This is a genomic window from Flavobacterium fontis (genome assembly GCF_900129405.1).
Lineage (GTDB): Bacteria > Bacteroidota > Bacteroidia > Flavobacteriales > Flavobacteriaceae > Flavobacterium > Flavobacterium fontis.
In genome coordinates, this window is sequence record NZ_FQVQ01000014.1 from 1 (window position 1) to 97769 (window position 97769).

The window sequence follows — 97769 nt, forward strand, 5'->3', positions numbered from 1 at the left end:
AAGTCCTCAGAAAACTTACGATGCTTACTGATTAATTTGATGTTTGCTTTCATATAAATTGACTTGATGTGGTCAACCTATATCAGGGACGTACACACTGTTCACTGTTCACTGTTCACTGTTCACTGTTCACTGTTTACTAAAGAAAACGGGATCTACTAAACCGTGGTGCTATGGTATTTACGCCAGTAAGCTATGCCCTGATAGCTGCCCATGGCGAAAAAGAATAAGGGTAAAATAAGGGTAAAGAGGTACCGGGAGAAGGTAAGAAATTGGGAGGCGAAAAAGTCCAAGGCGAGGATTAAAGTAAGCATACCCAAAAAAGTGCCTATACCTGCTCCTACGATGTAAAAAACAACGCGTTTACGAACGAGATACTCCTTTTGTAAGAGCCACAGATTCCAACCCGTCCAAAAAGGCAGTTGGATGATATTTACACCGCTAAGAAGAATGCCTAATAGTAACGGAGTGGCATGCTGTTGGAAGTCCACCGCGGTCAAGGTTTGCGGCTGGGTAAAAAAAACAACGGCCAATACCACCATAAACACCGCTGAGAGTGCTTCTAGTGCCCGATGAAGTTTTCGGTAGGTGATTAATTTTTGTGCAAAACGAAAGGTTACGTAAATAATGCCCAGCTCAACAACAACGACACCAAATAGATACTGTGCCATCGATTCCCAACCCGATTTTTGATAGACTTGATAGCCCACCAAATTGAGATAGCCCATAGGAAGTGAACCGAGGTAACTCAATACTAATCCCAAGGCTGTATTTTTAAGAGAAGTGATCAAAAATTGACAATTTTTTTGGTATGTAATTTATGCAAACGGTATTGACGCATACCTTTGTAATACGACAAAAATGCGTGACCATGACGGTTGTTTTGCATGCTTATTTCAAACATATACTTGATATGACGTGCTAATTCTTTCCAGGCAAAAAAAATGGAATGACTCGGATCATAAATGTGGGTAGGTTCACTCGCTGCACCGTTGAGCTCCACTATGGCAAATTCCTCCCCTTTTTTGAGTAACTCCCAACGGGAATACATGACATCAAGACGCCCAAAATAAAAACCATTGATTTGCTTGCAAACAGCATCGATGGTAGCGGTAAGCTCGTCATCAATCAAATAGGAAAAATCCAAAAACTTGGCCCCACGCGCATGATTGCCATAGGGAACTAAATTGAGGATTTCGCCTTTGGGCAATACGGTTTCTAGATAGGAGCCGTATTCTTTATAAAGGGCTTTATACTGCAAGGCATAGCGCGGGTTGGCATGAATGAGCTGACAAATCGTAGCCTTACCATCGCCTTTTACTGCTAGAAATTCTTTGGCGACAATACCGGTCACTCGCCCCTTGATTTCATGCGGATACCGTACATAAAAAATACCGACCTCATTGGGGTAAGGAATGACATTTTGAATGATAAAATTGAAGTTGGCCTTGGAGGCGTAATGCTCCAATTCGGCAAGGGTGTTTATTTTTTTAACAGCCGACCCGCGTAACCCAATATCGGGTTTGGCAATTAAGGGAAACTGTATCCCCGATTGCTTCAACTCCTCCTCTATTTGCGCCATGGGGGTTTGGCATCGGATGAAGCGTGTGGTGGGATAGTATTGCGGCGGGATAAGATCATAAATTTGCTTTTTGCTATCCATAAAAAAGCCCCCGTTGCGCATGGAGGGATTGCAACTGTTGAAAAAAAACAGGGACTTGGCTTTAAGGGCATAATACCCCCATTGAAAATAAATGGGAATATATACCAGTTGAAACGGCCAGTACTCCCAATGCATTATTTTATGGATAAAAAGTTTCACGGCAAATTAAATTAAATGGCTATAAAATTATGGGCATATTCATGGGCTGCTATCAAATCGGCATATTTTAAAGTTATCTTATTCTGATCGATTACAGCTTGTGTTATACTCACCGTTTTATACTGTTCCTCTCGATTGATCACAAGACCATTGGTCGTGTTGGAGGCTTCGGTATAGCGATGAAAATGAAAGAGTTCGTGCGCATCGACCTCGGGTTGGGTATCCAAAAATGCGCTAAACCAGGCTTCCCGTTGTTTTTGAATCGGTGGCGGATATAACGTCACGGATGACCAAATGTAAGCCTGTGACGTATCAAGGGGGGTTGTTATTTTGAAGGTTCCATCCCACTGCAATTGGTATAAATAATGATGTTGTAACAACACCAATGTAAACGGTTCAATATCTTCTAAATCGATGGCCTCCCAAGCTTGTATGGGCGATTCATTGCTTATTAATTCCAAGAGAATCAACCCGCGACTTTTGCGATAGGAAGGTTTGGTTTTGTGTTGAGCAATGGCCCCATTTAACAAAACGATGACCGTAGAATGGGTATCTACAGCAAACCAAGTTCCTCCCCCCTGCGGATCTTTAGGATACCACACACTTTTTTGTTGTACAGCATAGTATTTGGGCTGCAATGCCGCGGGTCGGATTACCTTTTCATCACGATTGGAGGTGATGATCATTTTCCCTTGGGTATAAACAAAACTTACGGTGCACATTGTTGTCTATACGCTATGGTAGAGCGCGCAACCCCAAAATTGGGATCCAACACTACCGATTCAAACTGCATTATTCCTACGCGGATCAACGCCTGATGGTGAATACAATGCTCTAAGTTGTACAACAGTTCCCGATGAAAATTGGTGGGTAGAGACAGCATCGTTCCGTCGATTTGTTGTTGTAATTCCAACGTACAATCGGGACGAGAAACGTGTGAAAGGATCTCCGCTATGCATTGCTGTGCAAACGCGATATTGCCTTGAATGACCGGATTTCGCTCGCGTAAATCATAATTGACTATCCCGGTATCGTATTGATATATCAAGCATTGAAACAATTCAATGATATGACGGGTATGTTCGCCAATAGTGGCATTGCGCAACTGTGGAAAAGGATGCGTATATTCATGGGGTTGCAATTGTCCGATAGCATCCGAGAGTTCATGCAACGTATGATGGATGGCTTGTGTAAGCATGGTTTAGGTGTTAGGTTGGTGTTATAAAATTACAACTTAAATCGCAACAAATCAGGAATTTTATGGCGTTCGGTGTAAATTATGAGTAGACTACAAACCAAAGTGATTATGGCCAAGGTAAATAGCGTTCCGCCATCGTTTTGAATAACAATTCCGAGTATAAACAGATGGGATACCAAGGCGCCAAACATCGTCCCTGCCGCCATTATAGCGCCTAAAAGTGTAGTGCGTCGAAATAAAATGAATACGGATGCTAGAAGTTCAACCACCCCAGAACCAATACGGCCATAAGGTTCGACCCCCAAGGTTTCAAAGATATACACACTTTCACTCGCTCCTGTAAATTTAAAAAACAGGGTTTGCAACAGAATGACTACCGCCGTGAGCTTAATAATCCAATAGACAACTTGATTTTTCATGGGGATTGGATTAGGAGTTTATGAATTTTTTCCAACTCGCATCGGCCTTCTTATTCAAATTGGCTTCATCTTTATTCCACGACTTCAAGGTATTATTGAAATAGGCATTGTAAAATAAAAATAATTTTCCATTGACGATCTTAAACGTTTGCGGATCGACCTCAACCTTTTCACCATTGGCGCCCATAGCATAGGCACACCAGCCTCCGTATTGGGGTTCATAGGCGCTCGGATTTTTAACAAACAAATCCTTATTCCCTTGAGAAGCAAAATAGTATACCACTCCTTCATGGGTTGCCGTAATTTCTTTTTTGCCTTTTAAGGCTTTCTTTTGCACAAAATAGGCAACGGGATCATACCCCTGGAGGGCTAATTTGTTTTCCAAATTAAATTCTTTCACGCGCTTGGCGGATGTTTGCGCTCCACTCACTAATGAAGCTGCAAGAAATAGTAGTACAAATAAATTTTTCATGTGTTTTATTTATTAGGTTGGTACAAAGGTAAGTGGGCCAAAAAAGTGCGTTTGTCAGCTACTTTACTTTAACCCAAAAATTCTATAATTATTTCTTTTGAAGTTTAAGCCAATTCGCCTCCGCTTGTGGGATGCGTTGCTCTTTTTCCTTGGCCCATTCGGTTCGAACCGACAGGCTGTAATTGAGGTATAACTTACCATCGACGATTGTAAAAGCATTGGGATCAATGGGAGCTTTGTACCCTTTGGACATTCCATAAGCACAATACCCCCCAAATTGGGGTTCGTACTGCGAGGGATTGTTCAAAAACAATTGCTTGTTTTCTTCCGAGACAAAATGGTATTCCACGCCATTGTGCGAGGCGGTAATGGTATCTGTGCCTTTTTGAGCCGTTTGACTTGTAAAATAAGCCACGGGATCGTAACCTTGAAGGGCTATTCCGTTTTTGGCATTGGGTTGCGCCCATAGTGTCGTGGCAAAAACCAACAATACACGTGTTAAAAAATTTCTTATGGTGAGGTGAATTAAAATGAATATTGATATACAAGATTGATTACCAGACTTCGCGTCAATCCATCGGGACGGACGTCACGCACCACAAAGGGGCTGGCCAGCGCGAGATCGATTTGGTGGGAGGTATTAAAAACATAGTTTATATTGACATTAGCATTTACCGTAAGCCCTGAGGAACCTTGAATTTTCTCCCGTTGACCGAAAATGTTTTCAAAGGAATCCTCCCCAAGATGGTAAATGGCAATTAGATTCGGTTTGATACTCCATCGTGAATTGGGGATAGGTTGCGTATAACTCACCTTCACCAAAGCATCGGGTTGGCGCTCAAATAAGTTAGTGGACACAAAATCATTGGTACCGCCATACTCCCGGAAATAGGAATTTTTGTTTAAATTAACCAAAGGAATTTGCCATACGGTATTAAAATCCCAACGTTGTACGCGCCAATTCACCCCCAAAAAGGCATCAATCGTACCGAGACTGGATTGATAATCTAAAGGAAGGGAAAACCCATTAATTTTTAAATTGGAAGCTGTAAAGGGAAATTTCAGTCCCAACAAAGCGCTCCAATGTTGTTTCTTTTGGGGTCTAAAATGATAATTCCCCACCAAAATTGCATCGCCAAATTGTGTTCGCGTCCCAAAGCTGCCGGTAGCGGTAGACAGAGTCACCTTGGCCGAAAAAGCAAACCTCGCATTAAAACGTTTGGTGTAACTGAGGAAATGCGCCACATACGAAACGTCGGCATCTCCTTTGGCGTATTGAGACCCCCATTCCAAGCTGTTTTTAAACACCAAGCTATCATTTTCAAACGACTTTCCTACCGAACAGATTCCTGCATCGCTACACCCTTGTCCCTGAGCCATAAGTAGGGGAACAATCATGGCTACTATGGAGATTACTTTTTTCATGGTTCTAATTTTCTTGAAGTGGAGCAATTGCAAACAGGTGATTGTATTGTTGGCAATGAATCAATACGTGCGAATAATTGGAAAGGTTAACTGCATTGGGAATGCTATAAACCGTTTGTCCAGTAAGATTGCCTAAATTGACAAAATTGGAAGGTGTATCGGCTTGAGAGAGATACACTTTCAGGTCGGGTCCCGAGGAAATAGAAAACCCATTTAGTTCCAGTTGGAATCCTCCCGGCGTTTGATATATGCGAACCCCTCCTTCGACTTGTATCCCTGCCGTAGGGTAAAAGTCACCGAAATACCGCAAAGTTGCATTGGGGTTTAGGGTTGTAGAATTGGGCGTTTGTGTTAACACCCCTTCTTCTTGACAGCCAAAAAGGAGCAGCGCAAGTCCTAAAATACTTAGTTTTTTCATCTTTTTTTCCCAAAACTACAGCGTCTTACTTTGGGGTTTTGTCAGGTAGTTTACATCTCAGTATAAAAAGTGAAATTTTATTCGTTTTGACGTCCATTACCTTCCCCCTTTTTCTCGTTTACCGCTAAATCCATGGGTGATTGAGAAAAAGGGGAAGCGGTATGAAAATCTATTTTACAACTGTTCAGCCAATGGCCAATCAATTTCAAAACCGGTCAAGTTGTGAATATAGTTACTGATAATTTTATCCCCAACGACGATAATGACATCAATCAAATGGGCTTCGGTATAACCTGCTTCAAAAAAAGCGGCTTTTGAAGCGGCATCGGTTTTACCAATGTAAATGAGTATAATTAAGGATATTGAATTCGATTAAAAAGAGACCAATATCAATGGTCAATGAATTTCAAACCGTTTTTATTAATAAAAGTGGACTAGAATTTTGAGAGATCTTCGATGATTATTTGCTTTCTACTGTAATATAACAATCCTGAATCTTCAAGTTCATTTAAGAGCGAAGTGGCTGTTTGTCGTGAGGTGCAAATAATTTGTGCAATGTCGTTTTGGGTAAGATAATTTTCTAAATAAACACGATTGTCCTCTTTTTTTCCTTCACGATCTGCCCATTCTTTGAAAAAAGTGACCAATCGGGTTTTGGCGTCTTTGGACATTAGGTTGGCATAACTGTTTTTGATTCGCTTCATCTTTAGCCCCACAAATTTGGTGTAGGTTAGCGCTAAATTGGGATGTTGTAAAAGAAGATTTTCGAAATCCGAGAGCAAAAAACTACAAATGATAATTTCGTCGGTCAAGGCTTTGGCATATTCATTGGATTTTCGGTCGGTATCCAACTCTAATTCCCCAAATAAATCTCCTTTTTGGATGATGTCTTTAATAGTTTCGTTACCCTCCTCGTCTAAAGATACGATTTTGATAGCGCCTTTTTTAAGCAAAAAAACACGAGGTAAATCGGAAGCTGCAAAATAGATGACATCGCCTTTTTTGGCTTTTTTGAAACCCGTGATAATACACAACTGTTTGATTTGGGACTGACTTAAAGTCCAAAACAATTTATGATCCCGGAGATACCAATATTTGAGTTCTTCGAACATCTAAAACAACTTTATGAACACTTTCAAAAATATTAATTAAATCTGAGTATTCAAGTATGATGGCGGTAAAAAAAATAATTAATCTAGCGGTTTTGGGGTTGAGTACATTCTTAGTTTGGGAAGTATTGTTTTTTGCCAATACACTCATCAAACCCATACTTTGGGAAATCCATACCATTTATACCCTTACACTGTCAACGTATGTCTTTCTTTTTATCCGCATAAATGATACATATTTAGATGTGCTAAAAGTAGGTTTACGCGTTTCTTTTCGGGTTTGGCTGATTATCATTTTGGCTTTTGTAATGCAAAATCGTTACAAAAATCAACCTTTACTATTAACCTTCACCTTTGTTTTTGGATACTTAGAAGGACTTATTGATTTAAATGCTTGGTTAAAAAATAGCCCTCAAAAGGAATCTAAACTTTTTAATACGGATGAAAAAATGAACCGACTTTACAAAACATTATTTTACATGCACTTCATTCATATTCTTTCAGCGCTTTTTGCCTTTGTCATTAGTTTATTTTTACAATAATTATTGGAAGCCTACATTGCATTTGCGGTTCTTTTGTCGTAAATAAATAAAATCACGTACCCCAATCCTGCTCCCCATAAAATTAAACAAGCACCATGAAACGCAATCAATGATTTTGAGTGATACAAATCGTGCGCAAATAGCAAAAAAGTCGAATCAAAAAAGGTCGCAGTGCCTGTCATCACCAAGAGTGGTAGGTATAGTTGTCGAAAGGGTAGTTGAATGATTCTCTTAATAATTAAAATACTCACAAGAGTAATGGGAATTGTAAGCAAAAAACCCATCCCTAAAAAAACATTTGCATCTGTTAATAAATACGCCCCAATTAAATTGATAACAAGTACACCATTCATCCAAAAAACAATTCCTAATACTATCGACAAATACAATTCACGGGAGCTTAATTTCATGTTTTTCGGGAGATGAATATAGCAAAAGAAAAGAATGAATGTTGTTACAGCCAGCATCCAAGCAGCTCCCAAAAGCGCAACATCGTCTGTTAAACCAACAACCTCTTTTCGGAGATAGGGTATAGTAATTCCTTGAATACAAGTAAATAGAGTAACACAAATGTAAATTGAGCATAAGGATTGGTTCGCTTCTTTTTTGTAAAAACCAATTTGATACACTAAAAAAGTCCCTGCTAAAGTGAGTAAAATCAAAAGCAACTTGGATTGAGACTCTTGATAGTGTGTCAAATCAATTCCATAGACAACTGTAGCGGAAATGATAAGTACAATAAGTGCTTGAATAAGCGCGCTAAAATAATTTCTTTTCATTGTTAAACTCCTAGGTGATTGAGGCAAAGGTCACCATAAAATGGACTTAATTTTAGACGCAAGCGAACAGTGTTTTGAAATAACAGTTAAAAAAAACATCCCAAGGCTAACCTATGGGATGCTTCTAGAAAAACAAACAGGAATAGTTTTTGTTTGGCCTTACGGCACAATTCTTTTCCCAAAATTGACCAAAATATGGGGTTCAACAAAACCTACTTGCTGGGTTAGTAGTTTTCCGTTCTTATCCAAGATAAGTAAGGTTGGATATCCTTGTATTTGGTACTTGCGAACGAGTTCCTCCCCTTCGGCGGTTTCCCCATCAATGGCAATATTGATGTAATGAGCGTTGAAATAATTACCTACTTCAGCATCGGTAAATGTTTTTCGCTTCAACTGTTTACATGGCCCACACCACGTTGCATACACATCCAAAAAAATGGGCTTGTTTTCTGTTTTTGCTTTGGCCAAAGCCTCTTTAAAAGTGCCTTTGAAAAAAGTAATGCCTTTTCCTTCTAAGGTACTAGATTTTGGAGAACGCTGAGCAAAACTTACTATCCCCAATACAGTCACTAGTAAAATCGATAGTCCTAATAATCGTCTCATATTGCTTATTTTTATGATTTATAATACAAAATTAGTGCATGTAACGCGCTTCAATTGTCGGTTTGTTTACAAATTGCTCTTTTTTGGCAAACCTTTTACTTGTAATAGTGATTAGTGACTAGTGATTAGTGACTGGTGACTGGTGACTGTTGACTTACGACTAATGATTTGAAAATGTGTCGATGGGGCAATGTGTCGATGTGTCGATGTGTCAATGTGTCGATGTGTCGATGTGTCAATGTGTCGATGTGCCGATGTGGAAATTTGAAAATGAGGTGATTTGAAAATTTGAAAATGCTCCTTCTAAGAAATATCTTTTGACTGTCGACTTACGACTTACGACTTACGACTCAAATCACTTATGACTTACGACTTACGACTTACGACTTACGACTACAAACCAACCACAATTTTTTACTACTTTTACCGTAAACAAACCAAACTACTCCTATGGAAGAATGTATTTCCGTTTTTGATATGCTCAAAATCGGTGTGGGACCGTCGAGTTCGCATACTTTGGGCCCTTGGCGTGCTGCCGAACGTTTTTTAAATGAACTCCGCGAACAAAATCTTCTGGAACAGGTGCAGGAAGTGACCGTCGACTTGTATGGGTCGCTATCCCTTACAGGAAAAGGGCATGCTACCGATTTGGCCGTTATGCTCGGATTGAGCGGACAGGATCCCGAGTATATTCCCGTGGATCAAATTGAGTCCATTATTCAAACCATTCGAGATACCCACCAATTGCAGTTGGCCAACAGCTATTCGATTCCATTTCAACCCGATACGCACATTCAATTTCACAAAAACTTTTTACCCTTTCATGCCAACGGACTGCAATTTACAGCCGTTACGCCGCAAGGGAATATAACAGAAACCTACTACTCTATTGGCGGTGGGTTTGTTGTCAAGGAAGAACGCACCAACGCCAAGAAAAAAAGCGCCTTAAAATGTGCTTTCCCGTTTCCAGTGCAAACCGCTGCCGAACTTTTGCAATATTGCCAAAAGGAAGGCAAGTCGATCTCGGAATTGGTTTATGAAAATGAAAAATCGATGCGCTCGGAAGAAGAAATTCACCGAGAATTGATGCGAATTTGGAATACCATGCTCGAATGCATGTTCATCGGATGCCATACCGAAGGTACCTTACCCGGGGGACTAAATGTGCGTCGCCGTGCCTACGATATGCATCAAAATTTAATCGGTACGCTCCCCTATCATTCGCCTCAAGAATGGCTGGAAGTAATTCGAAAAACGGAGGTAAAGTTTCGCCAAATCCTAAAATGGGTGAGCTGTTTTGCCTTGTCGGTCAACGAAGTTAATGCCGCACTGGGTCGGGTGGTAACTGCACCCACGAACGGCAGTGCTGGCGTGATTCCCGCGGTACTCATGTACTATATGGTCATCGAAAATCACCAAGCTGGTGAAAAAGAAATCAAACAATTTTTATTGGTCGCGGGCGAAATTGGTTCTATTTTCAAAAAAGGATCGACCATTTCAGCTGCTATGGGAGGATGCCAGGCCGAAATTGGTGTATCTTCTGCGATGGCTGCTGGAGCCTTGTGCGAATTGATGGGTGGCACGCCTGAGCAAGTGCAAATGGCCGCCGAAATTGCCATGGAACATCACTTAGGAATGACCTGCGATCCCATTGGTGGTTTGGTGCAAATTCCCTGCATCGAGCGCAATACCATGGGAGCCATAAAAGCCATCAATGCAGCCGAATTGGCACTGGAAACCGATGCCAAAAACGCAAAAGTACCTTTGGATAAAGTCATCCACACCATGTGGGAAACCGCCAAAGACATGAACCATAAATACAAGGAAACTTCAGAAGGCGGCTTGGCCATTACAGTAAGTCTTTCCGATTGTTAAAACATAAAAGCGAGTCCCGTAGTCCACAACCATTGGGTCGATTGCCCGTTGAGTAAGGGTTGGGTGGCATTGAGATGTCGAACTTCAGAGCGGAGTTTACAATAAGCATTCACGCGGTAATCTACATTGCCCGATACCCCCCAAGTGGTCAAGGGTAAGGACTCTTGTATCAGCGCTTGCTCGGGATCGGTGTAGTATTCTACCCGAGCGGCCATTTGCCAATGCGTATTGGGCGTATACCGCACCATCAGGATAGGCGCCGACCAATGACGATAGCCTTCGGGGGCTTTTTGCCAACCCAAATCCCAACCCACTATCGTTTGCCATTTGGCTGACCATTGCGCCTCCCAATACAAATTGTGAAACCAACGCATGCCCGTGTATAAGCCCACCGCTTCCTCCCCTGCATAGGTGCTCCAATTTAACGTATGTTGCGTTTTGGGTTTAAACGTAAGTTGCGTTCCCACACCCGGTGCCGAAGTCCGATCGGGTTTTCGAATGCGTTGCCAACCGTTGGTAAGCCATGCGCCAAACATCCAACGGGTATTGGGTTGATAGCGATAGGCTAACCCTGTCATAAAATAGGGTGAATTATCTGCCAACAACGAACGGGTTAGCGTATAATTATGAAACGTAGTCGCCGATTCAAATCCGATGTAACTTGGCATGATGCCCACTTCCAAACGGTGTTTTTGCGCCCGGTCAAGTACGATACCCACGTAGGCTTCGTTTAGCAACTGGATGGATTCTTGCGCATAATTGTCCTCCACATAGGTACCCGCCTGCAGCGCTACAACAGCGTAGGTGTTTTGGTAACTCACTTTTCCTCGTACGAGCGCCAAATTGATGGCCCACTCGTTATGACGGTTGTAGCTGTATTGAAACGGTAGTTTTTGCTCTTGTTGGGGTTCGCGCAGGGCATACGCATAATACGTATCGACCAATCCACCCCATTCGAAACGCAGGGAATCAGTTTGTCCCCAACTAATGAAAACGGGCCATACAACCCACAAAATCGCCTTTACGAACGACGTCGGGTATCGATAATGCTGATGATTTTCCATGTGCCTTGTTCTTGAAATAAGGTAAATACATTCACTCCTTCATGGCTTAATTTGTTGTTGACATAAAATTGATACGGAGTCCATGCCACCGCCATAGCCCCATCGATTTGAATGCTGTAACTCAAAATCCGTTCCTCAATGACCAAGGTCGAGGGGACGTTGGCTATGGATTGAAAAAAACGAGATGCCTGTTCTTCCGACAGTTGGGTTCCCTTGGTTTGGGTGGTGGTAATCGATTGCAAGCGCAGAGAAGAGTCGCACACCGCTTTCATTTTGAGTGTATCCCTTTGGTGAAAGCCTTCAAAAAAATGTTCAATGGTTTGCTTGACCGCCGCATCTTGCGCGAATGCGGTCAGGTTAAAAAATAAACAGCAGCACAAAAGGAATGTTCTCATGGGTTCTATGGGTTTCTCGAGGGTAAAAATACCGTATTTGTGTTAAAAACAAATCGATTTTACTACTTTTACAACCATCAACCTCAAAAACCATCCACCCATGTCGGTAGCCAAAAAAGATTACAAAAAAATAACCACCAAATCCCTGGTCGATATGAAAGCCCAAGGAGAAAAAATATCCATGCTTACGGCCTACGATTTTACCATGGCCAAAATTGTGGACTCGGCGGGGGTCGATGTAATTTTGGTGGGCGATTCAGCAAGTAATGTAATGGCGGGACACGAAACGACATTACCCATTACTTTAGATCAAATGATTTACCATGCTTCTTCGGTGGTACGCGCCGTCGATCGGGCTTTGGTGGTCGTGGATTTGCCTTTTGGAACCTACCAATCCGACCCGAAGGAAGCCTTGCGTTCGGCCATTCGCATTATGAAAGAAAGTGGCGGTCATGCGGTAAAATTGGAGGGCGGCTCTGAAATTAAAGATTCGATAAAAAAAATTCTAAATGCCGGTATTCCGGTTATGGGCCATTTGGGACTCACCCCACAATCCATTTATAAATTTGGTACTTATACCGTACGCGCCAAAGAAGATGCTGAAGCCGAAAAATTATTGGAAGACGCAAAACTGTTGGAACGTTTGGGTTGTTTTGCACTTGTGTTGGAAAAAATACCCGCAGCCTTAGCCGAAAAAGTAGCGGCGCAATTGCATATTCCAGTCATCGGCATTGGTGCAGGTAGTGGTGTTGACGGTCAAGTATTGGTACTTCATGATATGATCGGGATGACCCACGAATTCAGTCCCCGATTTTTACGCCGATACATGAACCTGTATGAAGAGATGTCACAAGCCATTGGACAATATGTCACCGATGTAAAAACGAAGGACTTCCCCAATGCGCATGAACAATACTGATGGGTTATTTTGAATTTTAAATTTTAAATTTTGAATTTTGAATTTTGACATTACCATTGAATTTTGCTATTGCCATTGATATTAAATTTTGCTATTGACATTGTCATTGCTATTGCTATTGAATTTTGCTATTGAAATTTGATATTGCTATTGCCATTGCCATTGAAATTTGCCATTGCCATTAAACCCAAAATTTACCCACCCAAACACGCACTAACTCTTTTTTTATGAAAATTGTAAGTACCCCCGAAAACCTACACGTGTTGTATGAAGACAACCATTTGATTGTAGTTAACAAACGGGTGGGCGATTTGGTGCAAGGGGATAAAACGGGCGACCTACCGTTGCCTGATGTGGTCAAAGCCTATCTTAAAAAGAAATACAATAAACCCGGTGATGTTTTTTTGGGCGTCGTACATCGGTTGGATCGGCCCACCACAGGTTTGGTTGTTTTTGCGCGAACCTCCAAAGCTTTGGAGCGGATGAATGCTTTGTTCAGTCAGCGGGAAACGCAAAAAACGTACTGGGCTATCGTGCAGCAACCGCCTTCACTTCCTGAAGCTACCTTGGAACATTACCTCAAGCGAAATCCGCAGAACAACACCTCAAAAGCTTATTTAAAAGCAGTTCCCGACAGTAAATTGGCGCAATTATCCTACACTACCCTACGTGTCTTGGACCGGTATACGGTATTGGAAATTGCCCTACACACCGGTCGACACCATCAAATACGAGCCCAATTGGCGGCTATCGGATGCCCTATCAAAGGCGATTTAAAATACGGTTTTCCGCGCAGCAATCCCGATGGAGGAATCCACTTGCATGCCCGTCAATTGCAGTTCATTCACCCCGTTTCCAAAGAACCACTAACGATAATAGCGCCTCCTCCCGACGAGGTTTTGTGGAATTTAGTATGCTAAAACTCCCTTCTTTTCGTTTGTTAAAAAAATAAGTACCTTTAACCCAAATCCCCTACTTATGAAAAAATATCTGCTTCCCTTTATGGTCTTCGCTGGACTCACCTGTACGGCACAAGAACAATACACCGGCATTGGTTTGTCCAATCGTGTGGGTGTGCTTAATGCACAGTTTAACCCCGCTGAACTTCACAACCAATCCAATAAATTTGACATTCACCTCATCGGATTTAACGCTCGGGTGAGCAACAATAAATTGGGTGTAGATGATATTATCAATAATGACAACCTAGAAAACATCCTTTTTCGCGGAACCGATCCAGTAAACCTTAGCGCCAATGTGCAAGCAATGGGGTTGGGCATGAGTGTGAAATTTAAACGTTGGACCTTGGGTATCAGCAGTACCCTTCATGGCAATTTGGATATTATTGACGTTGATCCTCGCTTGGGCGATGCCTTTGTCAATGCAGGCATCAATGCCTTACTTGGAGGCTCGGCTACGGTTTCGAACAATTACAACCAACGAGTAAACGGTACAACATGGGGCGAACTTGGGGCCACTGTTGCTTTTAGTTTGGTGAACAAAGCCAAGCACAAACTCAATGTGGGGATCACTGGAAAACTTTTGTTCCCGGGGTCGTATGCCAACTTGGGCATGGATCGGTTTACGGGTACCATTTCGCGGGTGGGAGGCATTGCGCTTTTGACCAATACACAAGCTTCGGTAAACATTGCCTATTCGGGTACCTTGGCCAACAGTTTTACCCAGTTTGACAATTACCGCGAGTCGGCTTTCGGCGGATTGAATGGTGTGGGGGCCGATATTGGGATCAACTACCAATGGCGTGATACACCGCCTGAAAATCCGAAGAAAAATCAAAATAGATACAAACTCAACTTGGGATTGGCCCTCCGCAACCTAGGCGCAATGACGTTTAATGAGAACAACAATCAATCGACCAATTATACCCTTTCGATACAAGGGACACAAAGTTTGAATTTAAATCAATTCGAAAATGTAGAAAGTTTGCGCGAAATCGAGACGATTTTACTGAACAGCGGTTACTTGACGCGAACCAATGGCACACGTGATTTTCGGGTGCAACTCCCCACGACGCTCGCATTGTATGGAGATATCAAAGTCATACCGAAGTTGTTTGTTTCCGCGTATCTTTTACAACGTTTAAATAATGTTGCAGTCAACGACCAAATTGCGGCACAAAATACATTCATCGTTACGCCTCATGTTGATTTGGGCTTCTTTGAAATTTTTGTTCCTTTCACCCAAAATGAAATTTCAGGCTTCAACACGGGCTTGGCATTCCGTGCAGGAGGCTTCTTTGTGGGTTCGAGTTCGGGCATTACCGCGTTGATGACCAATGCCAAGCAAGCCGACTTTTATATGGGATGGCGTATTGGAATTTTTTAAGCATGAAGTTAGCCACCGACATTCGCTATCGCAAAGAGAAGTTAAAAGCCCTTCGCGCCGCAGTAATCGCTCATGAAGAAGCGCTTGTTGAGGCTTTGTATCGCGATTTTCGGAAACCAGCCTTTGAAACCGTAGTTACCGAAACCCAATATGTAATTGCCGATATCACCTACACGATAAAGCATTTGAACCGATGGGCAAAACCGCAATGGGTTTGGCCGTCCATACTCACGTTTCCCAATACCGACCGAATATACCGACAACCTTATGGCGAGGTGTTAATCATTGCGCCTTGGAATTATCCTTTTCAACTGGCCTTATCGCCTTTGGTAGCCGCTATAGCAGCGGGCAATCGTGTAGTGCTGAAACCCTCTGAACTTACCCCGCATACTTCGGCTTGTATGCAAACGATTTTATCCTCGGTATTCCGTCCTGAAGAGGTTCGGGTTGAAGAAGGCGATGCCACCGTAGCCCAACGCCTTTTGGCGCAACGATGGGATTATATCTTTTTTACTGGAAGTGTGGCGGTGGGGAAAATTGTAGCCGCTGCAGCCGCACAACACCTTACTCCTGTAACCTTGGAATTGGGTGGAAAAAGTCCTTGCATCGTGGCGGCGGACGCGGATTTAAAAGGCGCGGCACGTCGCATCGTGTGGGGTAAATTTATCAATGCAGGGCAAACGTGTATTGCGCCCGATTATATTTTGGCCGATGCGCGCATCATTGAGCCCTTGCAAGAAGCCTTGCAGCAGGCAATTAAAGATGCCTATGGTGAAAATCCGCAACAATCTCCTGATTATGCGCGGATCATTAGCACTAAACACTGGCAACGGTTGGTAGCCATGCTCTCGGAAGCTACAGTGGCTTTTGGAGGAACCTACGATGCCGAGGAACGCTATATCGCTCCTACCCTTTTACGAAATCCTAAAGCCGCTAGCTCGTTGATGCAAGAGGAAATTTTTGGCCCCTTACTGCCTTTAATTGCCTATACTACCGAGGAAGAACTACAGCAAAAAATCGGACACTATGAAAAGCCTTTGGCCTTGTATGTATTCTCAAATTCTACTGCTTGGGCGCGAAAGCAAATTGAAACGTTTTGTTTTGGTGGGGGATGCATTAACGATACGGTGTTGCATTTCAACAACAAACGCATGCCTTTTGGAGGGGTAGGACATAGTGGTATGGGGAGTTATCATGGCCGTTGGGGATTTGAAACCTTTAGCCACCGAAAAGCGGTGACCCATAAGCCCTTTTGGGGAGAAGTTCATGTTCGATTTGCACCCTACAAAGGGAAGCTAAAAATTGTTAAAAAAATCCTGCGCTTTCTCTGATTTTTTTGTACCTTGTAAATGCCTAAACCCTAATGTCACTGCACACTTTTATGCTATTGACCCAATATCTGTTCGCACTTCAATCCCCGTTGCAAACGGCGCATAAAATTAATTTTGTCAAACCTTATCATTTGGAAAAATGGTTTGTGGTTTTGGCGGTTTTGTTTTTGGTGGTATATATGACCTACGCTATATTTCAGCACAAACAAAAAAAGAACAGTTTTATCCACAACTATTCTGAATTTGCTCCTAAAGAAGAAATTTACAACATGATGTTGCTCATTTTAGGGATTTCATTACCCTTGATAGAGCTTATTTTGGAACTATTTTCCGTTCGAAGTCAGAGTTTACTTGTGGTAAAAACCACCGTGGGTTTGGTGCTTTTGGCAATTTACTGGATCAATACGCGAACCACTTGGTTAAAACGAATTTTTGTCCCTCTTTTCATTACAGTGTACATCGTTGATTTTATTGGCAATTTGGTCACCTTAATGTTTGTCAATTACGAGTTAATGCTGTTTTGTTCTTTACTCTTGAATTTCTTTTTGAGCTATTATGTTTTCAAAAATTTAGTGCAGTATTGGACATTTGTGACCCTGTTCTTTTTGTTTTTGATCAGTGTGTTTTTACAAAATATTATCCCCGGTAAAGACATCATCATTCTTATTGCCTGTTGTTTGCTAATTATTGCCGTACATGCCTCGATCCATTTGGCGACCGTCAATACGCGAAATAAGTTTTTATTTGCCAATGAAATTTTAAACAAGGGCAACATCCTAACCATTGCTACCAATCGTAAAGGAGCTTTGTCGTATTGTAGCGAGCAAGTACATGAATTTTTAGGCTACGAACCCGAAGAGGTTTTGGGTTTGCGTTTTTGGGAATTGACCGAAGATCCCGAATTTATTGGTGAAGCTTATCACGACAACTATATCGATGGCCGTTTGCACGTTCGAAAACTGAAAGCAAAAAATGGCGAGTACCGCTACATTCAATGGAAAGATAAAAAGTTTTCCGACGATTTAATTATTGGCATGGGTCAAGATGTCACCGAGCAGCTCAACATTCAAAACCAGTATGAAAATCTCATTGAAAATGCGAATGATTTGATTTATGAAATTAATCATTTGGGGTATTTTACCTTTATCAACAAGCATGGTGTGACGTTAACGGGATACAGTCAAGAGGAATTTTATCAAAAATCTTTCTTGGACTTAGTTCACAAAGATCATCGCAAACGCATTCAAGATTTTTATTCGCTCAAAGGTCTTAAAAACAATGCCTTTCCTACTTTAGTGGTTCCCGTGATTACCCGCAAAGGCGAAACCATTTGGCTTTCTCAAAACGTTACCTTCAAACGCAATGAGGCTGGAAATGTGATTGGGTATACGGTTATTGCGCGTGACATTTCGATGCAACGTCAAATGGAAATCGAGAACATTCGCCGGGAGAAAAAAATCAAACGGTACAACGACGCCATCAAAGATTTGACGTTAAAAAATCAACCCGATGGCGATAATTTCGGGCATTTTTTAGAAGTAGTTTTACGCATTATTGCTAAAAAAATCGACATCAATCGCGTAGGTTTTTGGTTGTATCAAACGGATCAAATTATTTGTGAAAAGGCCTATATCAAAAATAAAAACAAGTACGAATCGGGATTGATTGTGGCTAAAAAAGAGTTTCCTAAATATTTTGAAGCTATTGAAAATGAATCCCAAATTGTTGCCGATGATGTTCTTGATAACCCACTTACACAAGAGTTTGTAGCTTCTTATTTTCAAGATTACAATACCCAATCGATGTTGGATACTCCTATTTACATCAATGGAAAGCTCCACAGTGTATTGTGTTTGGAATCGGACACTAAGAAAAAAGAATGGGATGCCGAGGATATTCTTTTTGCCCGTTCGATCAGTGACTTTTTGGCGGCCGCTGTAGAAACACACCAACGATTGGAAGCGGAAGCAAAGTTGGAATACAAAAACAAGATTCTTACCGAAATTACCAATTTTACCACGCGTTTTATAGCCATAAAAAACAAGTATGAAATTTTAAACGAAGTACTCTTTTCCCTTGGTAAAGTGATTCGTGTAGAGCGCATTTCATTTTTTGAATTTGATGATGAAAAAATCACTTTTAGCCAAAAAAATCGTTGGAATCGTGAGTTTGGTACGTTAACTGATATAAATCCTGCGCTGCAAAATTTAAAGTATGCTGATTTTAGTAAAATTTTAGATCAGTTGCGAACAACCAAATGCTATTATTCCAAAATCAGTGACATTCCGTGGCCTAGTATACAAAATTTTCTTATTCAAATAGGGTGTAAATCCATATTATTCATACCGATTTTCATCAATAACGATTTGGATGGTTTTATCGTTTTGGATGATACGCAAACCGAACGCGATTGGTTGGAAGAGGAAGTAACAATTTTGGAAACCCTCTCCCGAATCGTATCCTCAACCTTGGAACGCAATGTTAATGAGGGAATTATTCGCGAAAATGAAGAACGTTTTCGATTGTTGGCCAACAATATCCCCGGAACTGTATACCTCTGTCATTCGGATGAAGAATACAGCTATCTGTATTTGAATGATGAAATTGAAAAATTAACCGGACTAACCAAACAGCAGTTAACCAATCATAAAATTGGATTTGGGGGGTTAATTCATCCTGATGATCGTCAGCGTGTCATGAAAGCCTATGAAAAAGCCTTTACCGACTTGCATAAAATACACCACACCTACCGGATTTTAGATCATGAAGGCAATTACAAATGGGTTGAAGAATTTGGAGGCGTCATTCAAAACGACTACGGTGAAAAGTATATCGAAGGAATTTTAATTGATATTACGCGACAGAAAGAAGCCGAAGAGGCCATCAAAGCCAAAGAATATGCAGAAGCCGCCAACCGGGCGAAATCGGAATTTTTGGCTAATATGAGTCACGAAATTCGCACCCCCTTAAACGGCATTATTGGTTTTACCGATTTACTTAAAAACACCAATCTCGAGGCGATTCAACGGAGCTATATGAATACGATTAACGAATCGGCTTTATCGCTCATGGATATTATCAACGACATCTTGGATTTCTCCAAAATTGAATCGGGAAAATTGGAGTTAGACGTACGTCGTTATGACCTCAAAGAACTGCTTAATCAAGTCGTAGAATTGGTAAAATACGATACCAATCGCAAAAACCTACAATTTGATTTGGTGGTAAAAAAAGAGGTGCCCCAATACATTTGGACCGATAGCGTTCGCCTCAAGCAAATTTTGATCAATCTTTTGGGTAATGCTGTGAAATTCACCGAAAAAGGTTCGGTCAAATTGACAATAACTAATCTAGAGCTGATTGGAGAATCACAAAGTCGATTGCGATTTAGCGTCACCGATACGGGAATTGGAATCAGTAAAGAGTTTCAAGAGCAAATTTTTGAAGCGTTTTCACAAGGCGACAATTCAACCACACGAAAATTTGGAGGCACAGGCTTAGGACTCACCATTTCGAATCAGCTTTTGGCCTTGATGCAAAGCCAATTAAAACTGAAAAGCGAGGTAGGCAAAGGTTCGGAGTTCTATTTTGATGTGATTCTCAAAGCCACCAACCATAAAGTGATTGATAGTATCGAAAGTATTGAAGTCAATGTTGAAAAAGAGGTAATGGGTGATTTCGGTCACGAAAATTTTAAGGTACTCATTGTGGAGGACAACAAAATTAATATGTTGTTGGCCAAAACATTGGTCAAACAAATCATTCCAAACGGTACACTTTATGAAGCCAGCAACGGTCAAGAAGGAGTAGAAAAATATAATGTTTTACATCCCGATATTATCCTTATGGATGTGCAAATGCCCGTAAAAAACGGCTATGAGGCCACCCAAGAAATTCGAAAAACAGAGAAAGGGAAACATGTACCTATCATTGCTTTGACCGCTGGTACTGTTGTGGGGGAAAAAGAAAAATGCCTCGAAATGGGCATGGATGATTACACGTCCAAACCTATCGTAAAAGAGGTATTGGAACAACTTTTGCACAAATGGTTAAAAAAGTAAGCGATAATTTAAAAAGCATAAAAGATTTTTTTAGTAAATGTGTGAAAGTACTATGAGCGGAAACCCCAAAACGAGACCATGAAAAGATACTTACTACCTATCTCATACGTTTTTATTGGCTTGCTATGCTATTTATTGGGATATTTAAGACATCGAAGTTTTGTGCTCAATTATCATGATACTTTCTATGTAATTGATAAAACAAGTTATAACTATTTCATACTTTATTTATTTTCAATATCAGCGTTATATTACTTCATTTTTAGAAAGCAATCCAACCTAAACATAGGTCTTTTGAACATAGTATTTATATCAATTCCAATATTTATGTATCTATTAATTGATTTTCTTAAGCAAAACAGACTTCCAAAACGTTACTTTTTTGAAAATCATTGGTATGAAAATGAAAATATACATAATGTAATTTTATACAGTTTTTTGATTGGAATTGGGTCTTTTTTATTGAACATTACTTTGAGTGTAAAACATTTAATAAAGAGTTTAAAAAGTTAAATCATTAAAAGAAATATTGTCTTTGACTTTAACCTTTCCGCTTCAACGCATTTTCATAAAATAATTTTATTTCGAAAAAAGCCTCTTAAATAAATAAGTTCATCAATAAAAGTAATTTTTAATACCTTTTTTTACACTAAATGTTGGAAAAAACGATCAAAATAGAGCATCAGTATACGACTTATTTTGAAAGAGTAAAATACTGGATTTTACTTTATCTAGGTGCCGTCTCAACGATTGGAATATGTGTCATGTTTGATAAAGACAAAGCACATGTGGGGACGTTTTTAATTATTATGAGTTTGCTCCTTGGTGTAGTAATTGCCTACAATATTTATCAAAACAGACTCTATATCTATAGTTTCTATAGTGACTCAGAAAATGTGAAAATAGGGTATCTAAAGGGTTCTCAAGAATGTAGTATTGAAACAACATTAGATTATGTATCGGCGGCACTCAAAAACACTTCCTCCAGAGGAAACTTCGATTGTCAAATAATCCTAAGTGTTGAAAAAGTAAATTTTGTAATCACTAAAGATTTTGACTGGACTTTTAACGAAATGAAACAGCTTTTTGAATATGTTACAAGGCATAAATTACTAAAGAAAAGCGAAAAAGAAAAGTCAATTCTTCAGCAAATTGATAACTACTTGGAAAAATACCCTTTCTAATAACACCAAATATTTCATCCTAGACAAAAAGGATAGCTTCAAAAAGAATTTCAATCGGGCGACATGCAAAAAGGTGACACCTTTGCAGCACTTTTAAATAACTAAAAAATCACCCTCATTTTTATCATTCTCCCATTTTTGAAATGGCAATTTTAACGATGTCATAATTCGATAAAATTAGCCTCATTTTTAGGAAATCCTATAGACAATTTTACTTTTAGCGCTGTAATTTTACCCAAAAAAAGCTATGCATATTGGTATTGATTTCATCGCGTTTGATTTCCCTCAACTCTACCTTCCCATACCCGAATTGGCTCAAAATCGCCACATCGAAGCTGATAAGCTCACGCAAGGATTGGGACTACTTCAAATGGCTATTCCCGATGTTTCGCAAGATGTGGTCACCTTTGCGGCCAATGCAGTGCATCGTTTGTTGGAACAAACGCAATTGACTCCCGAGTCGATTGCCCGAATTTACGTGGGTAGCGAAAGCGGTGTTGACAGTTCAAAACCCATTGGCTCGTACATCATTTCGTTGCTTGAATCCCGTTATGGAACACGAGCTTTCAAACATTGTGACACCGTAGATCACACATTCGCTTGCATTGGCGGTGTCGATGCTTTACAAAGTTGTATCGATTTTGTGCGGCTCCACCCTACGCAAAAAGCCATAGTCGTCACTTCCGATATTGCCAAATACGATTTGGGTTCCTCGGGAGAATATACCCAAGGCGCTGGAGCACTAGCCTTGTTAATTAGCGCTCAACCGCGTATTGTAGCGCTAGACAATGTAACCGGCATTGCTACGGAAGGGGTATTTGATTTTTTCAAACCCCGTCAAACGGTGTCAAAATCCTTAATTACAGGTGCAAATGACAACCCCGAATGGATGGGGGTTTTGGAAAATGAGGTAACGCTTTACAAAGAACAACCCGTATTTGATGGTCAATATTCCAATACCTGTTACATCAACCGCATCACCGAAGCCTATCACCATTTTAAGGAATTACGCCCCCAAGAAGGAATTCACTTTGAAGGTTGGGCGCAATTGTTTATGCATTTGCCCTATTGCTTCCAAGCCCGTCGCACGTTTAGCAGTATCTATGCCCAAGAGAAACATCCTGAAGTAACGGGCGCTGAGGACTTGAAAGCAATTGCCAAAAGTGAAGCGTATCGCTCTTTGGTCGCTCAAAAAATTGCACCGAGTGAAAAAGCCTCCGGGGTGATGGGGAATCTCTACACGGGGTCTATCTTCCTTGGAATGCTCTCAGGATTGAGTCAGGCAGCGACACAAACCGAGGAACTTGAAGGGCAAAAGGTTGGCTTCATTGCCTACGGTAGCGGCTCGAAAGCCAAAGTTTTTGAAGGACAAATACAACCCGGTTGGCGGGAGGCGATTCAAGCGGTTCGTTTGTTTGAATCCCTAGACCAACGCAAAGCCATTGATTTTCACACCTACGAAAAATTACACAAAAAGGAAATAGATCAACCGGTGGGTACCCCACAAGGTTTTGTACTGGATCGCATCGAAAAGGAGAATCCTGTTTTGGTTGGAGCGCGGTATTACAAATTCCGTTAACGGCCCAATAAAAATTGCACAGGGATTGCCAATCGTTTTTGCCAAGCCAATTCGCTATGGTCTTCGCCTTCAAACTTACGGGTTATCCAATGCGATTCGTTCCAACCTTTAGCACGCATCACTGCATCGACTTGTCGTTGAACAGGTTCGTAGAGCGCATCTAAAGTAGCGGTCCCGAAATCAAAATAGATTTTTCGGGAATTGGCCTTGGGTAAATGCTTTTGCAAATACGCAATAAATTGGGCTGGAATTGGATTGTTTTCCATCGAAAAAACACCAGGCCAGTGCGTCGATAAACAGGCAGCACCCCCGAATACCTTGGGATACTCACAGAGCGCATACATCGATATCAACCCGCCCATACTACTGCCCGCTATAAACGTATGGGCCGCATCGGTATAAACCGCATAATGGCGATCGATGTAGGGTTTGAGTTCTTTCACCAAAAACTTCAAATACTTATCCGATTGCACGCGTTGGTTTTGAAAAACCGAATTCCCATTGGGACGGTTTACCTGGTAGAGCGAATCTTGTTGCCGCGCTGTCAACTGCTCAAAGGGTTTTTGCGGAAAATAATCCACATGACGCGTTACGCCCCCATTCCACACCCCAACGACAATACAATCCTGAATTTTTCCGGTTAGAGCAAGTTCACTCAATAGGTTATCGACCTCCCAAGCCTGCTTGTTCCAAGTGGTGTTGGGATCGTATAACATTTGCCCGTCGTGCATGTAGAGTACACTATACTTTTTAGCTTCTGTATAGCCTTCAGGCAACCACACATCGACATGGCGGGCGGTTACATATTGGGACGGAAAATCGGCTAATCGCTCTAGGGTTCCCGACACTACCTTAGGCACCTCTTGGGCTTGCAACGACATCATGGTCAACCCGATAAAAAAAAACAAATATTTCATAGTCATAGGGTTTACCCTAACCATCCGTCGCGATCCAAACTGCGGTATTGAATGGCTTCGGCAATGTGCGCTGCTTCTACCTTGGGATGGGCCTCCAAATCGGCAATGGTTCGGGCTACTTTTAAAATTCGATCATAGGCACGGGCCGACAAATTGAGTCGTTCCATCGCGCTTTTGAGCAAAGTTAAGGAGGATGCATCCAATTCACAATAGGTTCGAATTAATTGCGTGCTCATTTGTGCATTGTAATGAATATTGGGATATTCGGCAAAACGTTGGGTTTGTATATCCCGTGCCGCCATAACCCGCTGACGAATCACCGTACTGCTCTCTGCGCGGCGGGTATCGGCCAACTTGTCAAACGGCACTGGGGTAACTTCAATATGGATGTCAATGCGGTCGAGTAAAGGCCCCGAGATTTTACTCAAATAGCGCTGCATTTCGGCGGGTGAGGTCGTTATGGGCGCATCGGGATCGTTAAAAAATCCCCCTGGACTCGGATTCATGCTCGCCACCAACATGAAAGAGGACGGATACGTGATGGTGAACTTCGCCCGTGAAATGGTAACTTCCCGATCCTCGAGCGGTTGCCGCATTACTTCGAGCACTTCCCGTTTGAACTCGGGCAATTCATCCAAAAAAAGAACACCATTGTGCGCCAAAGAAATTTCCCCCGGTTGCGGGTAGCTCCCTCCTCCTACCAAGGATACGCTCGAGGCGGTGTGATGCGGATTCCGAAAGGGGCGTTGGCTGATGAGTCCCACCTCTTTGATTTTCCCTGCCACACTATGAATTTTGGTGGTTTCAAGCGCTTCGCGAAGGGTCATTGGAGGTAAAATACTTGGCAATCGTTTGGCCAACATTGTTTTCCCCGCACCAGGGGGACCGATGAGAATAATATTATGCCCACCAGCAGCAGCAATTTCCATACACCGTTTGATGGATTCTTGTCCTTTGACATCGGCAAAATCAAATTCAGGAAATTCTATGGCTTGAAAAAATGTATCCCGCGTATTGACCGTAACGGGTTCGAGCGTAGATGTTCCCGAAAAAAAATCAATGACTTGTAAGACATTTTCAATACCATAAACTTCCAAATCATCGACTATGGCCGCTTCTTGGGCGTTTTGTTGCGGCAAAAGAATTCCTTTAAAACCTTCCTCTCGTGCTTTAATGGCAATGGGAAGAGCCCCACGTATGGGTTGCAAGCCACCGTCGAGGGACAATTCGCCCATAATGATGTATTGATCCAAAAAATCGGTTTGCAATTGGCCACTGGCTACCAAAATTCCCAAAGCTAAGGTCAGGTCGTAAGCCGAACCCTCTTTGCGTAAATCAGCAGGAGCCATATTGATAGTGATTTTTTTACCGGGCAATTCGTATCCGTTATTTTTCAATGCGGCCGCTATGCGGTAACTGCTCTCTTTGATGGCATTGTCGGGGAGACCCACCAAATGGTACCCGATTCCTTTGTCAACGTTAACTTCTACAGTGATGGTGGTGGCTTCTACGCCAAAGACGGCGCTACCAAAAACTTTTACTAACATGGCATGTAATTTAAATTAGGCTAATACTTGAACTACGAAGGTACTTATTTTTTCTAGAAATAAAACAGCTGCGGGTGATTTGGTCACAAAATCAATACCTCGGAGGTTATAAAGTAAAATAAAATTAACTTTTTGTAAATTTTATTTGTCTATATGTAAAACATACTTTACATTTGAAATGTTCTTTTTAATTATTTTACGATGAAAACAAATTTTTTATTTCCAAATTCATGGAAAATTGTGGGATGGTTGCTTTTCATTCCTGGGATTATTTTGGTGCTTATTGGTTCGTTTTTGAACCTTAGCATAGATGATTTGTTACAAACCCAAGTTTGGGCGTTGTATAGTGATCCTTTTCTGGGAACCTCGGGTTGGTTTGAATGGGTGGAAAATGGGATTGCAGACGAACTTTTGACGGTAATGGTTATTGGGGGTGGACTTTTGGTAGGATTTTCAAAAATGAAAAATGAGGATGAAATGATTGCCAGCCTTCGCTATGAGAGTTTGGTTTGGGCAACTTACCTCAACTACGGAATCATTTTGTTTACCACGCTTTTTGTTTTTGGAGTAGCGTACATGAATGTGCTGATTCATAATTTATTTACCTTGTTATTCTTTTTTATCTTGCGTTTTCATTACCGTATCTATTGCGTATCAAAATCGGCTGATCATGAAGAATAAATTAAAAATCTTACGGGCCATCAAAAACATTTCACAAGAAGAATTGGCGAAACAAATTGAAGTCAGTCGGCAAACGATTAATGCGATGGAAAAAGGTAAATACGTTCCCTCTACGGTGTTGGCACTAAAATTGAGTCGTTTTTTTGAACAACCGGTAGAAGAAATCTTTGAATTGGAAGAAGAAGATTAAAAAAAATCCCAAGGAGCACTTGGGATTTTCGTTTTATTTGAAGTTTTTAATACCGTCTTCCAACCACTTTTGATACTCTTGAATATCGGGGGTGTACCCCACGGGAGCACTGAGATCTTTGCCCTCGGGTGATTGAATAACATACAAGGGTTGAGCATTGTTTTGGTAACGTGTAATCTGAAAATCACTCCATTTGTTACCAATTGTTATTATCTCTTTTCCCGTAGTTTTTGAGATGTATTGTTGTGCTTTTGGCAATTCAATTTTTCGGTCACAAATTAATGATATAAGGACCACTTTTTCTTTTAATGTAGGTAAAATTTTATCAGAGGACCATACAAAATCTTCCATTTTACGACAGTTTACACAAGCATCACCCGTAAAATCAACAAGCACAGGTTTGTTTACTTTTTTAGCATATGCCAATCCTGTTTCGTAATCATCAAAAGCGATTATTCCGTGAGGGCCTACATGTGCACCCGTAGGCAAAGTACCTGTTGCTGTATGTGTACCCCCTGCCAATCCGTTGGGACTTTCACTGTAGTGCATTGGAGGTGGAAACCCTGAGATGAGTTTTAAAGGAGCGCCCCACAATCCTGGGACTAAATACAAGGTAAAAATAGAAACTAGTAGAGCCATAAAAAGTCGTCCTACCGATAAATGGGTGACGGGACTATCGTGGGGTAAAGTTAATTTTCCAAACAAATACACCGCCCAAGCTCCAAAAATAATAATCCAAACCGCTAAAAATAATTCGCGTTCAAAGTAATGTTTTTGCAAGACCAAATCGGCATTGGATAAGAATTTAAAAGCCAAAGCCAATTCCAAAAATCCAAGGGATACTTTCACCGTATTCAACCAGCCGCCAGACTTAGGCAACGAATTCATCCATCCGGGAAATAAAGCAAATAACATAAACGGCAAAGCCAACGCTGAAGAGAAACCCAACATCCCAATAAGTGGTGCTAAACCGCCTTTGGAGGCTGCTTGCACAAGTAAGGTACCCACAATGGGACCCGTACAAGAGAACGAAACGATAGCCAAAGCGAGAGCCATGAATAAAATTCCAATCAATCCCCCACGATCCGCTTGACGGTCTACTTTATTGGCCCACGAATTAGGCAATACAATCTCAAAAGCGCCCAAAAATGAAGCCGCAAAGAAGAGTAATAAAGCAAAAAATATAAGGTTAAACCATACATTCGTGGACAAAGCATTAAGCGCATCTGCCCCAAAAATAGCGGTAACTAGAGATCCAAGTAGGATGTAAATCAAAATAATGGAAACGCCATAAATGATCGCGTTCTTTTTCCCTTGGGCTTTATTCTTGCTCTGCTTGGTAAAAAAACTCACGGTCATTGGAATCATTGGAAATACACAAGGGGTTAGCAAGGCTGCAAATCCGCCTAAAAAAGATAAAAAGAAAATCGACCAAATACTTTTATCTTCGATGACGCCTTTCGCCGATTTAACTGTGGCTATGGATTTTTCAACGGGGGCCTTGGGGGCAGCTTTGGCGGTATCGTTAGCCATAACTAATGTATCTTCGGGAGAAGTTGAAGTAGGCACAGCCGCGGCATTAATTTCTGGTATTTCAAAGGTAAAAAGCTTATTATCATTAATACACTGCTCTTTACAGACCTGATAGTCGAGATTAAGTTGTATTGTTTTCAACTTCGGATTGGTCACTTTTACCTTTTGGGTCACCACTACTTTGTGTTCGAACAAGTATTCATCGACCTCAAAAATATCGCTATATACTTTTTTGTACGGACTTTCTTTAGCCTTTCCAATTAATTCATAATTGCCTTTGGCGTTTTTGAAGGTAAGCACCATGGGCAATGAACCTCCCTCGGGTGTAAATTGAGAATATACATGCCACCCCTCTTCTATCGTTCCGATAGCAATTAAATTAAATTCGTTCTCAGAAAGTTTTTCGGTTTTGGAGGTCCATTTAACAGGGGTTTTGATCTGACCCAAAGCAGTGAAGCTGGTCAGAAGTGCAAGCATCGCTAAGCAAAAATTTTTCATTCGGAAAGGGTAATTTTTAGTATCGTTTGTGTTTGTTCCGTTACTTTGAAGCGGTCGTCAGCCCGTTGGCCAATCACCCACACTATTTTGTTTCCAGAGCACAACAACCACTGCCGTTCTTTATCGGTCAGGCTGAACTTTTCATCCTTAAAAAACTTACTCAGCTTTTTGGTGCCTTGCAATCCAAAGGGATGAAAAAGGTCTCCTTCTTGCCATTTGCGAAGCGTTAACGGATACTCCAGCAAATCAGCGTCCACAAATATAGTTGAAGACGATACATTTTGAATGTCACTTACATTACAAAACGTCAATTTTAGGGGAAAATTAAGATGCAACTGAGTTCGATCAATGGTATACACCGCTAACCGTGGTTCATGCCGCGCCGCCAAAACCAAGTGAGTTCGGTTTTTGAATAGTATAAAATCAGGGGCCAATACCTGCTTCCCTGTTTCGGCATAAGGCAATTGATAAATATCCTCCCAGGCTGTAAATCCATAATTTCGAAGCCAATAATACAACAAGGCTCTTGAAGAAGGCACACTGTTGAGTGGATGAATAGCCAAATGAAACTCGTTGCCGTGTTGGGAAAGATGCTGTTCCAAAAAGTGAGCTACAGCCCAATCGGCCAAGGTTTTCGTTTCTTGAAGGTACGACAAGGTTTTTTGAAAATTTTCCAACAAAGCCGGATTCATGCTTTTTAAAACAGGGACCACTTCATGCCGAAGGGCGTTTCGCTGGTAGTAGGAATTTCCATTGCTCGAATCTTCTCTCCATGAAATAAGGTATTCGGCCGCATAATTTTCGATAGTAGATCGCGAAAAAGGCAAAAGCGGACGCACGATGGTTCCGTTTTGCGCGGGGATTCCAGTAAGTCCGTCCCATCCCGTACCCCGTGTGAGATTAATCAAAAATGTTTCCAACACATCATCGGCTTGGTGGGCGGTCAACACATAATCATATCCTTCTCGCACTCGTAAGGTTTCAAACCAATCGTAGCGCAACTGGCGAGCGGTCATCTGTATAGATAAGCCTTTTTCTTCGGCAAAAACAGCCGTGTTAAAACGGTTGACAAAAAAAGGAATGCGGTTTTCTCGGCAATACTCTCGTACAAAAATCTCATCCTCATCGCTTTCTGCACCGCGTAAACCAAAGTTACAATGGGCTACTCCCACAGTCCAATCCAACTGGCGGCACAAGGCAACCAATACCATGCTATCGATACCACCACTCACGGCAAGAAGGCAACGATGGTGTTGTAAAAATGGAAAATTTTGGTTGATATGGTGTTGAAACGCGTTTAACATACCCAAAGATACGGATTTATTTGCCGCCCAATACGTCTTGCATTGCTTTTGCTTTCAACAAACATTCGGCATATTCATCCTTGGCATTGGCTTGGGCGGTCACTGCACTCCCCACAGAAACAGAAACATAACCGCTTTGGGCATTGTAGGCAATACTGCGAATCACCACATTAAAGTCAAAATTACCCTCGGGAGTAAAATACCCCACTGCCCCACTGTAAATTCCACGCTTTGTTGCCTCGACTTTTTCAATGATTTGCATGGCTGCAATTTTGGGGGCTCCCGTCATACTCCCCATGGGAAAGGTGGTTTGTAAAAGTGAAACGGGCGGACAATCCTCTGCCACAGTGCTGCGAATGGTAGAAATCATTTGATGTACTTGCTTAAAGGTATACACTTCACACAAGGCTTCCACGGTAACACTGCCCTTTTCGGCGGTTCGCGACAAATCGTTACGGACCAAATCGACAATCATGATATTTTCTGAACGCTCTTTCGCATTGTGTTGCAAATCGATTTTCAGTTGCGCATCTTCCGCTGGCGTTTGTCCTCGTCGCGCCGTTCCTTTGATAGGTTGCGAAATGACGGTAGTGCCCGATTTTCGTAAGTAACGTTCGGGAGACGCCGAAAGTAAATAGCGCGCATCTTGCTTTAAAAAAACGGCAAACGGGGGTTCGGAGCGCGCATTCAATTGAAAAAAAGCCTCCTGAGGATTAAGCTGTACGCCTTCTTGAAAAAATTCCATACAAAAATTCACTTCATAAATCACCCCTTGCTGGATGTAGTGCAACAGCTCCTTAAATTTCTCATGGTAGGCTTGTTCTGAGATTCGGGCTTGTAAAGGAATAGAAGGCGCTGTTGAAGGAGTCAACGACTGTGCCGCAATGGCTGCAAGATCGGCTTCGCATTCCTCAACCCATCCGTTTAAATACGCACCAAAAACCTGACCTTGAAAGGAGTAGATTATTTTTTTGGGTTGAAAAAAAAACAAATCGGGAAACTCCAAACCATCGTAATGCTGGGAGTGCAAGTCTTCGGTGTCGTTTTTTAAATCATAACTTAAATACCCAAACAACCAATCGCGGGTTTGAGACTGATAGGCTTGCAATTCGGCAAATGCTTGATGGGAATCGGTTTGTCGAACGGTAAAAGCATCCCACGCTACAATCCAATCAAACTCGCTATACAAATGCGTTTGTGCATTGGACTCGAGGTAAACTACTTCGCGGGCTTCTTGCGTATACTGAAGTAACTTTTTTTTCCACAATGGGGTGGCTTCAATGGCTATAGGAAAGGTGGTTCGCATACGGCCAAAAGTAATGCATTTTCATGTTGTATAAAAACGGGGGTTGGCTTTGGCACGATTTTTATAGTTAACGATTGAAACCGTATTATAATTTTTAGTATTTACTTATTCCTAACTCACTTTATGCAATAAAAATACACGTAATCACTTATTGTATCACTTTAAATTTTATTGTATGAAAAAAAAGGCGTTGTTCCTGTTGAGTGCAGGAATGTTAATTACCCTTATGGGGTGTCAAAAGAATGAAGCCGAACACACCGCAGCCCTAAAAACTGCAGATTCGGTGGCTGTAGCATCAAAGGGAATGACTAGTGAAGTCGCCAAACCTTTAGCCTCCTCTGAAAAAAAGTTTGTCCGTAGCGGCGATGCGCGGGTTAAAGTAAACAATGTAGTGCAGTCGACCCACCGCATTGAACAAGCAGTAAGTCGCGCCGGAGGATTTGTCACACAAAGCGACTTGGAATCGGTTGTAGATCGCCAAGAAGAAACGCAAGTTAGCGACGATAGTGTTTGGGTCACCACGCAATACCATACCCAAAGCACGCTCACGTTGCGCATTCCTGAACAAGAATTACCTACGGTTTTGCAACACATTGCCCAAGAAATTGTGTACTTGGATTACCGAAAACTGGGTGCTGAGGACGTGACCTTACAACTTTTGAATCAAACGCTTGAGCAGCAGCGGCATCAAAAAAGTGCCGAACGTTTGGAGCAAAAAATCGATGGCAATACAGGCCGTTTAAATCCCATCATTGCGGCCGAAAAGGAACGCAGCGACAAGCAAGCCCAAGCCGATGGTAAATTCATCGAGAAATTGGCTTTAACCGATAAAGTAAGTTATGCCACACTCACCTTGGCATTGTATCAAGAACCAGCGGTGCTCAACGAACGAAAAGCGCTTTTTAATGTCCCCGAACGGTTGCGTCCCTCCTTGGGTTTTCAACTGTGGGAAAATGCAAAAACAGGATGGTCGGCCCTGGAGCAGGTACTCTCTTTTCTCATACTCTTTTGGCCGCTGGGTGTTCTAGGCACACTAGGATATATGGGCTATCGGCGTTGGGCACGGAAGTAAAAACCACACCATCGGAGGGATCCGGTGGTTTTTGTTTTATATTATTTTGTAGTTTTGGTACATAAAACGTTTGCATTATGAAAGTAACCACAACGGTTATCCGCATTCTTTTGGGTGGTTTAATGGTATTTGCCTCCATTGCCTATTTTTTTAACCTAGGTAATCCTGAACAACCCGTGGGAAAAATGGCCGTTTTTATGGAGGGTTTGGTGGCTTCTCAATACCTACTGCCCTTGGTAAAAGGAATTGAATTAATCGCAGGTTTGGCATTGCTCACCGGTATTTTTCCGCGAATCACACCTCTAATTTTACTTCCAATTAGTCTTAATATTGCATTGGTTCACCTATTTTTAGACCCTAAAAATTTAGCGATAGCGTTCTTTGCTTTTGGGGCCAACTTGTACTTAATTTTACAACAGTGGAGCCATTATCAATCGCTTTTAAAAGTTCGATAATGTTCAAATGGAGTTTAATTTTCTGGTTTGCGGGACTCAGTTTGTTTGGGCAAACGGAATCCAACCTAATGTTTGACGTGCATTACGGAGATGCTGTTCAAGAGTGGGTGGCCTTTCCCTCGCTAAAAAAACAAGGGCAATTTGTTGCGGGTTATGTATTCGTTTCACCCCAAGAAGGCATTGTGTTCCACTATCATTCGAGCTTTCATTTGGGCGCTTCCGCCGAAATTGTTCCCGACGGTATTGATACGCAAGAGTTGAATCGTATTCGATTGGGACGGGCATATAATTTTAAAATGGCCCGATTAGGCGAAGAACACCGTCAAAAATTGAAATTGCCTCTCCAACCTCAAGGTTTTGCCTACCATTACGTAGCCGATGAAATTCAGCGCAACTACCTAACTGGAAAAGCACTCAATGCTGATCGTGAATTTGAACGGGCACAAGTGGTATTGGAGAAAGTTTATGAAAAAAATCCGCACTACAGTGGGGTTGAACTGGAATTAGCCTACAGTTACAACGGCATTCGCAGGTATGATTTAACCATTACACTATTGACCAAAGCCCTCGAAAATGATGCTTCGCAACCGTTATTTTACAAAGAATTGGCTTTTGCCTTTTTAAATTCGGGTATGGTAACGATGGCCGAAAAAACCTACCAGCAATGTTTGGAAAAAACACAGGATAAAGGATTAAAAAGTGAAATTGGTTCTAGCATGGCCTATTATTTTTACCTTCAAAAAAAGGAGGAAAAGTTTAAAGAATGGCGGCAAGTGGTAGACCAAAACGCAGATGCGGGATTGCAATACCAGTTATTCATGCAACAATTGGAACGAAATTGGAACAATCGGCCCTCGCATGAAATGAAAAAACTATAAATGCTACTTTGTTAGTTATCAGAGGCAATATGTGATATTTTAAGAAGTGTTTTAACATTTTTTACTACAAAAAAATATTAATTAAGGTTAAATCATCGTAAATTATTAATTTTCTATTTTTTGTAAGTTTTTTTTTCTTAATTTTAGGAAAAAGAAAAAGCTATGCATGGAGTAGTTAATCAAGCCATCGAAGGATTAATCTCCCAGCGCTTTGGTACTGAAGCCTGGGAAGAGATTCGTATCGCCTCACAGTGCGCTGATACCACGTTTTATAACAATCATAATTATTCGGATACGGTTACCTATGCCTTGGTGGTCAATGCGTCCAAGATCTTGGATATGGACATTCAGACCTTGTTGTTTGAATTTGGAAAGTACTGGGTACTTACCATTGCGGCCGAAAAATATGCAGCCTTGTTACATTCGGCGGGTAAAGGATTGCGCGAGTTCTTGGTGAATCTACCCAACTTTCACAGCCGAGTGATGTTGTATTATCCCGAAATAACTCCCCCTGAGTTTAAGGTATTGGAGGTGTCGGATACTACTTTGGAATTGCAATATTTCTCGAAACGCCCTGGGTTACATCCTTTTGTATCCGGAATTTTGGAGGGTCTAAGCACATTTTTTGAAACCCCGGCCACAATAGAATTGATGGATACCTCTATGGAAGACGAATACCACAAGAGTGTTTTTTCACTGCATTTCTAAATGCATTTTCCCAAAATCCTACCCAAATCCTACTGTAAATGCAAACCTTAAAAAAATTATTCCCATTTTATTTGCGCCTCGACAAGGATCTCAACATTATTGAGTACGGACGCAGTATGGGAAAACTTTTGCACGAAAACGGTTCTTTTAAGGACCATTTTAAGTTTATTCGTCCCAATTTTGGGATAACCCACTCCTTTGCTTCCATTGCTGAATTTTTGGATCAGTTTTTCATTCTTGAGTTATTCCATCATCCTAAAAAAGTTCGATTCAAAGGCCAATTCATCATTCACCATGAACACGAAGATGAACTCTGGTTTTGCGGTTCTCCATGGTTGATGTCGGTTGAGGATTTGCAACAGCACGATTTGTTTGTGACCGATTTTGCGCAACATGATTCGGCTATTGACACCTTGTTAATGTTGAATCAAAACTTGCTTAATTTGCAAGATAACAGTAAAATGATTGCCGATTTGAAGCAAAAAAACGAACGATTGCAACAAGTTAACGAGCGACTCGATGCAATTGTTTATGCCATCACGCATGATTTCCGCGCCCCGTTACTGGCGAGTATTGGCTTGCTTCAATTGCCTGAATCGATGGTGCTGGAGGAACTTCCCGAAATTTTACATACGTTAAAACGACTGGACCGTACCATCATTCACCTGAACGAACTCTCTAAAAATGAAAAGATTGCCTTAAAGTTTTCGACTATAAACTGGGAGGAGCTGATTCGCGAGAGCTACCATAATTATTCGGTAATTTATGGTATAAAAATCCCCATTCACCTTTCGATCAATGAAACTACCCCATTTCATTCGGACACTTTTCGTATTCGTACGATAGTCAACAATCTGATATCCAATGCGATTAAGTATGCGCGACCTGTCCTAGAAGAAACGTCTTTTATCAAAATTAGTATTCACACCGACCCAAGTTCGTGTATCTTTACGATAGAAGATAATGGAGAGGGCATCGATGAAAAAAATTTAGAAAACATTTTTAAACTTTTCTATCGCGCCTCGATTAAATCACAAGGCAATGGGATTGGACTGTATATCATCAAAGAAATGGTGCAATACCTTAAAGGTACCGTCACCGTAAAATCGGTTAAAAATGAAGGCACCACCTTTACGTTAAAATTCCCTAATCAAAAACTTGAATAACCCCATGAAAACTCATTTTTATATTATTGACGACGACGAACTCTTCTTAAAATTAGGAAAAATGTACCTTGAAATGGGGACGTGCACTTCGTCGGTAACGCTTTTTAATTATGCTACCGAAGCGTTGAAAGCGATTGAAAATATGGAAGAATTTCTTGACCAACGGTATGTGGTTTTTTTGGACTTGAACATGCCGATTCTCAACGGATTTGGTTTTTTGGAGGCTTTAGAAAAAAAACCGATACTCCTGCAAAAAAACATCCAAATTTATGTACTCACCTCCTCGATTAATCATGATGATATCGAGCGCATCAAGCAATATAAATCCGTTACAGAATATTTAAACAAACCCATGACCCGTGAAATGGTGCAACATGTTTGTGCCTCCTAGGGGAAGATTGAAGTTATAAAAAAAACCCGATGTCGAAATGGCATCGGAGTTTGTTAAATGAATAAATGCTGTTATACATGCAAGGCGCGATTGTCTGTTGCAGCAAGCGCGGCTTCTTTAATAGCTTCGGCAAATGTTGGATGCGCATGCGACATTCGCGTGAGATCCTCGGCAGATGCCCGGAATTCCATCGCAACGACTGCTTCTGCAATCAAATCGGCACAACGGGCTCCAATCATGTGCATTCCTAAAATTTCATCGGTTTTCGCATCGGCTAAAACTTTTACAAATCCGTCCAAATCGGCACTGGCACGCGCACGACCCAGGGCTTTAAAGGGAAAACTCCCCGCTTTGTAAGCGATTCCTTCGGCTTTCAATTGCTCTTCGGTTTTTCCTACTCCAGCCACTTCAGGCCAAGTGTAGACTACCCCTGGAATCAAGTTATAATCGATATGGGGACGTTGGCCGGCAATAAATTCGGCTACCATTACCCCTTCTTCTTCCGCTTTGTGCGCCAACATAGCACCACGTACCACATCGCCAATAGCATAAATATTGGAAGCCGACGTTTGCAAATGATCGTTTACTTCCACTTGACCGCGTTCCGTAATTTTTACCCCCGCAGCTGCTGCATTCAATCCGTCGGTATACGGACGACGCCCTACGGCCACCAAACAGTAATCGCCTTCCAACACCAACTCGTTTCCTTTGGCATCATCGGCTTTCACGGTCACGGCTTTCCCTTTACGGGTTACCTCTTTGACTTTGTGGGAGGTATAAAACTTCATGCCTTGTTTTTTCAACACTTTGGTCAATTCTTTAGACAAAGCGCCATCCATCCCAGGAATGATTCGATCCAAATATTCTACGACAGACACTTGAGCGCCCAAACGCAAATACACTTGTCCCAATTCAATCCCAATAACTCCACCGCCAATAATCACCAAATGCTTGGGTACTTCGGTCATTTTTAAGGCTTCTGTAGACGTAATGATACGTTCTTTATCCACCGAAATAAAGGGCAGCGTAGAAGGTTTAGAACCTGTAGCAATTATGGCATACTTCGTTTCAATTACTTCGTTTGAACCGTCATTTTTTGCTATATTAACATGGGTGGTATCGACAAACGAACCCACACCTTCAAATACAGTAATTTTATTTTTATCCATCAAGAACTTGATCCCACCACAGGTTTGATCCACCACTTGCTGCTTGCGTTCAATCATTTTGGCTAAATTAACCTTCACTTTCCCAGACACTTCAATACCGTGATCGGCAAAATGTTGCAACTCCTCATAATGATGTGAAGAGGCCAACAAGGCTTTGGAGGGAATACATCCTACGTTTAAACAGGTACCTCCCAATGTAGCGTATTTTTCAATAATTGCGGTTTTGAATCCCAATTGGGCGCAACGAATGGCTGCAACATAACCGCCGGGACCTGATCCAATAATCGTGATATCAAACTGACTCATATAACTGATTTTTGTTGTATTTTACAAATAGTAGAGCAAAATTACGAATGTTTTTTGGGTTCCCCTCTACAGATTGAAAAGAAAAAAAGGGTTTCTCAATTTTTACATTTTGAACTACAACTCGTAGGCAGTAGAATTTTTAATTTCCCCAATCATAAACGAACTGTGGGTACTCCCAATATGTTGCAAACGCGTTAATTTGGTTACCATAAAATCGCGGTAAGCCTCCATATCTTTTACGGCAATTTTTAAAATATAATCATAATCTCCACTCACGTGAAAACACTCCAAAACCTCGGAGAGTTGCACGACTTCTGCTTCAAAACGCACCAAATAATCTTTGGTATGTTGGATCAATTTAATATGGCAAAAAACGACAAACGATTGGTCAATTTTTTTCCGATCCAATAAGGCTACATAGCCCTTGATGACCCCCTCGCGCTCCATTTTTCGAATGCGTTCATAGACAGCCGTCACCGACATTTGCAATTTTATCGCCATTTCTTTATTGGTCATGCGGGCATCATTTTGCAAAAAACCAACGATTTTTTTGTCGATTGCGTCCATCAGATAAATTTTCAGAGAATAGATTAGATTTCCGTAAAAATAAAAATATTTATCTAATTTAATCAAAAATTATAGTTTCATTTTCTATAATTTAAAATTTATGTTGAAAATTTATAAGTATAGTTTGATATTTGAATTCGCAACACCTTATTTCGTATGGAAAATTTACATCCTGAGGCCTTTCATCCGGCCGATCATATTCAAGACTTGCAATACTTTGGCGAATTTGGTGGCGTGAATCCCTCAATTTCGGATTCCTCTACCTATACTTTTTTGTCGGCCAAGACCATGTTTGACACTTTTGAAGGAAATGCCGAGGGCTGTTATTTGTACTCGCGGCATTCCTCGCCCATGAATTTGTATTTGGGTCAGGCCCTCGCCGCTATGGAAGGAACCACCGGGGCCAATGTAACCGCCTCGGGAATGGGCGCTATAACTTCGGTACTATTACAACTTTGTGCTAGCGGGGACCAAATCGTTTCGAGTCGCACAATCTATGGCGGAACGTATGCGTTTATGAAAAATGTATTGCCCAAGTGGCAGATTCAAACGCATTTTGTAGACATCACCAAATTGGATGTAGTCGAAGCCGCCATTACTCCGCAAACCAAAATCTTGTATTGTGAAACCGTGAGCAATCCGTTGTTGGAAGTCGCCGATATACAAGGGTTAGCTCTGTTGGCCAAAAAATATAACTTAAAACTCGTTGTCGACAATACCTTTTCACCCTTACAGGTGGCGCCAGCTCAATGGGGCGCTGATGTGGTCATTCATAGTTTAACAAAGTTTATCAATGGAAGCTCCGATACGGTTGGAGGTGTTATTTGTAGTTCGCAAGAATTCATCAATGATTTGCGCAATGTCAATGATGGAGCGTGCATGCTGTTGGGACCTACCATGGATAGCTTGCGCTCGGCTTCGATATTAAAAAATCTCCGCACCTTACACATCCGTATGAAACAGCACAGTCATAATGCGCTTTATTTGGCAACTCGCTTTGAAGAAGACGGCTTAAAAGTAGTCTACCCTGGATTACAAAGTCACCCCAGTCATGCGCTTTTCACACGGCAAATGAATTCCGAATACGGCTATGGTGGCATGATGACGTTGGATGTCGGAACGTTGGACCGCGCCAATGCCTTAATGGAATTGATGCAACACAATAATTTGGGCTATCTAGCGGTAAGTCTTGGATTTTATAAAACCTTATTCAGTGCTCCTGGCACCTCTACGTCCAGTGAAATACCGTTGGATGAACAACACGAAATGGGATTGACCGATGGCTTGATTCGTTTTTCGATTGGCTTGGATAATGACATTGAACGAACCTATCAAAAAATGTCGGATTGCATGCGGCAACTTGGGATATTATAGTGATGCAACACTAAACATAAAAAAAAAGGGATCTTAAAGCGATCCCTTTTTTAGTATTATGATGATTGGTTCAACTTGCTATTTTTATAACTGAAGCCAAAATAAATCGATAATCCAATGAGGAGCCAAATCGAGAAGTACAACCAATTCCAAACACTCAATTCGGCCATCATGTATAGACAGCTTACCAAACCGAGGAGTGGAATTAAGGACAAATTCTTCTGATAGGCCCATGCCCCCAAGGCCATGAGTACAATAATAAAAATCCACATTGGAATTTTATGTGAAAATAAAGCCCATCCCGATTCGTATTTCAACCCCGCATCTATCGGTAAAGCATCGACTAGCGAATGGTAGGCATTCGTATCTTCGGCAAACATTTGAAGTGTTTTCTCTAAATCGACTTCTTTGCTTTTTACCAATTTTAAATCATACAAGTATTGAATCACTTGGGCCGCTTCAGCCTCTTTCAATGAAGTGACGAGGGTCGTGGGACTGTTGAGCTGTTTCTTATTGGTAATAAAATCGACTACCCCTTGTTTATTAAAGTAAAACGAACTTATTAACCCTAAAAACAACAGGACTGGAAAAATGTATTTGGCGTTGACATAGGGCGTTTTAAATTTCCCACGAGGAACATCAGGACGGTTTTGCAATACCAATACCCCAGCACAAACCAAAACAAAAGCAAATAAAGTACCAATACTACATAAGTCGGTCACCAAGGTTAGATTCAAAAAAAGTGCAGGGATTGCTACAACAAATCCGGTTACAATAGTGGCATACGAAGGCGTTTTATAGCGCGGATGCACTCGTGAGAAACGCTTTGGCAACAACCCGTCGCGACTCATACTCATCCAAATTCGGGGCTGTCCCATTTGAAAAACCAAGAGCACACTCGCCATCGCCACAACGGCGCTCACCGCGATAATACCTGACATCCATTTTAAGTCCAATTGATCAAATACAAAAGCTAACGGATCACCGACATTTAACTGATCATAAGCAACCATTCCTGTTAAAACTAAAGCTATAATAATATATAAAATGGTACAAATGATGATGGCCCACATCATTCCTTTGGGCAAATCGCGTTGGGGATCTTTACATTCTTCGGCAGTGGTTGAAATGGCATCAAAACCGATGTATGCAAAAAATACAGCCGAAACCCCTTTAAGCACACCGCTAACTCCATTGGGTGCAAAAGGATCCCAATTGTCCGTATCAACGTAAAATAGCCCAACCGCAATCACCAACAAGATGATGCATAACTTCACTATCACCATAAGATTACTTGCATTACGCGACTCTTTCATGCCCCGATACACCAAATAGGTAATCAACACAATAATCAGCAATGCAGGTAAATCGGCAACCAAATGTAAACCGGCGATTGTAGGTGATGTGGTCCAAGCAGTATGCGCCGCCTGGAGGGCAGGACTTAAATCGGCAAAAGGTTTTCCGCTCTGCAACAAGGCGGTAGCTTCGGCAAACCCTTTGGAAGCAGACAGATAATCCATTTGAATCCATTGCGGCAAATGAATCCCCCCACTTTCAAGCAATCCTGTAAAATAATCACTCCATGAAATCGCCACGGTGATATTCCCAATCGCATATTCCATGATCAACGCCCATCCGATTATCCATGCAATAAGTTCTCCAAAAGCCACATACGAATACGTGTACGCACTGCCCGATACAGGAACCATTGAAGCAAATTCAGCGTAAGCAAAAGCAGCAAAACTACAGGCCAAGGCCGTAAAAAGAAAAAGAAAAATCACAGCGGGACCTCCATCGGCACTGGCTTTTCCAATGGTACTAAAAATTCCAGCACCAATGATGGCTGCAATCCCAAAAGCGGTCAAATCCCTGGCTGTGAGGTGCTTTCCAAGTGCGTGATGTCCGTCGGACTCATTTTGGGCAACTTGTTGAAGGATATCATGAACCGATTTTTTTCGAAATAATTGGGAAAACTTCATGGTGTAATCGCTTTTTTTAGGCTAACAAATATAAACTTTTATTTGAAAGTGAAAGGCGTCCTGCTTTCACTCAAATAGTCAAAAACTATTTCATGATAAAAACTAATAATAAAAACTAATACATATTCCTTGAAGTTGTATGTACTTTTGTGGTGTCAAAAAACAATTTTTAATTTTAAAACACTATAATTATGTCATTAGTTGGAAAAAAATTCCCAAACATTACCGTAGATGCCATCTCTTTTATGGGAGACAATTTGCGCATCAACATTTTGGATGAAGCAGTAAAAAACAATAAAAAAGTATTGTTGTTTTGGTACCCCAAAGATTTCACTTTCGTTTGTCCTACGGAGTTGCATGCGTTTCAAGCGGCTTTGGAAGAATTTGAAGTACGTAACACAACCGTGATTGGGGCTTCTTGCGACACCAACGAAGTGCATTTCGCCTGGTTGAATACAGCCAAAAACAACGGAGGTATTGAAGGAGTAACCTATCCATTATTGGCTGACACTACCCGCAACTTATCGTCAGCACTAGGAATTTTGGATATCGAAGCTGGAGAATACAACGAAGACACTGACACAGTGCTTTTGGAAGGTTCGAATGTAACGTTCCGTGCTACTTATTTGATTGACGAAACAGGTAAAATTTTCCACGAAAGTGTAAACGACATGCCATTGGGTCGTAACGTACAAGAGTACCTTCGTTTGATCGATGCGTACACCCACGTACAAACAAAAGGTGAAGTTTGTCCTGCCAACTGGGAAAAAGGAAAAGAAGCTATGAATGCCGATCGTAACAGTACGGCTTCGTATTTATCAAATCACTAAGAGCAAATCATTAGGGAACCGTTTCAGGTTTGAGTGGAATTTATCTCAAACTTGAAACGGGAACCCTAGAGCTAAAAATACAATCGCATGTTTCAAGAACTTACACAAGATAATCTAGCCGAAATCGTGGCTCAAAACGAAACGGTTGTGGTGCAATATGCGGCTTCCTGGTGTGGAAATTGCCGTATTATGAAACCTAAATTCAAAATGTTGGCCGCTCAACACGAGCATGTTCCCTTTTTGATTGTAGATGCTGAACAATTTCCCAACGCCCGTCAATTGGCCAAAGTAGATAATTTACCCACTTTTGCTACTTTTAAAAATGGCGTGTTGGTCAATCAAACCCAAACCAACAAGGCTGAAGTTTTGGCCGAATTGGTTCAAGAAGTCCTATAAAAATTCAACCGATTTTTGGAACATGTCTGAGGCAAATTGCCCTTATCCTATGCACCCAAAAGTCATTACGAACACCAAACTATGAAACTTCCAGTTATAAAACATTTAACCCAATTCATTGAAGACAATGACCAAGATTATTTGGTAGAAACCATTGAAGTATTGGAAAATCTCACGGAACTTGAATCGTTGAAAGATGAAGAGCTCGATGTGATTGGGGAACTTATTTCCAACTTATACGGTGCTTTGGAAGTCCATAAAATGATACGCGAAGGGAAAGACAAAAAAACAGCGCTCAACGATTTTATGAAGCGCGTTTTAGGGTCTATCGACAAAGCTTAGATAAAGCGTCCTACGGGGCGCTTTTTTTATGTTTATCCCTGAATTAATTTCCTGTAAATGGTATACCGTTTCCGTTAAAAAATAGTATTTTTGTGCTTTAAAAATGATACCCATGGCACAAATTACTTTGGGCGGAAATCCCGTTCACACCTCAGGAAACTTACCCGAAATAGGCACGAAAGCACCTGCTTTTGAATTGGTAAAAAACGACTTATCCACAGCTACACTAGCGGATTTTGCTGGTAGTAAAGTGGTTTTGAATATCTTCCCCAGTATTGACACTCCTACCTGTGCGACTTCTGTGCGTACCTTTAACGCCAAAGCAGCCGCGTTGGAAAACACCAAAGTCTTGTGCATTTCAAGAGATTTACCTTTTGCCCAAAAACGATTCTGTGGCGCGGAAGGTATTGAAAATGTAATCAATTTATCTGATTTTAAATCAGGCGCGTTTGGAAAAGCCTATGGATTGGAATTGACCGACAGTGCGTTGGCTGGTTTACATTCCCGTGCCGTTGTAGTATTGGATGAAAACGGGACCGTTGTTCATGCGGAGCAAGTACCCGAAATCGCCAACGAGCCCAATTACGAAGCCGCTTTGAATGCTTTACAATAGGCTATGGAATTTCAGCGAGATCGTACTTTTTTTACCGGTCGATTAAAAAGTATTCGTTTTGCTATACTTGGCGCGTATAAGTTGGCAACCACCGAACACAGCGTTATGGTACAATTGAGTATCGGCGTTTTGATCACGGTGGCAGGATTCTATTTTGACATTTCGCTCACCGAATGGATGTTGCAAACTCTCGCCATTGGTTTGGTGTTGGCAGTCGAAAGCTTGAATACCGCAGCAGAAAAGATTGCCGATTTCATTCACCCGGAATACCACGCAAAAATTGGATTTATCAAAGATATTGCAGCAGGCGCAGTTTTTTTTGCCGCTGCAACAGCCATAACCATTGGATGTCTGATCTATCTCCCCAAAATCGTTTCATTTTTTTAGTACATTTATAAAAATTTAGCGCATTAATGGCTCCCAAAAAATCACAAAACACATCCACAGAAAACGAACGTTCACCGATTTCATCCTTCAAAATGAAACGACAATACCAATTTATCTTGGGTAGTCTTTTCGTGCTTTTGGCCTTGGCAATGGGTGTGGCGTTTATCTCCTATTTTGTGAATGGCCATGTCGATCAAAGTGTAGCCAATGCCTTTATTGATCGTGAAAAAGAAGCGCAAAATTGGATGGGAAAATCGGGGGCTTGGATGGCCGAGACCTTAATTCCTAACGGTTTTGGGGTTGCCTCCTTTCTTTTGGTAAAATTACTTTTTGTCACAGGCGCTTTTATGGCTTTGGATCTTCCCCTGAAACGGTTGAAATCCATGTGGTTTTGGGATTTATTTGCACTGATTGTTTTGTCCTTACTCTTTGGTTTCTTTGCCAATTCGCTTCCTGAGTTGGGTGGTACCGTTGGATTTGAAATCAATTCCTTTATACAAGATTATATCGGAAAAACGGGAACACTGCTTGTATTGGTATTTTGTATTTTGCTGTACATGATTTTCAAAATCCGTTGGTCACCCGATACGTTAAAAGCCTTTTATGAAAAAAAGAAGGCCGACCTTGAAGCGGATGTAGCGGCGGCTTCCCAAGAAAACGCCCCACAAGCGGGAGGCTACAACTTGGAAGAATATGCGGTTTCGGATCCTGAAAATACACCGGATTATGCGATTGAAGAATTGGTGCAACCGAAATCATCCTTTGAAATCGACAAAGAAGCTTTAAAACCAACCATTTCAAGTTATTCAGGCATCGATTTGAATCCTAATAAAACGGGATTGAGTCCTATTCACGAACCCGATGTAGAACCAGTTTTAATCACACCTACGCCGCCCATCACCCCTCCAACGCCGCTTTCAACCCCACTTACGGTCGAATCCCCGAAGGAAATTATTCCTACGCAAGACGAATCCTTTGTGATTGAAAAAGCACCCGATGAGGATTTGATCGTTGAAAATTTGGCAGCGAAATTGGTTGAAGATTTTGGCCTTTTCGATCCAACGCTTGAGTTATCGCATTACAAGTTTCCTACTCTCGAATTGCTTAAAGACTACAGCAGTGTGGGCATTACGATCAATCAAGAGGAATTGGAGGAAAACAAAAATCGAATTGTGGAAACCCTCCGCAATTATAAAATTGACATTGCCCAAATTAAAGCTACCGTAGGTCCCTCGGTGACCTTGTATGAAATCGTACCTGAAGCAGGAATTCGTATTTCAAAAATTAAAAGTCTTGAAGACGATATCGCACTTTCGCTCTCTGCACTGGGGATACGTATTATTGCTCCCATCCCCGGTAAAGGAACCATCGGGATTGAGGTGCCTAATAAAAACCCAACCATGGTCCCCATGAAAACGGTGATAGCAGCTTCGCGTTTTCAAGAGGCCGAAATGGAACTTCCCATTGCCTTAGGAAAAACCATTTCCAACGAAACGTTTGTAGTCGATTTGGCCAAAATGCCCCACTTATTGATGGCTGGGGCAACAGGACAAGGAAAATCGGTGGGATTGAATGCTGTGTTAACGTCACTTTTGTATAAAAAACATCCGGCGGAGGTCAAGTTTGTATTGGTCGATCCGAAAAAGGTTGAACTTACGTTATTCAACAAAATTGAGCGCCACTATTTGGCCAAACTGCCCGACACAGAAGACGCTATTATTACCGACAACAACAAGGTAATCAATACGTTGAATTCGCTTTGTATTGAGATGGACAATCGCTATTCGCTTTTAAAAGATGCGATGGTGCGCAATATCAAAGAGTACAATGAAAAATTCAAGTCGCGAAAATTGAATCCCGAATTGGGACACCGTTTTCTTCCGTATATCGTATTGGTTGTCGATGAGTTTGCCGACTTGATTATGACTGCTGGAAAAGAAGTTGAAACCCCTATTGCACGTCTTGCTCAATTAGCGCGGGCCATTGGAATTCACCTTATTATTGCCACACAGCGTCCATCGGTAAATGTCATTACCGGAATCATTAAAGCGAATTTCCCAGCACGTATTGCATTTCGCGTGACCTCAAAAATCGATTCGCGTACCATTTTGGACACCCAAGGTGCTGAGCAACTTATCGGACGTGGGGACTTGTTGTATACCAATGGAAATGATTTGGTACGGGTGCAATGTGCCTTTGTAGACACGCCCGAAGTAGAGAAAATTGTGGATTACATTGGCTCACAAAAAGCGTATGCTACCGCCTATCAATTGCCCGAATATGTAGGCGAAGAAGGAAGCAACGTCAATTTGGAATTTGACATCTCTGAACGCGACCCTATGTTTCGTGAAGCAGCCGAAATTATCGTCACGGCGCAACAAGGTTCGGCATCATTATTGCAGCGCAAATTGAAGTTGGGCTATAATCGGGCGGGGCGTTTGATTGACCAGTTGGAAGCAGCAGGCATCGTAGGGCCTTTCGAAGGCAGTAAAGCGCGTACGGTTAATATTCCCGATTTGGTCGCTTTGGAACATTTTTTTACTAACGAACAAAACGAAAACTAGAATGAAAAAGTTTTTAGCGCTTATTATGCTACTAACCATAAGTGTATCAACCCAGGCACAAGACAAGCGGGCGAAAAACCTCTTGGATCAAGTGACGGCTAAAATCAAAAGTTACAACAACATTGTGATTGATTTTAAATACACACTCACCAATACCAAAGAAAATATCAATCAAGAGAGCAAAGGAAATGTGACCTTACAAGGGAACAAATACGTGCTCAACTTTATGGGGGCAACCAAAATTTTTGACGGAAAAAAAACGTATACCATTGTCCCTGAAGACGAAGAGATAACCATTTCTAGTGTGAATGATGCGGATGAAAAAGCCATTACACCCAATAAGATGCTAACCTTTTTTAACAAAGGGTATAAATATGTTTGGGACATTCAACAAAACATCAACGGTCGAAAAATACAATTGATTAAACTGATTCCCACCAATACCAAAGACCAACGTAAGGAAATTTTACTGGGCATTGACACCCAAACGAAAACCATTTATAATTTGATTGAGATTGGTAAAAACGGAACCCGTACCACGTTGACTGTTAATTCTTTTAAAACCAATCAGCCGCTTTCGAAAAATCAGTTTACTTTTGTGGCAGGGAAATACCCAAACTACTACATCAATAAATTAGATTAAGTTCGGTGAAAATAATCGATCGGTATTTACTAAAATCCTTCTGGATTACATTTGCCTCCGTATTTGTAATCCTCTTTTTTATTTTCATTCTACAAACCGTTTGGTTATTCATTTCAGAATTGGCGGGTAAAGACTTGGACACGTTGATGGTCATTAAGTTTTTGATCTTTGCCATGCCCCGAATCATCCCCATGGTTTTGCCACTTTCGGTGTTGTTGGCTTCCATTATGACCTTTGGATCCTTGGCCGAAAACTATGAATTTGCCGCGATGAAGTCGTCGGGAATTTCGTTTCAACGCTCCTTACGGTACCAAACCTATTTCATTCTGGTATTGACACTTGTCTCCTTTTTTGTAGCCAATAACATTATTCCCTATGCCGAGTATAAGTTCACCAACTTTCGCCGAAATATTGCGCAAATAAAGCCCGCATTGGCCATTGCTGAAGGTCAGTTTAGCGAAATTGGCAACTACAGTATTAAAGTTATAAAGAAAAAAGGAGAAAAAGGTAACTTATTGGAAGGCGTTACCATTCACCGAAACATTCCCAACGGTGGCGGCAATACCACGGTAATTAAAGCCAAAAGAGGAGAATTATTAAGCAGCGAGAAATCCAATACTTTACGATTGGTATTGTATGATGGAACCTATTATGAGGATTTGCGTACTACCTATGAAAAACGCAATAATGCCCCATTTACAAAAGCTACGTTTAAACGGGATGTCTTCAGCATCGACCTTACAAAACTCAACCAAAACAATCAACGCGACATGGAACTGGGAAATACCTTTACCATGTTAAATATCTCGGAGTTGAATTATACATTGGATTCGTTGCAAACCAATTACAAAAAAGAGGCGATTTCCTATGGTGAAAATATTTACAGCCGAACAGGTGCGTTGTCGACGAATACTATGGGGGAAATTTTTCCAAAAAATATGCCCACTCAAGACATTTTAGCCCACCTCACTCCTATCCAAAAAACGGACATTTACCGCTATGCCTACAGTAATGTTGAGAATATCAATTTCACAATTGAAAGTGCACTTTTTGAAATGAATGCCAAGCAAAAGCTGATTAACAAGCACTGGATTGCGATTTACGACAAATTCATGTTGGCTTTTTCGTGCATCCTTATGTTTTTTATTGGGGCGCCTTTGGGGTCAATTATCCGCAAAGGAGGCATTGGACTACCAATCGTTTTTTCGGTGATTATTTTTATCATTTTCCATTTTATCAACACCTTTGGGAAACGTTTGGCCCAAGAAAATGGAATTTCACCATTTATCGGAGTTTGGATGTCGACTATGATTTTACTTCCTTTGGCCATCACCCTTACCTATCGTGCGATTCATGATATTGGAGGAATGGTTACTTTGGATGTGGTGGTTGAACCGGTCATGAAATTGTTTCGAAAAACATCCGCCGAGACCACTCCCGAAACATCAGAAAATGAAGTGGAATCCCCAATGGAGGAACTTCTGGATCGTGATTCAACAACCCCAAACGCGAGCACTGATACTGTTCGACACGAGGAATTGCGCCATGACGATCTAACCGATGGTGTTGAAAAGAATTTGCGTGGTATAGATCTTGACCGCATTGAAAAATGGAATCGAATGGCGCTGCTGTTTTTTGCGATCACTTTTGCTCTCGTACTGGTGTATGCATTTACGGCGATATTGTATATCCTAATTGGGGCAGCGATTCCTTTCGCCTTGCTTCTAACCTATTGTTATAAAACACAGGTGGAAATTGTCAGGTCAAAATATCCTTTTGAACCCGGACTCTTTATCAGTTTACTAACGGCATTTCCGTTTTACCCATTACTGTTTTGGGCGACTAAAAAACAAGTACACAACTTAATACAAGATACAATCGAAAATGAGTGAATCCATACAACTCAACACTATAGAAGAAGCCATTGAAGATATCCGTCAAGGCAAAGTAATCATTGTAGTAGATGATGAAGATCGTGAAAATGAAGGCGATTTTTTGGCTGCGGCTGAAAAGGTCACTCCCGAAATGATTAATTTCATGGCAATGCACGGTCGTGGTCTTATTTGCGCTCCTTTGACTGAAAAACGTTGCGCTGAGTTGGAACTTCATTCGATGGTCAAAAACAATACCGACCACATGGAGACCGCTTTTACCGTTTCGGTAGATTTAAAAGGTCATGGCGTGACAACGGGAATCTCGGCAGCCGATCGAGCCAAAACGATTCTTGCGCTTGTTGATGAAGATACCAAACCTTTTGATTTGGCACGTCCAGGACATATTTTCCCATTGGCGGCGAAGCATGGAGGTGTTTTACGTCGTACAGGCCATACCGAAGCTGCCATAGATTTTGCACGTTTGGCGGGATGCAAACCTGCGGGTGTGATTGTTGAAATTATGAATGAAGACGGAACCATGGCGCGTTTACCTGAATTGGTTGAAGTTGCTAAACGGTTTGATTTAAAACTCGTCTCTATTGAAGATTTGGTCGCTTATCGCATGCAGCATGATAGCTTGATTTCGAAAAAAGAAGATTTTCAAGTGAATACCAAATACGGTTCTTTTCGATTACGGGCTTACCAACAGATTACCAACAAGCAAGTGCATATTGCATTGACCAAGGGAAGTTGGAATAACGGTGATGCCGTACTAACCCGTATTATTTCGGCGGCAGCCAATACTGATATCCTCCAAGCCTTAACCGGAAGTATGGAGCAAAAACTGGATGATGTATTTAAGTTAATTCACAAAGAGGATAAAGGCGCTGTGGTGTTTATCAATAGTGAAACCGATCCGAATGATTTGTTGAGTCGGATTGGTGTGTTACGTCAATTGCAATCGGAAGGGATTAATGAGGCGCCTGTGGTAAAAATGGACCATAAAGATTTTGGGATTGGGGCACAAATTTTACACGATTTGGACATCTCCAAAATTCGACTCGTTACGAATAGCGTACAAGCGAAACGCGTGGGCATGATTGGATATGGGCTGGAGATTAAGGAATATGTTCAATACTAACACAATAGACCTCAAATGAATGAGGTCTTTTTTTTTGCTACAGGTAGAACCACACTTTTGGGATTTTAATTTTTAAAAAAATAGAAATCTATTTCGAGGAATGACTAAACTAAGACTACCCAAAAGTTTGTTCTTCACTTTCTTCTTTTTTTTATTAAAAAGTGCTTCGCCCTAAGTTTTTTATTTTTTTTGCATTTACAAAAGCAAGCTTTAAACTTGAGGGATTACCTCTGGTGATCCTAAAGGGGGGACCTTGCAAAGAAAAACCCTAACGCCATTTTCAAAGGCGTTGATTTTTTAATTTTATAGCGTTTACAAAAGCGAGCTTTAAACTTGAGGGATTACCTCTGGTGATCCTAAAGGGGGAACCTTGCAAAGAAAAACCCTAACGCCATTTTCAAAGGCGTTGATTTTTTAATTTATAGCGTTTACAAAAGCGAGCTTTAAACTTGAGGGATTACCTCTGGTGATCCTAAAGGGGAAACCTGCAAAGAAAAACCCTAACGCCATTTGCAAAGGCGTTGGTTTTTTAATTTTATAGCGTTTACAAAAGCAAGCTTTTGACACCGCTATAAAATTAAAAAACCCGAAACTACCGTTTCGGGTTTTTCTTTGCGGAGAAAGAGGGATTTGTATTTCCTCTTTTATGCCTTTAATAATAAGGATTCAGCAATACTAAATTCTAGGGTCTCGATTTTAAACCTCAAAAAATCAAACTTTTTTTGACAAATCTTAATAATCAAATATACAAAATAAATTATAGATAGAAGTTTAATAAGTGAATTAGTATTGATAATTAATCAATAATTAACTCTAGAACTTTTTCAAAATTAAGCCCTGTATAAATGCAAAATTCTTCTATGCTCACAAACTCATTTTCGAGCTTATTGAGGTCATTTCTAATCTTGTTCAATAGTCTAAGACTTTGCCTGTAACTTTTGCCTGTAATACGCTGTATATCCTTTGGGTAGATACACAACCTCTTATTGTGTGATTTCATACTTTATCCATGCCTTTGATATGCCTTTGAGTAGGTTTAAAGTTAGAAATAATTCCTTTTGTTTTTAAGTAATCGTTTTTGGTGATTTGCAGCCGATTTTAGGTGACTTCTAAGTTTAATTATGTCATTTATTCCAATGGTTGACAGATTGTATTGTGTGATGTTTTAAATGGTTTATTTAAGTATAAACTTTGTTCTTGAATCAGTCGGAAAGTGTTGCAACAGGATTAAGATTGACAGAGTTTGAACATTAGTTATTAATTAAAATTTTGTAGTTATGGCCAGACAGAAAGGCATAATTAAGTTGAAAGGTACTATCGGGGATATTACCTTTTACAAAACCCAAGACGGACACTTGGCACGCGAAAAAGGGGGCATTGATGCCAGCAGAATCGCAAGCGATCCTGCGTTCCAGAGAACGCGCGAAAATGGTTCCGAATTTGGAAGAGCAGGAAAAGCCGGAAAGCTTTTAAGAACTGCTTTAAGACCGTTGCTTTTGAATTCTGCTGATAGCAGAATGGTGAGCAGACTTACCCAGGCAATGGTGAAAGTAATCCAAGCTGACACAGTTAGCGATAGAGGATTACGAAACGTTATTGATGGAGAAACTGAATTGTTATTCGGTTTTGAATTCAATATCAGGGGTAAATTAGGAACTAGTTTGTATGCTCCGTATGTTGGCGCTATTGACCGTGTTTCCGGTGAAATCACAGTTGATTTGGCCTCTTTTATGCCTGCCAACATGTTAGCTGCTCCGAGTGGAACCACTCACTTTAAAATTATCTCTGCTGGTGCAGAAGTTGATTTTGAAGCTGAAACCTATGTAGTAGCAACTTCTGAGACAGCAATTTTGCCATGGGACGCAACTGCAACAGCAGCCATCAACCAAACCAATGCGGTTACTCCGGCGAGTACTAAACCCTTGTTTTTAGCTTTGGGTATTGAATTCTACCAAGAAATCAATGGTCAAATGTACCCATTGAAAAATGGTGCATTCAACCCTTTGGCGATTGTGAAAGTTGACAGTGGCGTGTAATGGTTCTTGTGTTGCATAGAACATATTTTCCGGAGGGAACGCAAGGGATTTTAGAATGGAACGGCGATTTGATTTGCTATACCATCGAGCTGCCCTGGTTGGATAAACAAAAGCGAATTTCTTGTGTTCCTGAAGGAGAATATATTTTACAGAAGCGTTTCAGTAAAAAATTTGGATGGCACTTGCATTTAGTGAATGTTCCGGGAAGAGATTACATCTTGATTCATCCCGCCAATGATGCCAAAAAAGAATTATTAGGTTGTATTGCTCCTGTTACTACGCACACCGGGATTGGAAAAGGAAATTATTCCAGAAAAGCATTTTCGAAAGTTAAGGATTTGGTTTATCCGGTTCTCTCCGATAATCAAGTTGTAAAAATTCTAATCACTACTAAATCATAAAATCATGAATGTAGTTCAAAGGGCAGCTGCCCCAACCCCGAAGTTTTTTAAGATTTTGCGAACCATTGGCTTGGCATTATTGGCCGTAAGTGGTAGCATCATAGCTGCACCTGTAGCTTTGCCGGCCGTAGTTGTCACCATTGCCGGATATTCAGCCGTAGCCGGCGGAGTACTTTCGGCAGTCAGTCAGATAACTGTTGAGGACAAGGTCCTTCGACAAGCCCTGGATGACAAGGCTAAAAACCTCAATAAACCTCGTGATGGAGACTAATCTTTCCATCAAAACGGGAACTGCTTCCGGAACAGTTTTGAGCATTTTGCCCAATATACTCTCGGAAGATATTGTAAAAACAATTATCTTAGCGGTGATTGGAGCAACAGTAAGTTTTTCCGTTTCTCTATTCCTTAAATGGGTAACAAAATCTAAAAAACAATAGTCCGGTTTTGATTGGTAACCTTTACCGGATATGAGAAAGCCTAGTCGTTAGACCAGGCTTTTTTTATTTATTACAGTACCGATACAAAATAGCTTTCCGCAAATCATTTATAAGGATTAAATTCTCATGAAATTGTTTTTCCTTTTGCTGGAGCAGTTTCAGCGCGGTTATATTTTTTTGGTGCTGCTCGTGTTCTTCCATCATAGTTTTTGCTCTTGGAGTGAATTCATTTTTGAAATCCGGAAGGCGCAAAAATGGTATTACGGAGCCGATTAGGAATTGATGCCAGAATTTGGTTTGCCATAAGCTGAAGGCAATAAAATAGAAGTTTTCGCAGTCCTCTTCATGTTGTAAGAGTATCACAAAGCTATTTGTAAACGGCTCTTTTTGGGGTTTGCCGCTGTTTAATCCTTTGTTTAGGATGAACAAATGCGGTTTTGAATAGTTAGTTCCTGGTCTGTGGGTTTTGATGATAAAATTGGTCATGGCTTCGGAATTAAAGTTAACATCTTCCTGTTCCTGTCTTGAGCGGTGGTTCCGGGTTATCACCCTGCCCCACACACAAATTTTTCAAAAGAAAAAAGGAAAAAAAAGAAAGCCGTTTGACCTTGTGGAAGGTTTCTAAAAAGCCAGTTTTTTGGATGAAATACTACCCGCAGGGTGGAGATTTTAGCCAAAACCCAAAGGGCTTGAACTTGCTTTTTTGAATACCTGCAACATAGATTTGCTCTCTTTTTTTTATTTTTTATTTTGAAATATCTAATCAAATTTTCCTTGTTTGTTTGGATGAAATTTTGAATTAATGAGTCTTGATTTATGCAGGAATGTTCTTGAAAGGGTATCCATTTTTTTGGACGGATGGAAAGTCCAAATCAAATAATAAAAACGTTTTTCATCCGGCAGAAAAATTGGATACTCTTTCTTCTCATTTGATTTTTGAGGATGCTTGAGTCGTGTTCAGTAATCAGTAGTTAGTGTACAGTCGGAATGTTAATATGGAAATGGAAGCATCTTCAAAAAACAATGTAAAAACTTACCTAGTGCGATGGGGCAGTAGCGCAAGCAAGGGTATTATTTTTTTATTTGTTTATCGAGATGTTCTAATTGGTTTAATGGAAAAGCTGCTGCCATAGACTTGAAAGAAATACAATCCTTATAGTATGTCATTACTATTATTATGAACGGTATGGCATCGGCTTTTCCGTTAAAGCAATTACTGCTGTTTTTCTAGCAAATAAAAAAATAATACTCTTGCAGGGAATTTTGGTTTTGTGGGTAATAAAATGGCTTTTACCATAGGCAAATAAACTGAAAAATTAAAGCCATTTTATTACTTACAAAAGCAATACAACTACTTCCTATTTAAATGCAAAGATGATAAAGACAATTAACGCAAACGTTCTTAAAAAGAAATAACAACGCTAAAGTTTACGATGAAATGGCGAGCGTTGTTAAAGACAGTGGCGAAGGACGGTATTTTTTTGTAGCTGGGTGGTGCGATGGGAGCTGCAAAAAATGTTGTCCTGAAGCCACTGGCAAGCGCGTTGGGTGTGCGGCTTTTTTACATAATGTTATTATAGTGCATACGGTAACTTCTTTTGGATTGGGATTTTGGTGATGCACTATAATGCCACATTATGTAAAGAAGCTTTGGGAAAAAAATTACTGGCGCAAGTTGCGAAGCGTACGGGTTTTTTCTAAAAACTGTGCCAGTAATTTTTTTGGAGCGTTGGCAAAGGAGTGGCAACTGGAATGTAAAACGTCCTTTTAACCTATGAGCGAAAAAGTCAATTGTTTTAAAAACAAATATTAATCAAAAACTATTATATTTTTTTACAGTCCAGTTTTAAATTTTACTTAAAAAAAAATGCTTGTTTTACAACAAGCATCTTAAATATTAATTTAAAAAAAATTAATAATTCAAAGTAGCTCCCAATCCAAATCCCATATCACTGTCATAATGAGTCGTTATGCCAAAGTTTCTTTTTACTATGTAACGCAATGCTGCCATATATTCTTTATCTGTATTCCACATTAAACTCATTCGTAGTCTTTTAGAAACTGGAATATCTTTTCGTTCCAATTGGAAACGAACATTTCCATCTGTGAATACTTCTACTTGAGCCATAATAAGCATTGGTAAAGTATAATTTATACCAGCACTAAAAACAGCTCGATTGTCTTTAGTATTGGTTTGTCCAAAAAGATTATGTTCTTGTTCATCTATACCCATTTTCCTGTATCTCCAATCAAAACCAATGAAAGGCATTAGCCATTGCATTTTACCGATATATCGTCCGATATGTGTTTCGGTTTCGTAACCGTGCATATCATTGTATCCTAATCTCCATTCTGTTCCAATGCTCCAACGTGTGCTTTGATACATTGCTTCTCCATCGTTTCCGTTGGTAGCAAAATCATTTTCTGCCATAAAATGAAATTTCCTATCATCGGCAAATAATTTTCTTTGTGCTAATTTGGGATTTGGAATAAGTGGATTTGGAGCTTGGTTTTCGTAGGTAAAAACTCTTCCCATACCTGCCATCATGTGGTATAAAATATGACAATGAAAAAACCAATCGCCTTCAACATTTGCATTGAATTCAATAATATTTGTTTCCATTGGCATTAGATCCATTACATTTTTTAAAGGCGCAAACTCTTCTTGACCATTAATAATTCTGAAATCATGACCATGCAAGTGCATTGGATGACGCATCATGGAACCGTTGTAAAGCGTAATTCTAATATTTTCTCCTTTTTTTATAAGTATTTTATCGGTTTCAGAAACTACTTTATTGTCTAAACTCCAAACGTATCGGTTCATATTTCCTGTAAGCTCAAAACGAAGTTCTTTTACTGGTGCATCTTTGGGTAATGTCGTTTTATCAGTTGCTTTTAGCATTGCATAGTTGAGTGTTGTAATACTAGATAGCTTATTGGCATTGTATTGATTTTGATTATGGTTGGAATGGTCATTTTTCATTTCCATACTACTCTCATTTTCTTTGTTTTTTGCATTTGTAGCACCAGTTATTTCTGGATACATTACTACATTCATATCCATTTGGTTTAAGGACATACTCATTCCCATATCGTCCAAGTCGCCGTTCATTTTCATCATGCCATTCATCATTTTCATACCTTCAAAATATTTTAATTTAGGTAAAGGAGCAATTAATTGTTTGATGCCATTGCCAATGTATAATGAAGTTGATTTAGTTCTATCTTCTGGAGTTGCTAAAAATTCGTAGGAAGTATTATCGGCAGGAATTGTAACAATAACATCATAGGTTTCTGATACTGCAATCAATAATCGATCAACTTCAACTGGTTCAACATCGTTACCATCACTGGCAACTACAGTAATTTTTCCACCAGCATAAGTCAACCAAAAATAAGATGAAGCACCGCCATTTGCTATTCGCAATCGAACTTTATCACCACCTTTAAATTGCGATAATTGGTTTTCATTTTTACCATTAATTAGAAACTTGTCATAATATACATCGCTTACATCCATTGCGTTCATTCGTTTCCATTCGTTGGCAATTTTTGTTTTGAAATGACCTTGCCTAATAGCTTCCGCATAACTTTGTGTTGTGCCTTTTTTGATGGCAAACCAATCGGTTGCGTTGTGTAACATTCGATGAATGTTTTCGGGTTTTAAATCGGTCCATTCACTTAAAATTACTGGAACAGTTGGTAAATCATCTATTCCTTTTCGAAATGTTTTATCATTTTGTTTTTTGTTCATGATGAACATACCATACATGCCGATTTGTTCTTGTAAACCCGAATGACTGTGATACCAATGTGTTCCGTTTTGTATGATTGGGAAAGTGTATTTATGAATTGTTCCGGGTTTGATAGGCATTTGCGTTAAATTTGGTACACCATCTTCTTTATTAGGTAAAAATAGTCCGTGCCAATGTAACGATGTGCTTTCTTTTAATTCGTTGTGTACATAAATTTCGGCAATATCACCTTCGGTAAACGTTAGTGTTGGCATTGGAATTTGACCATTAACTGCTATGGCTCTTTTTTCTTTACCAGAATAATTGACAATAGTATCGCGAACATACAAATCGTAACGCACTATGTTTTGCGCAACAAGTAAATGAGTAATAAAAAACAGAAAAACGATAATTAATACTTTAGTTTTCATAATTTTAATTTTTTAATATTATTTCCCAATCCGCTATTCTTTTATTTAGTGTCTCGATTGTAGTTTTCATTTTTTCCTTATCAGCCAAAGTAATTGCTCTTTTTGCTGCTTCAATTGCATTGGTATAATCTTTTAATTCGGATGCTATTTTTTGTCTCAAATTTGGGTAATAGAAGTTTTCAGGGTTTAATTTTTCTGCTTCTAAAAGCCAAATTATTGCCTGTTTATAATCTCTATTTGTGCTGTAATAATAATTAGCTGCCTGAAACAATAAATTGGCATCCTGGGTTTTTCCTTTTATGATATGTTGTTCTATCAATGCTACTATTGTATCATCTTCTTGGCTTTTTATTGGTATTTTAACCATCGTATTTTCCCAAAGTATTTTCAGAAATGCTTCACCCTTACTGTTGATGTCATTTAAATCGATTGTAAATGTTTCATAGAAGTTAGAGCTTTTTTCGACAGGAACTTTGAAACGCATCACATCCTTTTTTTCATCATAGCCGGTTTCGCCATGTAAAGTAGTATCTGTGTTGATAATTATAGTCCACTCATTGATTGAAGGAATTGTGAATATTGAGTAACTACCTGTTTTTAATACATTGTTGCCAAATGAAATATCTTCGGAAGTAGTTATTACAGTACAATCACTTGCCCCTGTTCGCCAAAGTTTATCAAATGGTACTAACTCCCCAAATATTTTTCGTCCTCTGACTAAAGGTCTGCTATATGAAATTTTTATTTTTGCGCTACCCACTTCTTGCTCATACGATGCTGCAGGGCTAGCTGCAGTTACTCTAATTTGAACTTTGTCTTGTGCTGACAGTATTACAGATTGCAAAAGCATAAAGCTTAATAGGATGTTTTTTTTCATTTATTTTAATTTTTAAATATGTTGGAATATTAATCTAATTCTTTAAGCTTAGCTTTCATTTTGTTAGCTTCCGCATGCTGCCCTGTACTATTTTTAGCAGCACTTTTCACCTGATTGAATAGGTGGACATTTTACAGTGCCATAGCTGCAATAAACACAACAATCACCTTGTTTAGGTTTCACTATTTTTTTACAGTTTTCGCATTCATAGAAGAATTGACAAGCATCAGTAGGCATCATTTCTTCTTTTTTGTGACCGCAATGTGGACATGTTATTTTTGATTTCAGTTCTACTGATTTACCGTTGTACATCGTGCAAGTATTACAGCCATAGTGAAGTTTGTTTCTATGATAATTGACTATTGTAGCGATAAGAAGCCCGAACATACCAGTATATAAAAAATAGGACTGATAATCATTATTACAAAAGTAATAGCTGTAAAAAATGATTATTGTACTTGGAATAGCTATCAACAAAGGATATAGGCATCTATGCAGGCGATAGGAAAGAAAAAAGCCAACTAAAGATAATAGGACCATCCCTTGAAAAATCCACATTGTCCAACCTCCAAAAAGTTCAAAACTACCTAAACCTAAAGCAGATGCTACAAATGCAAAAAGAGGGAAACAGCAAGGCGAAAGCAATGCTGTAAAGAACATCCCGATTGTTCCTAATTTATCTATGTTATTTTTTAGTTTCATTCGTGTTATCGTTAATTATTATAGTTTTAAACCTCTTAGTCTCAAGGCATTGATAATAACAGATACGGAGCTGAAAGACATTGCCAAAGCTGCAATCATAGGAGATAGTAAAATTCCGAAAACCGGATATAACACACCAGCTGCAATTGGGACACCAAGTACATTATAGAAAAAGGCAAAAAATAGATTTTGTTTAATATTTCTCATAACAGCATGGCTTAAATTCTTGGCTTTTACGATACCCTGTAAATCGCCTTTGACCAGAGTTATTTTGGCACTTTCAATAGCGACATCTGTTCCTGTTCCCATTGCTATTCCAATGTTGGCTTGTGCCAATGCCGGCGCATCATTTATACCATCGCCAGCCATGGCTACAATTTTGCCTTCTGCCTGCAATTTTTTAATTTCTTTGAGTTTGTCTTCGGGTAAGCATCCAGCTTTATAGGTTTTTAATCCCAATTCATCAGCAACTGCTTTAGCTGTATTGACATTGTCACCAGTCATCATGATTACTTCGACACCCTGGCTCATTAATTCTTTTATGGCTTCTTTGCTAGAAGTTTTAATAGCATCTGTTATAGATACAAAACCAACAGCTATGTTATCAACGGCAATGTAAGAGACTGTTTTTCCTAATTTTTGTTCAATAATGATTTTGTTCTCTAAATCGTCAGAAACTGTTGCTTTAACTTGTTCCATTAGTTTTTTATTACCTAATGCTACTTTTTTACCAGCAACTGTTCCTGTAACTCCTTTTCCGGCAACGGCTTCAAAATCTTTTACTTCGATTAAAGAAATGGATTTTGTTTTGGCATAAATTACCACAGCTTGTGCCAATGGATGTTCACTATATTGGTTTAAGGAAGCAATGCTTTGCAATAAGTCACTATCGTTGTTATTGGATGCATAAATTTTTTCGACAGATGGTTTTCCTTCGGTGATGGTTCCTGTTTTATCGGTAATTAAAACATTAACCTTATTCATGTTCTCTAAAGCCTCAGCATTCTTTATCAAAACGCCTGATTGTGCTCCTTTGCCAACACCAACCATTACTGACATGGGAGTTGCCAGACCCAGAGCACAAGGACAGGCTATAATTAATACAGCAATAGCATTTATAAAGCCATACACCAATGCTGGTTCGGGACCAAATTTTGCCCAAACAAAAAATGTTATTACTGATATGATAACCACAATTGGCACAAAGTACTTGGAGATACTATCTGCTAATTTCTGAATTGGTGCTCTGGAACGTGAAGCATCATTAACCATTTGCACGATTTGAGATAGCAAGGTTTCGGAACCTACTTTTTCGGCTATCATCACAAATGATTTGTTTCCGTTTATTGTTCCGGAAATTACGTTATCGCCTTTCTTTTTATCAACCGGTATTGGCTCACCAGTAATCATGGCTTCATCTATACTGTTTTCCCCATCGGTTATTTTACCGTCAACAGGAATTTTATCTCCGGGTTTTACTCTCAATAAATCGCCTTTTTTGATGTCGTGGATTGATATTACTTTATCACCGCCATCAATAACCAAAGTAGCTTCAGTTGGCGCAAGTTTTAATAATTCTTTGATAGCTCCGCTGGTTTGGCTGTGTGCCCTTGCTTCGAGTAATTGTCCTAACAAAACTAAAGTCAGAATAACTGTTGTAGCTTCGAAGTATAATAATACCGTTCCGTGTTCTGTTTTGAATTCGTTTGGGAAAATATCAGGAAAAAACATTCCGACTAAACTAAATAGAAAAGCCACTCCTGTACCGATTCCGATAAGGGTAAACATATTCAAATTCCAAGTGATTATTGATTTCCAGGCGCGAACAAAGAATATCCAACAGGCATAAAAAACAACAGGAAGCGATAATAGTAATTGTACCCAATTCCATTTTGAAGCAGCCATTAATTGCAATAGAGGATTGTTGTGTGCCATTTCAATCATGGCAATGGCGAAAATGGGAACCGTGAACAACACTGCAATTTTCATTTTTTTTACCAAATCTTTATACGTTTTTTGGTCTTCGCTTTCGCTTGGTTCCATTGGTACTAAATCCATTCCACAAATAGGACATGAACCCGGAGTTTCGCTGATTACTTCGGGATGCATGGGACATGTATATAGAGTTTTAGCAGTAGTTAGCTCAGGTGCTTTGACTAAATCCATTCCACAAACGGGACAATCGCTTGCTTTATCATAAACTTTTTCACCTTCGCAATGCATTGGGCAATAGTATTTCCCTTGAGCATTACCTGGTATATTAGCCTCTTTTTTATGATCATGATTATGAGAGGAACAACATGACTTTACAGCGGATTCTTTAGCGGTAGTGTCTATTATTGTTTTTCCATTACTCATTTCTATGGTATATTTTCCGACGGCGGTTAGTGCTTCCTGCAACTGTGTTGTTGGAATGTGTTTTTCCATAGTTATTGTGGCTATTGGTGGATTCAATGAAACTTTTGCCTCAATACCTTCAATAGTATTCAATGCTTTTTCGACTTTAGAGCGACAACCATCGCAAGTCATTCCGGTAATGCTGTAAGTATGTATCATTTTTTATATTATTTTAATACAAATTTCTATCATAACTGTTTTATGCATTTGCACAATTTTGGGTTTGATTTGCAAGATTTATAGGTCTTCAATTTGCTTTCGTTTGATGGTTTTTATGTTCTTGAAGTGAGTTGGTGAAAAGCCGGTCACTTTTTTGAATTGGTTACTTAAATGCGACACGCTACTATAATTTAATGAATAGGCTATTTGACTCAGCGATAATTCATCATACATAATCAACTCTTTTACTTTTTCAATTTTTTGATTGATGAAGTATTTTTCAATTGTTGTGTTTTCTACTTCGGAAAAGAGATTGCTTAAGGTATTATAATCTTGATGGAGGTGTTGGAACAGAAACTCTGACAGGTTCGTTTTTAAATCATTATTTTTATTTTGGACCAAATCAATAATCAATGTTTTAATCTTATCGATTGTTTTACTTTTCCTGTCATCAATCAAATCAAAGCCGACTGCACGCAGATTTTTTAACAATTCGGTTTTTTGATTTTCCTGAATGTCATTTTTTAATTCAACTTCACCTAACTCAACTGAAATGGGAATGATTCCCATGCTTTCAAATACAGCTTTTACGACCATCTTGCAGCGGCTGCAAACCATATTTTTTATGTATATTTTCATCACTGAATTATTGAATTGATTTTGCTATTTTTTCCATAATTGAATGGTCTGTGCCAAATTTGCAAATCGCATCACAATTGGCCCTTAATTCTGAAAAAAGGATATACCTGATGTTCATTTTTGAATTTTTTATAGCAGGCCTATTGAGTTGCTGGATAACATCTTTTTCGCGGCTGTCAGGAATGATGATATAGAATACCTCGTCACCATCAGAAATGCTGAAATAAAGGTCTGACAGGCGCAAGATACCGGAGTAAATACTGGTGCTCTTTTCAACTTCAAATGCCCCAATGATATTGTTTGTTCCTTTTTCAAACCACAATACATCTATGAGTTTAATAGTGTTTTGCGTGTCTTTGTCACACGGTAATTCAGGAAATTTATTGATTGAGATAAACGAAAAACTTTGTGCATTGAAGGCCTTGCTCTTATCATTGCTTGCAGGCGTAACATCAAACCCTAATGACGCCCCAATTTTCAATAAATGGTATTGCATTTCACTATGCAGGCTATCTTCCTTTTTTTCTTCTATAATTTCTTTTTGGCGTTTTACTATGTTTTTTTCAAATTTATGACGCTCTTCTTCACTCAGATAGTCATCATTTCCTATGAGCATTTTTTGAGTGCCAATTTCAAAACACAAGCCTGCGATTGCACCTAAATCATTGGACAGTTCTGATTTGAATTTAGTGTTGGTTTCGATTAATGTTTCCCTGATTTTTAGGTATTCACTCCAGCTTCCGAGTTTCTTTTTATCCTTGAATAAAAAATTAAAACCGTTTACAATTGCCGTGTTGAAAGGCGGAAACCAGGTTGGGTGCAGGAAATACAGAATACTGGCTACGGCCGGACCAAGTCCCTTAATTTTTAGTTCGTCGAGTTTTACAATTTCCCTAAGTACCTGTTCTTCGTTTTTTGCATTAATGCAATTTTCCAAGAATTGGCCAAAAGCAATTTTATTGGTTTGATTTTCATAGATATCAGGAATTCGGAGTTTTGGTTTCCAATAAAAAGGATGTGAAACCCCAACAAATACCTGTTTTTGCTCGGCAATGCAATTCAGTACAAATTCTAAGCTGCTATTTTTAAAATCGTTTGGGAATGATTTGTTTTTGATATCTTCAACAACCTGAATAATTCCGCGGCGGATAGTTCTGAATGCCTTTAACCGTTGGTCATTGTCAACAAACCAAGTATTATAAACACTCTCTGTATCGTTTTTGTATTGCTGTATTATTTGATTAAAATTGTTCATCCTTACTGTTTAAATTACATTTTCATGCCTTCCATCGGGTCGCTGCCTTTGCGGAATTTATATTCGCTATTGATGGCATAGGCTCCTGTTATCACTACTTTTTGACCATTGGCAATTTTTGTTTTGATTTCTATCAGTCCATTGGTTTCAATTCCTGTTTCTACCATTAGATTTTCATAAACTCCCGGTTTTTTTTCTACCCAGATGTAGGATGCGTTTTCTTCTCTAATTACTGCATCGGTAGGAATGTAGATTCCTTTACCGCCGGAAATCATCAATTTTGCAATGGCCTGCATTCCCGGTTTTAAGATTAGATTTTGATTAGGGACTTCAAATCGAATCAACAGTAAACGGGTTTCCGGGTTTATTTCGGGATTGATAAATGAGACTTTAGCACTTATAGATTTATCCGGAAAATCGGCAAAAGTTATGGTAGCATTTTGACCTATTTTAAGACTATTGAAGTAGTTAATATTAACTTGTGTTTCGAGCCAGAGCTTACTTAAATCGGTCACTTTAATTATTGGGGTTCCTTCCATGACATAGCTCCCTTCAACGGCAGTTATTTCTGAAATTGTACCACCGACAGTGCTGTAAAATGTGGTATAGGGCGAAACATCTTTGTTGCTTTTTATATTTTCAATTTGAGTGTTGGACAAACCATAAAACAGGAGCTTTTGTTTGGCCGCATTCATTATGTTTTTTGCATTTTTTCCAAAATCACCGGGCATCTCCAATTGTTTAAAGGCAGTATAATAGTCTTGTTTTGCTATTGCAATATCTTCACTGTACAATTGATATACAGGCTTGTTTTTGGACAGGTAATCACCAGTAGATTTGAAATACAATTTTTCAATTCTGCCCATTGCTTTTGAAGAAATGGTTTTTGATTCTTCTTGATTGAAAGTTAAAACACCGGTGTACTTTTGTTCTACATTATTTTGGGTTTGTTCGATAACCTGAGTTGTGATATTACCTAGTTGAATTTGTTGCTTACTTAAACTTATTTGGTTCACCTCATTATCATCTTGTTTTATGGGTGTTAACTCCATGTGGCAAATAGGACACTTCCCGGGTTTGTCTTCTTTTACTTGAGGATCCATAGAACAGGTATAAAAAGTTGTTTCTTTCTTATCATGTTGTGAGTGGTCTTCTTCTTTTTTACCATGCTGAGAATGGTCTTCTTTTTTAGGTGAATTACAAGCTGTAAGTACCATGATAAGCAATAAAAAGATGCGTATTAGATTTAATTTTTTCATACTTACTCTGTTTTAATAAAGCTTTCGCTATCGATTAAATATTGGGCATTTTTTGCAATAGTGTCTTTGACTGAAATACCATCAATGATTTGAATGTATCCGTTCATTTCAAATCCTGTTTTTACCGGTATTGCTTTAAAACCATTTTGAGATTTGATAAAAGCGATTTTTTTATTACCGGTACTTACTAATGCGTCTTTTTGAACCCAAACACTGTTTATTGACCGTGTTTTTATAACACCTTGCAATCTCAATCCTATTGGCAATTTGAGTGTGTTATTGTTTAAATAAACTCTTATTCTATTGGTTTTGTCGGCGGCATTAAATTGTGTTTCAATAAAATTGATTTTGGCCTCTATTGAGTTCTCCTCATTGAGTTCAGAAGTTATTTTAATGGCTTGATTAACCTTAATAAGACTACTGCTTTCTTGTGCAATATTGAATATTCCCCAAACTTTATCGGTATTTACTAATTTAAAAACAACCTCTCCTTTTTTGACATAGCTTCCTTCTTTTAAGTCAAGCTTTTCAGTACTGCTGTTTATACTTTGCATCCCTGAATTTGATGATGCATCCATTGTTTCTGTTCCCATGACAATTCCATTTGAAGGACTGAAAATGGCTAATTTAGGATTGGCCTTTTTGGAATTAGCTAAAGCGTTTATTTGATTTTGAGTCATACCATAAAGCAATAGTTTTTGTTTTGATGCCTCAATAATTGGACGGTTATCACTATCATTTGAAAGTAAATAAATGAAGTTTTCTTGCTCTGTTAAAAGTTCTGGACTGTATAAATCAAATAGTTTTTGTCCTTTGCTAATGCGCTGGTATTTAAAATTCACGTATATTTTTTCTATTCGTCCACTTATTTTTGCTGCAATATTTATGGCTGAATTTGGGTCATAAGCGATAATACCCGGAAGATTGATTTCACCGCTTATGGTTGAATCTACTGCGGTAGTGGTTTGAAACTTGCCCACTACAAAGTTATCCGTTGGCTTGATGACATTATCAATATTATGGTCTTCATTAGAATGATTGTCGGTAACTTTTTTTACTAAAGTCATTCCGCAGATAGGACAGTTTCCCGGTTTGTCTCTAATAATTTGCGGATGCATTGAACAGGTATAGACAACGTTTTGATGAGAGCTTGCGTCATGTACTTCAGGTTTTATGACATAGAAATAAATAGCAGAACCGATTATTGCTATTATACCTAGAATCAAACCATATTTTATATACTTATTCATAGTTACTTAATTTCGAGTTGTTTTTCGATTTCGACCTGAGTGTTGAGTATGGACTGCAATTTGTCGAGAGCGTCCATTTGGGCCATGTTCAAAGCTTCCCATGCGTCTAAGACAATGAACAAATCGCCGGTGTTGTTTTGCCAAGCTAATACCGCTGTGTCATAATTTTTGCGCAATGAAGGGATAATGCTTTTTTCGGAGATAGTGTATTGTTTTTTGAGGTTTGAAAGTTCTGTATTCATGCCCGAAATCATTCCAACTGTTTCATTTAAAATCATTTGTTTTTGCCAATTGAGACTTTCATTTTTAATTTGAAAGCTACTGATATTGGCTTTGTTCATTTTAGTTGACCAAGGCATAGGAATAGTTATCATACCCATCAGTGAAAATTGTTGTGGTTGCTGTCCAAAAGCAAACATGTGGTCGTATTTGACTCCAAACTCTGGTAGAAATTTTGATTTTTCTGCATCAATTTTCAGTTGGTTTACTTCCATGGTTCTTTTGATGGCATTTATATCACTTCTGTTTTTGGAAATTGATGAGGTGTCCAATAGTTGTGAATTGTATTCCTTTAGTTCGAATGCTTCTTCAATTTCAAACACCATATTTTTATCTCTTGACATTAGAGTGTTGAGCATAATTCTTTTTTGTGAAATATCATTCTGAAGCATTATAATCATACTTTCTAACTCATTATATTGAGATTTTGCTTTATAATAAGTGGGGAGTTTATCCATATTGTACTGGTATCTTATTTCCATGCTTTTTATCATGTAGTTTAAGAGTAGTAAATTATCATTGGCTACTTTGACTTTTTTATTTAGTACAAGCCATTGATAATAATTTGTCTTGGCTATGGCATAAAGCTGATTTAGAGTGTAATTTTTGTTTTCTTTTTCAACAGACGACATGGCGCTCATGTACTTGTATTCAGCATTTTGCTTTTTGGCATTGGGAATCATTTGTGAGACTCCAATCATATAACTGCCCATGCCAGGACTCATATCATCTGCTTTCCACATTTTGGTATTGTAGGGCGTCATAAAAAAACCGGTTTCTACTTGAGGTGCCATCCAGCTTTTAGCCCCTTTTGCAGCAGCATCCATACTTTGGATATCGGCATCATACATTTTTAGCTGCGGATTATCGGTTTTGATTGTGCTCAAGATATTATCCAGTGAAACAATCTGTGCATTAGCAATTGTAAAGCTTAAAATCAAAAAGCTTATAACGATATAATATTTATTCTTTAACATCTATAAGTTCTATTTTGCCTTTAGTTTTTAATTCGTGAAGTTTCACCATTTCAAAAACAATAGGAGTTACTAATAATACGTAAATTGTAGAAGTAATTGTCCCACCAATAAGCGGAACTGTGATAGGTAGCATCACATCGGCACCAGTCCCCGTTGCCCAAAGTATTGGGATAAGACCAAACAAAGAAACCGAAACCGTCATTAATTTTGGTCTCAATCTTTTGGCTGAACCATCGACGATATATTGTTTCAAGATGTCTTCAGTAATGGTTTGTGAACTGTTCCCATATTTTTCGACCATTTTGTTCATCGATTCATTCAAGTAAATAGTCATCAACATTGCTGTTTCAATGGCCATTCCGAAGAGGGCAATAAAACCAACTGCAACTGCAACAGATAAATTAATTCCATAAAAGTAGACCATAAAAACACCACCAATTAAAGCAAAAGGTACTGTTATCATAGTAATTAGAGATTCTTTCATGGAGTGGTAAGTAAAATATAAAATAAGGAAGATAATTATCACCACAATTGGTAGTATGATGCTTAGCGTTTTATTGGCTCTCAACTGATTTTCCCACTGGCCACTCCATTCAATGTAATATCCTTTTGGCATTTTAGACATCATTGAATTTAATTTTTTCTGAGCTTCTTTCACAGTACTACCTAAATCTCGATCACGTACATTAAACAGCACACTTCCCCGAAGCATGGCATTTTCGCTATTTATCATAGGCGGCCCATCGCTTATTTTTACCTCTGCAATGGTTTCTAAAGGAATTGGGCCATATTGCATCGTTTGGACTTGCAATTTTTTCAGTGCATCAATACTGTTTCTATATTCTTGTGCATATCTTGCATTTACAGAGAAGCGTTGTCGTCCTTCAATTGTAGTTGTCAGTTTCATTCCTCCGATAGCTGCTTCAACAACTGCATTAATATCGTCAATTGAAAGGCCGTATCGTCCCAACATTTCCCTTTTGGCTTCAATATCGATGTATCTTCCGCCGGTAATTGGCTCTGCATATAAATCTTTTACACCCGAAGTACCTTCGAGTGCTTTTTTGATTTTTTGAGATAGTGCATTAATAGTATCTAAACTTTCTCCGTAAACCTTAATCCCAACATCGGTTCGGATACCGGTAGAAAGCATGTTTATTCTGTTAATGATAGGTTGTGTAAAGCCGTTGGTTACTCCAGGAATTTGAAGTTTATTGTTTATTTCGGTAATGATGTCATTCTTCGTTTTTCCTTCTCTCCATTCACTTTGAGGTTTTAATAAAATGATGGTTTCAATCATGCTGATAGGGCTGTTATCTGTAGCTGTATTTGCTCTACCGGCTTTTCCCAATACATGGTCTACTTCGGGAATTGATTTTATTAGTTTGTCTTGAACCTGCAATATTCTTTTTACTTCCGAGTTGGAAACATCGGGCAAAGTAACCGGCATGAAAAGTACAGAGCCTTCATCCAACGGTGGCATAAACTCGGAACCTAAGCGAGTAAACATCACTAAACCAATTAGTAAAGCGACTATATTAATTCCTAAAACCGTTTTCCTCCATTTCAAACAAAAAACTAAAATTGGAGTATATATACTTTCCAGTTTTCTGTTGATTGGATTTTTATTCTCAGGGCGAAGTTTGCCTTTTAATAAAAAGCTTATAAGCACCGGTGTGAGTGTGATGGCTAAAAATGCATCAACGATAAGAATGAAAGATTTAGTCCAAGCCAAAGGGCTAAACAACTTTCCTTCCATACCTGTGAGTAAAAAAACCGGCAGAAAAGAAGCAATTACGATTAGTGTTGAGTAAAAAACACCCGGTCCTACTAACTTTGATGATTTTTCAATTAGTTGAAGTTTTTCATCAGAGGATAAAGGGTCGTGTTCCTTTTTAAATAAATTTTTAATTTTTTCTATCATCATACCAATTTACTTGTTATCAATCATTTCTTCTTGTTTCTCTGAGATTGTCCTGTAGGCGTTTTCAACCATTACAATTCCATCATCCACAACAACTCCAATAGCGAGTGCAATACCGGTTAATGACATAATATTAGATGAAATACCAAATGCTTCAAGCAATATGAAGCCAATTGCTACGGATATAGGAAGTTGAATTAAGATTATAAGGGCGCTTCTCCAATGGAACAGAAAAATTAAGATAACGAGTGAAACTGCTATCATTTCTTCTATAAGTGTTCCCTTGACAGATTCAATAGCTTTTTCGATTAACTCGCTTCTGTCATAGGAAGTTTTAAATTTCACTCCTTCGGGCAATCCTTTTTCAACTTCTTTCATCTTTGCTTTAACCGCTTTGATGACTTTATCAGCATTTTCGCCGTAACGCATTACCACTATACCGCCTACGACTTCCCCAGTTCCGTTTTGGTCAAAAATTCCAAGGCGTAAATCTCCACCCATTTGTACTGAACCTATGTCTTTTACCTTCACAGGGATAGAATTGTAATTTTTAATCGAAATATCCTCGACATCTTTACTGTTCTTTATGTAGCCTAAACCTCTAATGATATAAGACATATTACTCATTTCAAACTTTCGGCCGCCTACATCATTGTTATTAGCCTTAACAGCATTCATTACTTCCATCATACTGACATTATAATACTGCATTTTTAGTGGATCTAAAACCAATTGATATTGCTTTTCAAAACCTCCGAATGAAGCAACTTCTGCTACACCGGGAACTGTTTGCAGTGCAAATTTCACATACCAGTCCTGTAAGGCTCTTTGCTCTCCCAAGTCCATTCCATTGGCTTCTAAATGATACCAAAAAATGTGGCCAACACCTGTTCCATCTGGACCTAGGGATGGAACTACATTTTGGGGCAATAAGCGTTGTGCATAGTTTAGTCTTTCTAAAACTCGTGTTCTTGCCCAATAAACATCAACATCATCTTCGAAAATTATATAGACAAAACTCATCCCAAACATAGATGCTCCACGAATGTTTTTTACTTTAGGGATTCCTTGTAAGTTGGAAACCAAAGGGTATGTTACTTGAGCTTCTATAACCTGTGGACTTCGACCCATCCACTCTGTAAATACAATCACTTGATTTTCGGATAAATCAGGAATTGCATCGATAGGGTTTTGTCTTACGCTGTAGATTCCCCACACAAATAATCCTGCAGAAACAAGTAGCACAATTGCTCTGTTTTTTAGTGAGAATGTTATTAGTTTTTCTACCATATTTCCTTATTTTTCAGATAAACTGTTTTGTTTTATTGAATTAATCCAGGTTATTAATTCCTGTTTTTGGACTTCATTAATTATTGCATCGCGATGTAATAGGGTATATGAAGTTAATGGCATTTCATCCGATTTAATTTGTTTACCGATGGCTTCTAGTTTACTTTGCTGCTTTCGATTGGAATAACTGCCAAACTCGTTAAAGTTTAATTCTTCTTTCCCCTCCTTAATATGTGACTCTACAAACATTCTGGCGGGTTGAACGTAATCATACCACAAGTACTCGGTGTTATTGCTGTGGCAATCGTAACAAGATGTCTTGATTAGTTTTGAAATATTGCTTGGCGCATTGGTTGTAATAAGAAAATCATTTGTATAATCCTGCCCCGGATTTTGATTCAGAGCAGGCTGATAGAATTGTATTGCTATCAATACCAAAAAAAGAGCAATGCCTACTTTTTTTAATTTCCTTTTCATTTTATAACGTTTTTTTCACACTACCACATGTTAGCATTTTAGAGCCGTAGAAAGGATTTTTTATTTCTTTGGTTTCGCTGATCCAAATGGCACCTTTACCGTCGTCATACATTGGACAATGGTCTTGATACAATTTTTTGTTTGAGCCTAAAAGTTTTATTAAATCATTGATGTCTTTACTTAGTATTGCAAAATGTTCACGTTGATGGGCTATTTTTCCTGCGTTGTCTCCGATATGCTCAGCATGTTCCTTAGCATCGCCAGCAATGTCTGTATATTCCTTTTTCTGGGCAGCCGTTAAACCGGATGCGTCAGCGGAATTGAACGTTTTATACAATTCTTTACCTGCGGTGGCAGCACCGTTTGCATCATCTTTGGTGAGTGCATTCTTGATTTTTAGATAGTTTGCAATGATTTCGTCGGTAGAGAATGCAGATGTTGCATTTGCTGCAGTTTCATCAGCTGTGGGTTGAGCCGCATCATCATGGGTGCTATCATGGGCCGGCTGACCTTGTGCAACCGGCTCTGTTAATTCCATACCACATTTGGAGCATTTTTCTCCTTTTTTTCCTGTTACTTCAGGGTGCATTGGACAGGCGAATAATTCGTTTGAACCTGCTTGGGTTTCTGTTGCATTGGTTTCTGTTTCTTTAGCTTTATTGTTACACGATACTATTGTTATCGCTAAAAAAGCTGTTAAAAAAAGTGTTTTCATGATGTAATATTTTTTAGTTATTAATTATTTTTTCTGCTTTATAATAAGAATAAGTGCCTATTGATGTGTTTATATAATCTACTTCCAGAGCATTTTTAAATCCTGTATCAGTAATGTATTTTATCATTAATCCATTTACATTATCAGTGGTAGTTTTGAAACCGTCTAATAATTGAACTAAGTAAAAGGAAAACCGCATCCATTTTGTTTTTGCTTTACCCCAATCTCCAATGATTAATTCTCCATTAGGTTTAAGTATCCTATTAATTTCCAGCAAGCATTTTAATTTTGTAATCCTATCTAACTGATGAAAAACAAGCGAACTATATACCTTGTCAAATGAATTGTCTTCAAATGGTAGTTTATTTCCATCATACAAAAAAAGCTGAGCCTTAATTCCGTACTTTTTTAATTTATACTCTGCTATTGACTTAATCTTAGGATCGATGTCAACGCCTTGTATGTTACAATTAGGAAAGCGCTGTTTTAGAATAATGATGTTTTGTGCGGTTCCAAAACCAAACTCTAATATTTTCTCATTCTCTTGAGGATTGACAAAATCTACTAACTTGTTTCTGAATTTTTTCTCAGGCATAGTTAATTTGATTGCTAAATCGTAATAATCGCTTAAAAAATCATAACCTAATGCCGGAATAAATTTTGTTGTACTCATCTTGGTTTTATTTTGTTAAATCGAAAAAAGTATAGTACAGATTGAAATAAAATCCATTCGGTGCTGAACGTACCATTGAACTTAGCAGTTCTTGGCGGTATGCTAAGTCCAATCTTGCCTGGCTATTGAAAATAAATTGTATTGCAGGTACCACATCTAAATAGGATTTGCCATTTTCGTTAATTGTTTGACCAACAAATTCTACCATTACATTAATATTTGTTTGCTTGTAACTGGTGTATTTTTTTGGATACATCAATTTTCCAAATGATAAGGTATAATTGGTGGCATTGTCACCCATATTATCAGGGAAAGGATAATCAGGTTTGTTGTCAAATGCTTTTTCAAAACTTACTGAAGAACTAATTGCCAGTTTTTTAATCAACTTAGTGGCTACAAATCCACCTTCGAAGCCTGTGTTGTGTCCTAAGATTTCTATTTGCTCTTGGTGAATGTCAGCATTATTGAAACTATATCTTCCAAATGCTGCCATCCGGAAATGACTGTTGAGGTCATCGGAGGAATAGAAACGATATTTTGTGTAAAAACTACCTCCTTCGGTAACCAGTTGGTTGCTTCTGTTACTTATAAAAGCAGAAGCCCGGAACATGATGTTCTTGTTAAGTCCATAAGTTACTTCGGGCATGAAATGGTAATTGTAGCCTGATTTCATTTCTTCTTTGAAAAGCGACTGCATCACATTAACTGCCAAAGAATTTGCCGGAACATTACTGGCCGGATCAGTTACCACGAATAACTCCTGACTAGTAATGTTTTGGCTGCTTATTGAAATTAAAAATAAAATAATCTTTCTCATTAATTCAGAATTTTAATGTGGAAATCATCTTCATTGTTTGAAGCATACGTTTCAACATTCTTGTATGATTTGGATAATTTTTTGAATTCCTTTTCAGTCACATAGCCTTTGTCTACTACCTGAAATTGTATTTCGGTGCCGTTGGCCGTGTTATTATTAACCAAAATATAAGTACTTTGGGTTATGGTTTCAGGTTTTGCTGTCAATACTAATGTTCCGATAAAAAAACCTGCTTTCTCTACTTTTTCCTTAAATACTTTTGGGCTTAGCGTATTGCCCTCAGTAAGGGTTACTGTAAAGGTATTGGTATTTAAATCGGTCTCTACTTTAACTACTTCCGGAAGTGTTTTTAACTGTTTGTTTATGGCATTGGAGCACATAGAGCATGTTAAACCCGTAGCCCTGATTTCGGCTTTCACAATTTGTGCATTACTTTTCATTGAAAACATCAAAGCGATTGATGCTGCTATTACATAGACTTTATTTATTTTATTCATCTGTATTTAATATTTGTTTTTTAATTGAAGATGGAACGCCTACTAAATCTCCTTTATATCTAAATAATGTTAATGGGCGTTTCATTTTACTCTTTTATTAATTTTATTATTTCTTCATCTGTTGGATTTTTTGCTAGTAGAATGCCATCGGGATTGAATAAGTACTTTGATGGTAATTCTTCTACTCCGAAAACTAAGGCTGCCTTAGCCTCAAATCCATTTGGGTCGATCAATTGAGTGAATTTTATTTTGTCTTTTTCAATTGCTTTTAGCCATTTATTGATATCGGTGTCTATTGATATGCCTATTATTTCAATTTTGCCTGAATTAATCTCATTATGCAGTTTCACTAATTTTTTATTTCCCAATCGGCAAGGTGCACACCAAGATGCCCAAAAATCGACAAGCACATATTTTCCTTTAAAAGATGAGGTAATTACCTCACTATTAGTATTGCTTTTCAGTGTAATTGATGGTATAGAATCACCCACTTTAATCTGTGCTTTAGTTGAAAACGTGAAGATTATAAATAGTGTGATGAAGTATTTTACTTGATTTTTGATTAACATAATAGTACCATTGTTTTTTATAAAACTAAGCCCTATGCCGACATAAGGCCTAGTTTGTTAAAGTGTTACATTTTTATAACAATCCCGTTTGGCTTTCTTCCAACGTTAATCGTTTTTGTTACTGAATGATTGGTGGTGTTGACTACTGAAACTGTATTAGCCGTTTGATTAGTCACATAAGCAGTATTACCGTCTGTTGTGAATGCTATTGCATGTGCACCGGCACCAGTATTAAAAGAACTTCCATGCATCCACATATTCATTCCTGCATCCCAAGTCCAATAATGCACTTTTCCAGCCATTGGATCTGAAACCCATAATTCATTTTTAGGACCGTTATATGATGCTATTCCGGGCATGAAACCTAAAGTAATTGTTTCGTCTACCGAGTTTGTAGCTACATCAATTACAGAAATAGTTTGTCCATCTTCGTTGTCTACATACATTTTATTATTACTTCCTGTCCAGGCACCTACAGGATTGTCTCCAACAGCAATTGTTGTGATTATCGCTTTTGTTGAAGTATTTATCACTGTTACATTGTCATCATCACCATTTGCCACATAGGCTTTTGTGCCATCGGAAGAAAATGTTAGTTCAGCAGCCATCATTCCGACATCGATTGTATTCAATAAGGCATTAGTAGTAGCATCATATACCAAGACTTTGCTATTCATTTCATCCATTTGAGGTACCCAAATTTCGTTTCCGTTAGGAGAATAAATAGAATTGTGGTTCATTAACGGAAGGTTGATGTTTTTTATAATTGACCCATCCATGGCATCAATAACTAATAATTTACCATTCATCCCTGATGTATTTAATCCTGAATGCCCTGCACTCAAATCCATTCCAGGAACACCAATTGCCAGATGATCTTGGTGTGATGAAATGTGATGTGGCCACATAATCATATCTGAACCGCTACCCATTAATTCTATAGTTCCGGTTACTTCATTAGTACTTAACTTGACTACTGAAACGGAACCATCTTCTCCGTTTACAATGTATGCCGCCGGATAATCGACATTTAATGTCATATCCATATTGTCATCGTTGTTATTACAAGAGGTTAAAAATAGTGCTCCAATAAATGAAGCTATCATTGATAAATTTTTCATATTTTTTTAGGTTATTTAATAGTTTCTACTGTTTTTCCACAGTTTAGCATCATTGACCCATAATATGGGTTTTTTACCGCGTTTTCTTTGCTCAACCAATTGGCTCCTTTACCATCGTTATACATTGGGCAGAATTGAAAGTAAACAGGGACTTCGTATTTTGCTGCTTTGATTAATGTGTATATGTCTTTTGACAATGTGGTAAAGTGATCACGCTGGTGTTTTACATCTTTTGTATCAGCTATGTGTTCAGCATCTTCTTTTATTGGGTTTACAACTTTCATCCAAACCATGTGCGCTTCCATATCAAGCTTGTCCATTTTGACGTTATTTACAGCTGTTAAAAGTTCTTTAGAAGCTGCTGCAGCTTTTGTTCCATCAGAAGTAATCAAAGCATCTTTCAATAAAAAATAATTATCAAATACTGCTTTTAATTGATTTTCATTTTGAATTACATTAGTAGTTGTTTCAGAATGGTTCCCGTGATTGGAATGACTATCGGTGCCAGCAGTAGTTCTGTTTTCTTCTTTTACAGGAACTTTTGCTACTCTATCGTATTGACAACAGCCGTGAAGATTATTGTAAACCTCATCAGGGGCAAGAAATTTATCACTGTCATAACCTGCTAACGCAATTCTTTTAAGTATTTCATCCTGATTTGTTACACTAGCATCATAAGTTAATGTTGCCATTTGGGTTTCCTGGTTCCAATCTACTTTAGCAATTTTTTTAATACTTCCTGCTTTTTCGATTGTAGTTTCGCACATTCCACAGTTACCATAGACTTTAACTGTTTCGGTTTTTGCATTTTTTATTTGTGCGTTGATAGAAGTTGATAGCAACATTACAGCTGCTATCATTATTTTTATAAATGAGCTTTTCATTTTAAATAATGTTTGAGTAATCAAAGTAGTTTACCTTGATTGATTTGTTAAATAATTTTGAATAAATAACAGTTGTGAAAGCAATGGTATTACAACCCAAATAATGGCGTAGCAAAAGGTATTCTAAAACTGTTGTTAATTGGATAGCAAAACGCTATGAATTTGACACACTTATGGCCGTCAAAAATTGGATTTAGCTTATTTTAGGGATTAGCCAAATGGAATAAAAACCATCGGAGATTGATGGTGTAGTATATAAAAAATTGATTTTTTCGAATGAAGGAAAGTTAAAGGCAGTCAGCTGAAAACTAATTTCGGGTACGAAGCTTACCGATGAAGTAGGGCAAGTTGATGAACAACCGCAACCGGAATGCCCGCATTTGCCGCCACAACCCTTGTTGTCTTTATCTTTTGTATTTTCATCAGCGCAACAGCTCTTTTTTTGTGTTTTATTGGATGAAATTTCTTTTTTGCAGGAACTCTTTTCTGAACCTTTACCACAAGCAAAAGCATTATTAGGCATGAGGAACATGCCTAGTAAAACTACAAGTATGATGTGGTATTTTTTCATATAAATATTAAAACAATACAAAACTAACTAAAAATTATTGCTTTATGTTAAAATTGATGTTAAAATCTCATTCTCTGAATTCTAACTGCGTTTAAAATAGCTAACAAAGCTACTCCTACATCGGCAAAAACGGCTTCCCACATTGTGGCTAAACCACCTGCACCAAGTACTAAAACTATTGTTTTTACAGCAAATGCTAAAATAATATTTTGCCAAACAATTTTCTTGGTTTGTTTGCCAATATTGATAGCCATTGGAATTTTTGAAGGCATGTCATCTTGAATAACTACATCGGCAGTTTCGATTGTGGCATCACTTCCTAAACCACCCATTGCTATTCCTACGTTACTTAACGCTACTACTGGTGCATCGTTTACACCATCGCCGACAAATGCTACCGTTTCATTTTTAGCAATGATTTCTTTAACTTTATTCACTTTGTCTTCGGGAAGTAAATCTCCAAAAGCATTTGTAATTCCGAGTGATTTTGCTACAAACTGCACTACGGTATTTTTATCGCCACTTAACATTATGGTTTTTATACCTAGTGCTTTTAGTTTATCTATTGTGATTTGTGCATCTTCTTTAATGCTGTCGGCAATAGTTAGATAACCTACGAATTTTTTATCGTAAGCTACAGCAATTAAGGTATAAACGATACTGGTTGGATCAATATCATACGAAATAGAAAATTTATCCATTAGTTTGAAATTTCCAACCAATAATTCATTTCCGTTTACTATGGCTTTAAGTCCGTGTCCTGAAATTTCTTCTACGTCTTTTAAAATAATGGTACTATCAATTTTTCCAACATATTGATGAATGGCTGTTGCAACCGGATGTGTACTTTGACTTTCTAAGGCATTGACCAATTGCAGTATTTCGGTTTGATTAAAATCGGAATTAAAAACGACTTCTTGCACTTTGAAAACACCTTCGGTCATTGTGCCTGTTTTGTCCATTACGACGTTTTGAATGGAAGCCATTACATCGAGGAAATTACTTCCTTTGAATAAAATTCCGTTTTTAGAAGCAGCTCCAATTCCGCCAAAATATCCTAACGGAATACTGATGACTAACGCACAAGGACACGAAATAACCAAGAACACTAATGCACGGTACAACCAATCTCTAAATTGATAATCCGCTACAAAAAGCATTGGAACCACACAAATTAAGATGGCTAAAAGCACTACAATTGGTGTATAAATTTTGGCAAACTTGCGTATAAATAATTCGGTTGGTGCTTTTTTTGCTGTGGCATCTTGCACCATTTCGAGTATTTTGGATAGTTTGCTATCGGTGTAAGCGGTTGTTACTTTTACTTGACAAACCGAATTTAGGTTTATCATTCCTGCTAAAACGGTTTCTCCTTTTGCTTTGGTATCGGGTTTGCTTTCTCCGGTAAGTGCTGCTGTATTAAATGAAGCTGTATCGGAAAGTAATTCGCCATCTAAACCCAATTTTTCGCCTGCTTTGAGTTGGATAATATCTCCAATTTTAGCTGTTGCTGCTTTGATTGTTTTGGCTACATTATTTTCTAAAATAGTAACTTCATCTGGTCTTTGGTCGAGTAAGGATTTTATATTTGCTTTGGCTCTTTGAACTGCAAGTGTTTGAAAGACTTCGCCAACAGCATAAAACAGCATCACGGCAACACCCTCTGGAAATTCTGCAATTGCAAAAGCTCCAATAGTTGCAATACTCATTAACAAAAATTCTGAAAATATCTCTCCTTTCTTTATAGCAACTAAAGCTTCTTTGATTACAGGAAAACCGACTGGTGCATAAGCAACAACATACCATATAGTTCGTACCCAACCTGTAAACCACGATTGTGGAAAGTAGTTATCGAAACCAATGGCAACCATCAACAAAACAAAACTTATGATTGCTGGAACAAACATTTGAAAGGTAGATTTATCTTCGTTGGAATGGTTATGGTCGTGTACATCATCATCAGAATGATTATCGGGTTTTTTATTTATTTTTTCTTCTAATGTGCAACAAAGTTGTTTTCCTTGTGCATCGTATTTGTGTTGATGTTTCATAATTCAATTATTAAGAATTTGAATTTATTATTTTTTGTATGTCTTTCGGAATTTCCATTGGTTTTAAAGGTGGCACGTTTGCACCACCAGTATTACCAACAGGAATATGTCCAACAAATGATTTTACACCACCTATCAATAATCTTGGTATTTGACCAATTACCTCATTTGTACTTTTAATCTTAATACCAAATTGTAACATTTTCCAATGTACAAATGTATGCTCGCATGGATATTTTTGAGCTATTATATGTGCACGTTCCAAATGATGCCAAGCATTTTGAAAATCATTTAGTTGTAAATTATCCTTAACTAATTCTAACTCTTTTTGATAAAAAGGAATTAGCTTATTTGGCATTATCGTATTAAATTTCATGACTAAGCTTTACAACAACCATCTAAACTTTCATACGCTTTTGGATCTGCTTTTACTTCATCTGCATCATAACCTAATTTAGAGATACCTTCTTTAATTGTTTGTAAAGTAGTTTTCTTTGAATTGTAATAGATTGTAAAAGTCATCGCTTTATCATCTAACTCATACATTTTTATTCCTTTTATTTTAAGCATTTCTGTTTTGAATTTTAAACCACACGTTTCACATTCTTTACAATGGTCGCAATGAAAGAAAGTTTTTATGACTGCTTTTTGAGTAGTTTTTTGTGCTGAAACTAGATTTGTTGAAAAAAATACTATTGCTAAAAAAGCGATTGATTTTAAAATTGAATTTTTCATGTTATTTATTTTAAATTATTATTTATTAATGTTCGTGTTCGCCACCACCTTTTGATGTTGCCAGCAAGTAGAAAGCTCCTTTAATTACTATTTTTGCATTGGCAGGAATTTCTTCAACTAATTTTATTTCAGTATATCCTAAATCGGTTGTTCCTGGTATTACTTCGATGGCTTTAAAGTGAATTTCGTTGTGTTCTTCCTCTTCGCCTTCAGCGTGCTCATTATGTGCTTCGCCCTCTTTGTGATTGTGTTCTTCTTCTTTTACTTTTGGAGTTTCTTCTTGGTGTTCTTCTTGAATGTAAATGTAATATTTGTCTCCATTTCTAACAATAGCATCTTTTGGCAAAGCTTGAACTGTTTGATTAGTAATGTTGATATTGGCGGCTACATACATGCCGGATATTAAATCCTTGGCATCACCTGGATTAATTTTAGCATGAACTGCTACCGTTTTACTTTCGTTAGAAAATGATTTATTGATTCCAAATATTTTTCCTCTGATTGATTTATTGGATTGATTGGTCAATACAAAATCGACTTCCTGACCTACAGAAATTTTACCTAAATCTTTTTCAAAAACATTCAAATCTAAGTGCATTTGGCTGTTATCGACCACTTCAAAAAGTGTCACTCCTGTTTCTGCAAAAGCTCCTTTGGTAATGCTAATTTTACCCACATAACCGCTTATAGGCGAAACAATAGGAATTAAAGAAGTGCTACCTTTTAAACTAACATTCAAAGCCTGCAGCTTGTTTTTTGCGGCTTGTGCTCTTGCTCTTTCAACTGCTAACTTTGACTTAACTTCTTGGAATGTTTTACGCGGATTTACATTTTCATCACTCAACGTTTTTTGGCGGTTGTATTCTAATTGTAGGTATTCAATATTGGCAATTGCCGAATTATAATCTTCCTGCATTTCTGTAACTTCCAGATTTTGGATGGTTGCCAATGTTTTCCCTTTGGCCACATAAGTACCTTCTAACACATAAATATCTTTTACGACACCACCAATTAAGGTTGATATATTTGCCATATTCTGAGGTGGAACAGCAGTATATCCGTTTGCTTTGATTACCGTATTGAGGTTTTTCATTACGATAGTTCCTGTTTCTATACCAATGGTTTTGAATTGCGCTTCTGTTAGTGCTACTTCGGTTTCCGATTTTTCTTCTTCGTGTGTTTCTTCGGTTTTCTTTTCGCCGCAAGAAGTAAAAAGTATTAAGACAAGAGTATTAAGTATTAAGAAAAACTTCGATTTTGATTTTATATTTTTCATATTATTGAATATTAATTATTGTTGAAAGATGGAAATTGCAATTGAATAGCACTTTGATTATAGGTATTAACAGCTTCTGCGTTTTGCTTTTTAATATCAATGGCTTGGTTTAAAAAACTGATGTAAGTCCAATAACTCATATCGCCATTGGCGTAGCTCTTTTGTGCCGTTGTAATAATTTGGTCTGCATATTGCAATCCTTCGTTTTGGTAATACGCCACTGCTTTTTTCTGCTTTTCAAACTCGTTTTGTAGTTCCTCTTTTTGTAGTTTTAAAGTCAGTTTGCTTTTATCCAATTCTAATTGCGATTGCGAAATACTTATCTGCGAAGCTTTCGCTTTAGCGGTATTTGCTCCACCAAATAAAGGAATTTGTACACCAGCAGTAAATCCTTGAAAATACGATTTTGTTTCAATGGTTTGCCCGAAATAACCTAATCCTAGCCTCGGTGTACGCATTGCTTTGAATGTATTAGCTTCTTTTTGATAGACTGTAATTTGCTGTGTGTAATAGTCGTTTACCAATCCTTCCACTTTAGCATTATTCACATCAGTTGGGTTTGCATATTTCAGTGGCGTTGTAGCATCTGGAATTATATTTTCATCGGTTTGAATGAAGTATTGTAATTGCTTTTGATATACAACCAAATCATATTCTAATTGTGCTTTTTGGGTTTCGATTTCCTTTACTTTAGCTTTGGCACTTATGACTTCAATATTACCACTTTCGCCTGTTTGAAAACGAAGCTCTGCATTTTTAAGGAATTTGGAATAAATGTCGAACAATTCAGTATTCAGTTTTTGAATGGAAACACCGTATAAATATTGATAATACGCAAGTGTTACCGCTTTTTCGATTTCATATTCGGTTAATGCTTTTCGCTTTTCAGCCAATTTTGCTAATTCTTCTTGTAATTGTCTATTGGCTTTTGTGATTTTACCAATAGGAAAGTACTGTTGAATGGAAACATTATGGTCGTAATCAACATTGTTGAATTGTCCGCCTTGGTATTGTACTTGCAAAGGATCTACTTGAAATGCAGTTTTTTTGAGGACGGTTTGTTTTTCAATTTCCTTGTCGGCAATTTTTAAATCGATGTTATTTGCTTTTGCTTTTTCAATGGCTTTTTCTAGCGTTATGGTTTGGCTATTTTGAGCAAATGAAAAGCTACTTATTAATAAAACTATTAGTGTTACAATTGGATTTGACATTTTTTTTCTTCTTTTAATTCCCTTTTCAAAGAGTAAATACAAAATTGGTAAAACGATTAAGGTTAGTAATGTAGCCGAAACCAATCCGCCAATTACTACAGTTGCTAATGGTTTTTGAACTTCGGCTCCGCCACTTGTTGACAATGCCATTGGTAAAAACCCAAGTGAAGCTACCGCAGCAGTCATTAATACCGGTCTAAGTCTGGTTTTTGTTCCGATTAAGACACGTTGCATTGGGTCGGTTATTCCTTCCGTTTTAAGTTGGTTAAAATAAGATATTAGCACAATTCCGTTTAAAACAGCAATTCCGAATAAAGCAATAAAACCAATTCCTGCCGAAATACTAAACGGCATTCCGCGTAACCATAGAGCAAAAACACCACCAATTGCTGATAATGGAATGGCTGTGAAAATCAGTAATGATTGCTTCATACTGTTGAAGGTAAAAAACAATAAAACCAAAATAAGTCCTAAAGCAATTGGTAAAGCTACCGAAAGGCGTTTATTGGCTTCCACTAGATTTTCAAATTGTCCACCATACGTAACATAATATCCTGCTGGAAGTTTGAAATTGGTGTCTAACTTTTGTTGAATTTCCTCAACAACACTTTTTATATCACGACCACGAACATTTAGACCAACTGTAATTCTTCGCTTTCCATCTTGACGAGATACTTGTACAGGCCCTTGTTCGTAACTGATGGTTGCTACTTGGGAAAGGGGTACTTGTTGACCGTTTGGCAATGGAATAAATAAATTACTCACATCGGTTATATCACTTCTATTAGCCTCATTCATACGAACCACTACATCAAATCGTTTGCTCTCTTCATAGATTTTACCGGCGCTTTCTCCGGCAAATGAGGAACGAATTATTTGATTGATATCGACAATATTCAAACCGTATAAGGCTATTTTATTGTAATCGTATTTGACTGTGATTTGCGGCAGACCTACAACTTTATCAGCTTTTAAGTCACCAACACCTTCAATTTTACTAACTTTTGAAATCAATTCTTTGGCTTTTGTATCTAAAATCTCTAAATCATCACCAAAAATCTTAATGGCTATATCGCTTCGGCTTCCTGTCATTAACTCGTTAAAGCGCATTTGAATAGGCTGTGATATTTCGATATTCGCTCCTGGAATAACTTCCATTTCTTCTTTCATCAAATTGGCTAAATCTTCCCAATTATCGGCAGAAGTCCATTCGCTTTTGTCTTTCAGTACAATAATAAAATCGCCACTCTCAATTGGCATTGGATCGGTTGGAATTTCTCCACTTCCGATTTTTGTTACAATGGTTTTTATTTCAGGGAATTTTGCTTTTAGGATTTTCTCATATTTAGTAGTTGTTTCTACCATTTGTGTTAATGAGCTTCCGGTCATAATGGTAACATTAATGGCTAAATCACCTTCTTCAATGGTTGGAATAAATTCGCCTCCCATATTTTGAAAAGTTATAAGTGCCAAAGCAAACAACCCTAATGAAATAGCCAAAACTGTTTTTTTTAATCGTAATGCTTTTTCTAAAAATGGTGCATATATTTTCTCGAACCATGCCATCATTCTATCGCTAAAGTTTGGCTTATGCTCTGTGTTCTTGGATAAAAACATTGCACTCATCATTGGAACATACGTCAGTGATAAAACAAATGCTGCGATTACTGCAAAGCCTACCGTCATTGCCATAGGTTTGAACATTTTACCTTCAGTACCAACTAATGCTAAAATTGGTAGGTATACAATTAAGATTATGATTTCTCCAAAAGCTGCACTGTTACGGATTTTAGAAGCTGATTTATATACTTCACTGTCCATTTCAGTTTGGGTTAAATTATTTTGTCGTTTGAGTTTTTGCAAATGGTGCATTGTGGCTTCAACAATGATTACAGCACCATCGACAATAATTCCGAAGTCGATTGCTCCTAAACTCATTAAGTTACCACTTACGCCAAAATAATTCATTAGAATTACCGCAAAAAGCATAGATAATGGAATTACAGAAGCAACTATTAAACCTGCACGAAGATTACCAAGAAATAAAATCAAGACAAAAATTACTATTAATGCGCCTTCGAGTAGGTTTTTAGTAACTGTTCCGATTGCATTATCAACTAATTTTCCTCTATCAATAAAAGCTTCAGCAACAACACCTTCGGGAAGTGTTTTATTGATTTGCTCCATTTTCTCTTTTACTCTTTCGTTTACCGCTTTTGAATTTTCACCTTTTAGCATCAATGCCATACCACAAACGATTTCCCCTTTACCATCTTTTGTGGAAGCTCCATAACGCAATGCAATGCCTTCTCTAACGGTTGCCACATCCCTGACTAAAACCGGTGCCCCGTTTCTGTTTTTAATGACAACTTTTTCTAAATCTTTATTTCCTGTTGCCATACCGACACCGCGGATGAAATAGGCATATTGGTCTTTTTCGATGTAAGCTCCTCCTGTATTTTGATTGTTTTTTTCGAGTGCTTCAAAAATTTCAGTAATGGTTACTCCAAGACTGTTAAGCGTATTTGGGTTTACTGCGATTTCATATTGTTTCAATTTCCCACCCCAAGTACTCACTTCGGCAACGCCTTCAACACCTTGAAGCTGAGGAACAATAATCCAATCCTGAATGGTTCTTAACTTGATGGCGTCGTATTTATCTTCATACCCTTTTTTGGCAAAGACATCGTATTGGTAAATTTCCCCAAGACCTGTTGAAATTGGACCTAACTCTGGTGTACCTGCATAAGCTGGTATATTTTCTTCGGCTTGCTTTAAACGTTGGAAAATTTGCTCTCTTGCCCAATAGATATCGACATCATCTTTGAAAACAACTGTAACTACCGAAAGTCCGAAACGAGAGATACTACGAAGTTCAATTACTTTGGGGATTGTTTTTACGGATTGTTCTAAAGGATACGTGATTAATTGTTCTACTTCCTGACTGGCAAGAGTTGGAGCAGTAGTAATGATTTGCACTTGGTTATTGGTTACATCAGGTAACGCATCAAGCGGTAATTGTTTTATAGAGTAGCTACCAAAAGCTATTAGAACCAAAGTAAATAAAAGTATTATAAACTTGTTCTTTATACTGAACTGTATGATTTTGTCTAACATTGAAAATATTATAATGAATTAGAAAATTAGCAAAACTGCTTTTGCTATTATTTGTGAAAAGGTCACAACTTTCTAACCCGAAATTACTCGGGCATCGTTATACTATTTGAGGTGGTTGCCAGATACTTCCGTAGAAATTGGAAGTGAATTTAGAAGTGTACGAAGGTAACTGTGTTTTAATATTTTTGGAAACTACTGCAAAATTTACAGTTAAAATCTTAAAATAACTTACTATTTGAGAACCACAACAATTACAACTGCAAAAAGGAGAACATAAATCCTTTTCTTTATCGTGGTCATGGGATTTCTCATCGTGATTAGCTGAAACCTCTGCAGCTTTGTGTGCTGCACTACTGACTTCCATATCTGCACAAGGCAAACAAGATAGTGCCACTAGATAGATTGATAATATGTAGTTTAAGAGTTTCACGATTGTAAAAATAGTTAATTTTTATTAAGTACTATAAAAATTGTATTCGTTTGTCAATCTTATTTCTTTTGATGATTTTGTTTAAGATTTTTTAACTTTTTGGTAACTTATCACCGCATAAAGGATTAATTAAATTTACTCATCTTTTAAAATCCGTAAGTTTTTAGTTTTCAAAGAAATGATAGGTTAGCGTTTGTCTTTTGAGGTTGTTGGAAAACTGATGAGGTTGAACATATTTCTCATTCGGGATCGAAGACGGTTACCATAATGCTTTTCAATTTCAGATGCTGATAGATTGGTTGTTAAATGCGTTATGGATTTGTTATATATAAACTCTTCATACCTGCTGATTAGGATTTCGGCCATTACGTTGCAATCGTTACCAAAGTGTTTGATTTGTTGTTCGGCACCAAGGTCATCGAAGCAATAACCGGTTAATCGGGTTTGGTTGTTTGCCTTTTTTGTATAAGGTTCTAGTGCTTGATAGCCGTGTTTGGCAAATTCGAAAGCAACTTCCCGGCAAGTTTTGATTTTATAATCGGATGCTTGAAACGCAAAAGGTCTAATGAGGTGCATAATGGATGTTTTGCCGCAACCAATTGGACCGGACAACAAAATACCTTTTGATAAATCAATTTGGAGTTTTTGGGCCTCGCTTTGGTCTTTGATCATATAAATTAAAAGCTTGTAGAATGTTGGACAATCGTCTTGGTTAATTTTAAACGATTTTCCGTACTGTGCTTTTCCGTGATACTCGATGTAATCTAAGCATCGATTGAAATCATATACTTTGTCGTTATCTTCAACCGTAAAAGTATCTGTGATGTATTTACAGTGGTTCGCCATAGTTTTTTTGATTAGAAGTGTTTAAATGATTTGGCTGAAGCTCATTCTTTTTGGGATTGAACTTGTCGGTATTAATTATCCAATTGTTTGCTGAAGCTTTCCAGTCTTTCATTTTTGATTTGCCGCCCACAAGCCATCCTTTGCTAGTGTAATAGTTGAAAAACTTCTCTGCTTCTTGAATGGTGCTGCTTTTTTCGATGAAGTAGTTTTGAAGCTCATCATAATTAGGAGGAATATCATCCTGGTTGTACCTTTTTTTTTCGCGCAACTTTTTTTTTGGTTCCGATTCACTTTTAAAGTCAGGTTGAAAATTTAATTTTTCAATTTTTTTTGATTCGCTATTTATATCGTTTAAACTGTTTGTATTGTTTATATTGTTTGTATATATATATACCTGTTCAGTACTTGTATCATTACTAGTACAGTGCTGGTTCAGTACCGGTTCATCAACTTGTTCATTTTTTAGTTTTTTGGCTTCCTTGCGGGTGATGGGTTTTGTATAAAAATCGAGTTCCAATATTTCCACCATGCTGCTTTTGTATGGGTTGTAAGACGGAGAGTAGATTATATAGCCGTTTTTAACCAGATCCTTAATGCATTTGTGGTAAGTTGCTTTGGAACTTATTTTACTAATACGCATTAATTCGTCCCGGGAGATGCTGATGGGATTTACAAAACGGTTTTGATTCCATACTTGAAATATTGCAATGTAAAGACTTATGTGTGTAGGATTAAAGTCGTAATCGAGCACTACTTTTTCAAAAAAGCCGGAGAGGTGTTTTATGTAATTCATGGTAGTAGTATTAAAATTGAATTTTTAAGAATTATGACTTTTATACAGTCACATGCTTCGCATGTTCCGTAGCATTGGTTTGATGGTTCCATACTATTTCTCGAGCATTTTTTTAATGTCTTCGTATTTGTAGAAAATGATGCCGCCGATACGTTTGTAGTTGAGTGTACCATTGATGCGTAAGTTTTGTAAAGTGCCTGGGGAGATTTTGAGCAGCTTGCGGACTTCCGCTGATTTTAACCATTGTGCCGGTTGTTCTGTTTTTCCGAGCATTTCTTGAATTTCAGACAGTAGTACATGACTGAAGTTTAATAGGTCCTTTTTCGTGATTGGTTGATGACTTAGTAGCTCTAAATTATCAACTTCCGGAAACAATTTTCTTGGGTGTAAGTTCATAATGAAAGTGTTTTATTTGTTATGTGACAAAACAAATTCATTTGCTAATTTTTTATTCCCAAGTTGAACCCAAGTTGGGAACGATTTTAAGTCAAATTAGATTAAACACTTTGATTTTATTGGGGTTTCAGATTTATAATTTCACTCCTTTGAAATAGCTTGATTGGTAGAACAGTACAAAAAATAATCAAAACTGAAAGTAGATAGTATTTTCCCAAGTTGTTCCCAAGTTGGGATAAATTAAAACCCTAGTCGCAGACCAGGGTTTTAATTGTCTTCCTCAATCATCTTTTGGTTGAGGTTTTCTGAAAGTGTGTTCAGAAATTTTGTTTTGTTGTTCTTTCTTGCTTTGATATCGAGATATGCCCGATACAATCCATCTTCAATATCAACGTTTAACATCCTACCTAAACACATTGCAATCTCTTTGATGTCATTATTGCCATGGTTGATTGCTTTGGATGCATGAAGCGCATAAACAAGCTCGATTAAGTCGACCTTAGTACCGGTCCAATTAAGATTTGATTTGGTGTTATAGAATAAGCTTTTGGAAATATTTGTCAGTTCCTCTATTCGTTCTTCGTAGAATTCAATAAGATTATCGTTGGCCAAAATTAAGGCCACATTATAATCGTATAAACTGCAGCGCCTAACATCAATATAAATTCTAGCAATGTGTTTGTTGATTGATTGTTTGGTTCCATACCTCGTAAAGTACATGTGATCATAATGTGTAAAACCGCTGCGGTAATACTTGTAAAACTCTTTATCCTTGGTTGATGCCTGATGACATTTGACAATTACATCTTTGTAATATTTGATTTTTAGTTTCCGGCTGGTGTTAGGTGCCTTGGATTCTATTTCCAGAATTTTGTGGTAATAAATGTATTTTGAGGTTAGTTTGCTTTTTAACTCCTTGAAAAAGAAAATTTCCTCTTCGATGTTTTTAAACTCATAACCCTCCAGCCAAATAAATAACTCATTGAGCTTTTCTTCCAAATAATTTGACAAATGTTTGGCTTGGCAAATTGGGGAATTATAAGTCGTTTCAGTTCTTAAAATTTCAGAATCAACCTTGCAAAAGAATTCACCACAAAATGATTGCATGATGTATAGTTTATATTGATTTGGTTTGTTTTGTGCTAAAATACTGTAATTTATAAAATAAAAAAGTACACAAAAAGTGTACTTTAAAACAATATTATTTGATATGGTTTAAAACCAAATCAGGTTCCTGATTTATGAGTAATTAAGTATGAGTTAGTCCCGAATTTAGATTTTAAAGCTATCATGTCTTCACTAATTTTCTTGTCTAAGATTTTAGCATAATGTTGGGTAGTTTTCAAATTGGTGTGCCCTAACATTTTACTGACGGTTTCCAACGGTACACCGTTAGACAGCGTTACTGTTGTCGCAAAAGTATGTCGGGCAATGTGAAAGGTTAAGTCTTTTTTAATACCGCATACATCAGCTATTTCCTTTAGGTAGGCGTTCATTTTTTGGTTGCTTAAAATAGGCAGTAATCTGTTTTCATTTATACAAACCGGATGATTCTCGTATTTGGATATTATTTTCTGTGCTGTTGGCAGCAATGGAATTTTTGAAGCGGTATCCGTTTTTTGACGGTTTTTGAATATCCACTTATCGCCATCTATTCCCATGGCGATGTTGTCTGTAGTAAGCTGCTGAACATCGATATAGGCAAGGCCTGTGAAGCAAGAGAAAATGAATATGTCGCGGACAAGTTCCAACCGCTCAGTTGTAAATTGTTTATTGATGATTTCCTCTAATTCTTTTTCGGTAAGAAACTCTCGAATGACTTCTTTAATTTTGGCTTTATAATTAACAAATGGGTCCTTTTGCAGCCATCCATTAGCCAAACATTGGTTTATTATTTTATGGAAGTTCTTGATGTATTTAACAGCGGTATTGTTTGCACATTTTCTAACACTTCGTAAATAAAACTCATATTCTGTAATAAATGCATGGTCAATCTTATCAATATTGATATCAGAGATGTTGTATTTCCAAATAAGAAATTCTTTAGTGTGCTTTAATGATGTTTCATATCGCTCCAAAGTTCCGGCAGCATATTCATGGCCGACCAATTCTTTAATTTTGCGATTGTGCTCCACGAAGATAGGGATGAGCATTCGTTCTCTAACTTTTATATCCAAGAGTCTGTTTTTGAATTCCTCTAAAGTAACTGTTATACCATCTTTTAAAAGTTCAAAGTGAATTTCATTAATTCGGTTTTTTGTAAAATCAAGTAAACTGTTAATTGAACAAGCCTCCTCTGAATTACCTTTCATTCTGCCTTGTTCAGAGGACCATTTTGAAGGTTCAATAAATTTTTTGGTACTATACTCGAGTCTTTTACCATCTACGGTTAATCGAATATAAATTGGGAATTGTCCAGAGGAATTGACCTTAGTCGACTTTGCATAAAAATGCGTAGTGATTTTTGTTTTCATTTTTGGTAACCTTTAAGTTAGAAATAATTTATAAAAAGGTTTGCCAATTGACAAGATGTTCAAGTATTGAAAAGGTTACTGAACATGTTAAGCACCGTTTGTGTAATAGCAGTAAATACAATGCTTAAGCGAATTTTGCGAGACCCGGATCATATATTTTTTTGGGTCTCGATTTAGTCCCTTGTATTTTAAAAAAGAATGAATAATTTGGTTGATTCAAAAATGGAAAAACCCCAAAATCATAGGATTTTGAGGTTTTTTATTTCCTTTGAAAGAAATACTGCGGAGAAAGAGGGATTCGAACCCCCGGACCTGTTACAGTCAACAGTTTTCAAGACTGCCGCAATCGACCACTCTGCCATTTCTCCAATACCTTCGCATCACTACTGCAATGCGGATGCAAATATATAAAGCTTTTTTGCTTTTGCAAACACTTTTTAGGGCAAAATCGAAAAGAATTTTGAAAGAAAGAGTAAAAAGCTCAAAATCAAAGCAAAAGAATAACCTGAGTGCATCTGCATAACTTTTTAAAATGAATCAAACGTTATACAGATGCAAATTTCCGTTGGCAAATGGATTAACCCAAACAATAGGATTTCTGCACTCTAAAACAGTAATCGAAAGAAAGAACGTGCCCTTCGGAAACATCAGGCTATAGTGGGAAATATAACAACTGTCAGTATAATTTAACCATTCATTCAATTGTAAATTAAAAACACTTCAATAATGCAAGTAAGTTATTATGAATAGTTCTATTTAACAATTGATACAACAAAGATACTAGTAAGTTTGGGGATAACCAAAGTAAAAACCCCCCAATATCAAAGTATTTTACCCCTAGGAAATGGGTATTTTTCCTATTGGTGCTTTTTAAATACTGCCGCTAGTTCTAAAATGTTAGTAACGCCTGTCTTCGCAAAGATTCGCTTTTTATACGTACTTACAGTAGTTGCTGCTAAATCGAGGCGTTGTGTCATCGCTTGATTGGACAGCCCTAGAATGAGGAGTTCAGCCACTTGAAGTTCGCGCGAAGACAACTTTAACAAAGGATTCACTGTACGTCGGGATGATTTTAATTTCGCATTCCCTATTTTAATTTTCGCCTCAAAATATTGAGATCCCTCTGTTAATAAAACCAATGTTTTGGTTAAATGTTCCAGGGAATCGGTTTTCTCTAACACGACTGAAGCTCCTAAAGAAAATAATTTCCGTTTGGTTTCTTCTTCATATATGGCCGAAAAAACAGCGATATTGAGTGATTTATTCAACCGAGATATCCGTTTGACAAGAGAATAATTAATCTTTTGTTTTACAAAAACATCTACAATAACTAAGTCAAAGGATTGCGCTTTAAGTAATTGTTCCATCTCCAATTCAGAGGAGGCAAAATAGAGCTTACAATGGGATATGTCTTTAAACAAGCCTTCATAAGCATACTTCATGACCGGAACCGCATCATAAATTAAAATAGTTCTTTCCATATCGATACTGCGGTTGATTTCCAACCGATTAATTGAGAGTGCGCTGCAAGTTAAGCGATTTTTATTTCTTACAAAAAAATTATACTAAAAAGATTCATTTTTACTGAGTATTCATCAAAAAATTACGATTACTCAAAATACTATTTCTAAAGATTTATTTAAAAGTATAACTTATCAACAAAATTTTATTCTTTTTTTTAAGAACAATATATTTGATATGCGTATAAAATTACTTACAAATGAAATCATTTCAGGAGTTCTCGTTTGCAGGTCTACGACTTGTTTTTTTCCTTTTTATGTACACTACATGCAGTCAAGCACAGCATTGGTATTTAAATGATAATTCTAAAGTTAACGATATATTTACTTCTCAGGTTGGAATGCCCAATCACCTTGGAAATTCACCCGATCAGCCTTTACATTCACTGACCGAAATTTTACAACGTTGCAAAGAGGGTGATACTATTTATGTTGACACAGGTTCTTACCCCGAATTTACTGCGTCGGGAGAGCTCTTAATTTCACTTTCGAAGCATGTCATCATTATTCATTTTTCGCAAAAAGAATTGTTTTCAAAAAAACAATATCCTACAACTGTGAAAGCCACTGCGGAAGAATTTTACATTCTGAATGACCAACCTGTAAGCCGTGAAGTCTATCTACAACATCTTCAAAAAAAGTAGTTCTATGAAAATAAGAATCCTTATTTATAGCCTACTTTTTGGGCTAAAAACTTTGGCACAACCCGCCAATAATACCTGTGCTACTGCGACGCCAATCGTGGTGGGCAACGGAACCTGTAATTCTATTCTCTATGATAATACGGGAGCAAATACACTAGGGAATCCTCCTACACCCGCTTGTTGGACCCCCAATTCAATGAGTCATACGGTTTGGTTTTCATTTGTAGCTACTACGGCAGATATTGAACTATCTTCCAATTTTGGTGGAACGTTGGCTAATACACAAATCGCCGTATATAGTGGAACTTGTGGAAGTCTCACGCAAATTGCATGTCAAGAAGATGTAAATACGGCAGCCGGTCTCTTACACACGAATGTGATTTTACATGGACTTACCCCAGGAAACACCTATTATGTTGCCATTGATGGAAACGGAAATACCACGGGAACTTTCGGAATTTGTGCCCAAGAAGCACAACCCTTAGGACCTCCTCTCCCCGTTCAGGATTGTGCAACGGCGCAAACACTTTGTAATCTGGGAAATGTATCTGTCCCCGATGGCCCTGGTGGCGTGGGAACCTCTGTTGAATCCCCGAGTTGTTTTGGAGCCCCGGGAGAACGATCCTCGAGTTGGTATACCTTTACCGCCGCAACAAACGGAGTTTTGGCTTTTACCATAACGCCCAATGCCGCGGTTGACTATGATTTTGCCGTTTATGACACAACAACCAGTTGCCCCGGTACTGAATTATCTTGTAACTGGAGTGGTGTTCTTGGGTCGACAGGATTGGGTTGTACAGGGGTTCAATGTAATCCAACGATCAACGTAGTCGCAGGGAATACCTATACCATACTTGTGGATCGATTTACAGCCAATTCATCGGCAGGTTTTACGCTTGATTTCACAGGCACTACTGCAACCTTTGCAAGTCCAAATCCAAGCTTTACAGCCAATACCGCTTGCTTAGGCAACCCAACCCAGTTTACGAATACTACCAATGGAAACTTTACCTACAGTTGGAACTTTGGAGATGGTAGTACAGCAACGGTTGAGAATCCAATACACACCTACAGTGCTGCGGGAACCTATCCTGTCACCTTATTATTGACAGCAGTCCCAGGTGGATGTCAAAATCAAATTATTCAAAATGTTACGGTAACTCCTTTACCCACCGTCGATGCAGGTGCCAATGCAACCATTTGTCCGGGTGATTGTATTACCTTATCAGGGACAACGAATGCAACAGGGGGATCTTCTGCCCCTATCGCATTTACAAATACTACCGCCGTAGCGATACCTGATAGCGATACGACAACAGGAGCCGTTTCAACCATAGCCGTTAGTGGTATTAGTCCCACTATCGTTTCAACGGGAAGTATTGTTTCGGTTTGTTTAAACATTACCCACACTTGGAATAGTGATTTGGATATTTATCTGCAAGCTCCCAATGGAACACGAATCGAACTCTCAACAGACAATGGAGGTATTGATGATAATTACACCAACACCTGTTTTTCAATGAGTGCTGCAACATTAATTACAGCTGGCACATCACCCTTTACTGGAAGTTTTATACCCGAGCAATCATTCAATCTTTTTAATGGGAGTGCAATCAATGGAAACTGGCAATTAATTGTTCAAGATGACGCTGGAGGAGATTTAGGGACGATCAACAATTGGAGTATTTCATTTAATAATTTACTACCCACATTTAGCTGGTCACCAACAACAGGAATGACCAATGCGAATACCTTAACACCAACGGTTTGTCCTACGGCAACCACAACCTATACTTTAACAGCCAATAACGGTGCAACCTGCGTGGTTACGGATACCGTGACGATTTCTGTCAATGGTTCAACTACGCCTACCTTTACCGCTGTAGCGCCCATTTGTGCAGGAGCGACCCTTACGGCATTGCCTACGACATCGAACAATGGAATTTTGGGAACGTGGTCGCCTGCTTTGAATAACACAGCCACAACAACGTATACTTTTACCCCCAATGCTGGGCAGTGCGCCACCACTACAACCTTGACCGTTACCGTCAATCCGCAAGTGACGCCTACCTTTACTGCCGTGTCACCCATTTGTTCGGGAGCGACTTTAGCAGCTTTGCCTACGACATCGAACAACGGGATTTCTGGAACGTGGTCGCCAGCACTCAACAACACAGCCACAACAACGTATACCTTTACCCCCAATGCAGGACAGTGTGCGACGACCACAACCTTGACCATCACCGTCAATCCGCAAGTGACGCCTACCTTTACCGCTGTAGCGCCCATTTGTTCGGGAGCGACCTTAGCGGCTTTGCCTACGACATCGAATAACGGAATTTTGGGAACCTGGGCACCAGCACTCAATAACTCAGCCACAACAACGTATACCTTTACCCCCAATGCAGGACAGTGTGCGACGACCACAACCTTGACCATCACCGTCAATCCGCAAGTGACGCCTACCTTTACCGCTGTAGCGCCCATTTGTTCGGGAGCGACCTTAGCGGCTTTGCCTACGACATCGAATAACGGAATTTTGGGAACCTGGGCACCAGCACTCAATAACTCAGCCACAACAACGTATACCTTCACCCCCAATGCAGGACAGTGTGCGACGACCACAACCTTGACCATCACCGTCAATCCGCAAGTGACGCCTACCTTTACCGCTGTAGCGCCCATTTGTTCGGGAGCGACGGTAGCGGCTTTGCCTACGACATCGAACAACGGGATTTCGGGAACGTGGTCGCCTGCTTTGAATAACACAGCCACAACAACGTATACCTTTACCCCCAATGCCGGGCAGTGCGCGACGACTACAACTATGACCATTACCGTCAATCCACAAGTGACGCCCACGTTTACGGCTGTAGCGCCCATTTGTTCGGGAGCGACTTTAGCGGCTTTGCCTACGACATCGAACAACGGGATTTCGGGAACGTGGTCGCCTGCTTTGAATAATACAACCACAACAACCTATACCTTTACCCCCAATGCCGGGCAGTGCGCTATCACCACTACCTTGACCATTACGGTCAATCCGCAAGTGACGCCTACCTTTACCGCTGTAGCGCCCATTTGTTCGGGAGCGACTTTAGCGGCTTTGCCTACGACATCGAACAATGGAATTTCGGGAACGTGGTCGCCTGCTTTGAATAACACAGCCACAACGACATATACCTTTACCCCCAATGCCGGGCAGTGCGCGACGACCACAACCTTGACCATTACGGTCAATCCGCAAGTGACGCCCACCTTTACCGCTGTAGCGCCGATTTGTGCAGGAGCGACCCTTACGGCATTGCCTACGACATCGAACAACGGAATTTCGGGAACGTGGGCACCTGCACTCAACAACACAGCCACAACAACGTATACCTTTACCCCCAATGCCGGGCAGTGCGCCACGACTACAACCTTGACCATTACGGTCAATCCGCAAGTGACGCCTACCTTTACCGCTGTAGCGCCCATTTGTTCGGGAGCGACTTTAGCGGCTTTGCCTACCACATCGAACAATGGAATTTTGGGAACGTGGTCGCCTGCTTTGAATAACACAGCCACAACGACATATACCTTTACCCCCAATGCAGGACAGTGTGCGACGACCACAACCTTGACCATTACGGTCAATCCGCAAGTGACGCCCACCTTTACCGCTTTAGCGCCGATTTGTTCGGGAGCGACCCTTACGGCATTGCCTACTACATCGAACAACGGAATTTCGGGAACGTGGGCACCTGCACTCAACAACACAGCCACAACAACGTATACCTTTACCCCCAATGCCGGGCAGTGCGCTATCACCACTACCTTGACCATTACTGTTAATCCGCAGGTGACGCCCACCTTTACCGCTGTAGCGCCGATTTGTTCGGGAGCGACGGTAGCGGCTTTGCCTACGACATCGAACAACGGAATTTCGGGAACGTGGGCACCTGCACTCAACAACACAGCCACAACAACGTATACCTTTACCCCCAATGCCGGGCAGTGCGCTATCACCACTACCTTGACCATTACTGTTAATCCGCAGGTGACGCCCACCTTTACCGCTGTAGCGCCGATTTGTTCGGGAGCGACGGTAGCGGCTTTGCCAACTACATCGAACAACGGGATTTCGGGAACGTGGTCGCCAGCATTAAACAACTCAGCCACAACAACGTATACCTTCACCCCCAATGCAGGGCAGTGCGCCACCACTACAACCTTGACCATTACGGTCAATCCGCAAGTGACGCCCACCTTTACCGCTGTAGCGCCGATTTGTTCGGGAGCGACCCTTACGGCATTGCCTACGACATCGAATAATGGGATTTCGGGAACGTGGGCACCGGCACTCAACAACACAGCCACAACGACGTATACCTTTACCCCCAATGCCGGGCAGTGTGCGACCACTACAACCTTGACCATTACGGTCAATCCGCAGGTGTCGCCCACCTTTACTGCTGTAGTACCGATTTGTTCGGGAGCGACGGTAGCGGCTTTGCCTACAACATCGAATAATGGGATTACAGGAACGTGGTCACCGACTTTGAATAACACAGCCACAACGACGTATACTTTTACCCCCAATGCAGGGCAGTGTGCCACCACTACAACCTTGACCATTACGATCAATCCGCAGGTGACGCCTACCTTTACCGCTGTAGCGCCCATTTGTTCGGGAGCGACCTTAGCGGCTTTGCCTACGACATCGAACAACGGGATTTCGGGAACGTGGGCACCGGCACTCAACAACACAGGCACAACAACGTATACCTTCACCCCCAATGCAGGGCAGTGCGCCACCACCACAACCTTGACCATTACGGTCAATACGCAAGTAACGCCCACCTTTACTGCCGTGGCGCCGATTTGTGCAGGAGCGACGGTAGCGGCTTTGCCTACGACATCGAACAACGGAATTTCGGGAACGTGGTCGCCAATATTAAACAACACAGCCACAACAACGTATACCTTTACCCCCAATGCCGGGCAGTGCGCCACCACTACAACTTTGACTATTACCGTCAATCCGCAGGTGACGCCCACTTTTACCGCCGTAGCGCCGATTTGTTCAGGAGCGACCTTAGCGGCATTGCCTACGACATCGAACAATGGGATTTCTGGAACTTGGGCACCGGCACTCAACAACACAGCCACAACGACGTATACCTTTACTCCCAATGCAGGGCAGTGCGCCACCACCACGACCTTGACCATTACCGTCAATCCGCAAGTGACGCCAACTTTTGCGATTGCTAATCAAACCTATTGTCAAGGGAGTCCTGTGATACAACCGCTATTACCTACTAATTCCAGTAATGGACTTGTGGGAACGTGGAATCCTGCTTCGATTTCAACAGCCCTTGTAGGAGTGACTACCTACACATTTACACCCTCGGCGCCATGTGCGTTACCTTATAGTTTTACAGTAACTATATTCTCCGCCCCCACCGCCAACACGCCCACCCCATACGAAGTGTGTGATGACAACAACGATGGTGTGGCGTGTACTTTTGTGTTGGGCACAAAGACTCCG

Annotated in this window: 85 protein-coding genes, 1 tRNA gene and 3 pseudogenes; 33 read left to right on the forward strand and 56 right to left on the reverse strand. The window is 39.1% G+C overall.

Annotated elements, in window-relative coordinates:
* Positions 1-158: 158 nt before the first annotated feature.
* The 10 genes from BUC17_RS10935 to BUC17_RS10985 form a co-directional block, all read right to left on the reverse strand.
* Entirely contained in the window at positions 159-791 is a 633-nt protein-coding gene (locus BUC17_RS10935) for a hypothetical protein (protein WP_073364313.1), read from the reverse strand.
* Entirely contained in the window at positions 788-1798 is a 1011-nt protein-coding gene (locus tag BUC17_RS10940; RefSeq protein WP_234977710.1) for an ATP-grasp domain-containing protein, read from the reverse strand. Before BUC17_RS10940 ends, BUC17_RS10935 begins: the two co-directional genes overlap by 4 nt.
* Before the next feature lie 35 nt (positions 1799-1833).
* A complete protein-coding gene (locus BUC17_RS10945; protein WP_073364318.1) occupies positions 1834-2544 on the reverse strand; it encodes an NRDE family protein in 711 nt (236 codons plus the stop codon).
* Complete coding sequence (locus BUC17_RS10950; RefSeq protein WP_073364321.1) at positions 2532-3020, reverse strand: hypothetical protein; 489 nt, start codon at positions 3018-3020, stop codon at positions 2532-2534. The genes BUC17_RS10945 and BUC17_RS10950 overlap by 13 nt, the downstream gene beginning before the upstream one ends.
* Positions 3021-3049: 29 nt before the next feature.
* Positions 3050-3439 carry a DoxX family protein gene (locus BUC17_RS10955; protein WP_073364323.1) on the reverse strand — a complete coding sequence of 130 codons (390 nt, stop codon included), beginning with the start codon at positions 3437-3439 and terminating at the stop codon, positions 3050-3052.
* A gap of 10 nt (positions 3440-3449) precedes the next feature.
* On the reverse strand, positions 3450-3911 hold the full coding sequence (locus tag BUC17_RS10960; protein WP_073364326.1) for a YHS domain-containing (seleno)protein: 462 nt from the start codon (positions 3909-3911) through the stop codon (positions 3450-3452).
* An 88-nt stretch (positions 3912-3999) separates the two neighbouring features.
* Positions 4000-4401 (reverse strand): YHS domain-containing (seleno)protein, encoded by a 402-nt coding sequence (locus BUC17_RS10965; protein WP_083544930.1) that lies wholly within the window; start codon positions 4399-4401, stop codon positions 4000-4002.
* A 35-nt stretch (positions 4402-4436) separates the two neighbouring features.
* Positions 4437-5336 carry a hypothetical protein gene (locus BUC17_RS10970; protein WP_073364332.1) on the reverse strand — a complete coding sequence of 300 codons (900 nt, stop codon included), beginning with the start codon at positions 5334-5336 and terminating at the stop codon, positions 4437-4439.
* Positions 5337-5340: 4 nt separating this feature from the next.
* Complete coding sequence (locus BUC17_RS10975) at positions 5341-5754, reverse strand: DM13 domain-containing protein (RefSeq protein WP_073364335.1); 414 nt, start codon at positions 5752-5754, stop codon at positions 5341-5343.
* Positions 5755-6188: 434 nt separating this feature from the next.
* A complete protein-coding gene (locus BUC17_RS10985) occupies positions 6189-6866 on the reverse strand; it encodes a Crp/Fnr family transcriptional regulator (RefSeq protein WP_073364338.1) in 678 nt (225 codons plus the stop codon).
* A 56-nt stretch (positions 6867-6922) separates the two neighbouring features.
* On the opposite strand from BUC17_RS10985, the gene BUC17_RS10990 reads away from it, so the two are divergent.
* Complete coding sequence (locus tag BUC17_RS10990) at positions 6923-7405, forward strand: hypothetical protein (RefSeq protein WP_143161784.1); 483 nt, start codon at positions 6923-6925, stop codon at positions 7403-7405.
* 11 nt (positions 7406-7416) lie between these two features.
* On the opposite strand, the gene BUC17_RS10995 is transcribed toward BUC17_RS10990, so the two are convergent.
* Both BUC17_RS10995 and BUC17_RS11000 read right to left on the reverse strand, forming a co-directional pair.
* A complete protein-coding gene (locus BUC17_RS10995) occupies positions 7417-8184 on the reverse strand; it encodes a hypothetical protein (protein WP_073364345.1) in 768 nt (255 codons plus the stop codon).
* A 159-nt stretch (positions 8185-8343) separates the two neighbouring features.
* Positions 8344-8787, reverse strand: coding sequence for a thioredoxin family protein (locus BUC17_RS11000; protein ID WP_073364348.1), 444 nt, complete (start codon positions 8785-8787; stop codon positions 8344-8346).
* A 450-nt stretch (positions 8788-9237) separates the two neighbouring features.
* Between BUC17_RS11000 and BUC17_RS11005 the strand changes: the two genes are divergently transcribed.
* Entirely contained in the window at positions 9238-10662 is a 1425-nt protein-coding gene (locus tag BUC17_RS11005; protein ID WP_073364351.1) for an L-serine ammonia-lyase, read from the forward strand.
* Here the strand turns inward: BUC17_RS11005 and BUC17_RS11010 are convergent.
* Together BUC17_RS11010 and BUC17_RS11015 are read right to left on the reverse strand one after the other, a co-directional pair.
* Complete coding sequence (locus BUC17_RS11010) at positions 10659-11726, reverse strand: outer membrane beta-barrel protein (protein ID WP_083544932.1); 1068 nt, start codon at positions 11724-11726, stop codon at positions 10659-10661. The two genes, BUC17_RS11005 and BUC17_RS11010, sit on opposite strands and share 4 nt — an antisense overlap.
* Complete coding sequence (locus BUC17_RS11015; RefSeq protein ID WP_073364357.1) at positions 11684-12121, reverse strand: nuclear transport factor 2 family protein; 438 nt, start codon at positions 12119-12121, stop codon at positions 11684-11686. The genes BUC17_RS11010 and BUC17_RS11015 overlap by 43 nt, the downstream gene beginning before the upstream one ends.
* A gap of 100 nt (positions 12122-12221) precedes the next feature.
* Here BUC17_RS11015 and panB point away from each other — a divergent pair, with 100 nt between their 5' ends.
* From panB to BUC17_RS11055, 7 genes are all read left to right on the forward strand, one after another.
* Entirely contained in the window at positions 12222-13040 is an 819-nt protein-coding gene (gene panB, locus BUC17_RS11020; RefSeq protein WP_073364360.1) for a 3-methyl-2-oxobutanoate hydroxymethyltransferase, read from the forward strand.
* A 227-nt stretch (positions 13041-13267) separates the two neighbouring features.
* On the forward strand, positions 13268-13960 hold the full coding sequence (locus BUC17_RS11025) for an RluA family pseudouridine synthase (protein ID WP_073364362.1): 693 nt from the start codon (positions 13268-13270) through the stop codon (positions 13958-13960).
* Positions 13961-14018: 58 nt separating this feature from the next.
* Positions 14019-15386: a DUF5723 family protein gene (locus BUC17_RS11030; protein WP_073364365.1), complete on the forward strand. Its 1368-nt coding sequence runs from the start codon at positions 14019-14021 to the stop codon at positions 15384-15386.
* A gap of 2 nt (positions 15387-15388) precedes the next feature.
* Positions 15389-16717 (forward strand): aldehyde dehydrogenase, encoded by a 1329-nt coding sequence (locus BUC17_RS11035; RefSeq protein WP_073364545.1) that lies wholly within the window; start codon positions 15389-15391, stop codon positions 16715-16717.
* 32 nt (positions 16718-16749) lie between these two features.
* Complete coding sequence (locus BUC17_RS11040) at positions 16750-20778, forward strand: PAS domain S-box protein (RefSeq protein ID WP_073364368.1); 4029 nt, start codon at positions 16750-16752, stop codon at positions 20776-20778.
* Between the two features lie 653 nt (positions 20779-21431).
* Positions 21432-21962, forward strand: coding sequence for a hypothetical protein (locus BUC17_RS11050; protein WP_073364374.1), 531 nt, complete (start codon positions 21432-21434; stop codon positions 21960-21962).
* 247 nt (positions 21963-22209) lie between these two features.
* Positions 22210-23541, forward strand: coding sequence for a hydroxymethylglutaryl-CoA synthase family protein (locus BUC17_RS11055; protein WP_073364385.1), 1332 nt, complete (start codon positions 22210-22212; stop codon positions 23539-23541).
* Here BUC17_RS11055 and BUC17_RS11060 read toward each other — a convergent pair.
* Together BUC17_RS11060 and BUC17_RS11065 are read right to left on the reverse strand one after the other, a co-directional pair.
* Entirely contained in the window at positions 23538-24458 is a 921-nt protein-coding gene (locus tag BUC17_RS11060) for an alpha/beta hydrolase (protein ID WP_073364388.1), read from the reverse strand. The genes BUC17_RS11055 and BUC17_RS11060 overlap by 4 nt on opposite strands.
* A gap of 11 nt (positions 24459-24469) precedes the next feature.
* A complete protein-coding gene (locus BUC17_RS11065; protein ID WP_073364391.1) occupies positions 24470-26005 on the reverse strand; it encodes a YifB family Mg chelatase-like AAA ATPase in 1536 nt (511 codons plus the stop codon).
* Between the two features lie 201 nt (positions 26006-26206).
* Between BUC17_RS11065 and BUC17_RS11070 the strand changes: the two genes are divergently transcribed.
* Together BUC17_RS11070 and BUC17_RS11075 are read left to right on the forward strand one after the other, a co-directional pair.
* Positions 26207-26686: a hypothetical protein gene (locus BUC17_RS11070; RefSeq protein WP_073364394.1), complete on the forward strand. Its 480-nt coding sequence runs from the start codon at positions 26207-26209 to the stop codon at positions 26684-26686.
* Positions 26676-26876, forward strand: a complete 201-nt coding sequence (locus tag BUC17_RS11075) for a helix-turn-helix transcriptional regulator (protein ID WP_073364397.1) — start codon at positions 26676-26678, stop codon at positions 26874-26876. The genes BUC17_RS11070 and BUC17_RS11075 overlap by 11 nt, the downstream gene beginning before the upstream one ends.
* Positions 26877-26909: 33 nt before the next feature.
* Here BUC17_RS11075 and BUC17_RS11080 read toward each other — a convergent pair whose 3' ends face one another.
* The 3 genes from BUC17_RS11080 to BUC17_RS11090 are packed head-to-tail and all read right to left on the reverse strand — an operon-like array spanning position 26910 to position 31517.
* Positions 26910-28907, reverse strand: a complete 1998-nt coding sequence (locus BUC17_RS11080; protein WP_073364400.1) for a protein-disulfide reductase DsbD family protein — start codon at positions 28905-28907, stop codon at positions 26910-26912.
* Entirely contained in the window at positions 28904-30211 is a 1308-nt protein-coding gene (gene tilS / locus BUC17_RS11085; RefSeq protein ID WP_073364403.1) for a tRNA lysidine(34) synthetase TilS, read from the reverse strand. The genes BUC17_RS11080 and tilS overlap by 4 nt, the downstream gene beginning before the upstream one ends.
* A gap of 16 nt (positions 30212-30227) precedes the next feature.
* Positions 30228-31517, reverse strand: coding sequence for an anthranilate synthase component I family protein (locus BUC17_RS11090; RefSeq protein ID WP_073364405.1), 1290 nt, complete (start codon positions 31515-31517; stop codon positions 30228-30230).
* A 175-nt stretch (positions 31518-31692) separates the two neighbouring features.
* Here BUC17_RS11090 and BUC17_RS11095 point away from each other — a divergent pair, with 175 nt between their 5' ends.
* From BUC17_RS11095 to BUC17_RS11120, 6 genes are all read left to right on the forward strand, one after another.
* Positions 31693-32589: a DUF4349 domain-containing protein gene (locus BUC17_RS11095; RefSeq protein WP_073364408.1), complete on the forward strand. Its 897-nt coding sequence runs from the start codon at positions 31693-31695 to the stop codon at positions 32587-32589.
* Positions 32590-32666: 77 nt separating this feature from the next.
* Entirely contained in the window at positions 32667-33044 is a 378-nt protein-coding gene (locus BUC17_RS11100) for a DoxX family membrane protein (RefSeq protein ID WP_073364411.1), read from the forward strand.
* Positions 33044-33922 carry a hypothetical protein gene (locus tag BUC17_RS11105; protein WP_073364414.1) on the forward strand — a complete coding sequence of 293 codons (879 nt, stop codon included), beginning with the start codon at positions 33044-33046 and terminating at the stop codon, positions 33920-33922. Before BUC17_RS11100 ends, BUC17_RS11105 begins: the two co-directional genes overlap by 1 nt.
* A gap of 162 nt (positions 33923-34084) precedes the next feature.
* Positions 34085-34630, forward strand: a complete 546-nt coding sequence (locus tag BUC17_RS11110; RefSeq protein WP_073364416.1) for a heme NO-binding domain-containing protein — start codon at positions 34085-34087, stop codon at positions 34628-34630.
* 38 nt (positions 34631-34668) lie between these two features.
* On the forward strand, positions 34669-35796 hold the full coding sequence (locus tag BUC17_RS11115) for an ATP-binding protein (RefSeq protein ID WP_073364419.1): 1128 nt from the start codon (positions 34669-34671) through the stop codon (positions 35794-35796).
* A gap of 4 nt (positions 35797-35800) precedes the next feature.
* The gene (locus BUC17_RS11120; RefSeq protein ID WP_073364422.1) at positions 35801-36187 is read left to right on the forward strand and encodes a response regulator; all 387 of its coding nucleotides are present in this window, start codon (positions 35801-35803) and stop codon (positions 36185-36187) included.
* A gap of 71 nt (positions 36188-36258) precedes the next feature.
* Here BUC17_RS11120 and lpdA read toward each other — a convergent pair whose 3' ends face one another.
* Positions 36259-37662: a dihydrolipoyl dehydrogenase gene (gene lpdA / locus BUC17_RS11125; protein WP_073364424.1), complete on the reverse strand. Its 1404-nt coding sequence runs from the start codon at positions 37660-37662 to the stop codon at positions 36259-36261.
* Between the two features lie 114 nt (positions 37663-37776).
* The gene (locus BUC17_RS11130) at positions 37777-38229 is read right to left on the reverse strand and encodes an Lrp/AsnC family transcriptional regulator (protein WP_073364427.1); all 453 of its coding nucleotides are present in this window, start codon (positions 38227-38229) and stop codon (positions 37777-37779) included.
* A 156-nt stretch (positions 38230-38385) separates the two neighbouring features.
* Between BUC17_RS11130 and BUC17_RS11135 the strand changes: the two genes are divergently transcribed.
* Positions 38386-39603 carry an aminotransferase class I/II-fold pyridoxal phosphate-dependent enzyme gene (locus BUC17_RS11135; RefSeq protein ID WP_073364429.1) on the forward strand — a complete coding sequence of 406 codons (1218 nt, stop codon included), beginning with the start codon at positions 38386-38388 and terminating at the stop codon, positions 39601-39603.
* A gap of 56 nt (positions 39604-39659) precedes the next feature.
* Here BUC17_RS11135 and BUC17_RS11140 read toward each other — a convergent pair whose 3' ends face one another.
* Positions 39660-41582 (reverse strand): amino acid permease, encoded by a 1923-nt coding sequence (locus BUC17_RS11140; protein WP_073364432.1) that lies wholly within the window; start codon positions 41580-41582, stop codon positions 39660-39662.
* Positions 41583-41773: 191 nt separating this feature from the next.
* On the opposite strand from BUC17_RS11140, the gene BUC17_RS11145 reads away from it, so the two are divergent.
* The 13 genes and pseudogenes from BUC17_RS11145 (at position 41774) to BUC17_RS14165 (ending at position 53246) form a co-directional block, all read left to right on the forward strand.
* Positions 41774-42412 carry a peroxiredoxin gene (locus BUC17_RS11145; protein ID WP_073364435.1) on the forward strand — a complete coding sequence of 213 codons (639 nt, stop codon included), beginning with the start codon at positions 41774-41776 and terminating at the stop codon, positions 42410-42412.
* An 87-nt stretch (positions 42413-42499) separates the two neighbouring features.
* A complete protein-coding gene (locus tag BUC17_RS11150; RefSeq protein ID WP_073364438.1) occupies positions 42500-42808 on the forward strand; it encodes a thioredoxin family protein in 309 nt (102 codons plus the stop codon).
* A gap of 81 nt (positions 42809-42889) precedes the next feature.
* The gene (locus BUC17_RS11155) at positions 42890-43150 is read left to right on the forward strand and encodes a DUF6952 family protein (protein ID WP_073364546.1); all 261 of its coding nucleotides are present in this window, start codon (positions 42890-42892) and stop codon (positions 43148-43150) included.
* Between the two features lie 112 nt (positions 43151-43262).
* A complete protein-coding gene (gene tpx, locus BUC17_RS11160; RefSeq protein ID WP_073364441.1) occupies positions 43263-43763 on the forward strand; it encodes a thiol peroxidase in 501 nt (166 codons plus the stop codon).
* A 3-nt stretch (positions 43764-43766) separates the two neighbouring features.
* Positions 43767-44150, forward strand: a complete 384-nt coding sequence (locus tag BUC17_RS11165) for a diacylglycerol kinase (protein WP_073364443.1) — start codon at positions 43767-43769, stop codon at positions 44148-44150.
* 26 nt (positions 44151-44176) lie between these two features.
* Complete coding sequence (locus tag BUC17_RS11170; protein ID WP_073364446.1) at positions 44177-46714, forward strand: DNA translocase FtsK; 2538 nt, start codon at positions 44177-44179, stop codon at positions 46712-46714.
* A gap of 1 nt (position 46715) precedes the next feature.
* The gene (locus BUC17_RS11175) at positions 46716-47357 is read left to right on the forward strand and encodes an outer membrane lipoprotein periplasmic chaperone LolA1 (RefSeq protein WP_073364449.1); all 642 of its coding nucleotides are present in this window, start codon (positions 46716-46718) and stop codon (positions 47355-47357) included.
* Positions 47358-47362: 5 nt separating this feature from the next.
* A pseudogene (locus tag BUC17_RS11180) lies at positions 47363-48721 on the forward strand (LptF/LptG family permease); the annotation flags it as partial.
* 520 nt (positions 48722-49241) lie between these two features.
* Positions 49242-50372, forward strand: coding sequence for a 3,4-dihydroxy-2-butanone-4-phosphate synthase (ribB, locus tag BUC17_RS11185; protein ID WP_073364454.1), 1131 nt, complete (start codon positions 49242-49244; stop codon positions 50370-50372).
* A gap of 1277 nt (positions 50373-51649) precedes the next feature.
* Positions 51650-52408, forward strand: a complete 759-nt coding sequence (locus tag BUC17_RS11195; protein WP_073364460.1) for a hypothetical protein — start codon at positions 51650-51652, stop codon at positions 52406-52408.
* Complete coding sequence (locus tag BUC17_RS11200; protein WP_073364463.1) at positions 52408-52809, forward strand: DUF5675 family protein; 402 nt, start codon at positions 52408-52410, stop codon at positions 52807-52809. The genes BUC17_RS11195 and BUC17_RS11200 overlap by 1 nt, the downstream gene beginning before the upstream one ends.
* 4 nt (positions 52810-52813) lie before the next feature.
* Positions 52814-53080: a hypothetical protein gene (locus BUC17_RS11205; protein WP_073364466.1), complete on the forward strand. Its 267-nt coding sequence runs from the start codon at positions 52814-52816 to the stop codon at positions 53078-53080.
* The gene (locus tag BUC17_RS14165) at positions 53070-53246 is read left to right on the forward strand and encodes a hypothetical protein (RefSeq protein WP_200798334.1); all 177 of its coding nucleotides are present in this window, start codon (positions 53070-53072) and stop codon (positions 53244-53246) included. The genes BUC17_RS11205 and BUC17_RS14165 overlap by 11 nt, the downstream gene beginning before the upstream one ends.
* A 63-nt stretch (positions 53247-53309) precedes the next feature.
* Here the strand turns inward: BUC17_RS14165 and BUC17_RS11210 are convergent, their stop codons facing one another.
* The 34 genes and pseudogenes from BUC17_RS11210 to BUC17_RS11375 all read right to left on the reverse strand — a co-directional run bounded on the left by BUC17_RS11210 (position 53310) and on the right by BUC17_RS11375 (position 91556).
* A complete protein-coding gene (locus tag BUC17_RS11210; protein ID WP_073364547.1) occupies positions 53310-53732 on the reverse strand; it encodes a DUF6943 family protein in 423 nt (140 codons plus the stop codon).
* 1426 nt (positions 53733-55158) lie between these two features.
* Positions 55159-57414, reverse strand: a complete 2256-nt coding sequence (locus BUC17_RS11220) for a multicopper oxidase domain-containing protein (protein ID WP_073364470.1) — start codon at positions 57412-57414, stop codon at positions 55159-55161.
* A gap of 4 nt (positions 57415-57418) precedes the next feature.
* Complete coding sequence (locus BUC17_RS11225; RefSeq protein WP_073364473.1) at positions 57419-58291, reverse strand: DUF2911 domain-containing protein; 873 nt, start codon at positions 58289-58291, stop codon at positions 57419-57421.
* Positions 58292-58384: 93 nt separating this feature from the next.
* The gene (locus tag BUC17_RS14265; protein ID WP_229658308.1) at positions 58385-58603 is read right to left on the reverse strand and encodes a GDCCVxC domain-containing (seleno)protein; all 219 of its coding nucleotides are present in this window, start codon (positions 58601-58603) and stop codon (positions 58385-58387) included.
* Between the two features lie 51 nt (positions 58604-58654).
* A pseudogene (locus BUC17_RS14270) lies at positions 58655-58993 on the reverse strand (MerC domain-containing protein); the annotation flags it as partial.
* A gap of 18 nt (positions 58994-59011) precedes the next feature.
* The gene (locus tag BUC17_RS11235; protein WP_073364478.1) at positions 59012-61549 is read right to left on the reverse strand and encodes a heavy metal translocating P-type ATPase; all 2538 of its coding nucleotides are present in this window, start codon (positions 61547-61549) and stop codon (positions 59012-59014) included.
* 78 nt (positions 61550-61627) lie between these two features.
* Positions 61628-62188, reverse strand: a complete 561-nt coding sequence (locus tag BUC17_RS11240) for a helix-turn-helix domain-containing protein (protein WP_073364481.1) — start codon at positions 62186-62188, stop codon at positions 61628-61630.
* A 7-nt stretch (positions 62189-62195) separates the two neighbouring features.
* The gene (locus BUC17_RS11245; protein WP_073364484.1) at positions 62196-63443 is read right to left on the reverse strand and encodes a hypothetical protein; all 1248 of its coding nucleotides are present in this window, start codon (positions 63441-63443) and stop codon (positions 62196-62198) included.
* Between the two features lie 14 nt (positions 63444-63457).
* Positions 63458-64702: an efflux RND transporter periplasmic adaptor subunit gene (locus BUC17_RS11250; RefSeq protein ID WP_073364487.1), complete on the reverse strand. Its 1245-nt coding sequence runs from the start codon at positions 64700-64702 to the stop codon at positions 63458-63460.
* Positions 64703-64704: 2 nt separating this feature from the next.
* Entirely contained in the window at positions 64705-65952 is a 1248-nt protein-coding gene (locus tag BUC17_RS11255) for a heavy metal-binding domain-containing protein (RefSeq protein WP_073364489.1), read from the reverse strand.
* 2 nt (positions 65953-65954) lie between these two features.
* Positions 65955-67208 carry a TolC family protein gene (locus tag BUC17_RS11260; RefSeq protein WP_073364492.1) on the reverse strand — a complete coding sequence of 418 codons (1254 nt, stop codon included), beginning with the start codon at positions 67206-67208 and terminating at the stop codon, positions 65955-65957.
* Positions 67195-70422 (reverse strand): annotated as a pseudogene (locus BUC17_RS14330) (efflux RND transporter permease subunit). The gene BUC17_RS11260 and the pseudogene BUC17_RS14330 overlap by 14 nt, the downstream one beginning before the upstream one ends.
* A gap of 6 nt (positions 70423-70428) precedes the next feature.
* Complete coding sequence (locus BUC17_RS11270; RefSeq protein WP_073364496.1) at positions 70429-70899, reverse strand: heme-binding domain-containing protein; 471 nt, start codon at positions 70897-70899, stop codon at positions 70429-70431.
* A gap of 1 nt (position 70900) precedes the next feature.
* Positions 70901-71614, reverse strand: a complete 714-nt coding sequence (locus BUC17_RS11275) for a DUF3347 domain-containing protein (protein WP_073364499.1) — start codon at positions 71612-71614, stop codon at positions 70901-70903.
* Positions 71615-71627: 13 nt separating this feature from the next.
* On the reverse strand, positions 71628-72287 hold the full coding sequence (locus tag BUC17_RS11280) for a class I SAM-dependent methyltransferase (protein WP_073364502.1): 660 nt from the start codon (positions 72285-72287) through the stop codon (positions 71628-71630).
* 7 nt (positions 72288-72294) lie between these two features.
* On the reverse strand, positions 72295-73104 hold the full coding sequence (locus BUC17_RS11285; protein ID WP_073364504.1) for a hypothetical protein: 810 nt from the start codon (positions 73102-73104) through the stop codon (positions 72295-72297).
* Entirely contained in the window at positions 73104-73601 is a 498-nt protein-coding gene (locus BUC17_RS11290; protein ID WP_073364507.1) for a heavy-metal-associated domain-containing protein, read from the reverse strand. The genes BUC17_RS11285 and BUC17_RS11290 overlap by 1 nt, the downstream gene beginning before the upstream one ends.
* An 86-nt stretch (positions 73602-73687) precedes the next feature.
* The gene (locus BUC17_RS11295) at positions 73688-74170 is read right to left on the reverse strand and encodes a TlpA family protein disulfide reductase (protein WP_073364510.1); all 483 of its coding nucleotides are present in this window, start codon (positions 74168-74170) and stop codon (positions 73688-73690) included.
* A 65-nt stretch (positions 74171-74235) separates the two neighbouring features.
* Positions 74236-75291, reverse strand: a complete 1056-nt coding sequence (locus BUC17_RS11300; protein ID WP_073364512.1) for a YncE family protein — start codon at positions 75289-75291, stop codon at positions 74236-74238.
* Positions 75292-75302: 11 nt separating this feature from the next.
* Positions 75303-76175, reverse strand: coding sequence for a DUF3347 domain-containing protein (locus BUC17_RS11305; protein WP_073364515.1), 873 nt, complete (start codon positions 76173-76175; stop codon positions 75303-75305).
* Positions 76176-76368: 193 nt separating this feature from the next.
* The gene (locus BUC17_RS14010) at positions 76369-76746 is read right to left on the reverse strand and encodes a hypothetical protein (protein WP_073364518.1); all 378 of its coding nucleotides are present in this window, start codon (positions 76744-76746) and stop codon (positions 76369-76371) included.
* 59 nt (positions 76747-76805) lie between these two features.
* Positions 76806-78797, reverse strand: coding sequence for a heavy metal translocating P-type ATPase (locus BUC17_RS11315; protein ID WP_073364521.1), 1992 nt, complete (start codon positions 78795-78797; stop codon positions 76806-76808).
* 10 nt (positions 78798-78807) lie between these two features.
* Positions 78808-79173 (reverse strand): DUF3703 domain-containing protein, encoded by a 366-nt coding sequence (locus BUC17_RS11320; RefSeq protein WP_073364524.1) that lies wholly within the window; start codon positions 79171-79173, stop codon positions 78808-78810.
* 2 nt (positions 79174-79175) lie between these two features.
* Positions 79176-79532 carry a hypothetical protein gene (locus BUC17_RS11325; protein WP_073364527.1) on the reverse strand — a complete coding sequence of 119 codons (357 nt, stop codon included), beginning with the start codon at positions 79530-79532 and terminating at the stop codon, positions 79176-79178.
* Positions 79533-79557: 25 nt separating this feature from the next.
* Positions 79558-80808, reverse strand: a complete 1251-nt coding sequence (locus tag BUC17_RS11330) for an efflux RND transporter periplasmic adaptor subunit (RefSeq protein WP_073364530.1) — start codon at positions 80806-80808, stop codon at positions 79558-79560.
* An 11-nt stretch (positions 80809-80819) separates the two neighbouring features.
* Positions 80820-85136, reverse strand: coding sequence for a CusA/CzcA family heavy metal efflux RND transporter (locus BUC17_RS11335; RefSeq protein ID WP_073364533.1), 4317 nt, complete (start codon positions 85134-85136; stop codon positions 80820-80822).
* A gap of 97 nt (positions 85137-85233) precedes the next feature.
* Complete coding sequence (locus BUC17_RS14295) at positions 85234-85566, reverse strand: DUF6660 family protein (protein ID WP_073364536.1); 333 nt, start codon at positions 85564-85566, stop codon at positions 85234-85236.
* A 186-nt stretch (positions 85567-85752) separates the two neighbouring features.
* Positions 85753-86412 (reverse strand): P-loop NTPase family protein, encoded by a 660-nt coding sequence (locus BUC17_RS11345; protein ID WP_073364538.1) that lies wholly within the window; start codon positions 86410-86412, stop codon positions 85753-85755.
* Positions 86396-87205, reverse strand: a complete 810-nt coding sequence (locus BUC17_RS11350) for a hypothetical protein (protein WP_073364539.1) — start codon at positions 87203-87205, stop codon at positions 86396-86398. Before BUC17_RS11350 ends, BUC17_RS11345 begins: the two co-directional genes overlap by 17 nt.
* A gap of 93 nt (positions 87206-87298) precedes the next feature.
* A complete protein-coding gene (locus BUC17_RS11355) occupies positions 87299-87601 on the reverse strand; it encodes a helix-turn-helix domain-containing protein (protein WP_073364540.1) in 303 nt (100 codons plus the stop codon).
* A 267-nt stretch (positions 87602-87868) separates the two neighbouring features.
* On the reverse strand, positions 87869-88708 hold the full coding sequence (locus BUC17_RS11360; protein WP_073364541.1) for an RteC domain-containing protein: 840 nt from the start codon (positions 88706-88708) through the stop codon (positions 87869-87871).
* Positions 88709-88827: 119 nt separating this feature from the next.
* The gene (locus BUC17_RS11365; protein WP_073364542.1) at positions 88828-90075 is read right to left on the reverse strand and encodes a site-specific integrase; all 1248 of its coding nucleotides are present in this window, start codon (positions 90073-90075) and stop codon (positions 88828-88830) included.
* 283 nt (positions 90076-90358) lie between these two features.
* Positions 90359-90443 (reverse strand) — tRNA-Ser (locus BUC17_RS11370).
* A gap of 489 nt (positions 90444-90932) precedes the next feature.
* Entirely contained in the window at positions 90933-91556 is a 624-nt protein-coding gene (locus BUC17_RS11375) for a response regulator transcription factor (RefSeq protein ID WP_143161785.1), read from the reverse strand.
* Positions 91557-91795: 239 nt separating this feature from the next.
* On the opposite strand from BUC17_RS11375, the gene BUC17_RS11380 reads away from it, so the two are divergent.
* On the forward strand, positions 91796-92239 hold the full coding sequence (locus tag BUC17_RS11380) for a hypothetical protein (RefSeq protein WP_143161786.1): 444 nt from the start codon (positions 91796-91798) through the stop codon (positions 92237-92239).
* A 4-nt stretch (positions 92240-92243) separates the two neighbouring features.
* Positions 92244-97769 (forward strand): PKD domain-containing protein (locus BUC17_RS13935; protein ID WP_143161787.1); only part of this gene is annotated, 5526 nt, incomplete at its 3' end.

Excerpts from the sequence above, each read along its gene's own strand:
- BUC17_RS11065 (WP_073364391.1), bottom strand. The coding sequence starts at position 26,005 with ATGTTAGTAAAAGTTTTTGGTAGCGCCGTCTTTGGCGTAGAAGCCACC.
- BUC17_RS11330 (WP_073364530.1), bottom strand. The coding sequence starts at position 80,808 with ATGAAAAATATAAAATCAAAATCGAAGTTTTTCTTAATACTTAATACT.
- BUC17_RS11280 (WP_073364502.1), bottom strand. The coding sequence starts at position 72,287 with ATGAGTACAACAAAATTTATTCCGGCATTAGGTTATGATTTTTTAAGC.
- BUC17_RS11080 (WP_073364400.1), bottom strand. The coding sequence starts at position 28,907 with ATGAAAAATTTTTGCTTAGCGATGCTTGCACTTCTGACCAGCTTCACT.
- BUC17_RS11350 (WP_073364539.1), bottom strand. The coding sequence starts at position 87,205 with ATGAATTACATAAAACACCTCTCCGGCTTTTTTGAAAAAGTAGTGCTC.
- BUC17_RS10970 (WP_073364332.1), bottom strand. The coding sequence starts at position 5,336 with ATGAAAAAAGTAATCTCCATAGTAGCCATGATTGTTCCCCTACTTATG.
- BUC17_RS11050 (WP_073364374.1), top strand. The coding sequence starts at position 21,432 with ATGTTGGAAAAAACGATCAAAATAGAGCATCAGTATACGACTTATTTT.
- BUC17_RS11155 (WP_073364546.1), top strand. The coding sequence starts at position 42,890 with ATGAAACTTCCAGTTATAAAACATTTAACCCAATTCATTGAAGACAAT.
- BUC17_RS11060 (WP_073364388.1), bottom strand. The coding sequence starts at position 24,458 with ATGAAATATTTGTTTTTTTTTATCGGGTTGACCATGATGTCGTTGCAA.
- tpx (WP_073364441.1), top strand. The coding sequence starts at position 43,263 with ATGGCACAAATTACTTTGGGCGGAAATCCCGTTCACACCTCAGGAAAC.
- BUC17_RS11315 (WP_073364521.1), bottom strand. The coding sequence starts at position 78,797 with ATGAAACATCAACACAAATACGATGCACAAGGAAAACAACTTTGTTGC.
- BUC17_RS10975 (WP_073364335.1), bottom strand. The coding sequence starts at position 5,754 with ATGAAAAAACTAAGTATTTTAGGACTTGCGCTGCTCCTTTTTGGCTGT.
- BUC17_RS11105 (WP_073364414.1), top strand. The coding sequence starts at position 33,044 with ATGTTCAAATGGAGTTTAATTTTCTGGTTTGCGGGACTCAGTTTGTTT.
- BUC17_RS11075 (WP_073364397.1), top strand. The coding sequence starts at position 26,676 with ATGAAGAATAAATTAAAAATCTTACGGGCCATCAAAAACATTTCACAA.
- BUC17_RS11195 (WP_073364460.1), top strand. The coding sequence starts at position 51,650 with ATGGCCAGACAGAAAGGCATAATTAAGTTGAAAGGTACTATCGGGGAT.
- BUC17_RS10950 (WP_073364321.1), bottom strand. The coding sequence starts at position 3,020 with ATGCTTACACAAGCCATCCATCATACGTTGCATGAACTCTCGGATGCT.
- BUC17_RS10960 (WP_073364326.1), bottom strand. The coding sequence starts at position 3,911 with ATGAAAAATTTATTTGTACTACTATTTCTTGCAGCTTCATTAGTGAGT.
- BUC17_RS11235 (WP_073364478.1), bottom strand. The coding sequence starts at position 61,549 with ATGATACATACTTACAGCATTACCGGAATGACTTGCGATGGTTGTCGC.
- BUC17_RS11245 (WP_073364484.1), bottom strand. The coding sequence starts at position 63,443 with ATGAACAATTTTAATCAAATAATACAGCAATACAAAAACGATACAGAG.
- tilS (WP_073364403.1), bottom strand. The coding sequence starts at position 30,211 with ATGTTAAACGCGTTTCAACACCATATCAACCAAAATTTTCCATTTTTA.
- BUC17_RS11175 (WP_073364449.1), top strand. The coding sequence starts at position 46,716 with ATGAAAAAGTTTTTAGCGCTTATTATGCTACTAACCATAAGTGTATCA.
- BUC17_RS11035 (WP_073364545.1), top strand. The coding sequence starts at position 15,389 with ATGAAGTTAGCCACCGACATTCGCTATCGCAAAGAGAAGTTAAAAGCC.
- BUC17_RS11320 (WP_073364524.1), bottom strand. The coding sequence starts at position 79,173 with ATGAAATTTAATACGATAATGCCAAATAAGCTAATTCCTTTTTATCAA.
- BUC17_RS11250 (WP_073364487.1), bottom strand. The coding sequence starts at position 64,702 with ATGAAAAAATTAAATCTAATACGCATCTTTTTATTGCTTATCATGGTA.
- BUC17_RS11365 (WP_073364542.1), bottom strand. The coding sequence starts at position 90,075 with ATGAAAACAAAAATCACTACGCATTTTTATGCAAAGTCGACTAAGGTC.
- BUC17_RS10985 (WP_073364338.1), bottom strand. The coding sequence starts at position 6,866 with ATGTTCGAAGAACTCAAATATTGGTATCTCCGGGATCATAAATTGTTT.
- BUC17_RS10995 (WP_073364345.1), bottom strand. The coding sequence starts at position 8,184 with ATGAAAAGAAATTATTTTAGCGCGCTTATTCAAGCACTTATTGTACTT.
- BUC17_RS11375 (WP_143161785.1), bottom strand. The coding sequence starts at position 91,556 with ATGGAAAGAACTATTTTAATTTATGATGCGGTTCCGGTCATGAAGTAT.
- BUC17_RS11290 (WP_073364507.1), bottom strand. The coding sequence starts at position 73,601 with ATGAATAAAATAAATAAAGTCTATGTAATAGCAGCATCAATCGCTTTG.
- lpdA (WP_073364424.1), bottom strand. The coding sequence starts at position 37,662 with ATGAGTCAGTTTGATATCACGATTATTGGATCAGGTCCCGGCGGTTAT.
- BUC17_RS11095 (WP_073364408.1), top strand. The coding sequence starts at position 31,693 with ATGAAAAAAAAGGCGTTGTTCCTGTTGAGTGCAGGAATGTTAATTACC.
- BUC17_RS11205 (WP_073364466.1), top strand. The coding sequence starts at position 52,814 with ATGAATGTAGTTCAAAGGGCAGCTGCCCCAACCCCGAAGTTTTTTAAG.
- BUC17_RS10940 (WP_234977710.1), bottom strand. The coding sequence starts at position 1,798 with ATGCATTGGGAGTACTGGCCGTTTCAACTGGTATATATTCCCATTTAT.
- BUC17_RS11300 (WP_073364512.1), bottom strand. The coding sequence starts at position 75,291 with ATGAAAAATTTATCAATGATAGCTTCATTTATTGGAGCACTATTTTTA.
- BUC17_RS11110 (WP_073364416.1), top strand. The coding sequence starts at position 34,085 with ATGCATGGAGTAGTTAATCAAGCCATCGAAGGATTAATCTCCCAGCGC.
- BUC17_RS11270 (WP_073364496.1), bottom strand. The coding sequence starts at position 70,899 with ATGAAAAGGAAATTAAAAAAAGTAGGCATTGCTCTTTTTTTGGTATTG.
- BUC17_RS11090 (WP_073364405.1), bottom strand. The coding sequence starts at position 31,517 with ATGCGAACCACCTTTCCTATAGCCATTGAAGCCACCCCATTGTGGAAA.
- BUC17_RS11030 (WP_073364365.1), top strand. The coding sequence starts at position 14,019 with ATGAAAAAATATCTGCTTCCCTTTATGGTCTTCGCTGGACTCACCTGT.
- BUC17_RS11335 (WP_073364533.1), bottom strand. The coding sequence starts at position 85,136 with ATGTTAGACAAAATCATACAGTTCAGTATAAAGAACAAGTTTATAATA.
- BUC17_RS11355 (WP_073364540.1), bottom strand. The coding sequence starts at position 87,601 with ATGAACTTACACCCAAGAAAATTGTTTCCGGAAGTTGATAATTTAGAG.
- BUC17_RS11295 (WP_073364510.1), bottom strand. The coding sequence starts at position 74,170 with ATGTTAATCAAAAATCAAGTAAAATACTTCATCACACTATTTATAATC.
- BUC17_RS11000 (WP_073364348.1), bottom strand. The coding sequence starts at position 8,787 with ATGAGACGATTATTAGGACTATCGATTTTACTAGTGACTGTATTGGGG.
- BUC17_RS11130 (WP_073364427.1), bottom strand. The coding sequence starts at position 38,229 with ATGGACGCAATCGACAAAAAAATCGTTGGTTTTTTGCAAAATGATGCC.
- BUC17_RS11055 (WP_073364385.1), top strand. The coding sequence starts at position 22,210 with ATGCATATTGGTATTGATTTCATCGCGTTTGATTTCCCTCAACTCTAC.
- BUC17_RS11255 (WP_073364489.1), bottom strand. The coding sequence starts at position 65,952 with ATGAATAAGTATATAAAATATGGTTTGATTCTAGGTATAATAGCAATA.
- BUC17_RS11305 (WP_073364515.1), bottom strand. The coding sequence starts at position 76,175 with ATGAAAAGCTCATTTATAAAAATAATGATAGCAGCTGTAATGTTGCTA.
- BUC17_RS14265 (WP_229658308.1), bottom strand. The coding sequence starts at position 58,603 with ATGTACAACGGTAAATCAGTAGAACTGAAATCAAAAATAACATGTCCA.
- BUC17_RS11070 (WP_073364394.1), top strand. The coding sequence starts at position 26,207 with ATGAAAACAAATTTTTTATTTCCAAATTCATGGAAAATTGTGGGATGG.
- BUC17_RS11145 (WP_073364435.1), top strand. The coding sequence starts at position 41,774 with ATGTCATTAGTTGGAAAAAAATTCCCAAACATTACCGTAGATGCCATC.
- BUC17_RS11140 (WP_073364432.1), bottom strand. The coding sequence starts at position 41,582 with ATGAAGTTTTCCCAATTATTTCGAAAAAAATCGGTTCATGATATCCTT.
- BUC17_RS10990 (WP_143161784.1), top strand. The coding sequence starts at position 6,923 with ATGATGGCGGTAAAAAAAATAATTAATCTAGCGGTTTTGGGGTTGAGT.
- BUC17_RS11135 (WP_073364429.1), top strand. The coding sequence starts at position 38,386 with ATGGAAAATTTACATCCTGAGGCCTTTCATCCGGCCGATCATATTCAA.
- BUC17_RS11360 (WP_073364541.1), bottom strand. The coding sequence starts at position 88,708 with ATGCAATCATTTTGTGGTGAATTCTTTTGCAAGGTTGATTCTGAAATT.
- ribB (WP_073364454.1), top strand. The coding sequence starts at position 49,242 with ATGAGTGAATCCATACAACTCAACACTATAGAAGAAGCCATTGAAGAT.
- BUC17_RS11285 (WP_073364504.1), bottom strand. The coding sequence starts at position 73,104 with ATGAGAAAGATTATTTTATTTTTAATTTCAATAAGCAGCCAAAACATT.
- BUC17_RS11010 (WP_083544932.1), bottom strand. The coding sequence starts at position 11,726 with ATGGAAAATCATCAGCATTATCGATACCCGACGTCGTTCGTAAAGGCG.
- BUC17_RS11005 (WP_073364351.1), top strand. The coding sequence starts at position 9,238 with ATGGAAGAATGTATTTCCGTTTTTGATATGCTCAAAATCGGTGTGGGA.
- BUC17_RS11165 (WP_073364443.1), top strand. The coding sequence starts at position 43,767 with ATGGAATTTCAGCGAGATCGTACTTTTTTTACCGGTCGATTAAAAAGT.
- BUC17_RS11025 (WP_073364362.1), top strand. The coding sequence starts at position 13,268 with ATGAAAATTGTAAGTACCCCCGAAAACCTACACGTGTTGTATGAAGAC.
- BUC17_RS11220 (WP_073364470.1), bottom strand. The coding sequence starts at position 57,414 with ATGAAAACTAAAGTATTAATTATCGTTTTTCTGTTTTTTATTACTCAT.
- BUC17_RS11275 (WP_073364499.1), bottom strand. The coding sequence starts at position 71,614 with ATGAAAACACTTTTTTTAACAGCTTTTTTAGCGATAACAATAGTATCG.
- BUC17_RS14010 (WP_073364518.1), bottom strand. The coding sequence starts at position 76,746 with ATGAAAAAATACCACATCATACTTGTAGTTTTACTAGGCATGTTCCTC.
- BUC17_RS11170 (WP_073364446.1), top strand. The coding sequence starts at position 44,177 with ATGGCTCCCAAAAAATCACAAAACACATCCACAGAAAACGAACGTTCA.
- BUC17_RS11120 (WP_073364422.1), top strand. The coding sequence starts at position 35,801 with ATGAAAACTCATTTTTATATTATTGACGACGACGAACTCTTCTTAAAA.
- BUC17_RS11260 (WP_073364492.1), bottom strand. The coding sequence starts at position 67,208 with ATGTTAAAGAATAAATATTATATCGTTATAAGCTTTTTGATTTTAAGC.
- BUC17_RS11345 (WP_073364538.1), bottom strand. The coding sequence starts at position 86,412 with ATGGCGAACCACTGTAAATACATCACAGATACTTTTACGGTTGAAGAT.
- BUC17_RS10955 (WP_073364323.1), bottom strand. The coding sequence starts at position 3,439 with ATGAAAAATCAAGTTGTCTATTGGATTATTAAGCTCACGGCGGTAGTC.
- BUC17_RS11015 (WP_073364357.1), bottom strand. The coding sequence starts at position 12,121 with ATGAGAACATTCCTTTTGTGCTGCTGTTTATTTTTTAACCTGACCGCA.
- BUC17_RS11225 (WP_073364473.1), bottom strand. The coding sequence starts at position 58,291 with ATGAAAAAAAACATCCTATTAAGCTTTATGCTTTTGCAATCTGTAATA.
- BUC17_RS11040 (WP_073364368.1), top strand. The coding sequence starts at position 16,750 with ATGTCACTGCACACTTTTATGCTATTGACCCAATATCTGTTCGCACTT.
- BUC17_RS11325 (WP_073364527.1), bottom strand. The coding sequence starts at position 79,532 with ATGAAAAATTCAATTTTAAAATCAATCGCTTTTTTAGCAATAGTATTT.
- BUC17_RS11210 (WP_073364547.1), bottom strand. The coding sequence starts at position 53,732 with ATGACCAATTTTATCATCAAAACCCACAGACCAGGAACTAACTATTCA.
- BUC17_RS11240 (WP_073364481.1), bottom strand. The coding sequence starts at position 62,188 with ATGAAAATATACATAAAAAATATGGTTTGCAGCCGCTGCAAGATGGTC.
- BUC17_RS14165 (WP_200798334.1), top strand. The coding sequence starts at position 53,070 with ATGGAGACTAATCTTTCCATCAAAACGGGAACTGCTTCCGGAACAGTT.
- BUC17_RS11150 (WP_073364438.1), top strand. The coding sequence starts at position 42,500 with ATGTTTCAAGAACTTACACAAGATAATCTAGCCGAAATCGTGGCTCAA.
- BUC17_RS10945 (WP_073364318.1), bottom strand. The coding sequence starts at position 2,544 with ATGTGCACCGTAAGTTTTGTTTATACCCAAGGGAAAATGATCATCACC.
- panB (WP_073364360.1), top strand. The coding sequence starts at position 12,222 with ATGTCGGTAGCCAAAAAAGATTACAAAAAAATAACCACCAAATCCCTG.
- BUC17_RS11200 (WP_073364463.1), top strand. The coding sequence starts at position 52,408 with ATGGTTCTTGTGTTGCATAGAACATATTTTCCGGAGGGAACGCAAGGG.
- BUC17_RS11100 (WP_073364411.1), top strand. The coding sequence starts at position 32,667 with ATGAAAGTAACCACAACGGTTATCCGCATTCTTTTGGGTGGTTTAATG.
- BUC17_RS11115 (WP_073364419.1), top strand. The coding sequence starts at position 34,669 with ATGCAAACCTTAAAAAAATTATTCCCATTTTATTTGCGCCTCGACAAG.
- BUC17_RS11380 (WP_143161786.1), top strand. The coding sequence starts at position 91,796 with ATGAAATCATTTCAGGAGTTCTCGTTTGCAGGTCTACGACTTGTTTTT.